The organism is Streptomyces curacoi, from assembly GCF_001513975.1.
Lineage (GTDB): Bacteria > Actinomycetota > Actinomycetes > Streptomycetales > Streptomycetaceae > Streptomyces > Streptomyces curacoi.
Genome location: NZ_KQ947984.1, coordinates 745,785 through 860,277 on the forward strand (window position 1 = coordinate 745,785; position 114,493 = coordinate 860,277).

The 114,493-nt window shown below is 70.5% G+C and carries 102 protein-coding genes, 1 tRNA gene and 1 pseudogene (2 of these 104 only partly in view); 58 read left to right on the plus strand and 46 right to left on the minus strand.

The window, feature by feature from the left end:
- Positions 1-411 carry the 5' portion of a hypothetical protein gene (locus AQI70_RS03330; RefSeq protein WP_062143804.1) on the minus strand. The gene continues 279 nt to the left of window position 1, outside the view, so the window shows 411 of its 690 coding nt (coding positions 1-411); its start codon is at positions 409-411; the stop codon falls past the left edge of the window.
- 96 nt (positions 412-507) lie between these two features.
- On the opposite strand from AQI70_RS03330, the gene AQI70_RS03335 reads away from it, so the two are divergent.
- On the plus strand, positions 508-996 hold the full coding sequence (locus AQI70_RS03335; RefSeq protein ID WP_062143807.1) for a GNAT family N-acetyltransferase: 489 nt from the start codon (positions 508-510) through the stop codon (positions 994-996).
- Between the two features lie 449 nt (positions 997-1,445).
- On the opposite strand, the gene AQI70_RS03340 is transcribed toward AQI70_RS03335, so the two are convergent.
- Positions 1,446-3,512: an MDR family MFS transporter gene (locus AQI70_RS03340; protein WP_062143810.1), complete on the minus strand. Its 2,067-nt coding sequence runs from the start codon at positions 3,510-3,512 to the stop codon at positions 1,446-1,448.
- A 161-nt stretch (positions 3,513-3,673) separates the two neighbouring features.
- On the opposite strand from AQI70_RS03340, the gene AQI70_RS03345 reads away from it, so the two are divergent.
- Positions 3,674-4,666 carry a peptidoglycan-binding domain-containing protein gene (locus AQI70_RS03345; protein WP_063801544.1) on the plus strand — a complete coding sequence of 331 codons (993 nt, stop codon included), beginning with the start codon at positions 3,674-3,676 and terminating at the stop codon, positions 4,664-4,666.
- A 547-nt stretch (positions 4,667-5,213) separates the two neighbouring features.
- On the opposite strand, the gene AQI70_RS03350 is transcribed toward AQI70_RS03345, so the two are convergent.
- The gene (locus AQI70_RS03350; protein WP_062143816.1) at positions 5,214-5,891 is read right to left on the minus strand and encodes an HAD-IA family hydrolase; all 678 of its coding nucleotides are present in this window, start codon (positions 5,889-5,891) and stop codon (positions 5,214-5,216) included.
- Between the two features lie 169 nt (positions 5,892-6,060).
- Positions 6,061-6,642 (minus strand): TMEM165/GDT1 family protein, encoded by a 582-nt coding sequence (locus tag AQI70_RS03355; protein WP_004001607.1) that lies wholly within the window; start codon positions 6,640-6,642, stop codon positions 6,061-6,063.
- Positions 6,643-7,016: 374 nt separating this feature from the next.
- Here AQI70_RS03355 and AQI70_RS03360 point away from each other — a divergent pair, with 374 nt between their 5' ends.
- From AQI70_RS03360 to AQI70_RS03380, 5 genes are all read left to right on the plus strand, one after another.
- Positions 7,017-7,661 carry an HNH endonuclease family protein gene (locus tag AQI70_RS03360; protein ID WP_062143819.1) on the plus strand — a complete coding sequence of 215 codons (645 nt, stop codon included), beginning with the start codon at positions 7,017-7,019 and terminating at the stop codon, positions 7,659-7,661.
- 99 nt (positions 7,662-7,760) lie between these two features.
- Positions 7,761-9,401, plus strand: a complete 1,641-nt coding sequence (locus tag AQI70_RS03365) for an alkaline phosphatase D family protein (protein WP_062143821.1) — start codon at positions 7,761-7,763, stop codon at positions 9,399-9,401.
- Between the two features lie 240 nt (positions 9,402-9,641).
- Entirely contained in the window at positions 9,642-11,546 is a 1,905-nt protein-coding gene (locus AQI70_RS03370) for an FAD/NAD(P)-binding protein (protein WP_107116895.1), read from the plus strand.
- A gap of 90 nt (positions 11,547-11,636) precedes the next feature.
- The gene (locus AQI70_RS03375) at positions 11,637-12,074 is read left to right on the plus strand and encodes a DoxX family protein (RefSeq protein ID WP_062143828.1); all 438 of its coding nucleotides are present in this window, start codon (positions 11,637-11,639) and stop codon (positions 12,072-12,074) included.
- A gap of 245 nt (positions 12,075-12,319) precedes the next feature.
- Complete coding sequence (locus tag AQI70_RS03380) at positions 12,320-12,940, plus strand: DedA family protein (protein ID WP_062143831.1); 621 nt, start codon at positions 12,320-12,322, stop codon at positions 12,938-12,940.
- Positions 12,941-13,587: 647 nt separating this feature from the next.
- Here the strand turns inward: AQI70_RS03380 and AQI70_RS03385 are convergent.
- Positions 13,588-13,821, minus strand: coding sequence for a DUF2277 domain-containing protein (locus tag AQI70_RS03385; protein ID WP_062143834.1), 234 nt, complete (start codon positions 13,819-13,821; stop codon positions 13,588-13,590).
- 90 nt (positions 13,822-13,911) lie between these two features.
- Here AQI70_RS03385 and AQI70_RS03390 point away from each other — a divergent pair, with 90 nt between their 5' ends.
- From AQI70_RS03390 to AQI70_RS39980, 4 genes are all read left to right on the plus strand, one after another.
- Positions 13,912-14,817, plus strand: coding sequence for a ketopantoate reductase family protein (locus AQI70_RS03390; protein ID WP_062145030.1), 906 nt, complete (start codon positions 13,912-13,914; stop codon positions 14,815-14,817).
- 119 nt (positions 14,818-14,936) lie between these two features.
- Complete coding sequence (locus AQI70_RS03395) at positions 14,937-16,169, plus strand: GNAT family N-acetyltransferase (protein ID WP_062143847.1); 1,233 nt, start codon at positions 14,937-14,939, stop codon at positions 16,167-16,169.
- A gap of 138 nt (positions 16,170-16,307) precedes the next feature.
- Positions 16,308-16,652 (plus strand): hypothetical protein, encoded by a 345-nt coding sequence (locus tag AQI70_RS03400; RefSeq protein ID WP_062143850.1) that lies wholly within the window; start codon positions 16,308-16,310, stop codon positions 16,650-16,652.
- A 390-nt stretch (positions 16,653-17,042) separates the two neighbouring features.
- Complete coding sequence (locus tag AQI70_RS39980; RefSeq protein WP_062143853.1) at positions 17,043-17,468, plus strand: PASTA domain-containing protein; 426 nt, start codon at positions 17,043-17,045, stop codon at positions 17,466-17,468.
- 210 nt (positions 17,469-17,678) lie between these two features.
- Here AQI70_RS39980 and AQI70_RS03410 read toward each other — a convergent pair.
- Positions 17,679-17,750: transfer RNA gene (locus AQI70_RS03410), tRNA-Val, on the minus strand.
- Between the two features lie 216 nt (positions 17,751-17,966).
- On the opposite strand from AQI70_RS03410, the gene AQI70_RS03415 reads away from it, so the two are divergent.
- The 3 genes from AQI70_RS03415 (at position 17,967) to AQI70_RS36990 (ending at position 20,527) form a co-directional block, all read left to right on the plus strand.
- Positions 17,967-18,740 carry a DUF4097 family beta strand repeat-containing protein gene (locus tag AQI70_RS03415; protein ID WP_062143856.1) on the plus strand — a complete coding sequence of 258 codons (774 nt, stop codon included), beginning with the start codon at positions 17,967-17,969 and terminating at the stop codon, positions 18,738-18,740.
- Between the two features lie 74 nt (positions 18,741-18,814).
- On the plus strand, positions 18,815-20,290 hold the full coding sequence (locus tag AQI70_RS03420; RefSeq protein ID WP_079051127.1) for a hypothetical protein: 1,476 nt from the start codon (positions 18,815-18,817) through the stop codon (positions 20,288-20,290).
- Between the two features lie 18 nt (positions 20,291-20,308).
- Positions 20,309-20,527 carry an FmdB family zinc ribbon protein gene (locus AQI70_RS36990; protein WP_079051156.1) on the plus strand — a complete coding sequence of 73 codons (219 nt, stop codon included), beginning with the start codon at positions 20,309-20,311 and terminating at the stop codon, positions 20,525-20,527.
- Positions 20,528-20,613: 86 nt separating this feature from the next.
- Here the strand turns inward: AQI70_RS36990 and AQI70_RS03425 are convergent, their stop codons facing one another.
- The 3 genes from AQI70_RS03425 to AQI70_RS03435 are packed head-to-tail and all read right to left on the minus strand — an operon-like array spanning position 20,614 to position 25,093.
- Positions 20,614-21,432: an HAD family hydrolase gene (locus tag AQI70_RS03425; RefSeq protein WP_062143860.1), complete on the minus strand. Its 819-nt coding sequence runs from the start codon at positions 21,430-21,432 to the stop codon at positions 20,614-20,616.
- A complete protein-coding gene (locus tag AQI70_RS03430) occupies positions 21,432-23,903 on the minus strand; it encodes a phosphoribosyltransferase (RefSeq protein WP_062143862.1) in 2,472 nt (823 codons plus the stop codon). The genes AQI70_RS03425 and AQI70_RS03430 overlap by 1 nt, the downstream gene beginning before the upstream one ends.
- A 23-nt stretch (positions 23,904-23,926) precedes the next feature.
- Positions 23,927-25,093, minus strand: a complete 1,167-nt coding sequence (locus AQI70_RS03435; protein WP_062143865.1) for an HpcH/HpaI aldolase/citrate lyase family protein — start codon at positions 25,091-25,093, stop codon at positions 23,927-23,929.
- Between the two features lie 187 nt (positions 25,094-25,280).
- Between AQI70_RS03435 and AQI70_RS03440 the strand changes: the two genes are divergently transcribed.
- On the plus strand, positions 25,281-26,093 hold the full coding sequence (locus AQI70_RS03440) for a TerD family protein (RefSeq protein ID WP_062143868.1): 813 nt from the start codon (positions 25,281-25,283) through the stop codon (positions 26,091-26,093).
- 111 nt (positions 26,094-26,204) lie between these two features.
- On the opposite strand, the gene AQI70_RS03445 is transcribed toward AQI70_RS03440, so the two are convergent.
- The 6 genes from AQI70_RS03445 to AQI70_RS03470 all read right to left on the minus strand — a co-directional run bounded on the left by AQI70_RS03445 (position 26,205) and on the right by AQI70_RS03470 (position 30,830).
- The gene (locus tag AQI70_RS03445) at positions 26,205-26,942 is read right to left on the minus strand and encodes a TerD family protein (RefSeq protein ID WP_062143870.1); all 738 of its coding nucleotides are present in this window, start codon (positions 26,940-26,942) and stop codon (positions 26,205-26,207) included.
- A 103-nt stretch (positions 26,943-27,045) separates the two neighbouring features.
- On the minus strand, positions 27,046-28,194 hold the full coding sequence (locus AQI70_RS03450) for a DUF475 domain-containing protein (protein WP_062143872.1): 1,149 nt from the start codon (positions 28,192-28,194) through the stop codon (positions 27,046-27,048).
- Between the two features lie 191 nt (positions 28,195-28,385).
- Complete coding sequence (locus tag AQI70_RS03455; protein WP_062143875.1) at positions 28,386-28,961, minus strand: TerD family protein; 576 nt, start codon at positions 28,959-28,961, stop codon at positions 28,386-28,388.
- A 138-nt stretch (positions 28,962-29,099) separates the two neighbouring features.
- Entirely contained in the window at positions 29,100-29,675 is a 576-nt protein-coding gene (locus AQI70_RS03460; RefSeq protein WP_004001584.1) for a calcium homeostasis/redox stress adaptation protein, read from the minus strand.
- A 139-nt stretch (positions 29,676-29,814) separates the two neighbouring features.
- Positions 29,815-30,273 (minus strand): peroxiredoxin, encoded by a 459-nt coding sequence (locus tag AQI70_RS03465; protein WP_062143878.1) that lies wholly within the window; start codon positions 30,271-30,273, stop codon positions 29,815-29,817.
- A gap of 119 nt (positions 30,274-30,392) precedes the next feature.
- Entirely contained in the window at positions 30,393-30,830 is a 438-nt protein-coding gene (locus AQI70_RS03470) for a DUF3052 domain-containing protein (RefSeq protein ID WP_004001582.1), read from the minus strand.
- A gap of 363 nt (positions 30,831-31,193) precedes the next feature.
- Between AQI70_RS03470 and aceE the strand changes: the two genes are divergently transcribed.
- Both aceE and AQI70_RS03480 read left to right on the plus strand, forming a co-directional pair.
- Positions 31,194-33,941: a pyruvate dehydrogenase (acetyl-transferring), homodimeric type gene (gene aceE / locus AQI70_RS03475; protein WP_062143881.1), complete on the plus strand. Its 2,748-nt coding sequence runs from the start codon at positions 31,194-31,196 to the stop codon at positions 33,939-33,941.
- An 88-nt stretch (positions 33,942-34,029) separates the two neighbouring features.
- The gene (locus tag AQI70_RS03480) at positions 34,030-34,779 is read left to right on the plus strand and encodes a potassium channel family protein (RefSeq protein WP_062143884.1); all 750 of its coding nucleotides are present in this window, start codon (positions 34,030-34,032) and stop codon (positions 34,777-34,779) included.
- Between the two features lie 37 nt (positions 34,780-34,816).
- Here AQI70_RS03480 and AQI70_RS03485 read toward each other — a convergent pair whose 3' ends face one another.
- Together AQI70_RS03485 and AQI70_RS03490 are read right to left on the minus strand one after the other, a co-directional pair.
- Complete coding sequence (locus tag AQI70_RS03485; RefSeq protein ID WP_062143887.1) at positions 34,817-35,122, minus strand: hypothetical protein; 306 nt, start codon at positions 35,120-35,122, stop codon at positions 34,817-34,819.
- A 272-nt stretch (positions 35,123-35,394) separates the two neighbouring features.
- Complete coding sequence (locus tag AQI70_RS03490) at positions 35,395-37,020, minus strand: MFS transporter (RefSeq protein WP_062143890.1); 1,626 nt, start codon at positions 37,018-37,020, stop codon at positions 35,395-35,397.
- A 66-nt stretch (positions 37,021-37,086) separates the two neighbouring features.
- On the opposite strand from AQI70_RS03490, the gene AQI70_RS03495 reads away from it, so the two are divergent.
- From AQI70_RS03495 to AQI70_RS03505, 3 genes are all read left to right on the plus strand, one after another.
- A complete protein-coding gene (locus AQI70_RS03495) occupies positions 37,087-37,713 on the plus strand; it encodes a TetR family transcriptional regulator (protein WP_062143894.1) in 627 nt (208 codons plus the stop codon).
- Positions 37,714-37,806: 93 nt separating this feature from the next.
- Entirely contained in the window at positions 37,807-39,024 is a 1,218-nt protein-coding gene (locus AQI70_RS03500; protein WP_062143897.1) for an alpha/beta hydrolase, read from the plus strand.
- A 57-nt stretch (positions 39,025-39,081) separates the two neighbouring features.
- Positions 39,082-39,942 (plus strand): DUF4429 domain-containing protein, encoded by an 861-nt coding sequence (locus tag AQI70_RS03505; RefSeq protein WP_062145036.1) that lies wholly within the window; start codon positions 39,082-39,084, stop codon positions 39,940-39,942.
- A gap of 65 nt (positions 39,943-40,007) precedes the next feature.
- Here AQI70_RS03505 and AQI70_RS03510 read toward each other — a convergent pair whose 3' ends face one another.
- Both AQI70_RS03510 and AQI70_RS03515 read right to left on the minus strand, forming a co-directional pair.
- Entirely contained in the window at positions 40,008-41,021 is a 1,014-nt protein-coding gene (locus AQI70_RS03510; protein ID WP_062143900.1) for an aldo/keto reductase, read from the minus strand.
- Entirely contained in the window at positions 41,018-41,545 is a 528-nt protein-coding gene (locus tag AQI70_RS03515) for a MerR family transcriptional regulator (RefSeq protein WP_062143903.1), read from the minus strand. Before AQI70_RS03515 ends, AQI70_RS03510 begins: the two co-directional genes overlap by 4 nt.
- 174 nt (positions 41,546-41,719) lie before the next feature.
- Here AQI70_RS03515 and AQI70_RS03520 point away from each other — a divergent pair, with 174 nt between their 5' ends.
- Entirely contained in the window at positions 41,720-42,541 is an 822-nt protein-coding gene (locus tag AQI70_RS03520) for a serine hydrolase domain-containing protein (RefSeq protein ID WP_062143905.1), read from the plus strand.
- A gap of 61 nt (positions 42,542-42,602) precedes the next feature.
- On the opposite strand, the gene AQI70_RS03525 is transcribed toward AQI70_RS03520, so the two are convergent.
- Entirely contained in the window at positions 42,603-43,274 is a 672-nt protein-coding gene (locus AQI70_RS03525; RefSeq protein WP_107116896.1) for a pirin family protein, read from the minus strand.
- A 387-nt stretch (positions 43,275-43,661) separates the two neighbouring features.
- On the opposite strand from AQI70_RS03525, the gene AQI70_RS03530 reads away from it, so the two are divergent.
- From AQI70_RS03530 to fabF, 5 genes are all read left to right on the plus strand, one after another.
- Positions 43,662-44,867, plus strand: coding sequence for a PucR family transcriptional regulator (locus AQI70_RS03530; RefSeq protein WP_062143907.1), 1,206 nt, complete (start codon positions 43,662-43,664; stop codon positions 44,865-44,867).
- A gap of 89 nt (positions 44,868-44,956) precedes the next feature.
- Positions 44,957-45,904 (plus strand): ACP S-malonyltransferase, encoded by a 948-nt coding sequence (locus AQI70_RS03535; RefSeq protein ID WP_062143910.1) that lies wholly within the window; start codon positions 44,957-44,959, stop codon positions 45,902-45,904.
- Positions 45,905-45,920: 16 nt separating this feature from the next.
- Positions 45,921-46,922, plus strand: a complete 1,002-nt coding sequence (locus tag AQI70_RS03540; RefSeq protein ID WP_062143913.1) for a ketoacyl-ACP synthase III — start codon at positions 45,921-45,923, stop codon at positions 46,920-46,922.
- A 100-nt stretch (positions 46,923-47,022) separates the two neighbouring features.
- Positions 47,023-47,271, plus strand: a complete 249-nt coding sequence (locus AQI70_RS03545) for an acyl carrier protein (RefSeq protein WP_004001566.1) — start codon at positions 47,023-47,025, stop codon at positions 47,269-47,271.
- An 87-nt stretch (positions 47,272-47,358) separates the two neighbouring features.
- The gene (gene fabF, locus AQI70_RS03550; RefSeq protein WP_062143916.1) at positions 47,359-48,630 is read left to right on the plus strand and encodes a beta-ketoacyl-ACP synthase II; all 1,272 of its coding nucleotides are present in this window, start codon (positions 47,359-47,361) and stop codon (positions 48,628-48,630) included.
- Between the two features lie 82 nt (positions 48,631-48,712).
- Here the strand turns inward: fabF and AQI70_RS03555 are convergent, their stop codons facing one another.
- Positions 48,713-49,207 carry a DUF3145 domain-containing protein gene (locus AQI70_RS03555; RefSeq protein WP_037889224.1) on the minus strand — a complete coding sequence of 165 codons (495 nt, stop codon included), beginning with the start codon at positions 49,205-49,207 and terminating at the stop codon, positions 48,713-48,715.
- Positions 49,208-49,462: 255 nt separating this feature from the next.
- Between AQI70_RS03555 and AQI70_RS03560 the strand changes: the two genes are divergently transcribed.
- The gene (locus AQI70_RS03560) at positions 49,463-50,353 is read left to right on the plus strand and encodes an SGNH/GDSL hydrolase family protein (RefSeq protein ID WP_062143919.1); all 891 of its coding nucleotides are present in this window, start codon (positions 49,463-49,465) and stop codon (positions 50,351-50,353) included.
- 10 nt (positions 50,354-50,363) lie between these two features.
- Positions 50,364-51,341: an aldose epimerase family protein gene (locus AQI70_RS03565; RefSeq protein WP_062143923.1), complete on the plus strand. Its 978-nt coding sequence runs from the start codon at positions 50,364-50,366 to the stop codon at positions 51,339-51,341.
- A gap of 75 nt (positions 51,342-51,416) precedes the next feature.
- Here AQI70_RS03565 and AQI70_RS03570 read toward each other — a convergent pair whose 3' ends face one another.
- Complete coding sequence (locus AQI70_RS03570) at positions 51,417-53,858, minus strand: glycoside hydrolase family 3 protein (protein WP_062143926.1); 2,442 nt, start codon at positions 53,856-53,858, stop codon at positions 51,417-51,419.
- A 102-nt stretch (positions 53,859-53,960) separates the two neighbouring features.
- On the opposite strand from AQI70_RS03570, the gene AQI70_RS03575 reads away from it, so the two are divergent.
- On the plus strand, positions 53,961-54,551 hold the full coding sequence (locus AQI70_RS03575) for a TetR/AcrR family transcriptional regulator (RefSeq protein WP_062143929.1): 591 nt from the start codon (positions 53,961-53,963) through the stop codon (positions 54,549-54,551).
- On the opposite strand, the gene AQI70_RS03580 is transcribed toward AQI70_RS03575, so the two are convergent.
- Positions 54,514-54,924 (minus strand): RidA family protein, encoded by a 411-nt coding sequence (locus AQI70_RS03580; RefSeq protein ID WP_062143932.1) that lies wholly within the window; start codon positions 54,922-54,924, stop codon positions 54,514-54,516. The genes AQI70_RS03575 and AQI70_RS03580 overlap by 38 nt on opposite strands.
- A gap of 48 nt (positions 54,925-54,972) precedes the next feature.
- Here AQI70_RS03580 and AQI70_RS03585 point away from each other — a divergent pair, with 48 nt between their 5' ends.
- Together AQI70_RS03585 and AQI70_RS03590 are read left to right on the plus strand one after the other, a co-directional pair.
- Positions 54,973-55,920 (plus strand): LysR family transcriptional regulator, encoded by a 948-nt coding sequence (locus tag AQI70_RS03585; protein WP_079051157.1) that lies wholly within the window; start codon positions 54,973-54,975, stop codon positions 55,918-55,920.
- Positions 55,921-55,994: 74 nt separating this feature from the next.
- Positions 55,995-57,251, plus strand: a complete 1,257-nt coding sequence (locus tag AQI70_RS03590) for a pyroglutamyl-peptidase I (RefSeq protein WP_062143935.1) — start codon at positions 55,995-55,997, stop codon at positions 57,249-57,251.
- Here AQI70_RS03590 and AQI70_RS03595 read toward each other — a convergent pair.
- Both AQI70_RS03595 and AQI70_RS03600 read right to left on the minus strand, forming a co-directional pair.
- On the minus strand, positions 57,241-58,035 hold the full coding sequence (locus AQI70_RS03595; protein WP_062143937.1) for an EI24 domain-containing protein: 795 nt from the start codon (positions 58,033-58,035) through the stop codon (positions 57,241-57,243). The two genes, AQI70_RS03590 and AQI70_RS03595, sit on opposite strands and share 11 nt — an antisense overlap.
- A 54-nt stretch (positions 58,036-58,089) precedes the next feature.
- A complete protein-coding gene (locus tag AQI70_RS03600; RefSeq protein WP_062143940.1) occupies positions 58,090-58,953 on the minus strand; it encodes a hypothetical protein in 864 nt (287 codons plus the stop codon).
- A gap of 175 nt (positions 58,954-59,128) precedes the next feature.
- On the opposite strand from AQI70_RS03600, the gene AQI70_RS03605 reads away from it, so the two are divergent.
- Both AQI70_RS03605 and AQI70_RS03610 read left to right on the plus strand, forming a co-directional pair.
- Positions 59,129-61,690, plus strand: a complete 2,562-nt coding sequence (locus tag AQI70_RS03605) for a M14 family zinc carboxypeptidase (protein WP_062143943.1) — start codon at positions 59,129-59,131, stop codon at positions 61,688-61,690.
- Entirely contained in the window at positions 61,687-62,838 is a 1,152-nt protein-coding gene (locus AQI70_RS03610; protein WP_062143945.1) for a serine hydrolase domain-containing protein, read from the plus strand. The genes AQI70_RS03605 and AQI70_RS03610 overlap by 4 nt, the downstream gene beginning before the upstream one ends.
- 57 nt (positions 62,839-62,895) lie before the next feature.
- On the opposite strand, the gene AQI70_RS03615 is transcribed toward AQI70_RS03610, so the two are convergent.
- Together AQI70_RS03615 and AQI70_RS03620 are read right to left on the minus strand one after the other, a co-directional pair.
- On the minus strand, positions 62,896-63,315 hold the full coding sequence (locus tag AQI70_RS03615; protein WP_062143948.1) for an organic hydroperoxide resistance protein: 420 nt from the start codon (positions 63,313-63,315) through the stop codon (positions 62,896-62,898).
- Between the two features lie 125 nt (positions 63,316-63,440).
- Complete coding sequence (locus AQI70_RS03620; RefSeq protein WP_062143950.1) at positions 63,441-64,439, minus strand: NADP-dependent oxidoreductase; 999 nt, start codon at positions 64,437-64,439, stop codon at positions 63,441-63,443.
- 90 nt (positions 64,440-64,529) lie between these two features.
- Here AQI70_RS03620 and AQI70_RS03625 point away from each other — a divergent pair, with 90 nt between their 5' ends.
- Positions 64,530-64,973 (plus strand): MarR family winged helix-turn-helix transcriptional regulator, encoded by a 444-nt coding sequence (locus AQI70_RS03625; RefSeq protein ID WP_062143953.1) that lies wholly within the window; start codon positions 64,530-64,532, stop codon positions 64,971-64,973.
- A 103-nt stretch (positions 64,974-65,076) separates the two neighbouring features.
- Here the strand turns inward: AQI70_RS03625 and AQI70_RS03630 are convergent, their stop codons facing one another.
- The gene (locus AQI70_RS03630; RefSeq protein ID WP_062143956.1) at positions 65,077-66,102 is read right to left on the minus strand and encodes an SCO2400 family protein; all 1,026 of its coding nucleotides are present in this window, start codon (positions 66,100-66,102) and stop codon (positions 65,077-65,079) included.
- A gap of 313 nt (positions 66,103-66,415) precedes the next feature.
- Here AQI70_RS03630 and AQI70_RS03635 point away from each other — a divergent pair, with 313 nt between their 5' ends.
- The 8 genes from AQI70_RS03635 (at position 66,416) to AQI70_RS03670 (ending at position 76,721) form a co-directional block, all read left to right on the plus strand.
- Positions 66,416-67,573, plus strand: coding sequence for a mandelate racemase/muconate lactonizing enzyme family protein (locus AQI70_RS03635; RefSeq protein ID WP_062143959.1), 1,158 nt, complete (start codon positions 66,416-66,418; stop codon positions 67,571-67,573).
- Positions 67,570-68,574, plus strand: coding sequence for a zinc-dependent alcohol dehydrogenase (locus AQI70_RS03640; protein ID WP_062143962.1), 1,005 nt, complete (start codon positions 67,570-67,572; stop codon positions 68,572-68,574). Before AQI70_RS03635 ends, AQI70_RS03640 begins: the two co-directional genes overlap by 4 nt.
- A gap of 111 nt (positions 68,575-68,685) precedes the next feature.
- The gene (locus AQI70_RS03645; RefSeq protein ID WP_062143964.1) at positions 68,686-69,654 is read left to right on the plus strand and encodes a hypothetical protein; all 969 of its coding nucleotides are present in this window, start codon (positions 68,686-68,688) and stop codon (positions 69,652-69,654) included.
- Between the two features lie 143 nt (positions 69,655-69,797).
- Positions 69,798-70,910 carry a multiple monosaccharide ABC transporter substrate-binding protein gene (gene chvE / locus AQI70_RS03650; protein WP_425264597.1) on the plus strand — a complete coding sequence of 371 codons (1,113 nt, stop codon included), beginning with the start codon at positions 69,798-69,800 and terminating at the stop codon, positions 70,908-70,910.
- 32 nt (positions 70,911-70,942) lie between these two features.
- On the plus strand, positions 70,943-72,493 hold the full coding sequence (gene mmsA, locus AQI70_RS03655; RefSeq protein ID WP_062145044.1) for a multiple monosaccharide ABC transporter ATP-binding protein: 1,551 nt from the start codon (positions 70,943-70,945) through the stop codon (positions 72,491-72,493).
- Positions 72,490-73,734: a multiple monosaccharide ABC transporter permease gene (mmsB, locus tag AQI70_RS03660; RefSeq protein WP_062143969.1), complete on the plus strand. Its 1,245-nt coding sequence runs from the start codon at positions 72,490-72,492 to the stop codon at positions 73,732-73,734. The genes mmsA and mmsB overlap by 4 nt, the downstream gene beginning before the upstream one ends.
- A 69-nt stretch (positions 73,735-73,803) precedes the next feature.
- Positions 73,804-74,949: an aldose epimerase family protein gene (locus AQI70_RS03665; protein ID WP_062143972.1), complete on the plus strand. Its 1,146-nt coding sequence runs from the start codon at positions 73,804-73,806 to the stop codon at positions 74,947-74,949.
- 185 nt (positions 74,950-75,134) lie between these two features.
- Positions 75,135-76,721, plus strand: coding sequence for a pyridoxal phosphate-dependent aminotransferase (locus AQI70_RS03670; protein WP_062143976.1), 1,587 nt, complete (start codon positions 75,135-75,137; stop codon positions 76,719-76,721).
- An 8-nt stretch (positions 76,722-76,729) separates the two neighbouring features.
- Here the strand turns inward: AQI70_RS03670 and AQI70_RS03675 are convergent, their stop codons facing one another.
- A complete protein-coding gene (locus AQI70_RS03675; protein WP_062143979.1) occupies positions 76,730-78,166 on the minus strand; it encodes a family 43 glycosylhydrolase in 1,437 nt (478 codons plus the stop codon).
- Entirely contained in the window at positions 78,148-79,134 is a 987-nt protein-coding gene (locus tag AQI70_RS03680) for an arabinan endo-1,5-alpha-L-arabinosidase (protein ID WP_062143983.1), read from the minus strand. The genes AQI70_RS03675 and AQI70_RS03680 overlap by 19 nt, the downstream gene beginning before the upstream one ends.
- Positions 79,135-79,402: 268 nt before the next feature.
- Between AQI70_RS03680 and AQI70_RS03685 the strand changes: the two genes are divergently transcribed.
- A complete protein-coding gene (locus tag AQI70_RS03685) occupies positions 79,403-80,122 on the plus strand; it encodes a hypothetical protein (RefSeq protein WP_062143986.1) in 720 nt (239 codons plus the stop codon).
- Here AQI70_RS03685 and AQI70_RS03690 read toward each other — a convergent pair.
- Positions 80,094-80,603, minus strand: coding sequence for an ATP-binding protein (locus tag AQI70_RS03690; protein WP_062143988.1), 510 nt, complete (start codon positions 80,601-80,603; stop codon positions 80,094-80,096). The two genes, AQI70_RS03685 and AQI70_RS03690, sit on opposite strands and share 29 nt — an antisense overlap.
- Before the next feature lie 130 nt (positions 80,604-80,733).
- Between AQI70_RS03690 and AQI70_RS03695 the strand changes: the two genes are divergently transcribed.
- Both AQI70_RS03695 and AQI70_RS03700 read left to right on the plus strand, forming a co-directional pair.
- Positions 80,734-81,570 carry a helix-turn-helix domain-containing protein gene (locus AQI70_RS03695; RefSeq protein WP_062143991.1) on the plus strand — a complete coding sequence of 279 codons (837 nt, stop codon included), beginning with the start codon at positions 80,734-80,736 and terminating at the stop codon, positions 81,568-81,570.
- Positions 81,567-81,752 (plus strand): DUF397 domain-containing protein, encoded by a 186-nt coding sequence (locus AQI70_RS03700; RefSeq protein WP_062143994.1) that lies wholly within the window; start codon positions 81,567-81,569, stop codon positions 81,750-81,752. Before AQI70_RS03695 ends, AQI70_RS03700 begins: the two co-directional genes overlap by 4 nt.
- A 50-nt stretch (positions 81,753-81,802) precedes the next feature.
- Here the strand turns inward: AQI70_RS03700 and AQI70_RS03705 are convergent, their stop codons facing one another.
- The 5 genes from AQI70_RS03705 to AQI70_RS03725 form a co-directional block, all read right to left on the minus strand.
- Positions 81,803-82,030, minus strand: coding sequence for a hypothetical protein (locus tag AQI70_RS03705; RefSeq protein WP_062143997.1), 228 nt, complete (start codon positions 82,028-82,030; stop codon positions 81,803-81,805).
- A 382-nt stretch (positions 82,031-82,412) separates the two neighbouring features.
- Positions 82,413-85,643, minus strand: a complete 3,231-nt coding sequence (locus AQI70_RS03710) for an NACHT domain-containing protein (RefSeq protein WP_063801545.1) — start codon at positions 85,641-85,643, stop codon at positions 82,413-82,415.
- On the minus strand, positions 85,640-85,978 hold the full coding sequence (locus AQI70_RS03715) for a trypco2 family protein (RefSeq protein WP_062144004.1): 339 nt from the start codon (positions 85,976-85,978) through the stop codon (positions 85,640-85,642). The genes AQI70_RS03710 and AQI70_RS03715 overlap by 4 nt, the downstream gene beginning before the upstream one ends.
- 326 nt (positions 85,979-86,304) lie before the next feature.
- Positions 86,305-86,976 carry a DUF4360 domain-containing protein gene (locus tag AQI70_RS03720; RefSeq protein WP_062144007.1) on the minus strand — a complete coding sequence of 224 codons (672 nt, stop codon included), beginning with the start codon at positions 86,974-86,976 and terminating at the stop codon, positions 86,305-86,307.
- 197 nt (positions 86,977-87,173) lie between these two features.
- Complete coding sequence (locus AQI70_RS03725; protein ID WP_062144010.1) at positions 87,174-88,790, minus strand: ADP-ribosyltransferase domain-containing protein; 1,617 nt, start codon at positions 88,788-88,790, stop codon at positions 87,174-87,176.
- A 109-nt stretch (positions 88,791-88,899) separates the two neighbouring features.
- Here AQI70_RS03725 and AQI70_RS03730 point away from each other — a divergent pair, with 109 nt between their 5' ends.
- A complete protein-coding gene (locus AQI70_RS03730; protein WP_062144013.1) occupies positions 88,900-89,577 on the plus strand; it encodes a macro domain-containing protein in 678 nt (225 codons plus the stop codon).
- A gap of 110 nt (positions 89,578-89,687) precedes the next feature.
- Here the strand turns inward: AQI70_RS03730 and arfA are convergent, their stop codons facing one another.
- From arfA to AQI70_RS03755, 5 genes are all read right to left on the minus strand, one after another.
- The gene (gene arfA / locus AQI70_RS03735; protein ID WP_062144016.1) at positions 89,688-91,202 is read right to left on the minus strand and encodes an arabinosylfuranosidase ArfA; all 1,515 of its coding nucleotides are present in this window, start codon (positions 91,200-91,202) and stop codon (positions 89,688-89,690) included.
- A 104-nt stretch (positions 91,203-91,306) separates the two neighbouring features.
- On the minus strand, positions 91,307-92,275 hold the full coding sequence (locus AQI70_RS03740) for an arabinan endo-1,5-alpha-L-arabinosidase (RefSeq protein WP_062144019.1): 969 nt from the start codon (positions 92,273-92,275) through the stop codon (positions 91,307-91,309).
- Positions 92,276-92,296: 21 nt separating this feature from the next.
- A complete protein-coding gene (locus tag AQI70_RS03745; RefSeq protein ID WP_062144022.1) occupies positions 92,297-93,145 on the minus strand; it encodes a carbohydrate ABC transporter permease in 849 nt (282 codons plus the stop codon).
- Positions 93,142-94,077, minus strand: coding sequence for a carbohydrate ABC transporter permease (locus AQI70_RS03750; protein ID WP_062144025.1), 936 nt, complete (start codon positions 94,075-94,077; stop codon positions 93,142-93,144). The genes AQI70_RS03745 and AQI70_RS03750 overlap by 4 nt, the downstream gene beginning before the upstream one ends.
- Entirely contained in the window at positions 94,074-95,432 is a 1,359-nt protein-coding gene (locus AQI70_RS03755; RefSeq protein ID WP_062144028.1) for an extracellular solute-binding protein, read from the minus strand. The genes AQI70_RS03750 and AQI70_RS03755 overlap by 4 nt, the downstream gene beginning before the upstream one ends.
- A gap of 234 nt (positions 95,433-95,666) precedes the next feature.
- Between AQI70_RS03755 and AQI70_RS03760 the strand changes: the two genes are divergently transcribed.
- The 7 genes from AQI70_RS03760 to AQI70_RS03790 all read left to right on the plus strand — a co-directional run bounded on the left by AQI70_RS03760 (position 95,667) and on the right by AQI70_RS03790 (position 103,787).
- Positions 95,667-96,284, plus strand: a complete 618-nt coding sequence (locus tag AQI70_RS03760; protein ID WP_208607270.1) for a toxin-antitoxin system, toxin component family protein — start codon at positions 95,667-95,669, stop codon at positions 96,282-96,284.
- Positions 96,281-97,507, plus strand: coding sequence for an MAB_1171c family putative transporter (locus tag AQI70_RS03765; RefSeq protein WP_062144031.1), 1,227 nt, complete (start codon positions 96,281-96,283; stop codon positions 97,505-97,507). The genes AQI70_RS03760 and AQI70_RS03765 overlap by 4 nt, the downstream gene beginning before the upstream one ends.
- A gap of 1,018 nt (positions 97,508-98,525) precedes the next feature.
- Positions 98,526-99,116: a hypothetical protein gene (locus tag AQI70_RS03770; protein WP_062144034.1), complete on the plus strand. Its 591-nt coding sequence runs from the start codon at positions 98,526-98,528 to the stop codon at positions 99,114-99,116.
- A gap of 124 nt (positions 99,117-99,240) precedes the next feature.
- Complete coding sequence (locus AQI70_RS03775; protein WP_062144037.1) at positions 99,241-99,741, plus strand: hypothetical protein; 501 nt, start codon at positions 99,241-99,243, stop codon at positions 99,739-99,741.
- On the plus strand, positions 99,738-100,943 hold the full coding sequence (locus tag AQI70_RS03780; protein ID WP_062144040.1) for an MAB_1171c family putative transporter: 1,206 nt from the start codon (positions 99,738-99,740) through the stop codon (positions 100,941-100,943). The genes AQI70_RS03775 and AQI70_RS03780 overlap by 4 nt, the downstream gene beginning before the upstream one ends.
- Positions 100,940-102,097 carry an MAB_1171c family putative transporter gene (locus AQI70_RS03785; protein ID WP_062144042.1) on the plus strand — a complete coding sequence of 386 codons (1,158 nt, stop codon included), beginning with the start codon at positions 100,940-100,942 and terminating at the stop codon, positions 102,095-102,097. The genes AQI70_RS03780 and AQI70_RS03785 overlap by 4 nt, the downstream gene beginning before the upstream one ends.
- Before the next feature lie 289 nt (positions 102,098-102,386).
- The gene (locus AQI70_RS03790) at positions 102,387-103,787 is read left to right on the plus strand and encodes an FAD-dependent oxidoreductase (protein WP_062144045.1); all 1,401 of its coding nucleotides are present in this window, start codon (positions 102,387-102,389) and stop codon (positions 103,785-103,787) included.
- A gap of 763 nt (positions 103,788-104,550) precedes the next feature.
- Here AQI70_RS03790 and AQI70_RS03795 read toward each other — a convergent pair.
- Together AQI70_RS03795 and AQI70_RS03800 are read right to left on the minus strand one after the other, a co-directional pair.
- Positions 104,551-105,402, minus strand: a complete 852-nt coding sequence (locus AQI70_RS03795; RefSeq protein WP_062144048.1) for an SMP-30/gluconolactonase/LRE family protein — start codon at positions 105,400-105,402, stop codon at positions 104,551-104,553.
- Positions 105,399-106,172, minus strand: a complete 774-nt coding sequence (locus tag AQI70_RS03800; protein WP_062144051.1) for an IclR family transcriptional regulator — start codon at positions 106,170-106,172, stop codon at positions 105,399-105,401. The genes AQI70_RS03795 and AQI70_RS03800 overlap by 4 nt, the downstream gene beginning before the upstream one ends.
- A gap of 229 nt (positions 106,173-106,401) precedes the next feature.
- Here AQI70_RS03800 and AQI70_RS03805 point away from each other — a divergent pair, with 229 nt between their 5' ends.
- Positions 106,402-108,447 (plus strand): TerD family protein, encoded by a 2,046-nt coding sequence (locus AQI70_RS03805; RefSeq protein WP_208607271.1) that lies wholly within the window; start codon positions 106,402-106,404, stop codon positions 108,445-108,447.
- 62 nt (positions 108,448-108,509) lie between these two features.
- Here the strand turns inward: AQI70_RS03805 and AQI70_RS03810 are convergent, their stop codons facing one another.
- Positions 108,510-108,986, minus strand: coding sequence for a hypothetical protein (locus tag AQI70_RS03810; RefSeq protein WP_062144057.1), 477 nt, complete (start codon positions 108,984-108,986; stop codon positions 108,510-108,512).
- A gap of 153 nt (positions 108,987-109,139) precedes the next feature.
- On the opposite strand from AQI70_RS03810, the gene AQI70_RS03815 reads away from it, so the two are divergent.
- Both AQI70_RS03815 and AQI70_RS03820 read left to right on the plus strand, forming a co-directional pair.
- Positions 109,140-109,709 (plus strand): hypothetical protein, encoded by a 570-nt coding sequence (locus AQI70_RS03815; protein ID WP_062144060.1) that lies wholly within the window; start codon positions 109,140-109,142, stop codon positions 109,707-109,709.
- Positions 109,710-110,038: 329 nt separating this feature from the next.
- Positions 110,039-110,578: pseudogene (locus AQI70_RS03820) on the plus strand (hypothetical protein); the annotation flags it as partial.
- A gap of 27 nt (positions 110,579-110,605) precedes the next feature.
- Here the strand turns inward: AQI70_RS03820 and AQI70_RS03825 are convergent.
- Both AQI70_RS03825 and AQI70_RS39485 read right to left on the minus strand, forming a co-directional pair.
- Positions 110,606-111,850, minus strand: coding sequence for a PucR family transcriptional regulator (locus tag AQI70_RS03825; protein WP_062144062.1), 1,245 nt, complete (start codon positions 111,848-111,850; stop codon positions 110,606-110,608).
- Between the two features lie 2 nt (positions 111,851-111,852).
- Positions 111,853-112,005 (minus strand): hypothetical protein, encoded by a 153-nt coding sequence (locus AQI70_RS39485; protein ID WP_004001513.1) that lies wholly within the window; start codon positions 112,003-112,005, stop codon positions 111,853-111,855.
- 236 nt (positions 112,006-112,241) lie between these two features.
- Between AQI70_RS39485 and pgfA the strand changes: the two genes are divergently transcribed.
- Complete coding sequence (gene pgfA / locus AQI70_RS03835) at positions 112,242-113,228, plus strand: cell envelope lipid trafficking protein PgfA (protein WP_062144068.1); 987 nt, start codon at positions 112,242-112,244, stop codon at positions 113,226-113,228.
- A 218-nt stretch (positions 113,229-113,446) separates the two neighbouring features.
- Positions 113,447-114,493 carry the 5' portion of a glycosyltransferase family 4 protein gene (locus tag AQI70_RS03840; RefSeq protein WP_062144071.1) on the plus strand. 105 nt of this gene lie beyond the right edge of the window, so the window shows 1,047 of its 1,152 coding nt (coding positions 1-1,047); it begins with the start codon at positions 113,447-113,449; the stop codon falls past the right edge of the window.

The following is a 114,493-nucleotide window of genomic DNA, read 5'->3' on the forward strand; positions in this document are numbered from 1 at the left end:
GTGGTGCACGGACAGGGCGGCGAGCTGCTCCTCGTACCGCGAACCGTCCGGGAAGCCCCGCGCCTGCGCCAGCTCGGCGAGCAGCCGGTCCGCCTCGTCGACGGCCTGCTTGGGCGACTCGACGAAGCGCTCCTGGGCCGCCGTCCAGCGGGCCTCGAACCGCTCCAGCTCGACCGGCTCCAGCGGCCGCTCCCGCAGCCCGCCATGCCGCTCCACCCGCTGGGCGAGTTCCCGCTCGGCCGCCTTGATGTCCCCGTCGTGCCGGGCCACCACCCGCTCGTATTCGGGCCCGAAGCGCCGCTTCAGACCCCGGCTGCCCCGCGCACCTCGAGCGCGCAGGGCCAGGACGGCCGCGCCGAGCACGACGACGACCGCCGCAATCACGATCAGAACGATCACACCTGTGGACATGTCTGCCGGGTTGCCCCCAGGCCGTTCCTCAAACGGGCCGGGCCCACGACGCATATTCGCTTGCGGACCCGCCGGCTCCCCCACCCAATGGCAATCATGACCTGGACCGTCACCCCGGAACCTCCCAACTCCCCCGTCGCCGCCGCGCTCTGGCGGGCGTACTACACGGAGGTCAGCGACCGCTACTACCTCCTGCACGAGGGCCGCCGCACCGACCCGGACGAGCTGGAGCGCGAGATCGCCGCCCACACCTGGGACGAACTCCGGCCCCCGAAAGGCGCGTTGCTGGTGGCCCGCTACTCCGGCGAACCGGCCGGCTCAGCCGGCGTACATCTCCTGGACGCGGAAACCGCAGAACTCAAGCGGGTCTTCATCCACGAGTCGATGCGCGGCAAGGGCGGCGGCCCGGTCCTGGTACGGGCCGCGGAAGACACGGCCCGGGCCTTCGGCGCCACACGCATGATCCTGGACACCCGCCACGACCTGACGGAGGCACGCGCCCTGTACGCACGCCTCGGTTACGAGGAGACGGCCCCGCACAACAACGACACCTACGCCGAACACTGGTTCACCAAGCCCCTGTAGGCGTCACCCTCACCTGCCCGCACCCGCCGACGGCGGGAAGGGGACGTGCCGGGGGGTGTCCACCCGCAGTGACCGGCGTCAACACGCGGCAACTCCTGGCCCAAGGGTGCCGCCGGTCCGAGGACGGACACCCCCCGGCGCGGCCCCGACCCACAAACCCACCGCAGGCGCTACGCGCACCCCCACCCCACGCGCACAGGCCGCCGCAGGCATCCCCAACCCAATCCGCACAGGCCCCCGCAGGCATCGCACCCGCCCAACCGCCGGAGGCTCACCACACGCCCACCGACCCGCTGTGCGGTGCTCCCGAAAGGCGCTACACGCACCCCCACCCAGCCCCCAAAGGCCGCCGCCGGCCCCCCACCGAACCCGCACAGACCGCCGCAGGCACCCCCACCCCAATCCGCACAGGCCGCCGCAGGCACCCCACCCGCCCAACCGCCGGAGGCTCACCACACGCCCACCGACCCGTTGTGCGGCTGCTCCCGATCCGACCCGCACAACTCCTCGTTCAGTTCCTTCACCAGCTGCACCAGATCGGTAGGCCGATCCGGCCCCCACCAGTCCCCGAGCAGTTCGGCCAGCGACTCCTCCCGAACCCGGGCCAGCCGCTCGGCAACCTCCCGCCCCCTGTCGGCCAGGATGAGATCAAGCCCCTCGCGGACAGCCAGCCTCCGCTCCTCGACCTGCCGAGCGGCCTCCAGGATGACCGGCAGCGGCACGGAACTGCGCTCGGCGAGCACGCCCGGCTCGACCCGCCCGTACTTCTTGATCCGCAGCAGCAGCCAGCTGGCCGCGGGCAGCAGGTCGTACCCGGCCCGCTCGGTGATCTTCCGATAGACCTCGCGCCGCCCCTCCCGCGTACCGAGCACCGACAACGCCCGGCACACCTCGTCGTACGACGACCGCTCGACCGGATTGCTGGCAAGCGTCTCGGTGACGTCGGGTGCGGTGACAGAGCCCCGCAGCTTGTCCTCGTGCAGGAACCAGGCCAGCACGAACCCGAGCAGCGCGACCGGAGCGGCGTACAGGAACACGTCCGTGATCGAGGACGCGTACGCCTGCAGCGCGCCCGGCCGCAGGTCGACCGGCAACGCGGCGATGCCCCGCGGGTCCGCCTCCAGCCCCTCCAGCGAGACACCGGGCGGCAGCCGAGCCCCCCGGAAGGCTTCCACGAGCTTGTCGTCGAGGCGGGTGGCGAAGATCGTGCCGAAGATCGCGACGCCGAACGAGGCCCCGATGGACCGGAAGAAGGTCGCACCGGAGGTGGCGACGCCGAGATCCTCGTACGAGACGGCGTTCTGCACGATCAGCACGAGCACCTGCATGACCAGCCCGAGCCCCAGTCCGAAGACGAAGAAGAAGACACTCATCTCCCAGGTCGAGCTGTCCACGTCCAGCTGGTGCAGCAACAGCAGACCGAGGGTCGTCACACCGGTCCCGGCGATGGGGAACACCTTCCAGCGCCCGGTACGACTGACGATCTGCCCGGACCCGGTGGACGACAGCAGCATGCCGGCCACCATCGGCAACATGTGCACACCGGACATCGTCGGGCTGACACCCTGAACGACCTGGAGAAACGTCGGCAGATAGGTCATCGCGCCGAACATGGCGAACCCGACGACGAAGCTGATGACCGCGGACAGCGCGAAGGTCCGCACGCGGAACAGCTTGAGCGGCAGCACGGGCTCCGCGGCCCGCCGCTCCACGGCGACGAACGCGACGGCGAGCACCGCGCCGAGCACGGCGAGCCCGAGAATCTGCGCCGACCCCCAGCTCCACGTCGTCCCCCCGAGGGATGCCACCAGCACCAGACAGGTGGCGACGGACGCGATGAGGAACGTACCGAGATAGTCGATGACATGCCGCGTCGCCTTGCGCGGAATGCGCAGCACGGCGGCGATGACGGCGAGGGCGACGACGCCGACGGGCAGATTGATGTAGAACACCCACCGCCAGCTCAGATGCTCCGTGAACACGCCACCGAGCAGCGGCCCGAGCACGCTGGTCGCTCCGAAGACGGCTCCGAACAGCCCCTGGTACCTCCCGCGTTCACGCGGGGAGACGATGTCACCGACGATCGCCATCGACAGCACCATGACCCCGCCGCCACCGAGCCCCTGAACGGCCCGGAAGGCGATGAGCTGCCCCATGTCCTGCGCCATGCCGCACAGCGCGGAGCCGACGAGGAAGATCACGATCGCGATCTGGAAGAGCCGCTTGCGGCCGTACTGGTCACCGAGCTTGCCCCACAGCGGAGTCGCCGCGGTGGACGCCAGCAAGTACGCGGTCACGACCCACGACAGATGCTCCAGGCCGCCGAGGTCGCTGACGATGGTGGGCAGGGCGGTCGACACGATGGTCTGGTCGAGGGCGGCGAGCAGCATCCCGAGAAGCAGCGCGCCGATGGAGACGAGGACGTTGCCGGGCACGTTCTCGTGTGCCTCGGCTCCCCGCTCCGGGGGGTGCGCGTCACGCACATCTCCCGTCCTGCCGTGCGCGTCCCCGGCCATGCGGACCTCCCGAGAGTGTCGTTACCGCTTCCATCGTGATCGGTGTGGCCCGTTATGGCCTGTCGAGTCCTTTTGGAAGCGGTTATTCCGGGGGCTTCCGGAGGGCGTTGTGAGGAAGGTCTGCATAATCTGGGGAGTTCGCGAGGGGGAGGGACGAACGCGTGACTGAGCCGAGGGGAACAGAGGGAGCGAAGGGCCCGGAAGGCCCGGACAGCCCGACCGGCCGCCTCTGCCCGGAGTGCGGGGCGCCGAGGGCGGCCGACAACACCCCGTCGTGCGACTGCGCCGAGCGCGTGGCCGAGGCCCTGCGAGACGCCCGTACGGCGGAGGCGGCCGCGGCGGAGGACTTCGACCCCCTGCGGATACGCCCATACGTGGAGTTGGCGGGCGACGGCGCGACGATGCCGTTGCGGGCGGTGCCCCCGGCCGGCCCGAGGCCGGCACCGCCGCCCGCCGGCGAACCGACCTCGACGCTCGCCACCCCGTCGGCATCCCCGTCGGCGACACCGGGCACACGGGACCTGAACGACCTCTCGGACCGGGCCCGACGCCGCCGCCGCACGGTCCTGCTGGGGGTGGGCGGGGCAATCGTGACCGTCCTGGCGGCGGCCGGCCTGGCGAGCGGCCTGCTCACCTACGAGACACCGTCCCGGGACACGGCACTGCCCGACGACATACGGGCGAGCATCCCGGTCCCGTCGACCGGCGAGGCCTCCGAGGAGCCCTCGCCGAGCGGGCCTTCGGCACGGCCGACACAGGCGCCCGCGGCCCCGTCCCCCACGCGGAGCGCGTCGCCCACACCCTCTCCGTCGAGGTCGAGCGCGTCCCCGGCTCCGTCGCCCTCGGCCGAACCGACCAAGGCCCCCGCATCCGCCGGAGCCGAAGCCTCCGGCGCCCTGGAGGAGTCCATCGCCGGCCGGGAGACCACGCCGCCGACCCTCCGCCGCGGCGACCGCGGGCCCGAGGTCACGGAGCTCGAACTGCGCCTGACCCAGCTCGGCCTGTACACCAGGGAGGCCCAGGGCAGTTACAACGAGGGCGTGGAGGACGCGGTCAGCAGGTATCAGTGGGCTCGGGGAATCCAGCCGGAGGAGTACGGGGTGTACGACCTGGCCACGCGGGAGAGGCTGGAGTCGGAAACGACCGAACCGTGACGCTGCGCCGGCTGGGCGGGGGGTTCGCCCAGAAGCTCGGGGCTTGAGGTCCGACGGCGACTGCGGGTCGTGTGTGGTTCCTCGCGCAGTTCCCCGCGCCCCTGGGTCAGCCCCAGCACCGTCGGCACCCCAGAGCTCGGGACTTAGGGTTCGACGGCGGCTGCGGGTCGGGGGTGGTTCCTCGCGCAGTTCCCCGCGCCCCTGGGTCGGCCCCAGCACCGTCGGCTCGCGTAGCCTGCGGGCAGTCGTGCCGCTGGGGCGGCACGGGTGGGCGCAGGCGGCGCCCCGCCAGCGCGGGTGAGCGTCCCCACCCATGCGCCGGCACTCGCCGACGTGTACCCGCTTCGCCGCAGAGCCCGGGGCTTGGGGTTCGACGGCGACTGCGGGTCGTGTGTGGTTCCTCGCGCAGTTCCCCGCGCCCCTGGGTCGGCCCCAGCACCGTCGGCACCCCAGAGCTCGGAGCTTTGAGTCAGACGGCGACTGCGGGTCGTGTGTGGCTGCTCGCGCAGTTTCCCGCGCCCCTGGGTCGGCCCCAGCACCGTCGGCGCTACGGCACGTACACCCGCATCGCCCCGCCCCCCACAGCCTCGACCCGCACCCCCCGCAGATCCCGGACCAGCGCATCCGGCCCGTGCGCCCCGGCTCGCTCCCCGACGCCCACCACCCGCATCCCGGCCGCCCGCCCGGCCGCGATGCCGGCCGCGGAGTCCTCGAACACCACGCACTCCGCCGGCGCGACCCCCAACTCGGCCGCCCCCTTCACGAACCCCTCGGGATCAGGCTTGCTGGCGCCCACGGACTCCGCCGTGATCCGTATCTCCGGCAGCTCCAGCCCGGCGGCAGCCATCCGCGCCGTCGACAGCGCGACATCGGCCGACGTCACCAGCGCATGCGGCAACCCCCGCAGGGACGCCAGAAACTCCGGCGCCCCCGGAACCGGCACCACACCGTCCATGTCCGCCGTCTCCTCGGCGAGCATGCGGGCGTTGTCCGCGTGGTTCTGCTCCATCGGCCGGTCGGGCAGCAGCAGCGCCATCGACGCGTGGCCCTGCCGTCCGTGCACGACCTTCATCACCTCGTCCGCGTCCAGCCCGTGCCGCTCGGCCCAGCGCCGCCAGATCCGCTCGACGACGGCGTCGGAGTTGACGAGCGTGCCATCCATGTCGAGCAGGAGGGCACGGGCGGTGAGGACGGTGGGCGCGGTGGGCACGGTGGTGGCCGGCATCGGCAGCTCCAGGCGAGAGGCACGGGGGTGAAGAGGTGGCCCCCGGGAGGACAAGGTGGTCCCGCCCGCCGGTCAGGGAAAACGGGCGGGAACCACTTTGTTCCTACACGGTACAAAACCGATCCGGATCCCGCCACCACCTCCGGCAACCGTTCACCGACAGTTCAGCTCACCCGACGATCGCCTCCCACAGGCTCCAGACCCCGAGACCCAGCATCACCAGCGCCGCCACCTTGGTGATCAGCTGCAACGGCACCCGCCGCATCAGCGCCTTCCCGCCGACGATCCCGATCCCCGCCACGGCCCACAGCGCCAGCACCGCCCCGAGACCGACCGACAGCGGGTCGTCGTAACGCGCCGCGAGATTCGCCGTCATGATCTGGGTCAGATCCCCGAACTCGGCGACCAGGATGAGCATGAACCCGGCCCCGGACACCTTCCAGAAGGACTGGTTCTCCGGCTTGCGGATCTCCTCCTCGTCCTCGTCCTTTTTCATGAGCAGCACCGCGGCCCCACCCAGGAAGAGCACACCCGTCAGCGCCTGCACGATCTGCTGGGGCAACAGCGTCAGCACGCTGCCGGCGGCCACGGCCAGCGCGACATGCAGCGCGAACGCGGCGGCGACGCCGGCGAAGACGTACGAGGCGCGATAGCGGGTGCCGAGGACGAGGCCGGCGAGCGCGGTCTTGTCGGGAAGTTCGGCCAGGAAGACGACGCCGAAGACGACCGCCGTCACGGTGAAGCTGATCAAGGTTCCTCAATCGGTCGGGGCTGCCCCGCCGAGAGTGCTGTACATCACATCAAGACACCTCGGCACGGCAGCACACGGTCAGTGCACTGCTTGCCGAAGGTCTCGCTGGCCGGTCCACGAGGAACCTGCCTCCGGGCGCCGGCTCAGACGAGCTGAGCAGTATGTCGACGGTCCGGCGAAGAGCTACTCCCCTTCTGCGCCGCCCATCGTACGCGACGCCGCCGACCGACCCACAGGCAGAAAGTCCCCCCTCGACCTTGTCGTGTCATGCACGCGTCATTAACTTCTTACCGAACGCACACCTCCCCGCAACACGGCATGGCGAGCATTCCAACGCCCGCACGCCAACGCCCCCACCTCCCAAGGGAGTTCGCATGTCGAAGTTCTACGCGCGTCGACGCGTCAGCATACTCGCGGCGCTGACCGGCGTCATAGCCTCCGTCGGACTTTTCAACGGCCCGACCGCCTCCGCCGCCCTCCCGACGCCCGTCAGCGCCGCCACCGCCCGGACCTACCTCGCCTCGCTCACCGTGGCCACCGAGGACCGCACCGGCTACAGCCGCGACCTCTTCCCGCACTGGATCACCCAGTCCGGCACCTGCAACACCCGCGAGGTCGTCCTCAAGCGCGACGGCACGAACGTCGTCCAGGACTCCTCCTGCGCCGCCACCAGCGGCAGCTGGTACTCCCCGTACGACGGCGCCACCTGGACCGCCGCCTCCGACGTCGACATCGACCACCTGGTCCCGCTGGCCGAGGCCTGGGACTCCGGCGCCGGCAGCTGGACCACCTCCCGGCGCCAGGCCTTCGCCAACGACCTGACCCGCCCGCAGCTGATCGCCGTCACGGACAACGTCAACCAGGCCAAGGGCGACCAGGACCCGGCCACCTGGATGCCGTCGCGGACCGCCTACCGGTGCACGTACGTCCGCGCCTGGGTGCAGGTGAAGTACTACTACGACCTCTCGGTCGACTCGGCGGAGAAGTCCGCCCTCACGAACCACCTCGCGAGCTGCTGAACCGACCGCTGACCGAGTTCGGCAAACCGTGACCTGCGGAACCTCCCCGCCGGCCTCCGTCGTTCCGTACCGTACGGGGCGACGGAGAGGGGCGATCACGTGGCCGAACTGCGCCTGGGACCACTGCTGAGGTACGCCGACGGCTCGACCGCGACCGTCTGGGTCGAGGCGAGCCGTCCGTGCACCGCCGAGGTGCGCGGCCCGGGCGGAGTCCTCGGGGAGACCCGCACCTTCCAGATCGCCGGCCATCACTACGCCCTGGTGCCGGTGAGCGGCCTCACTCCGGGTACGACGACGCCGTACGAGGTCTTCCTCGACGGCACGCGCGTGTGGCCGCTGCCGCACACCCGTTTCCCGCCCTCCGTCATCCGCACCCCCGCCGACGGCGACCCCGTCCGCCTCGCCTTCGGCTCCTGCCGCTGGGCCGCACCGCCGCCCGGCGAGCAGGACCCCGTGGGCCCGGACGCCCTGGACACGCTCGCCGCCCGGATCGCGGCCGACCCGGCGGGCGAACGGCCGGATGTGCTCGTGCTGCTGGGCGACCAGGTGTACGCCGACGAGACCTCCAAGGCGACCCGGCGGTGGCTGGCCGCCCGGCGTGATCTGAGCGAGCCGCCGGGCGACGAGGTCGCGGACTACGAGGAGTACACCCGCCTCTACTACGAGTCCTGGCTCGACCCCGAGGTGCGCTGGCTGCTGTCCACCGTGCCCAGCTGCATGATCTTCGACGACCACGACGTAATTGATGATTGGAACACCTCCGCCGCCTGGCTCGCCGACATGCGGGCCACCTCGTGGTGGCGGGAACGGCTGCTGAGCGGGCTGATGTCGTACTGGGTGCACCAGCACCTGGGGAACCTGTCCCCCGCCGAGCTGGCCGCCGACCCGCTCCACGCCGCCGTACGCGACACCCCCGACGGCACCGACCTGCTGCGTTCCTTCGCCTGCGCGGCGGACGCCGACCCGGCCTCCGTCCGCTGGAGCTACCGGCGCGACTTCGGCCGCGTACGGCTGCTGATGGTGGACACGCGGGCGGCCCGGGTGCTCGACGAGGACGCGCGCTCCATGCTCGACCCGGGCGAGGCGCGGTGGCTGCGCGAGCAGGCCCTTCAGGACAGGGGTTCGTACGACCACCTCCTCATCGGCACCTCCCTGCCCTGGCTGCTGCCGCACCTGGTGCACGACGCCGAGGGGTGGAACACGGCCCTGTGCCGGGGCGAGCGCGGGGAGCGCTGGGCGCGGTTCGGGGAGTACATGCGGCGCCGGGCCGATCTGGAGCACTGGGCGGCGTTTCCGGCGTCCTTCGACGCGCTGGCGGAGCTGATCGCCGAGGCCGGGTCGGGGGCGGGGGCGCCGGCGACGGTGTGTGTGCTGTCGGGGGACGTGCATCACGCGTACGTGGCCGAGCCGGCCTGGGCGGCGGGCGCCGGTCCGGACGCCCGGGTGTTCCAGCTGACCTGCTCCCCCGTCCACAACGCCGTCCAGCTGGCGATCCGGCTCGGCTTCCGGTTCGGCTGGAGCGCGCCGGCCCGGGTGCTCGGCCGGTGGTTCGCGGGGCACGGCGGCTGTCCACGGCCGCCGATCGACTGGCGCAGGACGGGCGGGCCGTGGTTCGGCAACCAGCTCATGACGCTCACGCTGCGGGGGCGGTCGGCGCGGCTGCGGCTGGAGCAGGCACGGGCGGTGCGGGGGGCGGGGGCGCGGCTGCGGACGGTCATGGAGTCCGAACTCGCCCCGTGAGGCGCCGGCCCGCCTGTCACCTCCACCCGGCCCGCTTCCACCCCCTTGTGTCACCTCATCACCTCAATCAGCGGTTCTGCCCGCTTGTTACCTCCGTGGCGGGTGATGCTCGTGATGCATCCCACACTCACTCACCCCGGGGCTCGGTTCGCCCCGCTCCCGACGGCATGATGATCCGGACCGCCCGCTTCCGCCGGGCGATCCGCTCCAATGCGCCCCATACGCCCGGGAGTTACCCTTTTGTCTGCACCGACCTCCGCCTCGACCCCGGAGTCCCCCACGGTCTCCGTCGCCCTGGTCGGCGCGGGCCCCCGCGGCACCAGCGTCCTGGAGCGCCTCTGCGCCTCCGTTCCCGAGCTCCTCCCGCCCGAGGTGCGTCTCACGGTCCATGTGATCGACCCGGCACCGCCCGGCCCCGGGCGCGTCTGGCGGACCGCTCAGTCGCCCGAGCTGCTGATGAACACGGTGGCGTCGCAGGTCACGCTGTTCACCGACGACAGCGTGGACTGCTCGGGGCCCGTCCGCCCCGGCCCCAGCCTCCATGACTGGGCGGGCGGCGCGCTGGGGCCGGACGAGTACCCGACCCGCGCCCTGTACGGCCAGTACCTGGAGTGGGTGTTCGCGAAGGTCGTGCGCGAGGCACCGCCGGCCGTGCGTGTCGAGACGTACGCGGCCCGTGCGGTTCGGCTCGACGACGCGCCCGACGGCCGCCAGGTCCTCACCCTCGACGACGGCCGCACACTGTCCGGCCTGTCCGCCGTGGTGCTGGCCCAAGGGCATCTGCCGACCGCCGCCGACGCGACCCAGCGCCGCCTCGCGGCGTACGCCGAGCGGCACGGGCTGCGCCATGTGGCGCCCGCGAACCCGGCCGACGTCGACCTGTCCGGCGTATCCCCCGGTGAACCGGTGCTGTTGCGCGGCCTGGGCCTCAACTTCTTCGACCACATGGCCCTGTTGACGACCGGCCGCGGCGGCCGCTTCGTGCGCACCGAGGGGGCGGGCCTGCGCTACGTCCCCTCCGGCGACGAGCCGCGCCTGTACGCCGGTTCGCGGCGCGGCATCCCGTACCAGGCGCGCGGCGACAACGCGAAGGGGCCGTACGGCCGTCATCTCCCGCTGGTGCTGACGCCGGAGGTGATCGCCGGCTTCCGCAAGCGCGCGGACGCGGGTGAGGCGCCGGACTTCCTCGCCGAGATATGGCCGCTGGTGGCGAAGGAGGTGGAGACGGTGTACTACGCGGCCCTGACAGGGCGGCCGGAGTTCGCGGAGCGCTTCCTCGCCGTCCCTCATCGCGACCCCGGGGAGACGCGCCTGCTCGACGAGTTCGGGGTCGCGGAGCGGGAGCGCTGGAGCTGGGACCGGGTGTCCCGCCCGTACGCGGGCCGCGCCTTCGCCGGTCCGGGGCAGTGGCGCGACTGGCTGCTGGCGTATCTGCGCGAGGACGCCGCGCAGGCCGCCCGGGGCAATGTGCACGGCCCGCTGAAGTCGGCCCTGGACGTGCTGCGCGACCTGCGCAACGAGCTGCGGCTGATCGTCGACCACGGCGGCATCGCCGGTGCCTCGCGCCGGGACCACCTGGACCGCTGGTACACCCCGCTCAACGCCTTTTTGTCCATCGGCCCGCCCCGGCGGCGCGTGGAGGAGCTGGTGGCCCTGGTGGAGGCGGGCGTGGTGGAGGTGCTCGGGCCCCGGCTGGAGGTGCGGGAGGAGGCGGGGGCCTGGGTGGCGCACTCCCCGGAGGTGCCGGGCTCGGCGGTCCGGGCGACCACTCTCGTCGAGGCGCGCCTGCCGGAGACCGACCTGCGCCGCACCGCCGACGACCTGCTGGCCCGGCTGCTGAAGACCGGGCAGTGCCGCCCGCACACGGTCGACGGTTACGAGACGGGAGGGCTGGACGTGACGCGGCGGCCGTACCGTCTGATCGATCGTCAGGGTCGGGCGCATCCGAGGCGGTTCGCGTTCGGAGTGCCCACGGAGGGTGTGCACTGGGTGACGGCGGCGGGGGCGCGGCCGGGTGTGGATTCGGTCACTCTTTCGGACGCGGATGCGGTGGCGAGGGCGGCGCTACGTGCGGTTGCCACCGGGACTGGAGGGCAACCCGAGCCTCAGGCGTGGCCGAATGTTGAACTTGCAAGCATCGATTAGGCGTGCCTAACGTGGGGCTACCGATCAGTATTCGTCCCCACCCCGTTTCTCTCAGGGAACGGCAAACCTCAGACCGAGGGAGTCCCCCACATGACCGGACGCCTCAACAGCGCCCAGCCGTATGCCATCGGCCTGTTCCGCATCGTCATCGGCCTGCTCTTCGCCTGCCATGGCGCCAACTCGCTCTTCGGCACCTTCGGCGGCCAGACCGCGGAAGCCGGCACCTGGCCCGGCTGGTACGCCGCCGTGATCGAACTCGTCGGCGGCAGCCTGGTCCTGCTCGGCCTCGGCACCCGTGCCGCGGCGTTCATATCGTCCGGCGCCATGGCCTACGCGTACTTCAAGGTGCACCAGCCCGAGGCGCTGTGGCCCATCGAGAACAACGGCGAAGGCGCCGCCATGTACTGCTGGGCGATGTTCCTGCTGATCTTCACCGGCTCCGGCGCGTTCGGCCTGGACCGGCTGTTCGCCAAGCGCTCCGGGGCGCAGGGCAGGACGGCCGGCGACAAGACGCCGGTGGCGGCCTGACGGCCCCCGCTTCGTACGGCGCCCGTACCCGCGAGGCTCGCGCGGGTACGGGCGCCGTTCTCTTCGCCCGGTTCTCTTCGCCCGGTTCCCTTCGCCCGGTGAACATGCTGTGCCGAACGCGCAAGCCCCCGATGAATCCGCTGTCACACCCCAGGCGTACGCTGTATGGCTGTCATAGGCCGCCCCTGCCGCTCCCCCGCGACGTCGCGGCACGGTCTGGCCACGGGGGTAAACGGGGAGTTGCGGTGCTCGAGGGGTTTTGGGATGTGGGCTCGCTGACCGCGGCCCCATGGATCTACGTGGTGGTAGGAGTATCGGTCCTGCTGGATGTGTTCGTGCCCGTCCTGCCCAGCGGGGTCCTGGTGATCACGGCGGCGACGGCGGCGGCCGCCGGCTCCGGTGCCGCGACCGGACAGGTCCCCGACGAGGTCCCGGACATCCTGGCCCTGACGCTCTGCGCGGCGACGGCCTCCGTCCTCGGCGATCTGGTCGCCTACCGCCTCGCCCGGCGCGGCGGCGCCCGACTGGACCGCGCCATCGCCCGCTCCCGCCGGCTGAGGTCGGCGCAGGAACGTCTCGGCGCCGCCCTGGCCCGGGGCGGCGGCGCCCTGGTCGTCCTGGCCCGCTTCGCCCCCGCGGGCCGCTCGGTGGTCTCCCTGAGCGCCGGCACCACCCACCGCAGCACCCGCGACTTCCTCCCCTGGTCCGCCCTGGCAGGCCTCACCTGGGCCGTCTACAGCGTGGCCCTCGGCTACCTCGGCGCCCACTGGCTGGGCACGACATGGCTGGCGGCGGGGGTGTCGGTGACCGCACTGTTCGGTGCGGGCGCCGCGGCGACGTATGTGATGCGCCGGAAGCCGGCGTAGGGGGTGGGGGTGGTTCGGCCTGGCGGGGGGCTTGCGGGCGGTGGGGGCGTGGGGCCTGAGGCCGGGTGCGGGGCGTCAGCCTCAGCCGAGCGAAGGACGTCAGCCAGAGCCCGGGCGGCGGGCGTCAGCCTAAGGCCAAGGGCAGGACGTCAGCCTCAGCCGAGCGAAGGACGTCAGCCAGAGCCCGGGCGGCGGGCGTCAGCCTGAGGCCGGGGCGGCGCGCGAAGGCTGAGCTCGGCACGGCGCGTCAGCCCCAGACCGGGTGCAGCACACCAGCCAGAACCCAGACGCGGCCCACCAGCCCGGTTCCCATCGCAACCCGCAACCCGACTCCCGTTGCAAAGTGCAGCCGGCGGCAGTCACGCGAGCCCGAGCGCGGCGGCCGGCGAGTCGAGGGCCCGGCACCCGCAGGCGCGGGCCCGCCTCCCGCACCACGCCAGCTTCCCGTACCTCCAGCGGCGGCACGGTCGCGTCCCGACCCGCAGGCCGAGCCCGGCTACAAGGTGCAGCCGGCGCCAGTCACGTGAGCCCGAGCACGGCGGCCGGCGAGTCGGCGGCGCCTCCCCCGGCAGGCGGAGGCGCGAGCCGCCCGCAGCGGTACGCGGCCGACGCAGCCGCCCCCGACTCCTTCAGCCCGCCCCTCCGCGCTACCCCGCCTCCCGCACCACCCCGGCTCCCCGTACCTCCAGCCCACCCAACAGCTCCGCCGTGGCCTCCGCGATCGCGTCGACGGCGCGGTCGAAGACCTCTCGGTTGTGTGCGGCCGGGGCCCGGAAACCGGAGACCTTGCGCACGTACTGCAGGGCGGCGGCCCTGATCTCTTCCTCCGTCGCCTCTTCGGGCAACGCAGGCGGACGAAGTGTCTTGATGCTGCGGCACATGTCTACAAGTCTCCCCCCGGCAGGGGCCCGTCTGCCATGATCGCTTCCGAGGCGGCCACCGCTGAGGGGCCGACCGACGAAGGGAACCGCATGACAGCGAACCACCGACTCACCGTGGCGGTACTGGGCCCGGGCGGCATAGGCGGCCTCCTCGCCGCGCTCCTGTCCAGGGCCGGCCACCGTGTCCTCTGCCTGGCCGGCGACGAGACGGCCAAAGCCCTGCGCACGACCGGAATCCAGGTCCGCAGCGGCCCGTTCGGGGACTTCACGGCCGACGTCGAGGCGGACACCGAGCTCCGCGAACCGGTCGACGCCTGCCTGATCGCGGTCAAGGCCACCGCCCTCGACACGGCCCTGACCCGCGTCCCGCCCGCCGCGCTGGGCGACGCCCTCGTCGTACCGTTCCTGAACGGCGTGGAACACCCCCAGGCCCTGCGCGCCCGCTACGGCCCCGACCGCGTCGCCCCCGCCGTCATCCGCGCCGAGTCGACTCGCGTCGCGCCGGGGGAGATCGTGCACGCCAGCCCCTTCGCCGAGATCGACCTCACCGGCGACACGGTCCCCCGCGACCGCCTGGACGCCCTCGCTGAGGCCCTCGGCACGGCCGGCCCCACCACCCGCGTCCTCCCCGACGAGACGGCGGCCCTGTGGGCGAAGATGTCCTTCCTGGCCCCGTTCGCCCTCCTCACCACCCGCCACGCCCTCCCCCTCGGCGACGTACGCACCCGCCACCGCGAGGAGTTGACGTCCCTGGTCGAGGAGACGGCAGCCGTCAGCCGCGCCTGCGGCGGCCCCGCCGACCCGGCCCAGGCCCTCGCCCGCTACGACGCCTTCCCGCCCGCCACCAAGTCGTCGATGCAGCGCGACGCCGAGGCGGGCCGCCCCCTCGAACTCGACGCGATCGGCGGTGCGTTGCTGCGCGCGGCGGAGCGGCACGGGGTGCCGACGCCCGTGACGGCCCGTGTGGTCGGCGAGTTGAGGGAGGCAGGTCACTAGTCGGCCGCCCAACGCCGCGGGCTGAGCCGTAATTCGTTTGACCGGGCCGCGGGTCGACGCTGCATGGTGGCCAGGCGCCACCAGTCGTGGTGCGGTATCCCGAGGAGGCAGCGGCAGCAATGGAGATACGTCCCACGACCGACAAGGATCTCGACGTCTTCGTCGACACACTCCATGCCGCGTTCGGGCGCTTCCCGGAAACCCCGGTCGAGGGTGGCGGGCTCTGGTGGTCGGCGCTCGAAATGGACCGCTGCCTACTCGCCCTGGCGGCGGACGGGCGGCCCGTCGGCACCGCCGCCACGCACTCCTTCGAGCTCACCCTGCCCGGTGAAACCCTCGTCCCGGTCCCCGGGGTGACCGCCGTCGGCGTCCTGCCCTCGCACCGGCGCCAGGGTGTGCTCAGCGCGATGATGCGGCATCAGCTCGCCGAGTTGCGGGCCCGCGGGGAGTTCCTCTCCGTGCTGCTGGCCTCTGAGGCCCCGATCTACGGCAGGTTCGGCTACGGTCCGGCAACCTACACGCAGCAGCTGACGGTGCAGCGCCACCAGGCCGCCCTCGCCCTCCCCCGGGCGCGCGGAACGGCCGACGCACCAGCGACCGGCCCGGACAACGGCTCGGTCGAGGTGCTGCGTCGCGCCGAGTGCGGCGAGATCCTGGAAGAGGTCTACGACCGGTATCGCCGCGCTCAGCCCGGCGCGCTGTCCCGGCCGCACCGCTGGTGGGCCTTGCGCGCGGGGCAGCCCCCGATCTCCCCGGCGCCGCGCTACGTCGCCGTCCACCGGGACGCCGACGGCGTCCCGGACGGGTACGCCAGCTACTCGCTCGACGAGTCCGGCACCTTGACGGTCGACGAGACCATCGCCGGCGACGACGCCGTCTTCACGGCCCTGGCCCGGTTCGTACTCGGCCATGACCTGGTCTCTCAGGTCGTGTTCAAGCACGTCCCGCCCCAGCACCCACTGCGCTGGCAGCTCGCGGACTTCCGCGCCGGCAAGGTGAGCGGCGACATGGACTGGCTCTGGGTGCGACTGCTGGACGTTCCGCGTGCGCTGACCGCACGCGGCTGGTTCGCGGACGGCGAGCTCGTCCTCGACGTAGAGGACCCGTTCCTCGGCGAACACGGCCGCTACCTGCTGACCGTCAGGGACGGCGAGGCCGACTGCGTCCCGACGGACCGGGAGCCCGACCTGTCCCTGAACGTGAGCGACCTGGGATCGGTCTACCTCGGCGGCACCGCCCCGAGCACGCTCGTGCGTGCCGGACACATCCGGGCCCACCGCCCGGCCGCGGCCACCCTCGCTGACGCCCTTTTCCGCACCGACCGCCCCCCGCACTGCCTGCACTGGTTCTGACCGCACCCTCGCCAACCGCAGACCGCCGACCTGGCACGCCGCCTCGCCGTGCCGGTGACTCCGAGCCCCTCACACTCGTTCGCATGAACCACCCAAAGAAACTCGCCTCCCAAAATCGAACAGGCGTAGCATTGGGCCGTGGCCAAGCCCTATGACTTTCCGAGTGACCTCCTTGCCGGTCAGGAGGAGCTGCATCAGGTCCGGGCCGAGCTGTCGGCCCTGCTGAAGCGGCTTCCCTGGTCGGTCGTACCCCTGGACGGATTCAGCGACGACAACGGCTGGCGCAAGGTCGAGCGCCCCGCCTCCCCCGGCTGGACGGAGGACGAGCAGGCCGAGGTGGAGAAGCTCCGGCAGCGCGAGCACGAGCTCGCGGTGTTCGTCAGCGGCCACCGCTTCTGGTCGGAACTCGCCGCGACGGAACGGGTGGACGCCCGCATGAAGCTGAAGCACGCCCATGAGGCACCGGCCCAGGACGAGGACTGAAAAGCGGAGGACCCCGGCCGCGTACGGCAGAACCCTCCGCCGGTGTGCGAGCCATGCCCGCGGCTCATCAACGTGGTGTTCCCGTGCGGGGGCCACATCGAGCTGTACTCAGGATCTCGCCGTCCACGCGCACGCGCCGGCCGCCGTCCTCGTCGGGCGGATAGATCACCACGGGCTTGTCGGAGGCCACTCCCCCCCAAGCGCGGGAGCAGGCACTGCTCCCGGCCTCACGTCCGGCGTGCCCGGACCCAGACCCCAAGGCCCGCCACCGCGCGAGCCCTTGTCATTTCCGGCGCCCGTTCATGTCACAGGAACATCACTTGGCCTCCACATCTCCCACACGCGACGCATGATGCTTCCCCAGCTAACGGAACATCCCTGGGGGACACCATGCGCACCCGCACCATCGCGGTCGGCCTCGCCGCCGCAGCCCTGCTGACGCTCACCGCCTGCGAGAGCACCGACGACACCAGCTCCAGCAAGCCGGACACCACAGCGGAGGACACCAGCGGCCAGACGAAGCAGGACCCCGAGACCACCGAGGCCGACACGGACGCGCCCGCCAGCGACGCGGACAAGGCCGAGTCGGACACCGCGACGCTGCCCGACCTCGTCGGCAAGAACCTCCAGGCCGCACAGGACGAGGCGCAGGCCGCCGGGTTCTACGTCCTCGATGACCAGGACGCCAGCGGCCAGAACCGCTTGCAGGTCTTCGACCGCAACTGGACGGTGTGCAGCCAGGAACCTGGGGCCGGCACGCATCCCACGGACACGCTCGTGACCCTGTACGCCGTCAAGGAAGACGAGAGCTGCTGACCCATCCTCGACTGGCCCGGCCTCGCCTTCCCGGTGGCCGGGCCTTCGCATACCCCGGAGGTGACCTCGTGGCCGTCAACAAGGACAAGCGCGAGGTCGCCGCAGAGGACTACCGCCTCGTCGCTGAGGGCCTCCTCCACCGGACTCCGAACGCGGGAAGGCCTCCCAGGGTGATCCCTGGAAGGCCTCTCACCTGCTACTCAGTGCCAGTGGGCGCGGACGGTTTCGAACCGCCGACATCCTGCTTGTAAGGCAGGCGCTCTACCCCTGAGCTACGCACCCGAGAACGAGTCGACAGCCTACCTTGCCAGGGGCCGTGTCCCGCAAACCCGTATCGCGGACGGTCGGGGGGTCCTGGGGTTATCCCCACCACGGATCCGGGAGCGGCCCGGATCCCGCGGTCCGGGCGGGGCCCGTACGGTCGAAGCACCGCAGCAGTCCTGGGCCGTCGAGGTCGGTCTCGGGGAAGTGTCAGGGAAGTCTCAGGGGGAGATCGTCATGGCCCGTACCGTTCCCGCTCGCGCCGCCGCCGTCGCCGGAGTCGTGGTGGCGCTCGTCGCGGGGCTCGCCGCGTGCGGGGCCTCCGCCGGGGAGGACAAGGATCCCGAGCACCGGTCCTTCGCGCTGGAGGGACGGACACTCACCGTCGACTCCGACGACTCGGCGCTGGAGATCGTCGCCGCCGATGCGCACAAGGCCGGCACGGCAGAGGTCACCCGGTGGTTCCAGGGGTCGGTCGCGATCGGCTCGGATCCCAAGGTGACCTGGTCGTTCCAGGACGACCGGCTCGTGCTGCGGCAGAAGTGCTCGGGCGTGATCGTCGACTGCTCCGCCAAGCACCGCATCGAGGTGCCGCGCGGGATCACCGTGAAGGTCGAGGACGGGGACGGGAGCGTGCGGGCGCGGGGGTTCCGGGACGCGTTGAGCGTTCGTACGAGGGACGGGTCCGTGCAGGTCACCGACTCCAGCGGGCCGCTGGAGCTGAAGACCGGCGACGGCTCCGTGCGCGTCTCCGACGTCTCCTCGCGCCGGGTGAAGGCACAGAGCGGCGACGGCTCGGTCCGGCTCGAACTGGGCACCGTGCCGGACCTGGTGGAGACCCGCAGCGGCGACGGCTCCGTGACGATCGAGCTGCCCCGGGCCACCTACCGGGTGACGACCGAGACCGGTGACGGCTCGGTGGATGTGTCCGTGCCGCGGGACGACACCAGCTCCCATGTGGTCTCCGCCCACACCGGCGACGGAAAAGTCACGGTGCGAACGGCGAACTGACCGGCCCGTGTGTTCGTCCTAAACCGGTGGGAGAATGACACCGGGCAGGGTGAATGACAGCACGGGAGAGGGATGTGACGGCGACACCTCCGCAGCCGAACTCGCCGTCAGTGCCGCGCGCACAGCTCCGTCCCGTGCGGTCGGCCGTCCTTCCCGTGCGTTCGGCCGTCCGGCCCGGGCGCCGCACCGTCCGGCCTCCGTTGACGCCGCGGGGTGCGCGGGACGCGGTGCGGTCCGTTCGCGACACCCTCACCCTGGTCGCCCTCCCCCTCGTCGCCGCCCTGGCCCTGCCCGCGGCGTTCGCCGGTGGTGGTACGCGGCGCTGGTTCGGTGGGCGGGCCGAGGGGCAGCGGGCCGAGGCGCAGGCGGCGAAGGACGCCGCGGCGGCCGCGTTCTACGAACTGGACACCGCCCAGCGGGATCTGCGGATCTCCATCGAGACCATCGCGGCCGTGGACGACTCCCCCGCCGCCCGGCGTGCGATCAGCGACTTCGATGCGCTCGGGCGGCGTATCGACGAGGTCAGCCACCGTTACATCCAGGCCGTCGACGCGCACGACCTCGACCGCGACGACCTGGAGGCCTCGGCCGCCGCCCGCGCCCGTACCGAACTGACCAAGGCCAAGGACGATCTCGACAACGTCAAACGGGAGCTGGAGCGGTTCACCGACGGGCTCGGACCGCTGCTCGGCAAGGCCGAGACCCAGCTGGCCCGCCTCGCCCCGGCCGTGGAGCGCGCCCGGCAGGGCCTGCTCGCCGCCTCGAACGCCCTGGACACCGTCCGCGGCTCGGGGCTGCAGGCGGACGACCTCGCCGCCCGGCTCGCCGCCCTCGCCCCGGAGCTGACCAAGCTGAACCAGGGCGCCGGGCAGCACGGCGTGCCGCAGACGCTGGAGCGGGCCGAGCGGGTCGCCCGGGAGGCCGGGGCGGTCCGCGCGGAGGCCGAGCGGCTGCCGGAGCGGGCCGCCGAGATCGACCACCGGCTCGTGTCGCTGCGTACGCGCGCACAGGCGCTCACCACCCGTGCCGGGCAGGTCGAGCCGGTGCTGAGCGAGCTGCGGCGGCGGTTCACGGTGGCCTGCTGGCAGGACCTGCAGAACGTCCCGGACCGGGCCGCGGAGAACGTACGGCAGGCCGAGCTGAAGCTGACGGAGGCCCGGGCCGCGCGCGACGAGCAGCGCTGGCCGGACGCCACCGCGCTGCTGTCGACGGTCCGGGCGCTGCTGAACAGCACCGACGAGTCGGTGTCCGCCGCCGGGGACCGGCTGCGCCGGCTGAACGCCGTGCAGAAGGACCCGCAGCAGGAGATCGACCGGACGCGCTTCGCGATCCGGGACGCCCAGCGGCTGGCCATGGCGGGGCGGAACACGCCCGATCCGCGGCACGCCCGGCCCCTGGACGACTCCGTCGCCCGGCTGGAGCGGGCGATCGGCACGTTGGAGGGGCGCCATCCGGACTACTGGCACTTCCTGACCGAGACGGAGGCGGTGCGACGGACGGTGGCTCGGGTGGTCGCGCAGATCCGCGAGGAGCGGGGCGGCGGTCACTGACGGGGCTAACCTGTGCGTATGCCTCGCTACGAGTACCGCTGCCGCAGCTGCGGCGACACGTTCGAACTGAACCGGCCGATGGCGGAGTCGTCCGCGCCCGCGAGCTGCCCGGTCGGCCATGACGACACGGTGAAGCTTTTGTCGACGGTCGCTGTGGGCGGCACGGCGTCGGCTCCCGCCGCGCCGAGGACGAGCGGCGGGGGCGGTGGGTGTTGTGGCGGCGGCTGTTGCGGCTAGGTAGGACGGCTCGTTTAGTCGTCTGCGGGTGCGTGGGGCTTGTCGCCCCACGCGGCGGGGCCGCATATCGATACGGCCCCGCGCCCCTATCGGGTCGCTTCCGTGCGGGTTGCCTTCAAGAACTCCCTCAGGATGCGCTCCCCCGCCAACACTCCCCTTTCCGGCAGCGCACTGATCGCCGGAGCCGTCCAGTCGGCGTCCGCCAGCTCGCCGTGGCCCGGCCGCCAGCCCTTGTCGGCGGCCAGCAGCAGGTCTGCGTCCAGCAAGGAGTCGCCGGCGGCCAGCGTCAGGTCAGCCCCCGCCCGCCGGGCCACCTCGTGCACGGCCGCGCTCTTGGTGAGGGGCTTCGGGACGGCGTAGACCTTGCGGCCCTGCAACGACACCGTCCAGCCGCGGTTCTCCGCCCACACCGCGAGCTCCTTCACCCACTCCTCGGGCAGCAGCTCGCGCTCGACGACCAGGTAGGCGAAGAGGTCCTCGGCGACCCGGTGCTTGCGCACCCACGCCGGGGACGCCGTCGCCATCAGGTGGTCCTGCACCTCGGCGAGCGGCGCGCACTGCTCGGCCAGCCGGGAGGTGACCTGCGTGTGCCAGTCGCGGTCGGAGACGCCGTCGACCAGCAGGTGGCCGCCGTTGGCGCAGATCGCGTACTTCGGCGGCGGGCCGGGCAGGTTGATGCGCTGGTACTGCTTGCGGGTCCGGGTCGTCGTCGGCACGAAGACGGCCGCGTCACCGAGGTCGGTCAGCAGCTGCGCCGCCGTCTCCGTCATGAACGACAGCGGCCTGCTCTCGTGCACCTCCACGCACAGCAGCCTCGGCGCCCGCGCGTCCGGCATGGTCAGCGCCAAGGCGGCCGACGAGTAGATGAGTGTGCGGTCGAGGTCGCTCGCCACCAGTACCGGCATCAGACGTTCACCGCCTTGCCGTCGGCGCCCGTCGCGCCCCGCGTGTACTTGGGGTGGATCAACCCCACGCAGGTGTACGGCAGTTCGGCGACCTCTTCCACCGGGACCCCTCTCTGTTCGGCCAGCAGTCGGACATGGTCCAGGTCGGCGCCGGCACCGGCCCGCGCGAGGATCTTCCAGGGCACGCGGCGCAGCAGCACGCGCGTGGTCTCGCCGACGCCCGGCTTGACGAGGTTCACGTCGTGGATGCCGTACTCCTCGCTGATGCGCTCGACGGCCTTCCAGCCCTCCCAGGTCGGCGCGCGGTCGCCGGAGAGCAGCTCCTTGGCCTGCGCGTCGACGGCGTCCACGACCTCCGGGAAGCGGGCGGACACGGCGTCCAGGAAGGCCACGGACACGTCGGTGCCGGCGAGTTCGCGGTAGAACTTCGCGCCGTGGTAGTCGTGCGGGCCGACCAGGTCGGCGCGCAGGACGGTGCGCGAAATCAGGCCGGATACCGTGGAGTTCAGGCACGCGGACGGGATGAGGTAGTCGTCGCGGGTGCCGTACGTGCGCACGCACGAGCCCGGGTCGGCCAGTACGGCGATCTCCGGGTCGAAGCCGGTGATGCCGTCGGACTTCTCGAACTCCTCCAGGGCCTGCGCGAGTTCGCGGGTGATGGCGCCCTTGCCGGTCCAGCCGTCGACGAAGACGACGTCCTTGGGGTCGTGGTGCGCGGCCAGCCAGCGCAGCGCGTTGGCGTCGATGCCCCGGCCGCGCACGATCGACACGGCGTAGTGCGGCAGTTCGAGCCCGTGCCGGAACTGGGCCCAGCGGCGCATGAGGATGCCCACGGGGGTGCCCGCGCGGGCGAGGGAGACCAGCACCGGACGCGGCGAGCGCTCCGCCAGCACGAGCTCGGTGACCGCGCCGACCGCCTGTGCCAGCCGGGCCGCCGACTCCTCCAGGGCCGTGTGGAACAGCTCCTGGTACTGCTCGCTCGGCTGGTACTCCACCGGCAGCGACTCCGCGTAGTGCGCGCCGCCGCTCTGGATGGCCTCCTCCCGCTCCTCGGTCGGCGCCTCCAGCGTGACGTCCGAGAGGTCCTGCAGCAGCCAGCCGACCTCCTCCGGGGCGTACGAGGAGAAGGCGGGGCCACGGAGGGGCTCGGGCAGCATGGAGTGCCTTTCGGGGACGTACGACGGGACGACCGCCAGGATGACGTGCGGGGTGTGGGCGGCCAGCTGGTCCAACAGGCCTCCCGGCGCGTGGAGTTCCGATGTGTCGGCGACGGAGTCGACGACGGCGATGACGGCGTCGAAGCCGGCGCCGGCGACGTTGTAGGCGTAGCGCTCGCCGGGGCCGTCCGCCGGGTTGTCGTGGGCCGGGAAGACCAGTCGGGTGCGTATCGCGTAGCCCGGGTCGTCGACCGCGAGGACGGGCGAACGGGTGGTGGTGGAGTAGCAAACCTCGGCCGCCACGACCTGCTCCAGCTCACGGGCGAGCCGCAGGGGGGCGTACATCAGCTCTTCGAAGCCGAGGACGTGGACGCGGCGGACGGTGGGGGGCAGCGCCTCAGCCAGGCGGGCTGCCATGGCGGGGAGGGCGCTCTCCAGTCGTATTCGGTGCTGAGGGGTGAAGCCGTGGCGGCCGCCGTCGGGGAGGCCGTGGGGCCAGTGCAGGTCGACGCGGGTGATGTGGGGGTGGGTGCGGTTGTCGGCCGGATGCGGGCCGGTGGGGGCTGGTCGCGCGGTTCCCCGCGCCCCTGGGGCGTCCTCGTACCGGGCGACAAGCTGCTGCCCCTTCTCCAGCACGCCCTCCGGCAGCCGCACCGTCCCCGAAGCCGCCGCCACCAGATCCACCCGGGCACCGATCTCCCCGGCGAAATCCGCGAGGCGGCTCGCATCCGCCGCCGACCGCATATCCACCAGCGCCACCACGACATACCGCCGCCGCGGATACCGCTCGTGGAGATCCCGGATCGTGTTCAGGACCGTGTTGCCGGTCGAGAACTCGTCGTCGACCAGGATCAGCGGCCCGTCGCCGGCCAGCAGGGCCGGGTCCTCCGGGAGCAGCAGATGGGACGTGGCGTGCGAGTGGGACTCCTCGAAGCCGCCCGCCGGGGCGACCCCGGCGACCGGGCGGCGGGTGGAGTGCAGGTACGGGGCGAGGCCGACGCCGTCCGCGACGGAGTGTCCGAGCCCGGTCGCCGTCTCCGCGTAGCCGAGGACGACCGCCGCACCGGCCTCTTCGGCGCCCAGGAGATCCCGCACCCGGCGCCCGAGGGCGAAACCGGCGCCGTACACCACGGACGGTGACTGCGGTACGTGCTTGCCGAGCACGTTGGAGACCAGCAGATGCGCCCGCTTGGGGTTGCGCCGCAGGGCGAGCCCCAGCAGCTCCGTGAGCTCGTCGTCGCCCACGAGCTGGACTCCGAGCCGCTCGGCGACCCAGCTGCCGGACCAGACCCCGTTGTTCACTGCGTTGTTCATGCGTCCCTTGGATAGAGGTGGGTTCAGCCGGGAATTCCGGCGGCCAGCAGATCCACGAAGCTGACGTCCTCGCGCGCGACGCCGAAGACCTCCGCGCGCAGCATGGTCCGCTCGGCCCAGGCCCGGTGCGGCTTCACCTCGTTCATCTTGTTCGTGTACGCCGACCTCAGCACGCCCCCGCCGCCGCGCTCGGGCCGCAGGATGTCGACGGCGTCGCTGTACTCCTCGTGACTGACGACGGACAGCGCGTGCACCGCCGGCACATGGGAGGGGTGGATGCAGGTCTTGCCCAGCAGGCCGTTGGCATGGTCGAGGGAGATCTCCCGCAGCAACCCGTCCATCGCGTGCTCAATCAGTTTCTCCCGCAACTCCACGGCCTGTCCCTCCAGGAAGGGGCTGGTGCGCAGCATCGGCTTGAACATGCGCTCGGGGACGCGGAAGTACTCCCACACCGGTCCGGTCACCGTGTAGCCGGTGCCGTCGGCCCGCCCCAGCATGTTCACCACGTCGGCGATCACGGAGGCGACGATCTGGACGTCGTAGGCGGTCATGTCGGGCGCGCGCCGCAGCCCGTACGAGGAGCAGAAGTCGGTCACGCCGAGCCGCAGCGCGAGCACCCGGTCCCGGTACTTGTCGACGGCCCGTGCGATGCCCTCCAGGGCGTCCACCCGGGACTCCCGGTACATCAGCTCGGGCGTCTCCAGCACGGGCATGCCGAACAGCCGCCGCCCGCCGGCGGCCTCGGCGGTGGCCAGGGCCTCCAGGAAGGGGATGCCGCGCTCCTCGGTGAACTTGGGGAACACGAAACCGGACAGCAGCCGCACGGCCGGGCCCAGACGCCGGACGAGGTCGGGGATCTGCTCGGGCGTGCGCACCCGGACGAAGAGCAACGGCAGCCCGGTGTCCGCCCGGGCCGCGAGATCCTCGAACTGCCGGACGAGGTTCTCCTCGCCCGCCGCGACGTCCTCGTCACCGATGGAGTCCTCCAGGCACAGCACCATCGAGACCACGCCGTTCGCCGCCTGCTTGACGATGTCGTCGGCGAGCCGCGGCCGGGTGGCCGGACTGTAGAGCGTGGCGCCCAGGGCCGCGGAGAGCAGCCGGGCCGGGGCGTCCGAGCTGAACTCGCACGGCTCCTGGTGGAAGAGGCGCTGCCGCACCTCCGGGGCGATGTGCCCGAAATGACGCATAGAACTCCCCCGTGGTGACCTGGTGGCCCCTGTGACCTGTTCACAGGTGGCCGGTAATAGTACGTAGATACCCATGTCAGGGGTTCCCGTCAGGCATGAATTTCTGGTAACGCGGACAAACACGACTGTGCATGGCCGTCATACCCCCGCGTTGTCGTGACCAGGACGGAGAGGGCAGGATGACCGCATGACGCACGCGATGTTGAAGGGGTCGAACGTCCCGCTCGAAGCCACGACGGTACGCGCCGTGCTGCGCTGGACGCCCGGGCAGGGGGTCCCGGATGTCGACGCCTCGGCACTGCTCCTCGGCCCCGACGGTCGTGTGCGCTCCGACGAGGACTTCGTCTTCTACAACCAGCCCCGGCACCCCTCCGGGAAGGTCTGGCGGCTCGGCAAGAAGCGGCTCACCGAGGGCCTCACCGACACGATCCAGACAGACCTGGCCGGTGTCGAGCCCGGCGTCGGACAGATTCTGCTGGTCGCTTCGGCGGACGGCGTCGCCTTCGACTGCGTACGGGACCTGCGCATCCTGCTGTACGACGCGACCGCCGCCGACGGCGACCCGCTGGCGTACTTCGACATCAAGCCGGAGACGGGCCAGGAGACCGCCCTGATCTGCGGAGAGCTGTACCGCCGCGGCGAGGGCTGGAAGTTCCGCGCCCTCGGCGAGGGCTACTCGGACGGCCTCAAGGGCCTGGCAACGGACTACGGCATCTCGGTGGACGAGTCGGAAGCGGCGCAGGAGCCCGCCCCGGCGCCTGAGGTCTCCCAGCCCCTGCCGCCCGAGCAGCCGACGGCAGTGGTCCCGCCCCAGCCGTCCTACGGCTATCCCCAGCAGCCCCCGCCCACTCAGCCGGCGTACGGCTACCCCCAGCCGACGAGCCGGCCGGCCACCGCCGCGGCCCAGTCGGGCTACGGCTACCCGCCCCCGGTGACGGCAGCGGCCCCGGCCCAGGAGTTCCGCCTGCCTCCACAGGGCCCCCAATTCATCGGCCGGTGACGGGAGCGCCCTTCAGGGGCGCGAGGAACTACGCGACCAGCCACGAACGACCCGCAGTCGCCACACGACACCAGGCCCCGAGCTCTTGGGCGAAACGGCCCGGACCCGGCGTCAGCGTTCCGCCTTGGTCTTGTAGCCGCGCCCCCACTGCAGCCCCCACCCGAACAACCGGTCCAGCTCGGCCTGGAACCCGTAGACGAACTTCACCTCACGGCGGACCCAGACCTCGCCCTTCACGTTCTCGATCATCACCACCGCACAGGACCGGGCCTGCGGGTGCCGCTCGTCGAGACCTATCTCGATCCGGGGCCCGTTGCTCGGATACAGCGTGACGATCGCATGCGTACGGTCGAAGGCCGGCGTCTGGTCGTAGATGTACACAAAGACCAGCAGCCGCTTGATGTTCTCCCGGTGATCGAGGTTGACGTAGATCGTCTCCCCGGACGCCGACCCGAACCGGTCGTCGCCGCTGAGCTTCACATACGGCGGCGCGTTGACGTCCCCCAGGAGCCCGCCCAGCGGCTGCACGACCCCCTTCGTCCCGTCGGTGAGCTCATACAGGCACCCGAGGTCCAGGTCGACGTTGACCATGCTCTGGCTGTGCCCGAGCACCTCCGGCGGCTTCAGCGCCTTGAACGGATGCCGCAGCAGGCTCTCCCGCTGCGACCCCCCGATGTCGGACGTGCGCATCCGCCACGTCAGGTTGATCCGCAGATGCCCGGTGGCGGCGCCCTGCTTCGTGAGCGAAACGCGATCGTGCCGCTTCGTCAGTTCGATCGAGTTCGACGACGCGCTGCCCGAGTCGTACTCGGCCGCCCGGCCCCGCCAGAATCCGTCCAAGAACCCCATTCCGCCCCCACGTCCCACGAAGACCTGCGTTCACTCGGAAAAACCGGCGGGGCGGCCGGAGGCCCGGCCGCCCCGCTCAGAGCGTTCCTCACCTGCAGGGTTGTCACACCCCGGACGACACCTCAGTCTTCTCGTCCGAGGTCACCGCTTTTCCCTCCGCTGCCGCCAGCGCGCGGTTGCGGCGCACCGAGGACCAGAAGGACGCGGCGATCAGCACCACACCGATCCCGCCGGTGATGAGCTCGCTGATCTCGTACTGGATGGTGACCATGAGGATCACGGCGAGTGCGCCGATCGCGTAGTGCGCGCCGTGCTCCAGGTAGACGTACTCGTCGAGGGTGCCCTGGCGGACCAGGTACACGGTCAGCGACCGGACGTACATCGCACCGATACCGAGACCCAGCGCCATCATGATGATGTCGTTGGTGATGGCGAAGGCGCCGATCACGCCGTCGAAGGAGAAGGACGCGTCCAGGACCTCCAGGTAGAGGAACATGAAGAACGCGGCCTTGCCCGCCATGGCGACCGCCGAACGCGGCTTGCCGGAGCGCTCGGCCTCCTCCTCGGCCTCGTGCTCGCGTTCCTCTTCCTCTTCGAGTTTGTCCTCGAAGTAGCCGGAGAGACCGCCCACGATCATGTACGTGATCAGGCCCGCGACACCGGAGAGGAGAACCGTCTCCGCCTTGTCGACGTGGGTGCCGCCATGCTGGTGGGCGTTGGCCGCGAAGGTCATCGACGAGATCAGCAGGACGATCAGCGCGATGCAGACCGACAGCATGTCGATCTTGCCGAGCTTGGCCAGCGGACGCTCCAGCCAGCCGAGCCACTTGATGTCACGGTCCTCGAAGATGAAGTCGAGGAAGATCATCAGCAGGAACATGCCACCGAACGCGGCGATCGACGGGTGGGCGTCCGTCACCAGTTCCTGGTAGCGGTCCTTGTCGGTCAGCGCGAGGTCGACGGCCTCGATCGGCCCCATCTGGGCGCTGACGGCCACGATGACGACGGGGAAGACGAGCCGCATACCGAAGACGGCGATCAGGATGCCGATGGTGAGGAAGATCTTCTGCCAGAAGGCATTCATCTTCTTCAGGATTCCGGCGTTGACCACAGCGTTGTCGAAGGACAGCGAGATTTCGAGGATGGAGAGGATCGCCACGATGCCGAAGGCGGTCCACCCCCCGTAGAAGACCGCTGCGACGAGGCCGAGCGCGGTGACCGCGAACGACCAGCCGAAGGTTTTCAGAACCACTGGCTACCCAATCCTGTGTGTACGGGGATGCCCTGCGCCGTACTCGGCTTTACTAAAAGTTTGACGTTGAACACAGAGTCTACGGGCACGCCTCCTCGGTCGGCAGGCCGACCTGGTTCCCGCCGAATAGCCGCAGGTACCCACGCCTCGACCGGGGCGCGGCGAGCTCGCGAAGAGCCATGCGCAGCCCCCTACGAGACATCCACTCCGAAGTCCAGGGCGATGCCCCGAAGACCGGACGCGTACCCCTGCCCCACCGCCCGGAACTTCCACTCCCCCTGGTAGCGGTAGACCTCGCCGAAGATCATCGCGGTCTCCGTGGAGGCGTCCTCGCTGAGGTCGTAGCGGGCGAGTTCCTCGCCGTCGGCCTGGTTGACCACGCGGATGAAGGCGTTGCTCACCTGGCCGAAGGTCTGGCCGCGCTCGTCGGCCATATGGATGGAGACCGGGAAGACGATCTTGTCGCAGTGGGCCGGCACCTTGGAGAGGTCGACCAGGATCGACTCGTCGTCGCCGTCGCCCTCGCCGGTGAGGTTGTCCCCAGTGTGCTCCACCGAGCCGTCCGGGCTCTTGAGCTGGTTGTAGAAGACGAACCACTCATCGCCCAGAACCCGTCCGCCGTTGCACATCAGGGCGCTGGCGTCGAGGTCGAAGGGGGCTCCGGTGGTGGAGCGCGCGTCCCAGCCGAGCCCGATCATCACCTGAGTGAGGTTCGGTGCGGCCTTGGACAGGGAGACGTTTCCTCCCTTGGCGAGCGTGACGCCCATGATGCTGGTCCTCCCCAGGGTGATGCTTCTTTGGTTGTCCTGCGCATCCGGCGCCGCACCCAAACGGTGCGGCGCCGGACTCAGCCAGTGGCGTGCTGGACTGTCACGCGTCGGTTGTCGGACTCAGGCGTCCACAACTCAGACGTTGACCCCGAAGTCCTGCGCGATGCCGCGCAGGCCCGACGCGTAGCCCTGGCCGATGGCACGGAACTTCCATTCCGCCCCGTGCCGGTACAGCTCACCGAAGACCATCGCGGTCTCGGTGGAGGCGTCCTCGCTGAGGTCGTAGCGCGCGATCTCGGCGCCGCCGGCCTGGTTCACGACGCGGATGAACGCGTTGCGCACCTGGCCGAAGGACTGCTGGCGGTTCTCGGCGTCGTAGATCGAGACCGGGAAGACGATCTTCTCGACGTCGGCCGGGACGCCGGCGAGGTTGACCTTGATCTGCTCGTCGTCGCCCTCGCCCTCACCGGTGAGGTTGTCACCGGTGTGCTCGACCGAGCCGTCGGCGCTCTTGAGGTTGTTGAAGAAGACGAAGTTGGCATCGCTGGCGACCTTGCCTGCGCTGTTCAGCAGCAGCGCGCTGGCGTCCAGGTCGAAGTCGGTGCCGGTCGTGGTGCGGACGTCCCACCCCAGACCGACGATGACCGCAGTGAGGCCCGGGGCCTCCTTGCTCAGTGATACGTTGCCGCCCTTGCTGAGGCTGACTCCCACGAGTCCTCCATATGGTGTCCAGGGGCGGGGAGCCCCGCCGTGCGTTTGATATCGGATCAACGAGTCGATCCTAGTGACGGGTTCCCGTCGCTCGCAGGCCTTGGTGCCGGAGATTCACAGGTGTCGGGGACGACCCGGATCAGAGGGTGTCGAGCGCCTTGACGTAGTCGTTCAGGTCGCGCGCGTCCGGCAGGGCGTTGACGACGGTCCAGCGCACGACGCCCTCCTTGTCGATCACGAAGGTGCCGCGCACCGCGCATCCCTTGTCCTCGGCGAAGACGCCGTAGGCCCGGCTGACCTCGCCGTGCGGCCAGAAGTCGCTGAGCAGCGGGTAGTCCAGGCCCTCCTGCTCGGCGAAGACGCGCAGGGTGTGGATGGAGTCGTTGGAGACGGCGAGCACCTGGGTGTCGCGGTCGGAGAATTTCGGCAGGTTGTCGCGCACCTCGCACAGCTCGCCGGTGCACACGCCGGTGAAGGCGAAGGGGTAGAAGAGCAGGACGACGTTCTTGGAGCCGCGGAAGTCGGAGAGCTTCACGCTCGCGCCGTGATTGTCCTTGAGCTCGAAGTCGGGGGCCTTGTCGCCGACCTGGATCGCCATCGTCGTGGATGTCCCTTCGGTGGGGCTGTTCGGGTGGCTCCCACCCTATGCAGCGGCCACCGGGGCCCGTGCAGGAGGCCGGGCCGGGCTCTGCAGCCCGGCCCGGCACCGTCACCGACTTACTTCTTGGACTTCGCGGCCTTGGGCGTCACCAGCCGGCTGCCGCTCCAGTCCTTGCCGACGCTGACGCTCTTGGACGCCGACAGCCCCGCCGTCGTCGCGGCTTCCGAGATGTCGCTGGGCTCGACGTAGCCGTCACGGCCGGTCTTCGGCGTCAGCAGCAGGATCGAGCCGCCCTCTTCGATGTACGTGGTGGCGTCCACCAGCGCATCCGTCAAGTCGCCGTCCTCGTCGCGGAACCACAGCACGACGGCATCGGCGACGTCGTCGTAGTCCTCGTCCACGAGCTCGTTGCCGACGACTTCCTCAATGGCCTCGCGGAGTTCCTGGTCTACGTCCTCGTCGTAGCCGATCTCCTGGACCACCTGCTCGGGCTGGAACCCCAGCCTGACGGCAGGGTTCGTCCGCTCCTCCGCGTGGTCCGCGGTCGCGCTCACGGGTTGCCTCCTGATCATGTCTTGGGAAATAACTCAGCCACGCGCGTGCGCGAAGCATTGGCCGTAGTCCACACGGGCGGGGCGGATCGCGCAAGTACCCGGCCGTTCAGACCGCCGAAACGGTGACGATCGTGAACGTGTCACCGCAACTCCAGGCACACCATCATCGTCTCAAGGTGACGCACACCACGCCAATGTGCCCCCTTTGCGCGTTTGGGAACCATCCGCGGGTACTCCGCCGTTACCAGGACCCGGTTACCTCGCAGTAGAGATGACGTTTGGCGCCCCGAGGTACACGATGGGGATCGGTGCAGACAGCCAGAAATCCCAGAAACACAGCCCCTCTGACAGGTAAGGAACAGCGTGGCTTCCGGATCCGATCGCAACCCGATCATCATTGGCGGCCTTCCGAGTCAGGTTCCTGACTTCGACCCCGAGGAAACCCAGGAGTGGCTCGACTCCCTCAACGCCGCCGTGGACGAGCGCGGCCGGGAGCGGGCCCGCTATCTGATGCTGCGGCTGATCGAGCGGGCCCGCGAGAAGCGCGTGGCCGTGCCGGAGATGCGCAGCACGGACTACGTCAACACGATCGCCACCAAGGACGAGCCGTTCTTCCCGGGCAACGAGGAGATCGAGCGCAAGATCCTCAACGCGACCCGGTGGAACGCCGCGGTCATGGTGTCCAGGGCCCAGCGCCCGGGCATCGGGGTCGGCGGCCACATCGCCACCTTCGCCTCCTCCGCCTCGCTCTACGACGTGGGCTTCAACCACTTCTTCCGTGGCAAGGACGAGGGCGACGGCGGCGACCAGGTCTTCTTCCAGGGGCACGCCTCTCCGGGCATCTACGCACGCGCCTTCCTGCTGGACCGGCTCGGCGAGCAGAACCTGGACGCGTTCCGCCAGGAGAAGTCGAAGGCGCCGTACGGGCTGTCCTCCTACCCGCACCCGCGGCTGATGCCGGACTTCTGGGAGTTCCCGACCGTGTCGATGGGCCTCGGCCCGATCGGCGCGATCTACCAGGCGCGGATGAACCGCTACATGGAGGCGCGCGGTATCGCGGACACCTCCAAGTCGCATGTGTGGGCGTTCCTGGGCGACGGCGAGATGGACGAGCCGGAGTCGCTCGGCCAGCTGTCCATCGCCGCCCGCGAGGGCCTGGACAACCTCACCTTCGTCGTGAACTGCAACCTCCAGCGCCTGGACGGCCCGGTGCGCGGCAACGGCAAGGTCATCCAGGAGCTGGAGTCGATCTTCCGGGGCGCCGGCTGGAACGTCATCAAGCTGATCTGGGACCGCAGCTGGGACCCCCTGCTCGCGCAGGACCGCGACGGCATCCTGGTCAACAAGATGAACACCACGCCGGACGGCCAGTTCCAGACGTACGCCACCGAGACCGGCGCCTACATCCGCGACCACTTCTTCGGCGACGACCACCGGCTGCGCGCGATGGTCGAGGGCATGACCGACGACCAGATCCTGCACCTGGGCCGCGGCGGTCACGACCACCGCAAGATCTTCGCGGCGTACTCGGCGGCCCGCGCCCACAAGGGCCAGCCGACGGTGATCCTCGCCAAGACGATCAAGGGCTGGACGCTGGGCCCGAACTTCGAGGGCCGCAACGCCACGCACCAGATGAAGAAGCTGACGGTCGACGACCTCAAGCGCTTCCGCGACCGGCTGCACCTGCCGATCGCCGACAAGGACCTGGAGAGCGGTCTCCCGCCCTACTACCACCCCGGGCGGGACTCCGAGGAGATCCAGTACATGCACGACCGCCGCAAGGGGCTCGGCGGGTACGTCCCGACCCGAGTCGTGCGGTCGAAGCCGCTGGCACTTCCGGACGACAAGACGTACGCGACCGTGAAGAAGGGCTCGGGCCAGCAGTCGATCGCCACCACCATGGCGTTCGTACGGCTGCTCAAGGACCTCATGCGGGACAAGGAGATCGGCAGGCGGTTCGTGCTGATCGCGCCGGACGAGTACCGCACGTTCGGCATGGACTCGTTCTTCCCGAGTGCGAAGATCTACAACCCGCTCGGCCAGCAGTACGAGGCGGTCGACCGCGATCTGCTGCTCGCCTACAAGGAGTCGCCGCAGGGGCAGATGCTGCACGACGGCATCTCCGAGGCGGGCTGCACGGCCTCGCTGATCGCGGCGGGCTCGGCGTACGCCACGCACGGCGAGCCGCTCATCCCGGTGTACGTCTTCTACTCGATGTTCGGTTTCCAGCGCACCGGCGACCAGTTCTGGCAGATGTCGGACCAGCTGGCGCGTGGTTTCGTGCTGGGTGCGACCGCCGGCCGTACGACGCTGACCGGTGAGGGCCTGCAGCACGCCGACGGCCACTCGCAGCTGCTCGCCTCGACCAACCCGGGCTGTGTGGCGTACGACCCGGCGTTCGGCTATGAGATCGCGCACATCGTCAAGGACGGTCTGCGGCGGATGTACGGCGGCGACGCCGAGCACCCGCACGGCGAGGACGTCTTCTACTACCTCACCGTCTACAACGAGCCGATCCAGCACCCGGCCGAGCCGGAGAACGTGGACGTCGAGGGCATCCTCAAGGGCGTCTACCGCTTCAGCGAGGGCACGGCGGGGTCGATCCCCGCCCAGATCATCGCGTCCGGTGTGGCCGTCCCCTGGGCGATCGAAGCGCAGAAGATCCTCGCCGAGGAGTGGAACGTCAAGGCGGACGTCTGGTCGGCGACCTCCTGGAACGAGCTGCGGCGCGAGGCCGTGGAGTGCGAGGAGCACAACCTGCTGCATCCGGAGGAGGAGCAGCGGGTGCCGTATGTCACACGGAAGCTCACCGGTGCCGAGGGGCCGTTCGTGGCGGTGTCCGACTGGATGCGGTCGGTGCCGGACCAGATCGCCCGCTGGGTGCCGGGGACGTACCAGTCGCTGGGCGCGGACGGGTTCGGGTTCGCGGACACGCGGGGTGCGGCGCGGCGGTTCTTCCACATCGACGCCCAGTCGGTGGTCGTCGCCGTGCTGACCGAGCTGGCGAAGGAGGGGAAGGTGGACCGGTCGGTGCTCAAGCAGGCGATCGACCGCTACCAGCTTCTTGACGTGTCGGCGGCGGACCCGGGGGCCGCGGGAGGCGACGCGTAGCGTCGTGCCGTCAACGGCTTGATGGGGTGGTGTGCCCGTGGGTGACCTGCGGGGTACACCACCCCTTCACCTTTCCTACGATGCGGCCATGAAGCAGCCGCCCGCACAAAACCGTTGGGAACGACTCAGCCAACGTCCCCTGTTCGCGCTGGCCCTGGTGTTCGCCGTGGCCTATGCCGTGCCGATCGTCGAGCCGGACGCGAGCCGTGCGGTGGTGCACGCGTGCCTCGTCGTGGAGTGGGTGGTGTGGGGCGCGTTCGCGCTGGACTACGTCGTCCGGCTGCTCCTCGCCGAGCGGCGGTGGGAGTTCGTGCGGTCGCACTGGCTTGACCTGTGCGCGGTGCTGCTGCCGCTGATACAGCCACTGCGGCTGCTGCGGCTCGTGTCCACGCTGCTGCTGGTGGGGCAACGGGCGCGGATGGCCTCGCAGATACGGCTCACCACCTATGTCGGCGGGGCGGTGGTCGGGCTGATGATGTTCGGGTCGCTGGCCGTGCTGTCGGTGGAGCGCAACTCGCCGGACGGGAACATCAAGACGCTGGGTGACGCGGTGTGGTGGTCGTTCACCACCATGACGACCGTGGGATACGGGGATCACGCGCCGACCACGGGGCTGGGGCGGATGCTCGCGGTGGGGCTGATGCTGTCGGGGATCGCCCTGCTGGGTGTGGTGACCGCGAACATCGCCGCGTGGTTCATAGCGCGGTTCGAGATGGACGACGTGGAGGAGCGGCGGCAGACGGAAGCCATACGGCTCCTGACCGAGGAGGTGCGGGCGCTGCGAGCGGAGGTCGCAGCGCTGTCGGGGAACGGGGTGGGTGACAAGCAGGTGCGTTAGCCGGTACTGCAGCCGGCCCACCCCGGGCTCCTGGGCGCTACATCAGGCCGTTGCCCGGCGCTGCCGCCCCCGCCAGCCAGATGATGGCCAGCAAGGTGTCTATCGCGCCCAGGATCACCGCGACCAACGCGGGTACAGGGCGGGCCCCGGTCCAGCTGCGGCCCATCGCCAGCCAGCCGCAAATGATCGCCACGGGGCCCAGGATGATGCCCAGGACGAAGAATCCAGCGACCGCGCAGATGGTTCCGGCGATTCCGAGCGTCGCGCGATCCGGCCCGGTCCGTGACCACGTCCGGCCACGTGAGCGGGGGTACCTGCGCGTTCCATGTCCGAAGCCCGCCATCGTCAACTCCCTGAGTCGGCGTTCGACTTGGCGAGTACCCATGGTGCGCCGGTCATGCGTGCGTGTTTCGGGCCGTCGGCGCGCTGTCCCCCTCCGGCAGCGCGCCGCGGCCCGGGTCGCCCTCCGCATCGTACGAACTTGCCCGAGGAACATGCCGTACGGAGGACTTGACCCACTGTGACCTGCGGCGCGTGCCGGGTGGGAGGGATCTTCGGGGTTGTCACCCTGATAGGGGAACTCCCGCCGCCGATCCTCCGTTCGTCCGCGGCGCGTCAGATGTGCGCGGCGCCCGCGCCCGCCTCCGCGTTCTCGCCCCGCTTGGTGAGGAAGGCGACGAAGACGGCGACGACGGCCACGCCGGCGGCGACGAGGGACGCCGCGCTCATGCCCGAGATGAACGTGTCGTGTGCCACGTCAGTGATCTTCGCGGCGACGGCGTCCGGGGTGCCCGGGGCCAGGGGTGCCACGCCGACCTGGACCGCCTCGGAGGCCTGGGCCTCCTGGGCCGCCGTGAGCGGCGGGAGCCCCGCGTCCGTCCAGTTGCCGGCCAGGTCGCTGTCGACCTTGGAGGCCATGACGGCGCCCAGGACGGCCGTACCGAGGCTGCCGCCGATCTGCATCGCGGCCTGCTGGAGACCGCCGGCCACGCCGGAGAGCTCCATGGGCGCATTGCCGACGATGACCTCCGTGGCGCCGACCATGACCGGCGCGAGGCCGAGGCCGAGGAGGGCGAACCAGAGCGACATGACGCCGCTGCCGGTGTCGGTCTGAAGCGTGGACATGCCGTACATGGCGATCGCGGTGAGCGCCATGCCGCCCGCCAGCGGGATGCGCGGGCCGAACTTGGTGATCATGGCGCCCGCGAGCGGGGAGCCGACGATCATCATGCCGGTCAGCGGCAGCAGGTGGAGGCCGGCGTCGATCGGGCTCATGCCGTGCACGTTCTGCAAGTAGAACGTCACGAAGAACAGGCCGCCCATGAACGCGATGGCCATGAGGATCATCAGCACGACACCCGCGGACAGCGCCACGGAGCGGAACAGCCCGAGCGGGATCAGCGGCTCCTTGACCTTCGTCTCCCAGAAGGCGAAGAGGACGAAGCCCAGCACGGAGGCGCCGAGGAAGCCGAGGGTCTTCGGGTCCCCCCAGCCCCACTCGGACGGCGGGGCCTTGATCAGCGCCCACACCAGGCAGAACACGGCCGTCGACAGCAGGGCGATGCCCAGGATGTCGAAGGAGCGCGGGGCGTTCTCGGCGCGGTGGTCGAGCAGGATCATGACGCCGAGGACGACAGCGAGGATGCCCACCGGCACGTTGATGAAGAACACCGACTGCCAGTTGACGTGCTCGACGAGGACACCGCCGAGGATCGGGCCGCCCGCGGTGGAGGCGCCGATGACCATGCCCCAGATGCCGATGGCCATGTTGAGCTTCTCGGCCGGGAAGGTCGCCCGCAACAGGCCGAGCGCAGCCGGCATCAGCAGCGCGCCGAAGAGGCCCTGGAGAACGCGGAAGACGACCACGAGCGCGATGCTGTCGGACATGCCGATGGCACCGGAGGCGGCGGCGAAGCCGACCACGCCTATGAGGAAGGTCTGGCGGTGGCCGAAGCGGTCGCCGAGCTTGCCCGCGGTGATCAGGGAGACAGCGAGAGCCAGGAAGTAACCGTTGGTGATCCACTGGACCTCGGCGAAGCTGGCTTCGAGGTCCTTCTGGATGGCCGGGTTGGCGATGGCCACGATGGTGCCGTCGAGGGCCACCATCATGACCCCCACTGCGACGGTGATCAGAGTGAACCAAGGGTGCCCGCGCAGTCCCTTGGCCGGCGTCGCGTCCGACGGAGCTCCTGGTGCCTTGTCCCCCGACCCCGTCGATTTGATGGTGGTCTGACTAGTCATGCGTTCGAGGCTAGTGACAGCCTCTGACAATTGACAAACCAATTCACAAGTCGGTAACTGACAGCTATGGAAACACTGCGCGAACGCAAGAAGCAGCGCACCCGGGACGCGCTGTTGCGCACCGCGCTGGAGCTGTTCACCACCCAGGGTTACGAGCAGACCACTGTCGACGACATCGCCGCGGCGGTCGACGTCTCGCAGCGCACCTTCTTCCGCTACTTCGCCGGCAAGGAGGAGGCCGCCCTCGCGCTGGAGGAGATGGCGGTGGCGCACTTCGTGGCGGCGGTGCGTGAGCGTCCGCCGCACGAGGCCCCCATGGAGGCGCTGCGCCAGGCCGTGCTGGAGGGCTGGGACACGCTCAACGACGTGATCGAGGCCGTCGTACCGATAGAGCTGTATCTGCGCATGTACCAGGTGATCGAGTCGACGCCCGTCCTGTTCGCCGCCCATCTGCGCAGGTCCGCCGAGATCGAGGAGTCCATCGCGCGGGTGCTCGCCGAACGCGAGGGGCTCGACGTGGACGCCGATCCGCGGCCGCGCGTGGCGGTGGCCGTGTTCGGCGGTGTGATGCGGCTGACGGAGCGTCAGTGGAGCGTCGGTGAGGACTTCAGCCTGGACGCCATGCGGACGTTGACCGTCTCATATCTCGAACAGGTGGGACCGGCACTCAGTGAGAGCTGGCGAACACGCTGAGGTCATCGGCGCGTTAAAGCCGATGTGAGCGAAACGTGATACCCGTCACTCGGTTAACGCGAGACCCTCTCGTTCTCCTAGTGTGTCCTTTCAGTGACTTCCTTCGACACGTCCCCGCAACTGAACGTCTGGCGCGCTCTGCTCGCGCTGGCCGTCGTGTTCGTGATGCTGGCGACCACCGGCTGGACCGCCATGCGCCACCACCGGACCCCCGCGCCACTGCAGGCCTCGCTCAGCGCCTGGGAGCGCGGCAGCATCGCCGGACACCGGCTGCCGGCCGTGGACTCCGCCCCCGCCCGGCTCGCCCGTTTCTTCGCCTCGCTCACCGATCGGCAGCGCGACAGCCTCGTACACCGCTATCCGCTCGCGGTCGGCAACATGAACGGCGCGCCCGTCGCACTGCGTTACCGCGCCAACCGCATCGCGCTCGACGAGGCGCGCGAGGTCGAGCGCAAGCGCATGCGCGACAGCAGACTCACGCCCGACGGCCAGCGCGAGGCGGGCCGCCGGATGCATCGCTTCGAGTCGATGATGCGGGCGGACCGGCACATCCTCGCCTTCGATCCGGAGGGCTCGGGGCGGGCGGCGGAGGTCTTCGGCGACCTGGACAAGGCCGAGCGGATCTCGGTCGTCGTCCCCGGCGTCGACACCGACCTGCTGACCTTCCAGCGCACCAGCCGCAAGTACTCGGCACCGGTCGGCATGGCGCAGTCCCTGTACGAGGCCGAGCGCGCCGTCAGCCCTTCGACGCGTACGGCCGTGATCGCCTGGGCCGACTACACCACGCCGAACGGGCTCGGCATCGACTCGGCGACGGCGATGCGGGCCGCGAACGGCGCCGTACGCCTGAACGCGCTGGTGCGGGCCCTGCCCGGCGGCTCGCCGGTCTCCCTCTTCTGCCACAGCTACGGCTCGGTGCTGTGCGGGCTGGCCGCGCCCGCGCTGCCGGGGCGGGTGGCCGACATAGCGGTGGCCGGAAGCCCCGGAATGCGGGTCGCCAAGGCCTCCCAGCTGCGTACGTCCGCGCATGTGTGGGCGATGCGGGACGCCGACGACTGGGTGCAGGACGTGCCGTATCTGGAGGTCGGCGGACTGGGGCACGGCGAGGATCCGGTGTCGGCGGTGTTCGGGGCGCGGGTGCTGTCGGCACGGGACGCGAAGGGGCACGGCGGCTATTTCGAGCCGGGTACGGACAGCGTGCTGAACTTCGCCGAGATCGGGGTCGGCGCGTACGAGTCGGTGCGGTGCGCCGACGATGCCGAGGCCTGTCGGGCGGGTTTGTCCGACACGGCGTCGGCCGGACGCGCGTAGAGACGCAGGAATTGCGGTCTGCGCGGGGTGGCGACGGAGGAGCACGTGCCGCATACGATGAGCCGCATGGGTGACGTACTGGCCGGATTTCATGCCGCCTGGGAGTTCGAGTCCGACTCCGTGCTCATCCGTTACGAACGGGGGATTCGAACACCTAAGCTCTTTCAGGCGCTGGGGGAACGCCGTGTTCCGCTGGACGCGATCGCCGGGGTGACGCTGACGCCCGGCAGACGCGGCACGGTGGTACTGCGCGTCGAGCCCCGGCCGGGCGCCGATCCTTTGATGGACGCGGCGGCCGGGCAGCTGAAGGAAGGGTGCGATCCGTACCGGCTGGTGCTGCCGGCGGACAAGGAGACGCTGGCCGAGTACTACGCCGACGAGCTGCGGGCACAGTTGACACGGTCCGGGGTGGCCGAGGAGTTCCTCGTCACCGCGCCCGAAGTGCCGTTGCAGTTCAAGGCGTACGACGGCAAGGCGTCCTTCGACGGCAAGACGGTGCACTTCCGGTGGTTCTGGACCGGGGCGTCGTCGGCGAAGTGGAAGGCCGGGGACCAGAGCTTTCCGGTGGCCGAGTTGAGCGGCGTGGAGTGGCGGTCGCCGGAGGTGTTCGAGGGGCATCTGCGGTTGCTGAGGCGGGATTTCGGCGACGAGCAGCCCGCGCAGGCCGATCAGGATCCGGCGGCGGTGGTGTTCGGGCTCGGATACGGGCCGGTGCACGAGTCGTTGCCGTTCGCCGCCGCCGTGCTGGAGGCGGTGCGCAAGTGCGGGCCGGTCGCCGCGGTACCGGCATCGGCACCGCGGCGTGACCCCGCCGACATCGCCGAGCGCATCCGCCACCTCGGGGAGCTGCACCAGGCGGGGCTGGTGACGGATGAGGAGTTCTCGCTGAAGAAGGCGGAGCTGCTGGCGGAGCTCTAGCGTCTGCCTGGTTCTGTGCGTCGGCTGCTGGGGTCGTGTGTGGCTGGTCGCGCCCCCAACGGCATCTACTCCCGGCCGGCAGAGGCGAACCGCATGTCCGCGTAACGGTCTCCCGCCACCTGCGCCGCGATCGGCTCCAGCAGGGCCAGCTCCTCCTCGCTCAGCACGATCCGCGTGGCCGCTGCGTTCTCCTCCACCCGGCTCGGCCTGCGTGTGCCCGGGATCGGGATCACCGGCAGGTCGTGCACCGCGGCCTGTTGCTGGACCCAGGCCAGGGCTATCTGGCCCAGGGAGGCCCCGTGGGCCTCGGCGACCGTGCGGACCGGGGCCAGCAGGGCGGCGTTCGCGGCCGCGTTCTCGCCGGTGAAGCGGGGCTGCCGGCGGCGGAAGTCGTCGGACGTGAGGTCCTCGGCCGTGGCGAAGGAGCCCGTGAGGAAGCCCCGGCCCAGCGGGGAGTAGGGGACCAGGGTCACGCCCAGCTCGCGGGCCGCGGGGACCACCTTCGGCTCGATGTCGCGGCTGAACAGCGACCACTCGGACTGGACGGCCGCGATGGGGTGGACGGTGTGCGCGGCGCGCAGTTCGTCCGCCGTCACCTCGCTCAGGCCCAGCTGCTTGACCTTGCCCTCGCGTACGAGGTCGGCCATCGTGCCGACGGTCTCCTCGATGGGGACGTTCACATCCCGGCGGTGCATGTAATAGAGGTCGATCACGTCGACGTCCAGACGGCGCAGGCTCGCCTCGACGGCCTGGCGGATGTACGGCGCGTCGTTGCGGATGACCCGGCGCGTCGGGTCGTCCGGCGGGATCGACAGGGCGAACTTGGTGGCGATGACGACCTCGTCGCGGTGCGCCTTGAAGAACGGGGAGAGGAACTTCTCGTTCTCGCCCGCGCCGTACGCGTCCGCCGTGTCGTACAGCGTGACGCCCAGTTCCAGCGCCCGCTCCAGGGTCGCCCTGGACTCGCCCGCGTCCGAGGGGCCGTACGCGAAGCTCATGCCCATGCAGCCGAGGCCCTGGACGCCCACCTCGGGGCCCGTCGCGCCGAGTCGTACCGTCGCGATCCTGTTGTTCGTCATCCGGCCTGCTCCGCCTTCTTCTGCTCGTATGTCGTGTGCTGCTCGTATGTCGTGTGCTGCTCGTGCGTCTTGTCCTGCTCGTACAGACGGCCCGCGTCCGCGTAGAAACTGATCTTCCGGTCGAGCACCGCCAGCGTGTCCTGCAGCTCGGTGATCCGGGCGAGGACGTCGCGGCGGGTGGACTCCAGCAGCTCGAAGCGCTCGCCGAACGTGTGGTCGCCCTCGCGCACCAGCTCGGCGTACCGCACCATGTCGGCGACCGGCATGCCGGTCAGCCGCAGCTTGCCGACGAGGTCGAGCCAGTCCAGGTCGCGGTTGCTGTAGCGGCGCTGGCCCGTGTGCGAGCGGCCGATGTGCGGCATGAGGCCGATCCGCTCGTACCAGCGCAGGGTGTGGGCCGTCAGACCGGTGAACGCGACGACCTCGCTGATCGTGTAGCTGTCCTGGCCTTCCGGCCGCCGGTGCGGGTGCGGCGGGGCGGCGCAGCTGTCGGTCCTGGTACTCGTGGTCTCCATCACCGTCATGCGCTCCACGCTATGACCTTGGAGTGCGCTCCAAGCAAGCGGAAACGGTAAGAAAACCACGGGACATGGCCGCAGCGCCGGGTGGCCTGCGCGGTCGCGCCGACGCCGCGGCCGGACCCCACGATGACGACCCCACGATGATGCTGAAGCGCCGAGCGGCTTAGGCTCACAGACATGTCCTTGCAGAGCCTCGCACTGATCGAGAACTGGCCGGTCCCCACCGCCGCGGCGGGTGTCGTACGAGCCGACGGCACGGTCCTGGGCACCCACGGCCCCGTCGGGCAGCGCTTCCCGCTGGCCTCGGTCACCAAGCCGCTGGCCGCGTACGCCGTCCTCGTCGCGTACGAGGAGGGTGCGGTCGAGCTGGACGAGCCGGCCGGACCTGCGGGCTCGACGGTCCGGCATCTGCTCGCGCACACCTCCGGGCTGGCGTTCGACGAGCACCGGGTGACGGCCCCGCCCGGGGAGCGGCGGCTGTACTCCAACGCCGGGTTCGAGCAGCTCGGGGACCACATCGCCAAGGCGACGGACATCCCGTTCGCGGAGTATCTGCGGCAGGCGGTGCTGGAGCCGCTGGGCATGACGGCCACGTCGCTGGAGGGCTCCCCGGCGAAGGACGGGGTGTCGACGGTCGAGGATCTGCTGCGGTTCGCGGCGGAGGTGCAGGCGCCGCGGCTGCTGGACCCGCGGACGGTCGCCGAGGCGATGACCGTGCAGTACCCGGGGACGAAGGGTGTGCTGCCGGGGTACGGGCACCAGAACCCCAACGACTGGGGGCTCGGCTTCGAGATCCGTGACGGCAAGTCCCCGCACTGGACGGGGTCCGCGTCCTCGCCGCGCACCTTCGGGCACTTCGGTCAGTCGGGTACGTTCCTGTGGATCGACCCGGACGCGGGGGTCGCCTGCGTCGCGCTGGCCGACCGGGCGTTCGGGCCGTGGGCGATCGAGGCGTGGCCGGCGTTCACGGACTCGGTGCTCGGGCAGTCGCGGGGGTGACGTCGGCGGGGGCGCCAACGGGCCTCGTCCTCAAACGCCGGACGGGCTGGTCAGTCAGCCCTCACGAAGGTCGAGAAGGCCCCGCCATCTCCCAGACCAGCAGCTCCGCCCCCTCCGGTCCTCCCACCGCCTCCACATCCGTCGCGTCCGTGATCCGCGCCGCGTCCCCCTGCCCCAACTCCTCCGCGCCCAGCCGTACTTCACCCCGCACGACATGGGCGTAGACATACGCCCCGCCCGGCACCGCCGTCCGCGCCCCCGCCTCCAGGCGGCGCACATGGAGCATCGCGCCCGCCTCCGGGACGGCGTACGGCGTCGAGTCCGCGATGCCGTGGACGATCTCGTACGACGGGTCGCCGCCCGGCGACAGCGGGGCCAGCCAGGTCTGGATGAAGGTCAGTGGGGTGTCGGCGTCGTTGCGCTCCACGTGCCGTACGCCACCCGCCGAGCTCAGCCGCTGCACGTCCCCGGCGCGGACCCGGGTCTCGTGCCCCGTGGAGTCGCGGTGGGTCAGTTCGCCCTCGACCACCCACGTCACGATCTCGGTGTGGCTGTGGGGGTGCTCGTCGAAGCCGGCGCCGGGGGCGAGCCGCTCCTCGTTGCAGGCGATCATCGCGCCGAAGCGGAGGTTGTCGGGGTCGTAGTGCGGGCCGAAGGAGAAGGCGTGGCGCGACTCGATGCCCGCTGCCGGATCCCCTCCGGGGTAGCGCTCCGCGGCGCGCCGTACATCCATCACGTCCACCACGGTAGCCCGGCCGACCAGCCCACACAGACGCCGGGCAAGTGCCCACCAACGGTCACCGGGCCAACGACACCGGCCGCGAGGGAGCCGTAGGGGCGCGCCGGTGTCGAGAGACCGAACGCGCGGAGGCCCGAAGGGCTGAGCACGATCGGGCTCTCGACACCGGCATGTGGCGCCCCGAAGGCGACCGAGCCGAACATTCGGCACCCCACCTACAGAAAGCACTGCACAGCCGACCGAACCGTCAAGACAGCCGCCCGAACCACCAAGACAGCCTCCCGAACCGCCAAGCCCTCCGAACCGCCAAGACACCCCCCCAAGCCCCAACCACACACCCTCTGGCACGCGCACCCGTCCCGATAAGGCAGTCTTGTCCCCGTGCCCGAACCCGAATCCCGTAAGTCCGAAGCCGCCACGCACAACGTCCACCCGCACTCCGCGACCCTGAAGCGGCTCGAGAAGTCCTCAGGCTCCCTGGCCGCCCAGGCCATCGCGCGGATGGACGAGACTCTGCCGTGGTACCGGGCCATGCCACCGGAGAACCGTTCCTGGATCGGTCTCGTCGCACAGGCCGGTATCGCCGCCTTCACCGAGTGGTTCCGGCATCCCGACGCCCCTCAGGCCATCTCCACCGATGTCTTCGGTACCGCCCCGCGTGAGCTGACCCGGGCCGTCACGCTGCGGCAGACCGTCGAGATGGTGCGCACGACCATCGAGGTCATGGAGTCGGCCATCGACGAGGTCGCGGCCCCCGGTGACGAGGCCGTGCTGCGGGAAGCGCTTCTCGTGTACGCCCGTGAGATCGCCTTCGCCACCGCCCAGGTCTACGCCCAGGCCGCCGAGGCACGCGGTGCCTGGGACGCCCGGCTGGAGTCGCTCGTCGTCAACGCCGTGCTGAGCGGTGAGGCCGACGAGGGGGCCGTGTCACGGGCCGCCGCGCTCGGGTGGAACTCTCCGGAGCATGTGTGCGTGGTGCTCGGGACCGCGCCCAACGGGGACAGCGAGCTGACCGTCGAGGCCATCCGGCGGGCCGCCCGGCACGCCAAGCTGCAGGTGCTCACCGGGGTTCTCGGGGATCGGCTCGTCGTCATCGCGGGCGGCAGTGACAATCCGCTCGCGGTCGCGAAGTCGCTGATCGGGCCCTTCGCCGCCGGGCCGGTCGTGGCGGGGCCCATCGTGTCGGACCTGCTGGCCGCCACGCGGTCCGCGCAGGCCGCCGCCGCCGGTCTGAAGGCGTGTTCCGCCTGGCAGGACGCCCCTCGGCCGGTGCTCGCGGACGATCTGCTTCCCGAGCGCGCCATCGCGGGGGACCCCAGCGCGCGCGAGCAGTTGGTGGAGGAGATCTACAGACCGCTGGAGGAGGCGGGGTCGGCTCTGCTGGAGACGCTCTCCGTCTATCTCGAACAGGCGAGCAGCCTGGAGGGCGCCGCGCGGATGCTGTTCGTGCATCCCAACACCGTGCGCTACCGGCTTCGACGTGTGACTGACGTCACCGGATGGTCGCCCTCCGATGTACGCTCCGCATTCACTCTGCGGATCGCGCTGATCCTGGGGCGTCTGGTCGACGGCGATCTCCAGCTCTAGGCTTTTGTCGGGGGCCCACAAAACCCCCTCGCGTTCTTCGTCCTTGTCCTCACGGGCGGCCGTGGCCGTCCCCAAGAGAGAGTGTGAGAGTGCTCGTACTCGTCGCTCCCGGCCAGGGCGCCCAGACGCCCGGCTTCCTGACCCCCTGGCTCGAACTGCCCGGTGCCACCGACCGTGTCGGTGCCTGGTCGGACGCCATCGGACTCGACCTCGCCCACTACGGCACACAGGCCGACGCGGACGCGATCCGGGACACGGCTGTGGCGCAGCCGCTCCTCGTCGCCGCCGGCATCCTGTCCGCCGCGGCACTCGGTACTGAGACATTTGCCGCTGACGCGGCGGGCTCCGAGATCGCGCCGGGCGCCGTCGCGGGACACAGCGTCGGTGAGATCACCGCCGCCGCCTTCGCGGGCGTCCTCGACGACACCGCCGCGCTGACCCTCGTACGCAAGCGGGGCCTGGCCATGGCCGAGGCCGCCGCGATCACCGAGACCGGCATGTCGGCGCTGCTCGGCGGCGACCCGGAGGTCTCTGTCGCGCACCTGGAGAAGCTGGGCCTGACTCCGGCGAACATCAACGGCGCCGGGCAGATCGTGGCCGCGGGCACGCTGGAGCAGCTCGCCGCGCTCAACGAGGACAAGCCCGAGGGTGTGCGCAAGGTCGTCCCGCTGAAGGTCGCGGGCGCCTTCCACACGCACCACATGGGCCCCGCGGTGGAGAAGCTGGCCGAGGCCGCCAAGGAGCTCGTGCCCGCCGACCCCGCGATCACCTACGTCTCCAACAAGGACGGCAAGGCGGTCGCCACCGGCGCCGAGGTGCTGGAGCGGCTGGTCGGGCAGGTCGCCAACCCGGTCCGCTGGGACCTGTGCATGGAGACGTTCAAGGAGCTCGGCGTCACCGCGCTGATCGAGGTGTGCCCCGGCGGCACGCTGACCGGTCTCGCCAAGCGCGCGCTGCCGGGCGTGCAGACCCTCGCGCTCAAGACCCCCGACGACCTCGACGCGGCTCGCGAGCTCATCGCAGAGCACAGTGCCTGACAAGGAGCGCCAGAGCATGCCGAAGCTGAAGCCCAGCAAGGGCGCCCCGTACGCGCGCATCCTCGGTGTCGGCGGCTACCGCCCGACCCGGGTGGTGCCCAACGAGGTGATCCTGGAGAAGATCGACTCGTCCGACGAGTGGATCCGTTCGCGCTCCGGCATCGAGACGCGGCACTGGGCGAACGACGAGGAGACCGTCGCCGCGATGTCGATCGAGGCGTCCGGCAAGGCGATCGCCGACGCCGGGATCTCCGCCGAGCAGATCGGCGGCGTGATCGTCTCGACCGTCTCGCACTTCAAGCAGACCCCGGCCGTCGCCACCGAGATCGCCGACAAGCTCGGCACGAACAAGGCCGCCGCCTTCGACATCTCGGCCGGCTGCGCGGGCTTCGGCTACGGCCTCACCCTCGCCAAGGGCATGATCGTCGAGGGTTCCGCCGAGTACGTCCTCGTCATCGGCGTCGAGCGGCTGAGCGACCTCACCGACCTGGAGGACCGGGCGACGGCCTTCCTGTTCGGCGACGGCGCCGGCGCGGTCGTCGTGGGCCCGTCCAAGGAGCCGGCCATCGGCCCCACGGTCTGGGGCTCCGAGGGCGACAAGTCCGAGACGATCAAGCAGACCGTGCCGTGGACGGACTACCGCGTCGGCGAGGTCGACAAGTTCCCTGCGATCACGCAGGAGGGCCAGGCGGTGTTCCGCTGGGCCGTGTTCGAGATGGCGAAGGTCGCCCAGCAGGCGCTGGACGCGGCCGGGATCACCCCGGACGACCTGGACGTCTTCATTCCGCACCAGGCCAACGAGCGGATCATCGACTCGATGGTGAAGACTCTGAAGCTGCCGGAGCATGTCACGGTCGCCCGCGACGTGCGCACCACCGGCAACACCTCGGCCGCCTCGATCCCGCTCGCGATGGAGCGGCTCCTGGCGACCGGCGAGGCGAAGAGCGGCGACACCGCGCTCGTCATCGGATTCGGGGCGGGTCTCGTGTACGCCGCGACGGTCGTTACTCTCCCCTAGGCACTCCGTGCCGGATCATGCGATCCGGGGCGGGAACTGCAACACCTGCCGCTGCCGCGGCGGGCGCCACACCCTCTGAATAACACGAAGGAGCGCCAACATGGCCGCCACTCAGGAAGAGATCGTCGCCGGTCTCGCCGACATCGTGAACGAGATCGCCGGCATCCCGGTTGAGGACGTCCAGCTGGACAAGTCCTTCACCGACGACCTGGACGTCGACTCGCTGTCCATGGTCGAGGTCGTCGTCGCCGCCGAGGAGCGCTTCGACGTCAAGATCCCCGACGAGGACGTCAAGAACCTCAAGACCGTCGGCGACGCGACCGACTACATCCTCAAGCACCAGGGCTGATCCGCCGATCAGGCCTGAGGGCTGACTGCCCCGCCACCCGGCGGTGGCGCCGTACGAATCCTCGTATCCGTTGGAGAAAGAATTCCCGTGAGCTCGACCAATCGCACCGTGGTCGTCACCGGTATCGGCGCAACCACACCGCTGGGTGGCGACGCAGCCTCTACCTGGGAGGGCCTGCTCGCCGGACGTTCCGGTGTCAGGCCCCTGGAGCAGGAGTGGGCCGCCGAGCAGGCGGTCCGTATCGCCGCCTCGATCGCCGTGGAGCCGACCGAGGTCATCCCGCGGCCGCAGGCCCGCCGCCTGGACCGCTCGGCGCAGTTCGCGCTGATCGCCGCGCAGGAGGCATGGAAGGACGCCGGCTTCGAGGCGAAGGCCGGTGAGGACACCACTGTCGACCCGGACCGGCTCGGTGCGGTCATCGCCTCCGGCATCGGTGGCGTGACGACCCTGCTCGACCAGTACGACGTGCTCAAGGACAAGGGCGTTCGCCGCGTCTCCCCGCACACCGTCCCGATGCTGATGCCGAACAGCCCCTCCGCCAACGTGGGCCTGGCCGTGGGCGCCCGCGCGGGCGTGCACACGCCGGTCTCCGCCTGCGCGTCGGGTGCCGAGGCCATCGGCTACGCCATCGAGATGATCCGTACCGGCCGCGCCGACATCGTGGTCGCCGGTGGCACGGAGGCGGCGATCCATCCGCTGCCGATCGCCGCGTTCGGCAACATGATGGCGATGTCCAAGAACAACGACGACCCGCAGGGCGCGTCGCGTCCCTACGACGTGGCCCGTGACGGCTTCGTCCTCGGCGAGGGTGCCGGTGTCATCGTCCTGGAGTCCGCCGAGCACGCCGCGAAGCGCGGTGCCCGGGTGTACGCCGAGGCGGTCGGCCAGGGCATCTCCGCCGACAGCCACGACATCGTGCAGCCGGAGCCCGAGGGCCGCGGTATCTCGCACGCGCTGCAGAACCTGCTGGAGCGCACCGACCTGGACCCGGCGGAGATCGTGCACGTCAACGCGCACGCGACGTCGACGCCGGCCGGTGACATCGCCGAGCTGAAGGCGCTGCGGAAGGTGTTCGGTGACGACGCCGACCACATGGCCGTGTCGGCCACCAAGTCGATGACGGGCCATCTGCTGGGTGGCGCCGGTGGCGTGGAGACGGTGGCGACCGTGCTCGCGCTGTACCACCGGGTGGCGCCGCCGACCATCAACGTCGAGAACCTCGACCCCGAGGCCGAGGCGAACGCGGACGTCGTTCGCGACGAGGCGCGGAAGCTGCCGGTCGAGGGCCGGATCGCCGCGCTCAACGACTCGTTCGGGTTCGGTGGGCACAACGTGGTGCTGGCGTTCCGGACCGTTTGAGACTGATTCGTACGACGCGAAGGGCCCCCACCAGCTGGTGGGGGCCCTTTGTGCTGCGTGCGCAGAAGCGGCTGGGCGGCGATCACACCACCTGGTGCAGCCAGCGGACCGGGGCGCCCTCGCCCGCGTACCTGAAGGGCTCCAACTCGTCGTCCCACGGCTTGCCCAGGAGCTTGGCGATCTCCGCCTCCAGGTCGGTCTCGCCACGCTGGGAGCGCTGGAGTGCCGCGCGTAGCCGGTCCTCGGGGATCAGGATGTCGCCGTGGATGCCGGTGACCGCGTGGAAGATGCCCAGGTCGGGGGTGCAGCTGTAGCGCTCGCCCTCGGCTGTGGGGCAGGGCTCGGCCGTGACCTCGAAGCGCAGGAGGTGCCAGCCGCGCAGGGCCGACGCCAGCTTGGAGGCCGTGCCCGGCTCGCCCTGCCAGGAGAACTCCGAGCGCCAGGTGCCGGGCGCGGCCGGCTGCCGGATCCAGTCGAGGTTGACGCGGGTGCCGAGCACGCCGGCGACGGCCCACTCGACGTGCGGGCACAGCGCGCGCGGCGCGGAGTGCACGTACAGAACTCCACGTGTCGTCACCGGGACCTCCGGGCAGAGCGGACATCTTGCGAACTGGCGGACGGCAGTGGCCGGGCAGCCACGTTGATGGCGAGGCTACCGTGCGGCGGCGCAAGGAGTGTGACGTACGGTCGGTCCCGGTGCCGCGAAACGTCCGCCATTCACCCGGCAGGACGCTTGTACGGGTGTGAGCCGTTGCATGAGCCGGGTGGGAACCCTTGTGCGTTGTTATTGGTTGACAACCATGACGGAGCCGAACGAGGGGATGGGCCAGGTATGCGGAAGCGACGGCACGTCGCACGCGCTGTCTTCGCCGCCGTGACCGCGGCCGTCCTGGGCGTCGCCGGCTGTGACGCCGTCGGCGGCGACTCCCCGGGCCCGTCCGGCACCGGGGCGCAGAGTGCGCGGCCGTCTCCGAAGCCGACCCCGGCCTGGGACCGCAGCCCCGCCTCGATCGCGGCCGTGGGTGACTCCATCACGACCGGCTTCGACGCCTGTACGGTCCTGCAGGACTGCCCCGAGGTCTCGTGGGCGACGGGCAGCAGTCCGCAGGTCGACAGTCTCGCCGTACGGCTGTTGGGGAAGGCGAAGGCGGCCCGGAGCAGCTGGAACTACGCCGTGACGGGGGCGCGGATGGCGGACGTGGCCGGGCAGCTGGACCGGGCGGTGGCGCGCAGGCCGGAGCTGGTGACGGTGATGGCGGGGGCGAACGACGCCTGCCGGGAGACGACCGACGCGATGACGCCGGTGGCCGACTTCCGGACGCAGTTCGAGGAGGCGATGGGCACGCTGCGGGACGCCCTGCCGAAGGCCCAGGTGTATGTGGCGAGTGTGCCCAATCTGATGCGGCTGTGGGAGCAGAGCCGTACCAACCCGATGAGCAAGCAGGTGTGGGGGCTCGGCATCTGCCCCTCGATGCTGAGCGATCCCGACTCCCTCACCACGGCGGCGAACCAGCGGCGCGCGACGGTGCAGGAGCGGGTCGAGGCGTACAACAGGGTGCTGGAGGAGGTCTGTGAGAAGGACCGCCGGTGCCGGTTCGACGACGGCGCGGTGTACGACTACCGCTTCGGCACCGCCCAGCTGAGCCAGTGGGACTGGTTCCACCCGAGTGTGGACGGTCAGGCGCGATTGGCGGAGATCGCCTACCGGACGGTCACGAACTAGTGTTCCGCTCATGAGCGAACACTTCGGCACACTTTCCGACGGCACCCACGTCCACCGCTGGACCCTGGAGCGGGCGGGCGTCCGGGTACGGGTCCTGTCGTACGGCGGGATCGTGCAGTCGCTGGAGGTGCCGGACCGGGACGGAAGCGCCGCGAACGTGGTGCTCGGGTTCGCCGGCCTGGACGGTTATCTGTCCCACCCGTGGCCCTACTTCGGCGCCCTCATAGGACGGTACGCCAACCGGATCGCGGGCGGCCGCTTCTCGCTGGACGGCCGGACGTACCCGCTCGCCCCCAACAACGCGCCCAGCTCCCTGCACGGCGGCGAGCACGGTTTCGACAAGCGCGTGTGGGAGGGGTCGCCGGTCGAGCACGGGGTGCGCCTGAACCGGGTCAGCCCGGACGGCGAGGAGGGCTTCCCGGGGCGGCTGGAGGTGTCGGCGACGTACACGCTGGAGGCCGACGGTGCGCTGCGGATCGCGTACGAGGCGGTGACGGACGCGCCGACCGTGGTGAACCTGACCAACCACAGCTACTTCAACCTCGCCGGAGCGGGGTCCGGCGACGCGGGTGGTCATGAACTGCGGCTCGCCGCTTCCCGGTTCACCCCGGTCGACGCGGAGCTGATTCCGACCGGCTCGCTGGACGAGGTCGCGGGGACGCGCTTCGACTTCCGTGCGGCCCGGAAGGTCGGCGCCGGGTACGACCACAACTTCGTGCTCGACAAGGGAGTGACGGCGAGCGCGGAGGAGGCCGCCGAGCTGTACGACCCGTCGACCGGGCGGACGCTGACGGTGGCGACCACCGAGCCCGGCCTCCAGCTCTACACCGCCGACCATCTGAGCGAGCCGTTCGCTCCGGGGCACGGCATCGCGCTGGAGACCCAGCACTTCCCGGACTCCCCGAACCAGCCGGAGTTCCCGAGCACGGTGCTGCGGCCGGGCGAGGTGTTCCGGTCGGAGACGGTGTACGGCTTCTCGGTGCGCTGAGGCACCGCGCACCCGAGCCCCGGTCCAGGTGTCAGGGTTCCTGGACCGGGGCTGTTCCTGGGTACTTCTCCCGGATCAGACGTTAACCGTCGCGGTCAGGCGGCGGTCGGCGATCGAGTGACTCACCTGGATCTCGTACGAACCCTTCACAAAGGTCCACGCATTGGTCTTCTCGTCCCATGTCTCGAAGGCCCGCCGCGGGAGTTCGACCACGGCCTCGGCCGTCTCCCCGGGCCCCGCCGCCACGCCCGCGAAACCGGCCAGCCACCGCGCCGGGCGCTCGGCGTCGGGCTCGGCCGGCGCCAGATAGACCTGCACGACCTCGCGCCCGGCGCGCTCGCCGGAGTTGCGGACGCGGACCGTGACCGTCGTTCCCTCGACCTCGGCGGACTCGTACGTCCAGTCGGTGTAGCCGAGGCCGTGGCCGAAGGGGTAGGACGGGACCCGGCCCTGCTTCTCCCAGGCGCGGTAGCCGATGAAGACGTCCTCGGTGTAGGGGAGTTCGCCGTCCGCGGGGACGACCCGGGTGACGGGGGCGTCGGCCAGGGAGCCCCAGGTGGTGGGCAGCCGGCCGCCCGGTTCGTGCACGCCGGTGAGGACGTCCGCGAGGGCCGCGCCGCCCTCCTGGCCGGGGAACCAGCTGAGCAACACGGCGGCGACGTCCTCGCGCCACGGCAGCTCCACCGGGGAGCCGGAGTTGACGACCACGACGGTGCGGGGGTTGGCGGCGGCGACGGCGCGGACCAGGTCGTCCTGGCGGCCGGGGAGCGTCAGGTCCGTGCGGTCGAAGCCCTCGGACTCGACGCGCTCGGTGGTGGCGACCACGACGACGGCCGTGTCGGCGCTGCGGGCGGCCTCGACGGCCTCGGCGATCAGCTCGTCGGGGTCGCGCTGCGGCCCCTGGTGGGCGAGGGCGAAGATGATCGACGGCATCGGGGAGTCCTCGGGGACCTCGACGACGTGGGTGAGGGAGACGTCGACCGGTTCGCCGGCGGTGAGTTCGACCCGGGCCCGGGGCACGGGCGCGCCGAAGAAGGTGATGAAGGGGTCGTCCTTAGAGGGGACCTGGACCTCGTCGAAGTACGTCGTGCCGCCGACGGTGAGCCTGAAGGTGCCGAAGCCCTGGATGCCGAAGGTGTGCGAGCCGCTCTCGCGCGGGGTGAACGTGCCGGTCAGCTCGACGGTGTGCAGCCGCGCGCAGGTGACGCCGTCGGGCAGGGCCGACGGCCCCATCCACTTGAGCTGGCCGCCCGGCGCGGAGTCGGAGCCGATGACGTCGCCGTCGGCGTCCCGGCACACGGCGCGCAGCTCGAACCGCGGGTCGAAAACGGAGAGTTCGGTGTTCGGGTCGGCGCCGACGGCGTAGGTGAGGGTGCCTTCGGGGAGGGCGGCGGTGAGGCCGTCGAGGGGGGAGACGATCCGGGCGGGGAAGACGGTGGCGGAGCCGCCGCCGAGGACCCGGGCGTCGCGGGCGGCGGCGCCGATGAGCGCGACCGTGCCGTTCGGCCGCAGCGGGAGGGCGCCGCCTTGGTTGCGGACCAGGACGAAGGAGCGGCGGGCGATCTCGCGGGCCAGCGCGCTGCCGTCGACGGCCTCGGGGAGCTCGGTGACGACGGGCTCGGCGCCCGCCAGGATCCCGACGCGGGCGGCGAGCCGCAGGACGTTGCGGACGGCGTCGTCGACCTTGGCCTCGGCCACCTCGCCGTCCCGTACGGCCTGGGCGAGGGCCGGGCCGTACACCGTCTGCGGGCCCGGCATGGCGACGTCGAGGCCGCCCTCGATCGCGCCGACGGTCGACCGGGCGGCCAGCCAGTCGGAGACGTTGCAGCCGTCGAAGCCCCATTCGCCGCGCAGGACCTCGTTCACGAGGTGGTGGTGCTCGGTCATCGTCGTGCCGTTGACCGTGTTGTAGGCCGTCATGATGCCCCAGGGGTGGGCGTTCTCGACGATGGTCTCGAAGGGCGCCAGGTACAGCTCGCGCAGGGCGCGCTCGCTCACGGTGTTGTTCACGGTGAAGCGGTCGGTCTCGGCGTCGTTGGCGACGAAGTGCTTGACGGTGGTGCCGACGCCGCCGGACTGGACGCCGGTGACATATCCGGCGCCGATCGTCCCCGTCAGGTACGGGTCCTCGCTGTACGCCTCGAAGTGGCGTCCGCCGAGGGGCGAGCGGTGGAGATTGACCGTGGGTGCGAGCAGCACGTGGACGCCCTTGCGGCGGGACTCCTGGGCGAGCAGCACCCCCGCGCGGCGGGCGAGTCCGGGGTCCCAGGTGGCGGCGAGGGCGGTGGGCGAGGGCAGCGCGACGGACGGGTCGTCGGCGGTCCAGCGCACGCCCCGGACGCCGATCGGGCCGTCGGACATGACGAGGGACTTCAGGCCGATGCCGGGGAGCGCGGGCAGGGTCCACATGTCCTGGCCGGAGAGCAGCCGCGCCTTCGCGTCGAGGTCCAGCCGGGCGAGCGCGGCCTCGACGACCGCCTCGCGTGCTTCGTCGGCCTGGGTGCGGGTTCCCGCCATCGCGGTGCCTCCTCGTTGAGTCCGGGCTGTGCCTCCATCCTGCCCGCGGTACCTGTAGGTCGGTAGGTTTCGTTATCCTGCTGTTATGTTGCTTCTACGGCCATGCCGTACGGTGACGCCATGAACGCGAGGGTCAGGAGCGAGGAACGCCGCGCGGAGATCGTGCAGGCCGCCCTGGAGGTGATCGCCGAGCGCGGCTACCGGGGCGCGAGCCTGGCCGCGGTCGCGGAACGCGTCGGGCTCACCCAGCAGGGGCTGCTGCACTACTTCCCGACCAAGGACGCGCTGCTCGTCGCGGTACTGGAGGACCGGGACCGGTGGGACGCGATGCCCAACACCCGGCTGCGCGTCGAGCTGATCGCTTCGATCGTCGAGTACAACGCGATGCGGCCCGCCATCATCCAGACCTTCTCGGCGCTGCTCGGCGAGAGCGTGACCGAGGGACATCCGGCGCGCGAGTACTTCACCGAGCGGTACACGCGGGTCCGCTCGAACCTGGCGGAGGTCCTGCGCACCGAGTACGGCGAGCGCCTGCCCAGCGGCCTCACCCCGGAGCGGGCGGCTCCCCTGCTCGTCGCGATCATGGACGGTCTGCAGTACCAGTGGCTCCTGGACCCGGAGTCGGTGGACATGCCCGGCGCGTTCCGGGACTTCCTCACACTGCTGGGCGAGAACCGCCAGCACCCGGCCTGACCGCGGCGACCACCTCGACCTCCACCAGCGCCTCCGGCCGGAAGAGCCTCGGCACCTCGAAGGTCATGCTGGTGGGCGGGGTGCCGGTGAGGAACTGCCGCCGTACGGCGCCGTATTCGTGCAGCGTGCCGATGTCGGTGAGGCAGGTGCGGATGTTGATGACGTCCGCCAGGGACGCGCCGTGGGCCTTCAGCAGGGCGGCGATCGTCTCGAAGATGCCGCGGGTCTGCTCGGCGACCGTGGCACCCTCGGCGATCTGCCCGGACAGGAACAACAGGGCGCTGCCGTCGGCGTGTTCGACGCGGGCGACCTGGGAGTAGTACGGGCTGAGCGGCTGGGGCGCGGAGGCGGGGTTGTCGAGGGTGATCTGCATGCCTCGACGCTAGGCGGGCACTTGAGATGCGACAAGCGAATGTCCAGCATGGCTGACATGCCGAACCAGCATGAGTTCCCCGAGGTGTCCACCGTGTGGCTGAGGGCGTTCCTGGAGGTCGCCCGGCACGGCTCCTTCACCGGCGCCGCCCGGACCCTCGGGTGGACGCAGTCGGCGGTCTCCCGCCAGATCGCCACGCTGGAAGGCGCGTTGGGTGGTGCCCCGCTGTTCGACCGGCTCCCGCGCGGCGTGCGGCTCACCGAGGCCGGACGGATCCTCGTGCCGCACGCCGAGGCCGTGGCCGAGTCGCTCCACGACGCCGTGCGCGAACTCACCGCCCTGCGCGAGGTCACGGGCGGACGGCTGCGGTTCGGCGCCTTCGCCACGGCCGACGCCGGACTGGTGCCCCACGCGCTGGCCGCCTTCCGGGCCCGCCACCCCCGCGTCCATGTGACACGCGAGGAAGGCTTCACCCCGGTGCTTCTGGACCGCCTCACGGCCGGCCACCTCGACCTGGCCGTCGTGTCGACCACGGGCCGCGCCCCGCTGGAGACGTACGAACTCCACCACCTCCTCGACGAGTCCCTGTACGTCGCCGTGCCTGCCGCGCACCCCCTCGCGGGCCTGGAGGGGCCCGTACGGCTGGGCCGACTCGCCGACGAGGACTGGATCTCCGGCAGCTCCCGCCCCGAGGGCACCCTCCTCGACGCGGCCCTGCGGCAGGGCTTCCGGCCGCGTGTCGCGCATGTCGTCGGCGAGTGGACGGCGAAGCAGGGGTACGTCGCGGCCGGCCTCGGCGTCGCCCTGGTCCCGGCGCTGGCCGCCGCGTCGGTACGCCCCGACGTCCGGCTGGTGCCGGTGCGCGACGAGGGCGGCCCGGCGAGGGCGGTGTACGCGGCGACGGTACGGGGGCGGTCGCTGACACCGGCGGTGGAGGCGTTCCTCGGGGCGCTGAGGGAGGCGGCGGCGAAGGTGCCGCCCCGCACCATGGCGTAGACCACTCACGTCACGCGATACTTCCGGCGTCCCGCACCACGCTCCCCCACCGTGACGGAAGGACCAAAACTCCCTTGAATTCCATACGCGTTCGGATCGGCGTCCTCGCAGCCACCCTGCTGGCCGGCCTCTCGGCCCCCACCACCGGGGCCACCGCGGCCGAGTCGGCAGCCGCGCCGACCGTCGAGGAACAGCGCCTCGACAAGACGGTCCCCCAGGAGATCCTGCGCCGCTCCGGATTCGAGGCCGCGACAACGGAGTTCGCCCGCGACCTCACCGCCGCGCACTCCTACGCGCAGGCCCGCCGGGTCGTCGTACGCGAGGGATCGGCGCTGTGGCGCAGGGCCGTGGACCGGGCGCAGGGGCGGGGGCCGGCCGGCGGTGACCTGAGCCGGGACGACGACCGGCCGCTGTACTGGGCGCGGCTTTCGATGACGCGGGACGTGCGCACCTGGGAGCCGGAGTTCGGGCTGAGCGGCGCCCAACGGGCCGCGCTGCTCGACACGCTGGAGCGGACCTCGCGCGGCCAGACCGACCTCCGCCATCCGCACGGCGAGGGAATGAGGCGGATCCTGGTCACCGGCTTCGACCCCTTCACCCTCGACCGCGACATCCGTATCTCCAACCCGTCCGGGGCCACCGCGCTCGCCCTCGACGGCACGGTGATCGAGACGGCGAAGGGGCCGGCGCGGGTGGAGACCGCGGTGTTCCCGGTGCGCTGGCAGGACTTCGCGGAGGGGACGGTGGAGCGGACGCTGCGGCCGTATCTGAAGAAGGCCGATCTCTTCACGACCGTGAGCCAGGGGCGCGTCGGGCGGTTCGACATCGAGCGCACCAACGGGGCCTGGCGGGGCGGCTTCCCGGACAACGAGAACGTCTCCCGCACCGAGACCGTCCCGGTCGCCGATCCGGCCTCGCAGCCGCAGTGGACGACGACGACGCTGCCGTACCGGGAGATCGTCGCCGCGAACACCGGCCGTTTCCCGGTCTACGACAACACGAGCGTGACCGAGATCCCGGCGGGAGGCACGGAGTCCGTCGTACGGGCGGACGGGCCGACGCCCGGCTCGACCGCGCGGGCCGGGGGCGGCGGGAACTACCTCTCCAACGAGATCGCCTACCGGGCGACGCTGCTGCGGGACCGGCTGGGGCTGCACGACGTGCTGCCGGGCGGGCATGTGCACACGCCGGTGCTGCAGTTCGGGGCGGGCAACACGGATCCGGCGACGGGGTCGGTGACGGACCCCGAGTTCGTCCGCAACCGGCTCGACATCATCGCCCAGGTCCGGACGATCCTGAAGGTGGCGGCCGACAGCCCGGTCACCAGCTGACGGACTCCGAGTCGGGGGCGCTCGCCGCTTCCTCCCGGGTCTCCTCACCGAGCAGTTCCCGCACCATGAGCGTGGCCCCGGCGACCGCCCCCGGCATCAGGAACACCGCGACGAACGGCACCAGGAAGGCCACGGCGAGCGGCGTGCCGAAGCCCCAGACGAGCCTCTTGCGGGAGCGGAGCATGGCGAGGCGGTCGCGGAGTTCGACGCGGCGGCGCTGGAGGGCGACGGCCGTGAGCTCCTCGGTGAGGAAGAAGCCGGTGACGAAGAAGCCGATCACCGGTACGGCCGTCTGGCCGACGACCGGGATGAAGCCCAGGGCGAAGAGCAGCACGCCCCAGAGCGCGGCGCGCACTACGATGCGCAGGCTGTCGCGGCCCGAGATCCACAGCTCGCGCCAGAGCGGCAGGCCGGACTCGGGGGCGGTGCCGTCCGGGGAGACGTCCCGGTCGACCTTCTCGGAGAGGTTCTCGTAGAAGGGCTGGCCGATCAGCAGGGTGACCGCGGTGAAGGTGATGACGGAGAGCAGCAGGCCGAGGGCGAACAGGACGGCGGTGAGGAAGCCGCGGAAGAGGCCCTGCCAGGGGCTCGACCAGTCGTCCGCGAACGGCGTCGACCACGCCACGAAGTCCTGGCCCCAGAGCGCGAGCGCGACCAGCGCGGCCGCGTAGAGCACCAGGGTGATCAGACCCGGGACCAACCCGAACCCGTACTGCTTGCCGTGCCGGGCCACCCATCGCTGGCCCTTGAGGAGATATCCGAAACCGACCCCGAGATCACGCATGGGCGAACTCTACCGAGCGGGCCGTGGCCGGCGGGCCGCCAGGGGTGGTGCTGATCAGGCCGGTGAAACCGCCACCACGACCCCCTGCTCCGCCGCCGGCGACACCGCCGCCGAGACCCGTACCGCCACCGCCCTGGCCACCCGCCCGGTCCGGGCCGCGCCGGCGAGGAGGAGGGGCTGGACCTGTTCCAGGGCGGAGACCAGCAACTCCTCCCCGGCGATCAGTACCGGCCGGGCCGCCTTGGTGGTCGCCGCCGCGGCCTCCGTGAGGTCGGCCAGGGGCGGGAGGGCGGCTCGGACGACGTTCGCGCCGGCGGCGGCGGTGCGTTCGGCGAGGGCCACCTGGAGCGGCATCAGGGGCGCGAGCGCGGCCGTCAAGGCGTCGGCGATGCGGCTGAGTTCGGGGGACGACTCGCGCAGGACGTCCGCCGCCGAGCGGAGCAGCGGCGTCACGGCGAGCAGGGCGCCCGCGGCCACCCCGGCCGTCGCCGGCAGCAGCGGTGACGTCGCCTCCACCAGCTCGCCGAGCGCCGCCGCGAACTCCTCGACCGCCGGCTCGACGGCGTCCAGCACCGGCAGCAGGCTCTCGCCCAGGGCGGTCAGCAGGGCCTGCGCCGGTTCGCTCACCGGGTGGACCGCGAGGGGCGCCCCGCTGGTGCCGAGGCGGGTGAGGGTCTCGACGATGCGGTAGAAGGCCTCCTGGGCCTGCGGCGAGGCGCTGGCCTCGGCCAGTTCGGCGGTGGTCCGCCGCAGCACGCGCAGCACCTCGGCCCCCGAACCGTCCCTGGGGTCGAAGGTGTTGATCGCGATGCGGGTCAGGTTTCCGGCCGTTTCCAGGAGTTGGCCGGTGATGTCCGTCGTGCTGCGTGCCATGCGCAGTACGTCGTCCCTGCTGGGGAGCGAAGGGATCGTCGCCATGAGCTCTCGCCCCTTTGTCGTCGTCGACACACACCCGGAGCCCTCAGCATGCCCCCTTTGCCCGCCCCGGCAGGGGCCGTCCGGGGTATCCGTGACACCAACTCCCTCTTGTTGCCGTTGAGTCGAACAGGTACACCTCGCCGTACCGATCTCAGGAAGTTCCGAGGAGGTACGCGTGCGCACCACGAGAACCGTTCCTGCAAGACCCGTACTGCTCACCGCCCTGACCCTCACCACGGCGGGGTCCCTGCTCCTCACCCCGCCCATCGCCGCCGCGGAACCGGGGCCCCCGGTCCACCGCGAGGCCGCGCTCGACCAGCACGCGGCGCGGACGCCGGCGAGCGCCGCCCAGCGGGCCCTCGAACCCACCGGGACGACCGCCTCCGGGGCGATCGCCGACGACAGCCGCGGCTACCCCCGGCGACAGGTCCTCACCCCCGACCCCGAGAACCCGGCCGACAAGTCCATCAAGCTCGGCCTCACCCCGTACCACGCCATCGCGCCGAAGCTGAACGCCCTCCAGGCCCTCGGCGACCGGGTGAGCGTCGAGGTCGCGGGCCGGTCGGCCGGCGGGCACCGGCTGTACCTCGTCACCGTCACCGCCCCGGAGACGGCCCGCCAGGCCCGGGCCCAGTCCCGCATGCGCGAGCTCATCGAGAACGCGCCCGCCCTCGCCGCCAAGTCCCCCGAGATCAAGAAGACCTACAAGACGCCCGTCTTCTTCAACAGCAACATCCACGGCAACGAGTGGGAGGGCACCGACGCCTCCCTGAAGCTCATCGAGCGGCTGGCGACCGCAGGGGACGCCCGGACCCGCGACCTCCTCGCGCACTCCCGCCTCTACTTCAACATCACCGCGAACCCGGACGGCCGTATCGCCGGAACCCGCGCCAACGCGGGCGGCTTCGACATGAACCGGGACTTCGTCACCGCCTCGCAGCCCGAGGTGCGGGCGATGCGGCAGATCATGACCGCCAAGCAGCCGGCCGTCATGCTCGACCTGCACGGCTACGTCAACGGCACGCTCATCGAGCCCACCACTCCCCCGCACGGCGAGAACTACGAGTACGACCTCTTCCTGAAGAACACCTACGCCAACGCCCTCGGCATGGAGGCCGCCGTCAACGGCCTCGGCTACACGCCCGGGAAGGACGGCGTCGAGCCCGTGCAGATCCCCTTCCGGGACCAGGAGGAGGGCTGGGACGACTGGCCGCCGGTCTTCACCCCGCAGTACGCGGCCTTCCACGGCACGGTCGCCGCGCACACCATCGAGATCCCGATGCAGGTGAACAACACCGCCTACGACACCCTGCCGGTCACCGAGCTGCGCCGCCGCTCCGCGATCAACGTCGACATCGCCGGGGCGACCCTGCGCGCCACCCTCGACTTCGTACGGTCCAGGCGCGCTTCGCTGCTCGCCGACCAGATCGAGGTCTTCCGGCGCGGAGCCGCCGGCGCCGCACAGGTGCCGGTGTCCTCGGCGACCGTCCCTGGCGTCCCCGGCATCGGCCCCGAGGACGTCTACACGACCGCCTTCCCCCGCGCCTACGTCATCCCCGCCGCAGGCACCGCCGCCGCCCGTCTGGTGGACCACCTCCTGGCCAACGACATCCGGGTCACGCGCGCGGCGCACGCCTTCCGGCTCGGCGGGAGGTCGTACGCCAAGGGCTCCTACGTCGTCGACATGCACCAGCCCAAGCGCGGCCTCGCGAACGCGCTCCTCGCGGACGGGCGGGACATCAGCGACAAGGTCTCGGTGATGTACGACATCTCCGGCTGGAGCCTCGGCCGGCTGTGGGGCGCCACGGTCGAGACCCTGCCGGGTGTGCCGTACGGCGTCCTGCGCCCCGTCCGGGCGGCGGCACCGGTCGCGTACGTCGCCCCACGCGGTGACCTCCGGCTGCGGCTCGACGACCCGAACGAGATCGCCGCCCTCAACTCGCTCCTGCGCAAGGGCGTCGAGGCACGCCTCGCCGCCGACGGCAGCGCGATCGTGCCGGGCTCCGCACGCCGCCGGGCCGCGGACGCCGCCCGCGCGTACGACGTGGCCTTCCGCTCCACGAAACTCACCGGCACCACCCCGGTGCACCGCACCCGGGTCGCCGCGGCCGTCACGCCGGGTGAGCTGTTCGCGCTGCGGGAGATGAACTTCGAGGTCACGCCGGTCTCGACGGCCGTACTGAACGCGGGGTTCGACTGGTCGTCGGTGGATGCGCTGTTCGTCTCGGCGGGGCTGGACCACGACGACCTGAACGCCGCCGCCCGCACCGCCCTCGACGCCTTCCTCGACAACCACGGCCTCGTCGGCCGCGGTGCCACCGGCGCCGCGCTCAACTCGGCGGCCGGGCTGCTGGCCGCCAAGCCGGTCGAGGGCAACGGCGACGCCAACGGCGTGGTGCGCGTGCGCAACTCGCGCAGCGCCCTGATGACCGGCGCTCCGGACCACGGCTTCGTGTACGCGCCCGTATGGTTCACCGACCTCGGCCCGGGGGTCCGGGTGGAGCAGTCGTACGCGACCGGGAACCCGCTCGTGTCCGGGCACTGGCGGCCGTCGGAGGACGGCTCCGGCGGACCGGCGGACGCGGCGGGGCAGGCGGCCGTGGTCAGCGGCCCGGGAGCCGTCCTGTTCGGCACCGAGCCCCTCTTCCGGGATCATCCCAAGGGGGAATTCGCCCAGGTCGGGCGGGCGTTGTTCGCCATGGCCCGGGCAAGCGGCTCAGATGAGGAGAGCGGATGACGCAGAAGATCCACGGCACCGTCGCGGACGGCTTCGAGACGGTGCGCGAGGAGTTCGCCGCTTTCGTGGCAGGCGAACCGGCCGGCTACGAGGGCCAGTTGTGCGCGTACGTGCACGGCCGGAAGGTCGTCGACCTGTGGGCCGGTGACGGCTGCGACGCCGACTCCCTCTACGGCGTGTTCTCCTCCACCAAGGGCGCCGCCCACCTCGTGGTCGCGCTCCTCGTGCAGGACGGCACGCTGGAGCTGGACCGCAAGGTGACGTACTACTGGCCGGAGTTCGGCGCCGAGGGCAAGGGCGGACTGACCCTGCGCGATCTGCTGGCGCACCGGGCCGGGCTGGTCGGCCTGGACGCCGGTTTCACCGAGGAGGAGCTGGCCGACGACCAGGCGATCGCCGAGCGGCTCGCGGACCAGCGGCCGTTCTGGCGCCCGGGCACGGCCTTCGGCTACCACGCGCTCGTCATCGGCGCGCTCACCGGCGAGGTCGTACGCCGGGCCACGGGCCGCACGCTCCAGGAGGTGTACGAGGAGCGGGTGCGGGCGCCGTACGGCCTGGACTTCTACCTGGGGCTGCCCGAGGTGCTGGAGCCCCGGTTCCGTTCCGTGCTGCCGATGGCTCCGACGCCGGAGCAGCAGGCGGTCCTGGACTCGGTGCCGAAGGGACCGCACACCCTGGCGTCGATCGCCTTCAACACCCATGTGCCAAGGCCGGGCGACCTGGTGGACCACGCCAACTCCCGGACGGTGCGCGCGAAGGGGCCCGCGTCGGCGGGCGGGGTCGCGGCCGCGCGCGGGCTCGCCGGGATGTACGCGGCGGCGATCAGCGAGGTGGACGGGCGGCCACCGCTGCTGAAGCCGGACACGATCGCCGAGGTCGGGCAGATCCATTCGATCGGTTACGACCTGGTGGCCCGAACCCACAAGTCGTTCGGCCTCGGCTTCCAGGCGGTCGCCGACTGCTGGTACCCGTTCCTGGGCGCGGGCGCCTTCGGCCACAGCGGGGCAGGCGGCTCCCAGGCGTTCGCGGATCCCCGCAGCGGCCTGGCGTACGGCTACACCCGCCGCCGCTGCGCCTTCCCGGGCGGGGCGGCGCCGGAGAACGAGCGGCTGGTGAAGGCGGTGCACTCGGCGGCACTGGCCGGCTGACAGGACGAGGCCGCACCCCACGTCCAAGGGTGCGGCCTCGTCGTAGCAACGAACGCGTCAGACCAGCGTCACGCTGATGTTGCCGCGAGTCGCCTTCGAGTACGGGCAGACCTGGTGGGCCTTCTCGACGAGGCCCTTGGCGGTCTCCGTGTCGACGTTGGGGATCTGGGCCGAAATCTCCACGATGATCCCGAATCCGTCGTCGTTCTTGCCGATGCCAACCTTCGCGGTGACGGTCGAACCGGAGATGTCGGCCTTCTCCTGGCGTGCGACGACGCCCAGGGCGCCCTGGAAGCAGGCGCTGTAGCCGGCGGCGAAGAGCTGCTCCGGGTTGGTGCCGGCGCCGCTGCCGCCCATCTCCTTGGGCGGGTTCACGACGACGTCGAGCTTGCCGTCGTCGGTGGCGACCCGGCCGTCACGGCCGTTCTCGGCGGTGGCGACGGCGGTGTACAGGACGTCGGAGTGCTGGATGGACATGCGGTTGTCTTCCTCCTCGGTCCGCCGCGACTCGCGCCCACGATCGCGACGGAATTCGGAAAGAAGTTACCGCATGCCGGAAATCCAGCACAGCCCTCGCGGACAGACAGCCCTCGCGGACAGACCTACAGCTTGACGATCATCTTCCCGGTGTTGTCACCGCGCAGGACCCCGAGGAACGCCTCCAGGTTGTTCTCTATGCCCTCGACCACGGTCTCGCGGTACTTGAGCTGCCCCGAGGCCACCCAGGGGCCGACCTCCTGGACGAACTGCGGCTGCAGGTCGTAGTGGTCGCCGACCAGGAAGCCCTCGATGCGGCCGCGGGTCTGGATGAGGCGGGCGAGGTTCCGCGGGCCGGGGGCGGGCTCGGTGTTGTTGTAGACGGAGATCATGCCGCAGACGGCGATCCGGCCGCCCTGGTTGAGCGAGCCGATGGCCGCCTCGAGGTGGTCCCCGCCGACGTTGTCGAAGTAGACGTCGACGCCGTCGGGGGCGGCCTCGCGCAGCTGGCCGCTCACCGGGCCGTTCTTGTAGTTGAAGGCGGCGTCGAACCCGTACTCCTCCACGAGGAGCTTGACCTTCTCGTCGGACCCGGCGGACCCGATGACCCGCGAGGCGCCCTTCAGCCTGGCGATCTGGCCCACCTGGCTGCCGACCGCGCCTGCGGCGCCCGACACGAACACGGCGTCGCCCTCCTTGAAGGCGGCGGTGCGCAGCAGACCGGCGTAGGCGGTGAGGCCGGTCATGCCGAGGACGCCGAGGTAGGTGGACAGGGGCGCCGCGTCCGCGTCGACCTTGACGGCGTGCTTGGCGTCCACGGCGGCGTACTCGCGCCAGCCGAAGAAGTGCAGGACGTGGTCGCCCACGGCGATGCCCTCGGCGTTGGACTCGACGACCTCGCCGACGGCGCCGCCCTGCATGACCTTGCCCAGCTCGAAGGGGGCGACGTACGACTTGGCGGCACTCATCCGGCCGCGCATGTACGGGTCGACGGAGAGGTACTTGTTCCGCACCAGGACCTGGCCCTCACCCGGCGTGGGGACCTCCGCCTCGACCAGGGCGAAGTCCTCCGGCTTGGGCCAGCCGACGGGGCGGGAGAGGAGGTGCCATTCGCGGTTGCTCATGGGAGGTGCCTTTCCGATTTACTTCAGAACCTGAAACAACCATGCTCCTGAATATTTCAGGATGTCAAGTAACCGGGGTACCCTGAGACCATGGCCACTCCACACGACACCCGCCGCCCCGATGAGCTGACCCTCGAAGTCGTCGACCTCATCGGCTCGGTCGTGGCCCGCTACCACCAGGAGTACGAGGAGGCAGCCGCCGAGCACGCGCTGACCGGCGCGCAGGCACGGCTGCTGAGCCTGCTGTCGCTGGAGCCGCTGCCGATGCGCAAGCTGGCGCAGCGGCTGCGGTGCGAGCCGTCGAACGTTACGGGCATCGTGGACCGGCTGGAGTCGCGCGGCCTGGTGGAGCGCCGCCCGGACCCGGCGGACCGGCGGGTCAAGCTCGCGGCGGCGACGAAGGAGGGCCGGCAGGTGGCCCGCAGTCTGCGGGACTCACTCCGGTTCGCCCGGGAGCCGCTGGCGGGACTGTCGGAGGACGAACGGCTGGCCCTGCGGGATCTGCTGCGGCGGATGCTGGCGACCGGCACATAGGGGCGCCTTCGCGAAGGCGAACGTCTCAGGTGCACCACGGGCGCACGTCAGGCGCACGTCAGGTAGCACCACCGACGCACGTCAGGTGCACCACCGACGCACGTCAGGTGCACCACCACAGGAACCGCTCGCACGTCTCCGTCGGCGTCGGGTCCGGGCTCGGCACCGAGGTGGTCGGTTCGACCGTCGGGGCGGGGGTCTCGGGCTCCGCCGTGGGCGTGGGGGCCGAGGTGGACGCGCCGGAGCCGTCGCCCGCCGTCGACGACGACTGGGCCTCCTTGTCCGCTTCCTTGTCCTTGTCCTCGTCCTTCTTCTTGTCCTCGTCCTTCGGCGACTCCGAGGCCGAGGGAGAGGCCGAGGGGTCCGACGACGGAGCGCTCGCGTCCGTCCCCGTAGTCCCGTCCGTCGCCTCCGGTGACGCGGTCACCTCTTCCGACGCCGCGCCCTCCGCCGACTCATCCCCGGCCGCGGCCGGCTTCGGACTGCTGCCCGGGGCGTCCATACCGAGTTCCGCGAGGCTCAGACCACCCGCGGCCAGGACGAAGCCCGCGGCGATGAGCAGGGTCCGGCGACGGCGCCGCCGATGCGCGGCGGCCTTGCGATCGCGACGGCTCGCGCCCCCGGACGCGGACTCCTCGTCCGGGTCGCCGTCGTCTTCCTCGTCGTACTCGTCGTACTCGGCGTACTCATCGCGCTCGACGTACTCGTCGCGACCGCGCCCCCGCCCTCGGCCTCGCCGCTGTGCGGCCCTGCGGGCGGCCCGTCCGCCGACCGGCGCCGCCTCCGACACCTCCGCCGCGGCATCAGCGGTCCGCACGTCGTCCGCGGCCCCTGCGGCCTCTTCGGAGCCCTCGGCCCCGTAACCCTCCGCGTGGTGACCTTCGGCCTCGTAGCCCCCGCCTTCGTAGCTCCCGCCCGCGTAGCCGCCGCCGTACTGCCCCTCGTAGCCCTCATAGGCGCCCTGGCCCCCCGCGGCCCCCGCGGGCCCCCCCACCGCCCGCTGGGCCATCTGCGGGTACGCCTCGGGCGGGGCGCCCGCGTACGCGCGGAGCGCTTCGCTGGTGGCGCCGCACCCCGGGCAGGCGAGGGCGCCATTCAGGTGCCGTCGGCACGGGTGGCAGTAGTCCATGACGCGGGAAGACTAGGTTCCGCACGGGCACGGTTGATAGTCACAGCTGTGAAAGTTCTGTAGGGAACCATCCGTTCCGGCATACCGAGTTGAGGGATATGCCAGGACACGCCAGACACGCCCCCCTCACTCCGTGACCGGCCGACCGAAATCCGTATCGAAAGCAGTGTCGAAACCGTTATGCGTGCGACCCATTGACACTCCCGGCGCCGCCTCCCTACTGTCACGTCAGCATTTCGAACGTGTGCCGAAATATCGAACATGCTCGGATGCAACGTCAAATGAGCCGACGACGCAGCAAGGGGCAATTGCCGTGCGCATCACCGGAATCAGCACACATGTGGTCGGGACGCCGTGGCGCAACCTGACATACGTCCAGGTGCACACCGACGAGGGCATCACCGGAGTCGGCGAGACCCGGATGCTGGGCCACACCGACGCGCTGATCGGTTATCTGCGGGAGGCCGAGGCCAACCACATTCTCGGTTCGGACCCGTTCGCCGTGGAAGACCTCGTCAAGCGGATGAAGTACGGCGACTACGGGCGCGCCGGCGAGATCGTGATGTCCGGGATCGCCGTGATCGAGATGGCCTGCTGGGACATCAAGGGCAAGGCCCTGGGCGTGCCGGTCTGGCAGCTCCTCGGCGGCAAGGTCACCGACAAGGTCAAGGCGTACGCCAACGGCTGGTACACCACCGAGCGGACCCCGGAGGCGTACCACAAGGCCGCCCAGGGCGTCATGGAGCGCGGCTACAAGGCGCTCAAGATCGACCCGTTCGGCACCGGCCACTTCGAGCTCGACCACGAGCAGACCCTCTACGCCGTCTCCCTCATCGAGGCCGTCCGCGACGCCATCGGCCCGGAGGCCGAGCTGATGCTGGAGATGCACGGCCGCTTCTCCCCCGCGACCGCCGTCCGCCTCGCCAAGGAGCTGGCCCCGTTCAAGCCGGCCTGGCTGGAGGAGCCGTGCCCGCCGGAGAACCTGAAGGCGCTGGAGAAGGTCGCCGCCAAGGTCGACATTCCGGTCGCCACCGGTGAGCGCATCCACGATCGCATCGAGTTCCGTGAGCTCTTCGAGAGCCAGGCCGTCGACATCATCCAGCCCGATGTCGGCCACATCGGCGGCATCTGGGAGACGCGCAAGCTGGCCGCGACCGCCGAGACCCACTACATGCTGGTAGCGCCGCACAACGTGGGCGGCTCCGTGCTCACCGCGGCCTCCCTCCAGGTCGGCTTCACCTCGCCGAACTTCAAGATCCTGGAGCACTTCAACGACTTCGCCGACGCGGAGATCAAGAAGGTCGTCAAGGGCGCCCCGCAGGTGGTCGACGGGTACTTCCACCTCTCCGACGCGCCGGGCCTCGGTGTCGAGCTCGACGTCGACGCCGCCGCCGAGTTCCCGCAGCAGCAGGCCCGCTTCGACCTGTGGGCCGAGGGCTGGGAGCAGCGCAAGCCCAAGGCCACCAAGTGAACACCGCCGTAGTCATCGAGGCGCCCGGCGAGCACCGGCTCACCGAGCACACGCCTCGTGACCCCGGCCCCGGCGAGGCGCTGGTCCGCGTCCACGCGGTCGGTATCTGCGGCAGTGACCGCGAGGTGTACCAGGGCAACCGGCCCGAGGGGTACGTCCGTTACCCGCTCACGCCCGGCCATGAGTGGTCCGGCACCGTCCAGGCGGTCGGCGCCGGGGTGCCCGGGAGCCTCGTCGGCCGCAAGGTCGTCGGTGAGGGCTTCCGCAACTGCCAGGTGTGCGACCGCTGCCACGCCGGTGAGACCACGCTGTGCACCGCGGGGTACGAGGAGACCGGGTTCACCCAGCCCGGCGCCATGGCCGCCACGCTCACGCTGCCGGCCCGGCTGCTGCACGTCCTGCCGGACGACGCCGACCTGACCGCCGCCGCCCTGCTGGAGCCGGCCGCCTGTATCGCCGCCGCGGCGATCAAGGCGAACGCGCTGCCGGGCGAGCGGGTGGCGGTCGTCGGCACCGGGACGCTCGGGATGTTCGCCGTCCAGTTCCTGAAGGCGGGCTCGCCGGCCGAGCTGCTGGTGGTGGGCACCCGCAACGACCGGGAGCAGCTGTCGCGGCAGTACGGGGCGACCGACTTCCGCACCAAGGACCAGGAGCTCCCCGACGACTTCGACGTCGTCATCGAGACCGCCGGGTCCGCCGACGCCGCGCGCACCTCCGCCGCACTGCTGAGGCGGGGCGGGCGGCTGGTCCTCACCGGGATCCCGGCGCCGGGCGCCGACGGCCTGGACCCGACGGATCTGGTCGTACGGCAACTGGAGGTGCACACCGTCTTCGGGGCGCCGCCGGACGCCTGGGCACACACGGTGCGCGTGTTCGCGGCCGGGCTGCTCGATCCGCTGCCGCTGATCACGCACGAGCTGCCGCTGGAGGAGTTCCCACAGGCGATCGAGCTCGTCGGGTCCGGTGATCCGAAGGTGGGCAAGGTCCTCCTTCACCCCTAGACGTACGCCGGTACGGGGGCAACCTGACGGCTTCCGTACCGGCGTACTCCCAAGCCCCCCGCGCCCTGAGCCGCGAACCTCGTCCGAAATATCGAACACAAAGGACAGCTTGTGACCGACGCTTCCGCCACGGCAGCCCGTCGACCCGGTGAGCAGGCGCTCGCCGCCCTCGGCCTGGGCGCGCCCGACCTCTCCCCCGCCGACGCCTCGCCCCACACCTTCCCGGGCGGCGGCCGCTGGCGCACCGAGATCCCCTCGTGCGAGGGTCCCGAAGCGCTGGCCGTCGTCCTCAAGGAAGCCTCGCGACTGGACGTGCCGATCCACCGGATCAGCCAGGGCAGCGGCGTGTGGATGCTGACCGACGCCGAGATCACCGAGATGGTCGAGGCAACCGCCGAGCGCGACATCGAGCTCTGCCTGTTCACCGGCCCGCGCGGCACCTGGGACATCGGCGGGTCCACGCGCACCGACTCGCGGGGGGCCGGACTGCGCGCCCGCGGCCACGACGCCGTCGCCGGCTGCGTCGAAGACGCCGTACGCGCCACGGAGTTGGGCGTCAAGTGCCTGCTCGTCGCCGACGAGGGCGTGCTGTGGACGCTGCACCGGGCGCGGGCCGCCGGGATCCTCCCCGCCGACACGACGTTCAAGGCGAGCGCGCTGATCGGTCCCGTCAACCCGGCCGCGTACGCCGTGTACGAGCAGCTGGGCGCCGACTCGATCAACGTGCCGAGCGATCTGACGCTCGACCACCTCACCGAGATCCGGCGGGTGTCCGGCGCCCCCATGGACATGTACATCGAGGCCCCCGACGACCTCGGCGGCTATGTGCGGATGTACGAGGTCGCCGAGCTGATCAGACGCGGCGCGCCGCTCTACCTGAAGTTCGGGCTGTCCAAGGCCCCCGGCATCTACCCCTACGGCCACCACATGCGGGACCTGACGCTGGCCACCGCCAAGGAACGCGTCCGGCGGGGCCGGCTCGCCCTGGACCTGCTGGCGCGGCACGGAGCGGACGGCGACATGGCACCTCTCGGCTCACGGCTGCCCGGGACGCTGAAGCGATTCGAAACTCCCGCATAACGTTCCGGGCAAACCCCCTTCACAAAAGAAGACGCAGTCGAACACAATCCCACACACCCTCGGTCGACCCGCACACCGCCCCTCGGAGGCGTCCTCGCACCGCCAGACCGAGCCCTGCCCCACCCACATCAAGGATGATGATCATGCGTACTCGCAGAGCCGCACTCGCCGCCATAGCCTCCGCCGCCTCCCTCGCCCTGACCCTGACGGCCTGTGGCCAGAGCGGTGAGGGCGGCAGCAAGGAGGAGGGCGGGGACACCAAGGGCGCCACCATCGGCATCGCGATGCCGACCAAGTCCTCCGAGCGCTGGATCGCCGACGGCAACAACGTCGTCAAGGACCTGGAGTCCAAGGGCTACAAGACCAAGCTGGTCTACGGCGAGGACGACCCCGACCAGCAGGTGTCGCAGATCGAGAACCTGATCACCCAGGGCGTCAAGGCGCTGATCGTCGCGGCCATCGACAACAAGTCGATGAACAACGTGCTCCAGCAGGCCGCGGACGCCAACATCCCGGTGATCTCCTACGACCGCCTCATCCTCGGCACCAAGAACGTCGACTACTACGCGTCGTTCGACAACGAGAAGGTCGGCGAGCTCCAGGGCAACTACATCGTCGAGAAGCTCGGCCTGAAGGACGGCTCCAAGAAGGGCCCCTTCAACATCGAGCTGTTCGCCGGCTCCAACGACGACAACAACACCCGCTACTTCTTCCAGGGCGCGATGAACGTCCTGCAGCCCTACATCGACAAGAAGCAGCTGGTCGTCCGCTCCAAGCAGACCGCGCTGAACCAGGTCACCACCCTGCGCTGGGACGGCGGCACCGCCCAGAAGCGCATGGACGACATCCTGACCTCGGCCTACAAGAGCGAGCGCGTCGACGCGGTCCTCTCGCCGTACGACGGCATCTCCATCGGCATCCTCTCGGCGCTGAAGTCCGACGACTACGGCTCCAAGAGCAAGCCGCTGCCCATCGTCACCGGTCAGGACGCCGAGGTGGCCTCGGTGAAGTCGATCATCGCCGACGAGCAGTCGATGACCGTCTACAAGGACACCCGTGAGCTCGCCAAGGTGGCCTCGAACATGGTCGACGCGGTGCTCAACAAGAAGAAGCCCGAGGTCAACGACACCAAGACCTACGACAACGGCGCCAAGGTCGTCCCGGCCTACCTGCTCACGCCGGTCAGCGTCGACAAGAACAACTACAAGGAGACGGTCGTCGACTCCGGCTACATCAAGGAAAGCGACCTCAAGTAACCGCCGGCACACTCTGATTGGAAGGCACGACCATGGCGGGACCCGTCCTGGAAATGCGCTCGATCGTCAAGACCTTTCCCGGCGTCAAGGCGCTGTCGGACGTCACGCTGACCGTCCAGCAGGGCGAGGTCCACGCCATCTGCGGGGAGAACGGCGCCGGTAAGTCGACCCTGATGAAGGTCCTCTCCGGCGTCCACCCGCACGGCACCTACGAAGGGGACATCCTCTTCGAAGGTGAGGTCTGTGAGTTCAAGGACATCCGGGCGAGCGAGCAGCGCGGCATCGTCATCATCCACCAGGAACTGGCGCTGTCGCCGTTCCTCTCCCTCGCGGAGAACATCTTCCTCGGCAACGAGCACGCCAAGGGCGGGTTCATCGACTGGCGGGAGACCCTGCGGCACGCCACCGAGCTGCTGCGCCGGGTCGGCCTGTCCGACCACCCGGACACCCGCGTCGCCGACATCGGCGTGGGCAAGCAGCAGCTGGTGGAGATCGCCAAGGCGCTGTCGAAGAAGGTGAAGCTGCTCATCCTGGATGAGCCGACCGCGGCCCTGAACGACGAGGACAGCGGCAAACTCCTGGATCTCATCCTGGAGTTGAAGAAGCAGGGCATCACCTCGATCATCATCTCCCACAAGCTCAACGAGATCCGCAAGGTCGCCGACTCGGTGACGATCATCCGGGACGGCCAGACCATCGAGACGCTCGATGTGAAGGCCCCGGAGACCACCGAGGACCGGATCATCAGCGGCATGGTGGGCCGCGACCTGGAGCACCGCTTCCCGGAGCGCACCCCGCACGAGCCGGAGGAGGGCGCGGCTCCCGCGCTGGAGATCCGGGGCTGGACCGTGCACCACCCGATCGACCAGCAGCGCAAGGTCGTCGACGATGTGTCACTGACCGTGCGGCGCGGGGAGATCGTCGGGATCGCGGGCCTGATGGGCGCCGGCCGCACCGAGCTCGCGATGAGCGTCTTCGGCCGCACCTACGGCCGGTACGCGGGCGGCACGGTCCTCAAGGACGGCAAGGAGATCCGTACGAAGTCCGTCCCCGAGGCCGTGAAGAACGGCATCGCGTACGTCACCGAGGACCGCAAGCACTACGGCCTGAACCTCATCGACACCATCAACCGCAACATCTCGCTCAGCGCGCTGGGCAAGGTCGCCAAGCGGGGCGTGGTCGACGAGCACGAGGAGCGGCAGGTCGCCGAGGGCTTCCGCAAGTCCATGAACATCAAGGCGCCGACCGTCTTCGAGCCGGTGGGCAAGCTGTCCGGCGGCAACCAGCAGAAGGTCGTCCTCAGCAAGTGGATCTTCGCGGGTCCGGACGTGCTGATCCTGGACGAGCCGACGCGCGGCATCGACGTCGGTGCCAAGTACGAGATCTACACGGTCATCGACCAGCTGGCCGCCCAGGGCAAGGCGGTCGTCTTCATCTCCTCCGAGCTGCCGGAGCTGCTCGGCATGTGTGACCGCATCTACACGATGGCCGCGGGGCGGCTGACCGGCGAGTTCTCGCGGGCCGAGGCCTCGCAGGAGTCGCTGATGCGTCAGATGACTAAGGACAAAGAGGTAACCCGATGAGCACGGATGTGACCGCCAAGACCCCGGCCCCCGCGCCGCCGGGCAAGAGCGGAGGGGCCGCGGGCGACGGCCTGCTCCAGCTGGTGATGGACGGCATGCGCCGCAACATGCGTCAGTACGGCATGCTGATCGCCCTCGGCCTGATCGTGGTGCTGTTCGCCGTGTGGACCGACGGCGACCTGCTGCTGCCGCGCAACGTCTCCAACCTGGTGCTGCAGAACAGCTACATCCTGATTCTGGCGATCGGCATGATGCTGGTCATCATCGCGGGCCACATCGATCTGTCGGTCGGTTCACTGACGGCGTTCGTCGGCGCGATGGCCGCCGTGTTCATGGTCAGGAACGACATGCCATGGCCGGTCGCCGTCCTCCTGTGCCTGGCCGTCGGCGCCCTCGCGGGTGCCGTACAAGGGTTCTTCATCGCGTACGGCGGCATACCGTCGTTCATCGTGACCCTCGCGGGCATGCTGATCTTCCGCGGTCTGACCGAGATCTTCCTGGAGGGCCAGACCCTCGGCCCGTTCCCGGAGGGGCTGCAGAAGGTCGCCAACGGCTTCCTGCCCGAGGTCGGTCCGAACACGAACTACCACAACCTCACTCTGCTGCTGGGCTTCGCGATGATCGCGTTCGTGGTCTTCCAGGAGTTCCGCGACCGCCGCCGGCAGCAGGAGTTCGCCCTCGATGTCCCGCCCTTCAACCTGTTCCTGCTGAAGCTCGTCGCGATCGGCGCCGCCATCCTCACGCTGACGATGCTGCTGGCCAGCTACAAGGGCGCCCCGATCGTGCTGCTCGTCCTCGGCGTGCTGCTCGTCGGCTTCGGCTACGTGATGCGCAACGCGATCATCGGCCGCCACATCTACGCGATCGGCGGCAACCTCCCGGCGGCCAAGCTGTCGGGTGTGAAGGACAAGAAGGTCACCTTCCTGGTCTTCCTGAACATGGGCATGCTCGCGGCCCTGGCGGGTCTGGTCTTCGCCGCCCGCTTCAACGCGGCCTCGCCCAAGGCGGGCCTCAACTTCGAGCTGGAGGCGATCGCGGCCTCGTTCATCGGCGGTGCGTCGATGAGCGGCGGCGTCGGCACCGTCCTCGGCGCGATCATCGGTGGCCTGGTCCTGGGCGTGCTGAACAACGGCATGAACCTCGTCGGCATCGGCACCGACTGGCAGCAGGTCATCAAGGGCCTGGTGCTCCTGGCGGCGGTCGGCTTCGACGTGTGGAACAAGCGGAAGGTCGGTTCGTAAATCCCCTCGGGCCCCGCCGGAAGGCGGGGCCCTTCCACTTCAGTTCAACTTCCTGAGCAGGAGCCGCACATGGACATGAGCAGACGTACGGTCATAGCCGGAGCCGCAGCGGCGGGGATCACCGCCGCGACCATCGGCACCGCACAGGCCACGGGAGGCAGGACGCCGGTGAAGTCGCTCTTCGGCAAGCTCGCCGACGGCACGAAGATCTACAGCTGGTCGCTGGCCAACGGCGGCACCCGCATGAAGGTCCTCTCCTACGGCGGCATCGTGCAGTCCCTGGAGGTCCCGGACCGCCGCGGCCGGTACGCCAACATCTCCCTGGGCTTCGACAACATCGAGGACTACGTCGCCAAGAGCCCGTACTTCGGCGCCCTGATCGGCCGCTACGGCAACCGCATCGGCAAGGGCCAGTTCACGCTCGACGGCAAGACCTACCAGGTCAACGTCAACGACGGCGTGAACAGCCTGCACGGCGGCGCCAAGGGCTTCGACAAGCACGTGTGGGACATCGAGCCGTTCACCAAGGGCTCGGACGTCGGCCTGTACCTGCACTACACGTCCGTCGACGGCGAGATGGGCTACCCGGGCACGCTCAAGGTGAAGGTGACGTACACCCTCACCAAGCACGGCGACTGGCGCATCGACTACGAGGCCACCACCGACAAGGCCACGGTCGTCAACCTCACCAGCCATGTGTACTGGAACCTCGCCGGCGAGGGCAGCGGCACGATCGAGAACCACCAGCTGAAGATCGCCGCGTCCCGCTACACCCCCGTCGACTCGGGCCTCATCCCCACCGGTGAGCTGGCCCCCGTCGCGGGCACCCCCTTCGACTTCCGCCGCACCAAGGCGATCGGCGAGGACATCCGCGAAGCCCACCAGCAGCTGCTGTACGGCAAGGGCATCGACCACAACTGGGTGCTCGACAAGGGCATCTCGCCGCGTCCCGAGTGGTGCGCGACCCTGAAGGACCCCTCCTCCGGCCGCACGCTGCGGATGGCGACCACGGAGCCGGGCCTGCAGTTCTACTCCGGCAACTTCCTCGACGGCACCCTGGTCGGCCCCTCCGGCCGCACCTACCGCCAGGGTGACGCGCTGTGCCTGGAGACGCAGCACTTCCCGGACTCGCCGAACAAGCCGTCGTTCCCGTCGACGGTGCTGCGTCCGGGGCAGACGTACCGTTCGACGACGGTCCACTCGTTCACCTGCTGAAGTCTGCCCGGACGTCGCTTCTGACGGTTCTTCACAGGTGGCACACAAGTTCTCACCGGTTCCCCGGTGGTTGAACAGCGCCACCCCAGCCTCCGTATGTATGGGCGGCCCGTGCTCCCCCGCGCGGGCCACCCAAGACGACGGGCCCGGTCGTCCCCGCCGGGCCCGCCCCATACGGAGGTTCCATGGCCGACAACGTCACCTCGCTGTTCCGCAGCACCGCGGCGCACAGCCCGTCGATGGCGGCGCTGACGCGGGAGGGCGGCGACGGGGCCGGTCCGGTCGACTTCTGTATCCCCTGCAACCCCTACTTCCCCACTCCCGCGATGTTCGAGGAGATGGCGGCCAGGCTGCGGGACATCATCACGTACTACCCGAGCAGCGCCGACACGATCACGGCCGAGCTGTGCAGTCTGCTCCAGCTCCCGCCGCAGTGCGTGGCGATGGGAAACGGCTCCACCGAGCTGATCACCTGGATCGACCATCTGCTGGTCCGTGAGTCCCTCGCCGTCCCCGTCCCCACCTTCGGCCGCTGGACCGACCAGCCGATGGAGACCGGCAAGCGGGTCGACATGTTCCCGCTCCAGGAGTCCAGCGGGTTCGCCCTGGACCTCGCCCAGTACGCCGAGTTCATCCGTGCCAGGGGGACGCGGGTGGCGGTGATCTGCAACCCGAACAACCCCGACGGCGGCTTTCTGCACAAGCACGCCATCGTGCAGTTCATGGACGCGATGGCCGACCTGGACCTGGTCGTCATCGACGAGTCCTTCCTGGAGTTCGCGGACGCCGAGCAGGAGCCGTCGGTCGTCCAGGAGGCGATGCTGCGCCCGAACGTCATCGTGCTGCGCAGCCTCGGCAAGAACTTCGGCCTGCACGGCATCCGCTTCGGCTACCTGGTCGCCAACCCGGCCCTCGCCGGCATGGTCCGCTCGATGCTGCCCAAGTGGAACCTCAACTCCTTCGCGGAGCACGTGGTGTTCATGCTCAAGGAGCACGGCCCCGAGTACGCGCAGAGCCTCCAGCAGGTGCGCCGGGACCGCCTGGACATGGCCAGCCAGCTCTCCGCGCTGCCCGGCCTGACGGTCTACCCGTCCCAGGGCAACTTCCTCTTCGTACGCCTCCCCGTGGGCGCCGAAGGCACCGTGGTCCGGGACCGGCTGCTCACCGAGCACCGGATCCTGGTCCGCGAGTGCGGCAACAAGATCGGTTCGTCCAGCCGCTTCCTGCGTCTCGTGGTGCGCCCCCAGGTGGACGTGCGTCGCCTGGTGTCCGGCCTGGAACAGGTGCTCTACGGGACCAGGAGGGGAGCCGCCGTACCCGAGCTCGGTACAGGGACCAACTACAGCTCGGGTACGGCGGCCGTGGACCGGCTGGTCAGCTCCACCAACGGCGCCGGTATGCAGGGCCTTGCCGCTCAGGCCATGAGTGCCGGGATGCCTGCGGCGGCTCAGCCGCAGGCGATGCCGGGGGCGGGCATGCCCATGCCGGCACCGGCTCCTGTGGCCCCGGCGGCAGCTCCGGCCCCGACCCCTGCGCCCGCCCCGCCCGCGCCCGCCCCGCCCGCGCCGATGCCCTTCCCGTCGCCCGTGGCGCCGGCCGCGGCGGCGATGCCCGGGCTCACGCCGCCGGGGGTGCCGGCCCGGGGCGGGCTTACGGCCGCCCAGGTTCGGGGTACGACCGGGCCGGCTCCCGGGCTCACGCCCGCCCCGGCGACCGGGTGGCCGAACAGCCAGAGCTGGCCGAACGCAGCGGGGATGGGCGCGGCCGGGTAGCGCCGCGGCTAAGCCGGGTTCAGGCGCCACTGTTGGCAGTTGTTGCCCAGCCAGGACCACTGGCGGACATCCGTCCCGTTCGCCGTCCCGCAGTCCGCCACGTCGGCGACCTTGCCCGTGGCCTGGTTGGCGATCCGCACGTAACCACCGTCGGTGGCGATGAAGCGGAAGCGCTGGCAGGTGTTGTTCAGCCAGGACCACTGCCGCAGGTCGGCACCGTCGGCGGAGGAGCAGTTCTCGGTGTCGAGCACCTTGCCGGTGGCGACGTTGACCAGCCGGTGGGTGTCGTCACCGAGGTCCTCCAGCCGCCACTTCTGGTTGTTGCCGCCGCTGCACGCCCACTGCTGGACATTGGCGCCGTCCGCGGCCGAACCGCCCGCCACGTCAAGGCACTTGCCGCTGCCGCGGTTGACGACCGTGTACGTCGTGGAGGCGCTGGACGGCTCTCCGGAGGGCCCGGTGAGGGACGCGCCCAGCCGCACCGGGGTGCCGAAGTCCGGGGTGCCGTCGGAGTTCCAGGTGAACTTCTGCGCCCGGGTCGTACGCCCGTTGTCGCAGCCCTCGGAGGCGGAGTCGTTGGCGTGGTAGACGATCCAGTTCTCGCGGCCGTCCGGTGAGGTGAAGAAGCCGTTGTGGCCGGGGCCGTACACCCCGGCTGCGTCATCGCGCTGGAAGACGGGCGTGGACTTCTTCGTCCAGGACGACGCGGACAGCGGGTTCGAGCCGGTGAGTTCCAGCTGGCCCAGCTTGTAGTCGGGCGTCCAGCAGCCGCTGGCGGAGTAGATGAGGAACGTGCGTCCGTTGCGTTGCAGCACCTCGGCGCCCTCGTTCACCGTGCCGCCCTGCCGCTCCCAGGCGTGCGTCGGCCGCGAGATCGTCGAGTAGGCGCCGCTGACGGTGTACGGGTTGGACATCGGCGCGATGACGAGGTTCTGCGTCCCCTCGGTGATCGCGCTGCCCAGCATGTACAGCCGGCCGCCCACGTTCAGCACGCTCGGGTCGAGCATCCACACGTTGCTGAGCTGTCCCTTGTAGGTGTACGGCCCCATGGGATCGGAGCCGGCGCTCTCCAGCACATGGCTGCGCTGCGTCGGGTTGTAGTCGGTGACGTTCTGCCCGGCGACGTAGTACAGGTACCAGCGCCCGTTGAGGAAGTGCAGCTCGGGCGCCCAGATGTTGCAGCACCGCGAGGCGGCGTCGCCCTTCCACACCTGCACGCTGGGCGCGGTGGAGAGCCCCGCGAGGGTGGTGGACTTGCGGATGGTGATGACGTCGGTCCAACTCGTCGTCACCAGGTAGTAGTTGCCGTTGTGGTACGAGATCCAGGGGTCGGCGCCCTTGACCGACTTGACCGGGTTGGCGAACGAGGCGGCGCTCGCGGACGGCTGGCCGAGGCCGATCGCGAGCAGCAGAGCCGCCAGCAGGGTCAGTAGGCGACGGGCCATCCGCTGCTCCAGTTCAGAAGGTTGATGCCCAGCTTGGGCGTGCCGTTGTCGTTGCCGTCGTAGTAGTGGTAGACGATCAGGTCCCCGTCGACGTCGTTCATGATCGACTGTCCGCCGGGGCCGATGACGCTGCCGTGCGACTCCAGGACGGGCGTCCCGCCGTTGTTCATCATCGAGACGCCGTTCCGGTCGTAGTACGGCCCGGTGACGCTGGTGGCGCGGCCGACCTTCACCTTGTAGGTGGAGCTGGTGCCGGCGCAGCAGGTGTCGTAGGACGCGAAGAGGTAGTAGTACCCGCCCCGTTTGACGATGAAGGGCGCCTCCACGGCCTTGGTGCCGGTCGGGCGGGAGGCGAGCGAGTACCGGGTGGTGTTGGAGGAGAGCTGCTTCCCGGTGGACGGATTGATCTGGATCATCTTGATCCCGGTCCACCAGCTGCCGAAGGACAGCCACCACTTGCCGTCGCCGTCGACGAAGAGGTTCGGGTCGATGGCGTTGTAGTCGCTGGCGGAGCTGGAAGTGTAGACGGCGCCCTGGTCGGTCCAGCTGCCGGGCCGGCCGGTGCTGGAGGTGGCGAGTCCGATGGCCGAGGTGTTCGAGCCGAACTTCGAGACGGAGTAGTACATCAGGTACTTGCCGCCGTGGTACGAGATGTCCGGCGCCCAGGCCTCGGGGACGGAGGAGTAGTTGCGCCACCAACTCGGCCGGGAGGAGAAGGCGTCGGCGCCGGCACTGAAGGCCGTCCGGTCGGACGACGTCTTGCTGGCGATGCCGCCGCCGGTGGCGTACAGCAGGTACTGACCGGAGGAGGTGCGGATCATCGACGGGTCATGGGTGACGACCGAGCCGGTGACCCGGCCGGGGTTGGGGTAGGCCGACGCGGTGGAGGGGATGAGGGCGAGCAGGGCGGCGGCGGGGAGGGCGAACAGAGTGGTCCTCTTGCGGAGAGTGCGAGAGGTGCGGCTCACGCGGGTCCTCCTTGCGGGGTGGGGGTGCGCTACGTCCGACATTTCGAACGACGCTCGCAAGTTCGAACGGACCGTAGAATCGAACCCCTTGCGCGTCAATGGTTTGCGCAGCAACAGCAGTCCACGCCACGAAGCAGCCGGTGACGTTCACCCGATCGAGCGAAGGCTTGATTGACGCCTACCCGCCAACATCATGATCGCGTAGCGTCAACTCGCCGTTGCCCCCCGTTACCACAGGGGAGCGGAACTCAAAGAGATAGGGCTGGACATGGCAGAGGTCAAGGTGCAATTCAGGGACAGCTATGCGCAGGCGTCCTTCGAGGGGATGGTGGCTCCGGACGGCCCCACCGGGTACACGTTCTCCGGCACGCTCAAGGTCACCTGCAAGCTCGACCGATCACGTACGAACTTCAAGAGCATGGTCGCGCTCGGGCACGGCGGCACATCGGCCGAGTACACCTACAAGGAACTCGCGATCGCCGACTACAGCGAGAATGTCTTAAAGGTCGAGGGCAAGGGAACTCGCGCCAAGAACGAGACGGTGGATTTCCGGGTTGGGGTGAACACCGGGCTCAGCGGCCAGTTCACTTACGGGGACAAGGCGATCGTCACGGCCGGCGGGCAGCCGCAGGATCTCAACCCCACGTACACGAGCGAGGATTCGAAGGGGAACACCAAGTATGACGTCCGGTTCAACGGTACCGCCAGGTCGGACGGGCCCACCGGCTATGTCATCCAGGGCGCCTTGACGGGCTACAGCGGCCCCGGTGCGCTGACCACCCAGTACGCGACTTTCGGGTACAAGACCTCCGGGGGCAGCTGGCAGTACGAGACGGTCAGCTGCGACGCCGCCCCCAAGGAGATCACGATCAGGGGCCGACGCAAGAGCGGCGAGAACATCCAGGTGGTCGTCGGCGCCACCAGTCAGGTCCTCAACCTCTACGAGTACGGCAGCGAGGTCAACTGCACCCTGCCTGACGACTTCTGAGCAAGGTCCGACCACCCCGGCCCGTCAAGGACAGCCATCCCGGCACGTCGACCTCCGCACGGACGGTTTTGCCGGGTGGCTCCCGGTCCAGCACCTCCCACCGATCGGCCAGCGCCTCGACGAGAACGAGACCGCGGCCGTGTTCGTCGAGCGGATGTGGAGGATGTACCTCGCCGGGTTTCGGAGGGCGGGGTTCGGTACGGGTGTCACTGATCTCGATGCGGACGCTGCCCGTGGGGAGCGACAGACGCAGCTCGAAGTCACGGCCGGGAACCCGGCCGTGGGTGACCGCATTGGCGGCAAGCTCGGCGACGATCACTGCGACGGCCTCGGAGGCGCGGCTGCCGTGCGGGATGCCCCAGGTGTGGAGTTGGGCCAGGGCGAGGTGCCGAGCCAGGCGGGCGCCGCGAGGGGTGGCGCTGAGGCGCTGGGTGAACGTACGTACGGTGACCGAGGGCTGGGGTGTGAGCGGTGCGGGCATGGGCACAATCTGGCGCCTGCGGAGGGCAGTTCACCAGGTGAGTGGCGCGTACGGTGCGAGAGCGTACGCGGTTACGGGGTGGACGGTACTCGTCACCGGCCGTAACCATGGGCGCGGGAGGTGACCGACCGTGGTCGATGGTGTGGTGGGTACGGGTGGGGAACCGGAGTCGTCGGACAGTCTGCGGACCTTCGGGGCGGTGGTTCAGGCGTTGCGGGAGCATGTGGGGCTGAGCCGGGAAGAGTTCGGGGATCGGGTGGGATTGTCCAAACACACCGTGGCTTCAGTGGAGTTGGGGCGGCGGATGCCGGATCCGACGTTCGCGGAGCGGGCAGAGGGGGTGTTGGGGAACACGGGGGCCTTGCAGAAGGCGGCGCTGCATCTGGCTCGGCAGCCGGGGTTGGCGGCTTGGTTTCGGCGGTGGGCTCGGTTGGAGGCGACCGCGATCACGCTGTACACGTACGAGTGCCGCTTGATTCCGGGGTTGTTGCAGACAGAGGCTTACGCGCGGACGTTGTTCACGAACCAGCTTCCGCCGCTGAACGACGAGCAGATCGAGGCGCAGTGGATGGCGCGGGCGGAACGACAACAGCTGCTGCGGGAACGGCCGAACACGGCGTTCGCATTCATCTTGGAGGAGCACCTGTTCCGGCGGCGAACGGGTGGTGTGGAGGTCACGCGGGAGCTCATCGACCACGCGCTGGAGATCGCCGAACTGCGGAACGTCGAGATTCAGATCATGCCGACAGTACGGGAGACGCACTCGGGGCTTGACGGCCCGATGCAACTCCTGGAGACACCGGAGAACAAGTGGTTCGCCTACTGCGAGGGGCAGCGAGGCGGCCTGCTCATCTCCGACCCAAAAGAGGTCAGCGTCCTCCAGAGGCGGTATGCCAGTATGCGTTCGCAGGCTCTCACCCCTGAAGACTCCGTGGGCCTGTTGCAGCGGATGCGAGGAGAGCTATGAGCACCAGCGAACTGGCCTGGTTCAAGAGCAGCTACAGCAGCGGCGGCGATGGCGACTGCGTCGAGGTCGCCCTCACCCCCGCCATCATCCACGTACGCGACTCCAAGGCTCCGCAGGAACGCCAGCTGGCGCTTTCGACGGAAGCCTGGGGGGCGTTTGTCTCTCACTGCAGGAAAGGCTAGGAATTCGGGCCCCGGAATCAAATGATCCAGGGCCCGTCGCACATGTTTCGTCAGTGAGCGGCAGCGTGCGTGTGCACGCCCAGCGCGACACCCTCGGGCGAGACCGCCGCGAAGACATCGGCGCAAGCGACGGCGGTCACGGACTCGGAGAGACCGGCGACACCACCGGAGAGGGTGCCCGCGAGACCGGCGGAGGCGCCACCCGCCTGACCACCGGAGATGTTGTCCAGGACGGCGTCGGCGATCTCAGCCGTTTCAACCTGAGAGGTGAAGCTCATAACCTGCGGTTCCCTTCGCGTGAACATACTGCAATAACGGTGGTGACTGCCCGATTCCCGGGCCGGAATCCATTCCCGACGCCTCCAGCCGTGCGCAGGATCAAAGCACGCTGAAGAAGGAGACGGCCAGCCGCACCGGGGCGGTGCACGACGCATTCCGGCGACCGGCTTCACCGCTATGACCGCCGGGTCACCGAATACGCCAACTTCTTCACGGGACCTGCCGCCTTACTGCGTACGTGACTGTTGCGCCCCGGTTTCCAAGACGGACACTTCGGCGACAAGACGGCGCGCGGCGACCGGGAGGTGGTGGACGGCAGGGCCCAGCATGAACTCCTGGTGCTCTGGTGTGGACGTTTGCCGGAGGTTCGGCTCCCCGCCTCTAGTACACCGCGCCTGGATGGCATCGCAGCCGGTCGCCGAAGGCTTCCGCTCCCTCGATGTCGGCCCGCTCCGGGACATCGCCCCAGATGTCGAGTTGGAGGTCGGGCATGCCCTGCAGGTCCCGCAGCTTGAGCGCGGAACCGCCTGCCGCCATCCCCAGCGCCAGCTTCCTCAGGTTGGGAAAGACGCGGCGCAGCTGTCCAATGTCGGTGTGGTCCTGCAAGCCGGTGATCATCAGTCGATCGATGCACGGGAGCGGACGCACGGGTTTCAGTTCGTGGAGGGAGCCGATTCCCAGCGCGATCCGGGTGAGCCGGGGCGCGCGGCGCACGGTCGCGAGGAGCCAGGACGGGTTGGGGACGTACCCCCCGACCGACAGCGCCCGCAGATTCGGCCACTCCTCCAGGCGGAGCGCGAACCGTCCGATGCTTTCCATTCCCACCTCCAGTCGGCATAGGCCTGGAAGCGGCTCGACGAGGCCTCCCGCGACGGCTCCGGTCAGTCGGAGCGAAGTCAGGTCGAGGTCCTGCAGTACGGAGAGATCCCGGATGTTCGTGCATTCCTGTAGATCGAGGCTTCTCAGATCCACTCGACGACGCAGGAAATCGAGACTGTGTATCACCTTGTTGGTCAGGATCGTGAGGGACTCCAGTTGCCGCACCGGAAGGTGGGCGTCCAATTCCTTCGACGGGTAGGAGCCCCTCACCGTGAGGCCGGCGACAGGCCCCAGACGAGGCAGTCGAACGAGTTGCGCGTGCTTCTGGACCAGCAGATCGGGCACATGAGCCCCCTCCAACACCTCACTGACGAACTCCTCCAGAGGGTGGAAGTCCCAGGCCTTCGCGGCCTCGCTGCGGATGAGCGGTTCAGGATGTGACACGCACTGCCTCAGCTTCTGTCGCGCCTTCGCGCTGCGCACCCGGGCGAGGAGCTGAACCGTGTATGGGGCTACGCGCTCACGCAGTTGTTCCGCGTCCGGTAGCAGCGCCACGACCCAGTCGCCCAAACCGGCGAGATCCTCCACCTCTTCAAGATCCCGTGGCGGCATGAGCGCGTCCACCCGGTCCTTCACCGCCTCCATCAGCTCCGGGTTCAGCGACTGGACGTTGGTCGCGCACCGCGCCGCCAGTACGTGGAGGGCGTACCGATCCTTCCGCTGCTCGGCGGCATCCCCGAGGTCGACCAGAGTGCCGATGAGATGACGGGCGTCCGGACGTGCCGCGTGTCCAGCGGCCAGTACGATCACGTCCTGCCAGGCCTCACTGCGGGCATGCTTGAAGAGTTCCGGGAGATAGCCGCTCTCGTGGAACTCCTTGGCCGCCAGGAAGTCCTGGAACGTACGGTGGATGAATTGGATCGCGTCGTCTGCCCGTTCCTGGAGCAGTCCGCTGCGGTCGAGCAGGAAGCGCAGGATCTTCTCGGGCGATCCCTGTTCCTGGATGCCGGGCATGTCCCTTATGGCATGGCCCAGTTGCTGAAGGGCCTGCGCCTGCGTCATCTGCTGCTGCCCGGTTCGTACCAGCCAGATGGCCAGGCGCTGGAGCAGTGCGTGCTGTTCGTCGGAGTCCAGCCTGACGCGAGCGGCGTTGAGGACGCCTCGCCCTGCGTCCCGCCCGCCGAGGAGCATCGCGAGGGCGGCCCGGTAGAGCTGCCAGCGAGTGGTGGGCAGCAGACCGCGCCGACGCCGGTGCAGGGCACAGATCACGGCGCACAGCAGCGGGGTGCGGGCGAGGTCGCGCAGCGCGGTGTTCCGCTCCAGCTGGTGCACCAGATCCTGTTCCAGGGAGGTGAGGAGCTCGTGTTCCTCACTGCAACGCCCGGCGCCGTAGAGGTGGTCGCTTTCGAGGCGGGCGGCGTTGTGCCAGGCGTGCACGAAGGCGCGGATGTCGTCGTCACTCATGGGCAGGAGGGTCAGCTCGGCGAAATGTTCCCCGCCCAGCCACTGCTTGTCGACCGCGTTGGGGCGCACGGTTGCCAGGCACCGCGTGCCTGGATAGCGGTCGAGGAGGGTGCAAAGCCAGCGCCGGGCCTCCTCACGTTCCTCTGCCGGGACCTCGTCCAGGCCGTCCACCAGGAGGAGTCCACGACGTGCTTCCAGCACCCGATGGACCCAGCCGTCGGGCTGGCCGTCGATGATGACCCGCCCGGCGGAGAGCAGCTCCGACACCGTGGGGAAGTGTCCACCGCGTGCGTGCACCTCGCGCAGCGGGATGACGAAGGGGACGAGACCATTCAGTTCGGCGAGCTCGTCGCTCAGGGTGCCGTTCGCGGCATGGGCGGCGAGCCACCAGACGAGGGTTGTCTTGCCGGCACCGGCCTCGCCGCGCAGCAGGGCGCGGGGCCGGTCGGTCAGCAGCATGTCGATACGTTGGGCGCCGTCCGACGCCGGACTGCGGAGCTGCGAGACCGGGAACGAGGACAGGGGCTGGACGGCCTCGGCCCGCAGGCTCAGATAGGCGGTGTCGAGGTCCCAACGCGATTCGCTCCGGCCGAGCTCCTCGATGCCGAAGATCTCGGTCTTGCGGTACTGGGAGCTCAGATCCCTCGCGTACCGGACCTCGAAGTGTTCGTCTTGGGGGTGGACCTCGGTGATCTCCTCCAGGCAGATGCCAGTGGGTCCGAAAACCTCCAGGGCGGCGACGTCCGCCATCGCGAACGCTTCGATCCTGAGGTGTCGGCGGCCCTGAGGCACCTGGGTCACCACGCCGAGCAACACAGGGCCGGCGAAGACCGGAGCGCCGGACAGTCCGCGCAGAGGTGAGGTCCTCGAACCCCGCTCGTCGACTGTCGATCGGTCGAGTTCGCAGGTGAGAGCACCCTTCATCCGGCCGGCCATCGGCAGCACGCGCACGCTGTACTGGTCGTACTCCAGGTCCTCGCCGCGCTCCCCGTAGCGCTGGATCTGGGGGAAACCGACGATCTGGCAGTACGGCAGCGGGGACCCGGTGCCGACCTTGCCGATTCTGATACGGCCCAGGGGCGCAGCACGCTCGGCGCTGATCACGTCCGTCGCCGCGATCAGCACTGCCATGTCGTGCGCCTTGTCCGCCCAACCGAGGTGACAGGACACCGGTTTGCCCGACGAAGGATGGATCACCTCGACGACATTGCTGTCCGCCACGACGTGCCACGCTGTGAGCACCATCCGCCGGTCGAGCAGCACCCCACTCCCCTGGCTGCTGTCGCCCCACACCACGACAACGCGGCCCAGGGCCCTCCCCCCGATCACCGCCCGTCATCACCTCCGCCGAACCGTCCGAGGCTTCCCCGGCTCTCGTTCCGCACCTTCCACGGCCGGCCGGTCTGCGAGTCCACCGCCCTGAGCGTCACCGCGACCCGATGAGTCCGGGTGGTACCACCACCCCCATCGGCCCCGGCCTCCACCACCCACGCCTTCACCTTGACGCCGCCCGCGACCTCCTTGCGCAGCTCGACGCTGAACTCCAGCTCGATATCGCCCACTTCGAACGTCACGTCCTGCCCGGCCGAACGAGCCGCCGCGGTGATCAGTTGGTCCCTTACCGCCTGCACGGCGTCGGCCAGTTCGATCCGGTTGTCGGTCATGCCCCAACGTTAGAGAGCCGTTGGCACCAGCCGCCATCGCTGCACCCCGAACGTCGTGATCACGCAGCCGTACAGGAGGTGACGTACCGTCACTTTGCCTGACTGGCAGCCCATCAACAGCATGCCCGCCTACGGTGCCGTGCCATTCCGACCCTCACGGCACTGGGTGGTTTCCCCTCCGCCGGCTACGCGGTAACGCTGACCCTGGGTGTCGAACAGGGCTGACATCTCGTTTCCGCTCCCACCGTGGGCCCCGATCACGACAGCGGACCGGAGCCCACGGCGTCGGCGGAACTACGTACGGACGCGCCTGCGTACCGGCGCCACTACTTGCCCGGGCACTCCTTCCACGCCAGGTGGTACACCGTGCTGATGTCACCGTCGGTCGAGTCCATGGTCATGAAACTGACCTTGTCCGGCGCGGACGTGCCGAGGTTGACCCTCAGTTCGGTGTTTATGTTGAAGTTGCGCTGAACTCCACAGGGCGCCCAGACCAGTTGGGCCCACTCGGTGCTGTCGGTGGCCTGCCAGCTGTCGCTGAGGGGACCGCTGAAGGGGTGGTTGCGGTACGCCGTGTTCGGTGAGCCCTGGAAGTAGTACGAGGCTCTCTGCACGGCGCTCGCCCCGGGCTGCAGGGAGGCGAAGCCGCGGTAGTCGGCGCTGGCGATGGCGTAGGTGAAGCCCTGCGGGACGTGCACGACCAGGTTGAGCTGGCAGTTCTTGCGGAAGGCCGTGGGGTCGGAGTTCCCGCCGGCCTGGGCGAGGTAGTCGCTGTAGGTCACCGTGAAGGCGGTGTTGTCCTCGGAGACGGCGACGGCGGTGGTGCCCTGGGGGCAGCCGGAGCCGTTCACCGTGGCGACCTTGATGATGATCTTGTCCGGGGGCGGGTTGTCGAAACCGCCGGACGGGGACGGGGCCGCTTGCGCGGGCAGCGCGGCGGTGAGCAGAGCGGCCAGCGCGCCGCCGCTCAGCAGAAATCGCAGGAGTCCACGTGCCATGGATCTCTCCTCGGGGAATGGGGGGTGGCTGCGCCTCCGGACCGTTCGACCCCGGTGGATCTTTGAAGGAGCGGTGAGGTTTGTGTGAAGGCCGGAAGCGTTCGCATCGTAGGGAGCCCCGTGTGGGGCGGCCAGGTCGAACTCCAGCCATTCACCACGGCCCGTTCACACCCCGTCGGTGGTGCCCGCGCGCTCGCTCAGGAGACGAGGGGCTGCTCCTCCGATTCCGTCAGCCGCACGGTGCACAGGCCGCCGCGCTCCGCCTTCACCTCGACCACCTCCAGCTGCGTGCCCGGCAGCAGGATGAACTCCTCCTCGCCCGTGAACGCCGAGAAGTCGCGGATGCCGACGGCCCGTGCGGGTCGCACCTCGAAGAGCGTCCGCTTGCCCCGGCCGCCCAGGAACGCCCGTGCCACGCCCAGCTCGGACGTGCACGAGGACACGCCCCACCAGGTCACGGTCCGTCCCACCGGGTACTGCGCCCGCAGGTCCAGCGGCACCCCCCGCCACAACGGCTCCGTGCGGACGGGCAGCCCCGACACCGCCGAGAACAGCAGCCGCAGATACGGCAGGTACGGGACGACCTTCGACCGGTCCGGGTCGCGCAGGACGGCGTTGATCTCCCGGTAGAACGCGGACTCGCAGGTGTAGAGGTAGAGCGCGGCGACCGCGTCGGCGGAGAGGTTCCCGGACCCTTCGTCCGCCCGCCGCTTGCCGAACTCGTGGGACCGCTGTACGTCCCGGTCAAGGCCGGACAGCAGCTCGGCGACGGGACTGACGGCGTCCCGGAAGTCCATGAGCGGGGTGTCGAACACGCCGGTGACCGCGTCGAGGACGAGGCCCTCGTCCTTGACGCTGGAGAGCCGCTCCAGATACAGCTGGTGCAGTTCCATGGTGGACGTGATGAACGCGCCCATGCGCTCGGAGACGCCGCCGTCCGTCCCGCCGGCCTGCGCCGCGCCCTTGTCCCACCCGCTGCTCGGCAGCCAGTCGACCGCCTCCGCGCCGACCGACGCGAGGGCGTCGTTCACCATGTCGAAGTGGTCGCCGTCGCAGAAGATGTCGCCCTGCGCCGCGGGATTGCAGTGGTCGATGTGCCGGACCTCGACGTCGGGATACTTCTTCTGGAGCTGGAGGACGACCTTCTTCAGGCTGCGGGCGTGCGCGCCCCACCACGCGAAGACGACACCGCGGTCCTCCTCGTCGGCGTTCTGCTTGGCCTTGAGGATCTCCTCGACGATCCGCTCGGCGACCGGACGCCAGAACGCGGTGTGCGGGTCGGCTCCCCGCGGGCCGTCGCTGCTGGCGGTGAGGGCGGCGTTCAGCAGCAGGACGCCCTGCGTGAGCATCGCCTGGAACCATTCCGGCGGCTGGACGGTGTCCTGTTTCCTCAGCAGCGCGCGGATGTCGGCTATCGGGGTCTTCTTGGGGATGCCGTACTTCCACATCGCCGCCGCCTTGATGATGCAGCGGATGCTGACGACCCTGCCGAACTGGCTGTCCTTCCAGTCGTGGAAGGTGTTGTCGAACATGGCGATGCCGGTGGCGCTCTCCGGCCGCGGATACGGGTTCTGGCCGAAGACGACGACCTTCCACTTGTGCGGCGGGTTGGGCTTGAGCGCCTGGAAGGTCAGTTCGCGGACGGGGACGACATCCGGGCCGCGGCCCGGGCCGATGAACGAGGCGGCGTTCGGCTGCGCCTCGATGACGGGCTTCAGCAACGGAAGCCACGGTTCACCGCCGCCCTTGAACAGCTCGGTGAGAGCCAGCGGGTCGTTCGGGGCGGGCTGGGCGGAGGCGTTGGCGTCGATCATGGCCGGGAGGCTAGCAACGGGGTCCGACAACGCCGCTCCCAACTGCGTTGTCAGTGGGGCGCGGTAGCGTCGTGATCACTGGAAGGCCCGTTGCCGATGGGAGTGCAGTATGACCGTGAACCGCGAGCAGTCGCCGCTCAAAGTGGTGCTGACCGACATCAACACGCAGGTGGTTCAGGCATGGCGGGCGGCGTTCGCGGACACGCCCGGGATCGAGATCCGCAAGGGCTCCCTCCTCGATGAGACCGTCGACGCCTGGGTCAGCCCGACCAACTCGCGGGGCCTGATGAACGGCGGGGTGGACGCCGCCATCAAGCGGCACCTGGGAGCGGGGATCCAACTGCGGGTGCAGCGGGCGATACGCGACCGGTTCGCGGGGCGGCTCCCGGTGGGCAGCGCGGTGTGCGTGCCGTCCGGGGCGGTCAACCCGAAGTTCCTGATCTCCACGCCGACGATGGAGCAGTCCTCGCAGAACGTGAGCGAGACACTGAACGTGGCCCTGGCGTGCGCCGCCGCGTTCCAGGCGATCCACCAGCAGAACAGGCAGGAGCCCGGCAGCATCGGGTCCGTGGCGCTGGTCGGCATGGGCGCCCGGACCGGCCGGGTGCCGGCCCGGGTGTGCGCCAACCTGATGTGGACGGGCTACACGCTGTTCAACGACTTCTCGTTCGACGACTACGACGACCTGCGCGGCACGATCATCGCGCAACTCGACGACATAGATAGCGCGCCCCAGGAGACCCGGGTGCGCATAGCCCCGCCCAAGCGCCCCACCGCTCGCCGCTGACCACGGGAAACGCAGGATGAGCCAGGACCTCCCCGACCAGGTCCCACCGAGGCTCCTGCGGCCGAGTGCGCCGAAGCCCGTCACCCGGTTCGAGCGGTGAGGTCTGCCGGTCAGCTCAGGCGGATCACGTTCCAGGACAGCGGTTCCAGTACGGCGGTGAGGCGGCCGTCCTTCACCCGCGTGCCCTCGACCGGGTGCGGGGTGACCCGCTCGGGGTCGTCGAGGGTGTTGCGGGCGTCCGGGTCGGCGTCGGCGAGGGCGCTGTGCTCGACGACCCGGTTCAGGTCGAGGCCGTTCAGGGCGACTTCGAGGGGCAGGGCGTCGGTGCGGCTGCGGTTGACCGCGAAGACGGTGACCGTGCCGTCGTCGGCGCGCACGGCGGTGGCGTGCAGCAGGTCGGCCTCGCCGTACTTCTGCGTCTCGTACGTCGGGGAGTCCACGCGGACGTCCAGGACCTGGCCGCGGCCGTACCTGGAGGCCTGGGCGAAGGGGAAGAACGTCGTCTGGCGCCACGCCGGGCCGCCCGGCTCGGTCATGATCGGGGCGATGACGTTCACGAGCTGCGCGAGGCAGGCGACGGTGACGCGGTCGGCGTGCCGCAGCAGCGCGATGAGCAGCGAGCCGAAGACGACCGCGTCCAGGACGCTGTAGTTGTCCTCCAGCAGGCGCGGGGCCTGCGGCCAGTCCCCCGGCTCGATGGCCTGGGCGTGCTGCTCCCAGCGCGAGAGGTACCAGACGTTCCACTCGTCGAAGGAGAGGTTGATCTTCTTCTTGGACTTCAGGCGGGCACCGACATGGTCACAGGTCGCGACCACGTTCTCGATGAAGGACTCCATGTCGACGGCGGAGGCGAGGAAGGAGTCGACGTCGCCGTCGTGGGGCTCGTAGTAGGCGTGGAGGGAGACGTAGTCGACGAGGTCGTACGTCTCCTTGAGGACCGTCGCTTCCCACTCGGCGAAGGTGGGCATGCCCTGGCCGGAGGAGCCGCAGGCCACGAGTTCGACCCGCGAGTCGATCTGGCGCATGGCGCGGGCCGTCTCGGCGGCGATACGGCCGTACTCCTCCGCCGTCTTGTGGCCCGTCTGCCAGGGGCCGTCCATCTCGTTGCCGAGGCACCACAGGCGGATGTCGAAGGGGTCCTTGTCGCCGTGGGACACGCGGAGGTCCGAAAGGGCGGTGCCTGCCGGGTGGTTGGCGTATTCCTGGAGTTCGAGGGCCTCTGCGACGCCCCGGGTGCCGAGGTTGACGGCCATCATGGGTTCGGCCTGGGGGCCGATCTTGCGGAGGAAGTCGATGTACTCGGAGAGGCCGAAGCGGTTGGTTTCGGTGGAGTGCCAGGCGAGGTCGAGGCGGCGGGGGCGTTCTTCCGCGGGGCCGACCGAGTCCTCCCACTTGTAACCGGAGACGAAGTTGCCGCCCGGGTAGCGGATGGCGGTGACACCGAGTTCGCGGACCAGGTCCAGGACGTCCTGGCGCAGACCCGCCTCGTCGGCCGTGGGGTGGTCCGGCTCGAAGATGCCCGTGTAGACGCAGCGGCCGAGGTGTTCGACGAAGGATCCGAAGAGACGGGGGTTGACCTCGCCGACGGTGAAGGCGGGGTCGAGGGTGAAGCGGGCGGTGTGCATGGTCGCCTTTCGAAGGGGGTGGTTCCAGTGCGTTGGCGGCTGCGGGTGCGTGGGTGCTTGTCGCGCCCACGCGGCGGAGCCGCATGGTGATACGGCCCGCGCCCCTAGCGGGCGATCGGCCAGCCGTCGGCTGTCCAGTGCAGTTTGTTCAGGCCCAGTTTCGGGGTGCCTTCGTCCTCTGCGTCGTAGTAGTGGTAGGCCAGCCAGTCGTGGCCCTTGGCGCGGAACACGGACTGGCCGCCCGTGCCGACATACCGGCCGTGTCCGGCCAGGAGCAGGTCGCCGCCGCCCTCCAGCAGCGGCTTGCCCGTGCTGTCCACGTACGGGCCGGTGACCGACGTCGAGCGGCCCACCCGGATCTTGTACGTCGAGTTCACGCCCGAGCAGCACTGGTCGTAGGACGCGAAGAGGTAGTAGTGGCGGCCGTGCTTCACGATGTCCGGGCCTTCGACCGCGTAGGGGGCGTCGGGGCGGGTCGCGAGGTGGTGAACCGGTGCTCCCTCCCGCGCCTTGCCGGTCGAGCGGTCCAGCTCCACCATGCGGATGCCGGTCCAGTACGAGCCGAACGCCATCCACAGCTTGCCGTCCGTCTTGATCAGCGCCGGGTCGATGGCGTTCCAGGAGTCCGTGCGCTCGGACGCGAAGACCTTGCCGTGGTCGGTCCACGTGCCGGGCCGGCCGCTCGGTGACGTGGCGACACCGATCGCCGAGTGGTTGCTGCCCCAGGACGAAACGGCGTAGTACAGCCAGTACTTGCCGGACCGGTAGGAGATGTCGGGGGCCCAGGGGTCACCGGTGTCGTTGTACTCGTACCACCAACTCGGCGGCTCGGCGAAGGCATTGCCCGCGTCCTGCCAGTGCTTCAGGTCCTTGGAGAGACGGGCGCCGATCACACCGCCCGTCGAGTAGGCCACGTAGCCACCGGACTTGAGGCGGATGACGGTGGGGTCGTGGATGATCTGCCGGCCGGTGACCGGGAGCGGATCGGGGTAGGTCACGTCCGCCTCGGCCGTGGTCGGCAGCAGGGCCACCACCGCCGCGGCCAGCAGTGCGGCGAGTCCGGGTCTCTTCACGTCAGGCTCTCCTCAGGACGGTCACTGTCCGGCCAGACCCGTGTGGGCGACGCCCGCCACGATCTGCCGCTGGAAGAAGACGAAGACGATGATCAGGGGCAGGCCCGCCATCAGGCCGCCGGCCATGAGCTGGGCCCACTGGATGCCGTAGGAGTTCATGACCGTCGCGATGCCGTTCGGCATGGTCATCAGGTCGGGGTTGTTGGTCACCATGTAGGGCCAGAGGAAGTTGTTCCACGAGGCGATGAAGGTGAAGATGCCGACCGCGGCAAGGGAGGGGCGGGCGAGCGGGACGACGATCGTGAAGAAAACCCGCCAGCGGCCCGCGCCGTCGATGAACGCGGCTTCCTCCAGCTCGCGCGGGATGCCCTGGAAGAACTTGTAGAGGATGTAGACCATCGCGGCGGGCGCGCACTGCGGCAGGATCATGCCCCAGTAGGTGTCGACCATCCCCATCTGCTGGACCGTGGTGAACAGGGGGACGCCGAGGACGGCCGGGGAGATCATCAGGCCCGCCATGACCACGGCCATCAGGACGCTCTTGCCGCGGAACTCGGTGCGGGCGAAGCCGTATCCGGCGAGGGCGCTCACCAGCAGGACGACGGACGTCACGCAGACGGAGACGACCAGGGAGTTCACGAACCAGTTGGTGATGTTGCCGGTCTCGAAGAGGGCCGTCCACGCCTGGCCCGTCCAGTCCTGCGGCAGCCAGTGCGGGGGCACCGCCACCGCCTCGGTCTCCGACTTGAGCGAGGTGAACAGGGCCCAGGCGAAGGGCGCGAGGAAGACCACGGAGACGGCCGTGCCGAGGAGGGTGAGGATGATCTGGCTGGGGGTCCATGCCTTGCGGGGCGGTGCGGCCATGCTCATCGGGCGGCCTCCTCACGGTTGCGCAGCAGCCACATCCTCGCCAGGGCGACGGCCGCGATGATCACGAAGAAGATGATGGAGATCGCGGAGGCGTAGCCCACGCGGTAGCTGGTGAAGCCCTCTTCGAGGGTGTACTGGACGAAGGTGCGGGTGGAGTTCTCCGGGCCGGGGCCGAAGTCCAGCATCACCACGGCCTGGTCGAAGACCTGGAGCGAGGCGAGGATCTGCAGGGCGATGACGAGGCCGGTGATGTTGCGCAGCATGGGAAGCGTGATGTGGACCATGCGGTGCCAGGCATTGGCGCCGTCCAGCTTGGCGGCCTCGTAGAGGTGGTCGGGGATGGACTGGAGCGCGGCGAGGTAGAGCAGGAAGCTGAAGCCGACCGTCCACCACAGGGTGGTGATGACGATGGCGAGCATCGCGTACGACTTGTCGGTCAGCCACGGGGTGTCGATGCCGAAGACGTAGTTGATCATTCCCGTGCCCGGGTTGAACAGCCACTGCCACAGGTTGCCCGCGACGGTGGAGGGCAGCAGGAACGGGGCGAAGAAGCACAGCCGCCACAGCCATTTGCCGCGCTCGATGTGGTGGGCGAGCATCGCGAGGAGGAAGGCGAGGACCGTGATGCAGGGGACGACCAGGAGCGTGAAGTACGCGCTGTGGCCGAGGGCGTCCCACATCAGCGGGTCCTTGAGGGCCTCGCGGTAGTTGTCGAGGCCGACGAAGCTCTCGCCGTCGCCGGTGATGTTGGCGTCCGTGAAGCTGAGGTAGACGCCGCGCAGCAGCGGCCAGATCACGAACAGGGCGAAGAGCACCAGGAACGGGGCGACGAACCAGCCGCCGTGCTGGAAGCCCCGCCTCCGGCGCAGGGTGGCGCTGTCGGCGGCGGTCTTGGCGCGTGGCGGGGCGAGGACGGTCTCAGCGGTGGTCATGCGGCCGTACCTCCTTGTGCGGCGGTTCTGCCGTCCATGGGGTTCTTCATGGCGAGCAGCGTGGTGAGCTCGCTCCTCATCCGGCGGGCGACGGCCTCGGGCCGGGCGGAGCCCATCGTCGAGGAGACGACGACCGGGCCGACGCGCTGGGCGAGGATGCCGGTGGAGCCCGCGAACCAGACCTTCGGCTCGGTGGCCTGGTGGTCCATGGCGGAGACGTACTCGCTCTGCGGGTTCAGCTTCTGGTACGCGGGGGTGGACAGGGTGGGCGTGTAGGCGGGGATGTGCCCGCCTGCCGCCCACTGCTGGGCGTGCCGGACGATGTGGGCGGCGAGCCGGTGGGCGCCCTCGTTGGCGGCGCCGCCCCGGTCGGCCTGGTGGGGCAGCACGAAGGCGTGGGACTCGGCGTGAGTGGCCTGCCTGCCGAACACGGGCGGCAGCGGGACGGCTCCGTAGTCGATTTTCGCGCTGTCGAAGACCGGCACCGACCAGTTGCCCTCCCAGACGAAGGGGGCGCCGTTGACGAACTGTTCGGCGCCCGCCTGGCCGCCGAAGCCGGGGTTGGCGTACCCGTCGGTGAGGTGCCGGCGCAGGAACTCCAGGACCTGGACGGCCTTGTCGGTGTCGAAGGTGACCTCGGCGCCCGCGGCGTCGAACCAGGTGCCGCCGAGCTGGGTGTAGAAGGCGACGAAGAACCACCACTGGAAGTTCTGGTCGTTGTGCCAGAAGCCGATGGTCTGCAGGCCCTTCTTGGTGGCCTTCCTGGCCTCCTTGAGGACGTCGAACCACTCGTCGGCCGACGTCACGGGGACGATCCGGCCGTCGTCGCCGAGCAGCCCCGCCTTCTTCAGCACGTCCTTGCGGTAGAAGCAGAGCTGGACGTGGACGTCGAGCGGCAGGGCGTAGAGCTTGCCGTCGATGACGCCGCGGTTCCAGAGCTGGGGGTTGAAGTCCCGTTTGTGCACGCCGTACTTGGCGAGCAGGTCGACGTCCCAGGCGTCCAGGAGGCGGCCGGGTGAGAAGCCGGTGACCCGGCCCATGTGCATCACGCCGAGGTCCGGTGCGCGGTTGCCGGCCGCCGCCATGGCGAGCTTGGTGTAGAAGGGGTTGCCCCACTGGAGGGTGGAGTCCTTCACCTCGATGGCGGGGTTGGCCTTACGGAAGGCGTCCAGCATCGCGATCATGTTGGCGCCGTCGCCGCCGCTGAAGAGGTTCCAGTACCGCACCCGGGTACGCGCGTTCGAGGCGAGTGCGTCGGCACCCGTGCCGAGCGCCGCGAAGCCGAAGCTGCCGGCCACCCCCAGTCCGCCGAGCGTGGCCAGAAGTTGCCTGCGGTTCAGGCCAGGTCGTCCCATTCCCTGCCCTAACTGTTCGAGATATCGAATTGTGCACGTAACTTCGAACGGGACCGTAGGGCGCAAGCGCTTTCCAGTCAATGCCTTGGGCATGAATTCCGAGCGAGAGCGGGCCGGAGCACAAGCGGCAGCGGTCGTTCCCGTTTGAACCACGGTCGCCGGATCGCATGACGGGGACACTTCGGGCCGCGTAGGCTCGAACGGCCGCCGAGCGGCGGCAGGACAGGGGGTGCGATGGACATCGCGGGCGCGCGCAAGAGGGCGGCCCGGGTCGCTTCGGTGCTACGGCTGCGGCGCTCACATGCCGCCGCCGGGATGCGCGACCTGGCCTCCGATCTGAGCGCGGCTCTGCGTGCCAGACCCCATCCCCCGGCCGATGTCGGCGAGTTGTGCCACGCGCTGTGCGCGGAGATGAGCGCGCGACGCGGCGGACGGCCCGTCGAGCTGCGCTTCGAGCGGTTTCCCGACGAGATCGAGGTGACCGGGCTGTGGGTGGAGTTCCAGGACTTCGACCTGGTCATCGTCGAGGAGCGGGCCGAGGCGATGCAGCAACTGGTCATCCTCGGCCATGAGCTGTGGCACCTGCACGCCGGGCACGGCCACCACCACACGGCCGGTACGGCCGCCGCGCACGCGCTCGCCGGCAGGCCGGCCTGGAACGACATCGCCCTCGCGGTGGCCGCCCGCGACGGCTCCCGGGAGCGGGACGAGGCCGAGGCCGACGACTTCGGGCACCGGCTGGCCGCCGCCTTCCGGCCGCTGCTGTCGGGCGGGGGCGGCAGGGACGTACCCCTCGATCCCGTGCAGCGGTCCCTCGGCTACCGCGGCCGGCGTGGGGGTGCGGCACCGTGACGCTGGCGCTGACCCCCGTCGGGTTCGTCAACGAGTTCTACCCGAACTTCTGGTGGATCCCCGCCGGGATCCTGGCCGCCGCCCTGGCCATCAAGCTGCCCAGCATCATCCGGCTCTGGAAGGATCCGCTGCTGCGTGCGGTCGGCGGGCTGCTGCTGCTCGCCTGCGCGGTGTTCGTGTTCGTGGCGCCGTCGACGATCGCCCGGGTCAACCGGCTCACCGGGGTGCCGAACTTCTCCGGGCCGTGGGTGTACTCCCTGCTCACCGCGTTCTGCGCGTCCTGCCTGCTGCTGATCATCACCTGGCGCAACGGCCTGTCCGACCGCTCGGCCGGCACCCGGCGCGCCATGCGCGGGGTCGTCGCCGTGTACTTGAGTGTGATCGTCGCGATGTGGGTGCTGTTCGCGCTCGCGGACGTGCCCGTGGAGCGGCTGCGGGACCTGGACACGTACTACGCCAACACGCCGTACATGCGCGAGATGATCGTGCTGTATCTGCTCGCGCACACCACTGCCGCCCTGGTCACCAACTGGCTGATCTGGAACTGGATCCGCACCGACGGACTCGATGCCTGGCTGCGCTGGGGCCTGAAGTTCCTAGGCGTCGGCTACGCGCTGCAGTTGGTCTTCGACGCCGCCAAGCTCACCGCCGTGGCGACCCGTTGGACCGGCCGGAACCTGGACTGGCTGAGCACGGCCGTGGCGCCGCCCATCGCCTGTCTGTCCGCCGTCCTGGTCGCGGTGGGCTTCATCCTTCCGCACGCGGGCCAGTACCTGCACGACCGCTGGCGCGTGCGGCTCGCCCACCACGAACTGCGGCCGCTGTACCTGCTGATGAAGACGGTCAACGGCAGGGGCGTCCCCTTCGTCCTGCGCGCCACCCCGGAACTGCGGCTGATCCGCCGGGAGACGTTCATCCGCGATGTGCTGCTGCCGCTCGCGCGCTTCATCGACGAGGAGCGGCGCGGCCGTTCCTACGACGCCGCGCTCGCCCTCGGCCGCCCACCGGAGAGGGCGAAGGCCCTGGCCGCCGCGGTGGCCATCCTGGACGCCGTCGACGCCAGGAACGAGGCACGGGAGGGCGACAGCGGCGGCGATCCCGACACCACGGACCTCCTCCGCGAGATCGGCGCCGTGTCACGGGCCCTGCGCCACAGCGAGGACATCCGGGCGGTACGGGCCCGGGCGGGGGCCGCGACGGACGGCGTACGGGTCACCAACTGACGCCGCCCACCAGATGTTCTGCGCGCCCGCCCCTGCCACGGCACCCCCGGAGTCCACGGTGCGCCGAGACCCAAGCCGCTCGGGCCGCCGCGCGAGGACATCCGGGCCGCCCAACGGAAGTTGCGCACGCCCGCCCCACCCACGGCACCGCCGCAGTCCGCGGCGCGCCGAAACCGAAGCCGCCCCGGCCGCCGAGCGAAGACATCCGGACCGCGCGGGCCCGGGCGAGACCCCGCTGCACGGCGTACCGGCCGCCGGCTGACACCGCCCAACGGAAGTTGCGCACGCCCGCCCCACCCACGGCACCCTCGCAGTCCACGGTGCGCCGAAACCGGAGCCGCCCCGGCCGCCAAGCGAAGACATCCGGACCGCGCGGGCCCGGGCGGAGACCCCGCTGCACGGCGTACCGGTCGCCGGCTGGCACCGCCCAACGGAAGTTGCGCACCCCCCTGCCACGGCACCCTCGCAGTCCACGGTGCGCCGAGACCGAAGGCGCCCGGCCGCCGAGCGAGGACACGCGGTGGCCGGTGCGTGGACGAGGTGCGTGCGGTGTCGCCGGTCTCCGGGGAACGGGCCGGACCGGCGTTCGGGGCGACGCCCCGCAGATCTTCGGCGGGAGGCCTGAAGCGGCTTCAACCGGCCGGCCGTTCCGGGAGTCCATACGGGGCCCCGGGCGCCGCTCCCCCATAGGCAGCGCCCGGAACACCCGTAGCGGGCCGAGGCCGCCTCGGTCAACGGCGAGCCGGCAGTGCTCGCGTCCCCCGTCGAGGCTGGCCTCGGCCTCATCCGGCCGCGTCAAGAGGCGGGTGCGCGGCCGGTGTCACCAGACGCAGGCGCAGAAGCGGAATGCGTCTGTCTGTGACGCGATCATTGCCCGTGGTGACGTCGACTGTCAACTATTACTGCCAAAGACGGCAGCTATTCCTGCCTCCCCGCTGGCCGCGACCGGTGCGACCCGATACTCTCCCGTCAGCCCCAGCCACGGACCCGGCGGACGCGCCCAGGGAGGGAGAACTCGGTGAGAGACGCCCACGCTTCCCTTGCCGAACTGCGCGAGCGCCTGGAGGAGCTGACCGGACAGCCGGGCCGGCTGGCCGAGGTGCTGGACGTGGCCGAACTGTCGTACCGCACCGGCATCCCCACCGACACGGTCGCCGCCCTGCTGGCGGGGCGGAGCGTGCCGGAAACAAGTCTGAGCGACCGTGTGCGGCAACGGCTCGACTTCGTACGCGAGACCCGGCGCCGCCCCGACGGCAAGCGGTACTCCCTGGACGAACTGGCCAGGATCGCCGGTACGAGCCGGCAGTGGCTGAGCGAGTGGCGCAGGAGCGGCCTGCCCAGCCTGGAACACGCCGACCGGATCCGCCGCCACTTCGACCTCCCGGCGGGCTTCTTCACCGCGGACGAGGCGGAGGCCCTGCACGCCGCGCTGCAGCCCGTGCTCAAGGAACTGGAGGCGAAGGCGGACCCGCTGGCCCCGCTGCGCACCCCCGGCTTCTACCGGCTGGCCAGGCGCGCCCCGCACATGTCGCCGCGCAAGCTGCAGGCGCTGGCCGAGTGGGCCGAGATGATCACGGAGAAGAACGCGGCGAACGAGGACGACCTCTGAGAACCCCCCGCATCCTGCGGTTTTCGGCCATCCATGGCCGACCGTCGCCGCAGGAGGTGGCTGAAGCGACGCGGGACTTGGCATATTGCACAGGGTCGAACGTCCAGCAGCCACGGGGAGAACCGTGCGTACGAACAGGGAGATGCGTCGCCTCGCCGACGCCCTCATCGGCCCCATACGCGTGCCGGTCCCTGCGGAACCCGAGGCCCTGTTCCAGGCGGTCGTGGAGTCGGCCGTGCGATGGCGGGGGCGCCCGATCGTCGTCCACCGCGAGGTCTTCCCTCCGCACACCGCCAGCGGGCTGTGGCTGGAGCGCGAAACGCATGACGACGTCATCGTCGACAAGCGGGCCGCCGTATGGCACCAGATCGTGATCTTCTGTCATGAGGTGTGGCACATGCACCAGCTGCGCGACGGCGCGGCCGGTCAGCAGGCCGCCGCCCGCTCCGACTTCACCCTCGCCGACGAGCAGGAGGCCGACCGGTTCGGCATGCTGATGGGCCGTCGGCTGCGCACCTGGCTGGAGGCCTCCGCGGACTCCGTCTTCGCCGCCGACGGAGGCGACGGGCAGGACATCGCCGGACGCATCGGGGCCGCGCTCAACTACCGCGGGACCCGGAGATGAACGGCCTGCTCGCCTACGTCAGCTGTACGGTGCTGTGGCTCGGCCTGGTGGTGAAGGCCCCGGACCTGATACGCCACCGGCACGACCCCTATCTGCGCACCATCTGCGCGGTGCTGGGCCTGGCCGGGCTCTGCTTCTTCCTCGGCTCCCCGCCCACGGTCGGCGCCGTCAACCGCCTCACCGGCATCCCCAACCTGGCGGCACCGCTGACGTACGCGGCGATCACCGCGTACAGCGCCGCCTCCCAGATCCTGGTAGCCCTCTGGCGCGGCGGACCGGGCGTGCACCGGACCGCCCGCCGCTGGGCTCTCGCCTACGCCGGTGTGGTCCTCGGTATCGCGACGCTGTTCGTGCTGGGCGAGGCCCCGGTGGAGCGCCGTACGGATCTGGACACCTACTACGCGACCACGCCGTATCTGCGCGAGATGATCGTGCTCTATCTGGCCGGCCATCTCACCGCCGTCACCATCACCGTGGTGTCGGCGCTGCGCTGGGCCCGTGAGGTGCGCGGCCGGCTGCGCGCGGGGCTGATCACGCTGGGCGCGGGCGCCCTGTGCGGCGCCGGGTACAGCCTGTCCAAGCTCGTCGCCGTGGCCGCCCGCTGGTCCGGGCGCGACTGGTCGGCGCTCGGTACGCACGTCGCCCAGTCGGCGGCCGGTCTGGGCGCGCTGCTGACGGTCGTCGGGGTCCTGATACCGCTGGCCGGACCCCGGCTGACGGAGTGGCGGCGGGCCTGGCGGACGTACGTGCGCCTGGCGCCCCTGGAGTGCGAACTGGACGACATCCTCGCCCGCCGTTCCCTGCGCGTACCGCGCCCTCGCTGGTCCTCCCCCGTCACCAGGCTGATCTGGCGCCAGACGAGCATCCACAACGCGCTCAGCCACCTGGACGCCTACGTCGACCGGGAGTTGTACGACGAGACACTCCGCGCCGCCCTGCGCGCGACGGGCGATCCGGAACGGGCGGCGGCCACGGCCTGGGCGGCGGTGATCGCGGCCGCGGCCCGGGGCGAGGGCTCGGTACGGGTGCGGATCCCGATGCCGCCTGGCGAGCCGGCCGGTGAGTCGCAGTGGTTCCAGGAGCGGGCACCCCGCCCGGACGCGCTCGTGCGCATCGCGGACGCGCTGGCCACCTCGCCGCTCGTCCGCACGGCCATGGCCAGAGCGAGGACGATGGCCACGGAACGGAGTTCCCCCGTATGAGCCTCGTCGTCTATCTGGCGGCCGGTGCCCTCGCGCTGTCCGCCGCCGTGCTGTTCCGGCGGCCGCGTACGACCGCCGGGAAGCCGTCGGCCCTGCGCAACCCGCTGACCGTGTCCACCTGTGTGGCGATCGCGCTCGGCGCCGTGGTGTTCCTCTGCTCGGCACCGATGACCCTGGCCGCCGTCAACGACCTCACCGGCATCCCCAACTTCGGCGCCCCGCTGACCTACGGCCTGCTCTCCGCGTACAGCTGCTCGCTGCTCATCCTGCTGATCAACTGGCGGGGCGGGCCGCGCGAGCGGGTGCGGCGGCTGGTGCTGCGCAGCATCGCCGCGTACGGACCACTGATCGTCGCCATCGTCGTGCTGTTCGCGCTGGCGGACGCGCGGGTGGAGCGGCTGACCGACCTCGACACCTACTACGCCAACACGCCCTACATGCGCGAGATGATCGTGCTCTATCTGCTCGGGCACAGCGCGGTGATGGTGGCGATGGCCGTGGTGTGCGTGCGCTGGGGCCGGGAGGTCACCGGGCTGCTCAGGACCGGCCTGCGGCTGATCTTCGTCGGGGCGCTGGTGGACGTGGTGGGATTCCAGCTGGCCAAGTACACGGCCGTGGTCGCCCGTTGGACGGGCCACGACCTGGACTTCCTCTCCACGAAGGTCGCTCCGCCGATGGCCTCGCTGGCCGCGCTGATCTGTTCCGCCGGCTTCGTGCTGCCGAGGCTGCTGCCGGCTGCCGTGGGGCACTGGCGCGGCCTGCGCGACTACCGGAAGCTGGACCCGCTGTGGCTGCGGGTGGGGTTCGTCTCCACGGCCCCCAAGCCGCCCGCGTCCTGGTGGCAGCTGCCGGAGGAGCGGCTGCACTGGCGCGAGGTCGCCATCCACGACGCCCTGCTGGCGCTGGCGCCGTACTTCGACGACCGGGTGCGCGAGCGGGCGCTGTCGGCGGCCCTGGGCGACGGCCGCTCCGCGCACGAGGCGCGGGTTGCCGCGGAGGCGGCCATGCTCGCCGCCGCGGCCCGCCGGGCGGCGGCGCGGGAGGAGCCGCTGCGCACTCCGAGCACCTACCGCCTGCACGCCACGGAGGTGTCCGGCGCGGGCGGGCTGGTGGAGTTGGCGCAGGCGCTGCGCGCTCCGCTGGAAGTGCCCTGATTTCCCAGGCCGGTTGACCGGGGGCCGCGGGCACCGGGCGTGAAGGTACGGTGAGAGCCTTCCATGGCTGAGGGCCTGTGTGGCTTGATGCCTTTGGCGGGGACGCCGGGGCGGGTTGACGGCTGTGAGGGATGGTGGCTGTGTTACTGGAGGCCGCCCGGCTGGGAGCGCTCACGGCCGGGGGGCCAGGTGGCCGGCGTCCTTCACCGCTGAACGCCGCCGCGCTGGCCGAAAGTCGATGAAAGCCTTCATGGCCGGGGAGCCTTCATGCCTGAGTGCGAGGAGTCGCATGTCGCGTAGAGCTGTCGTCATCGGTGCCGGCCTGGCCGGCATGCTGGCCGCGGCGGCCTTGTCCGCCGTCGCGGACGAAGTGGTCGTACTCGACCGCGACGAGCTGCCCGACGGGCCGGAGCACCGCAAGGGCCTCCCGCAGGGGCGCCACGCGCATCTCCTCATGGCAGGCGGCCTGGCCGCGATGGAGGACCTGGTGCCAGGGGTGAGCATGCGCAAGCATCTGCTCGCCGCGGGCGCGCAGGAGATAGCGCTCGCCTCGGGCATGGTCGCCCTCACCTCCGAGGGCTGGTTCCGGCGCTGGCGCCATCCCGGGCCGCAGATGCTGACGTGCACCCGGGCGCTGCTGGACTGGGCGATCCGGGGGGCCGTGCTGGCCCACACCGGGGTGGAGATCCGCAGGGCGCAGGCGCTGGAGCTGACGGGGTCCTGGCAACGGGTCACGGGGGTGCGCGTCTCGACCGCCGCCGGGGAGGAGGAGCTCGCGGCCGACTTCGTGGTGGACGCGAGCGGGCGTGGCTCACGGGCCGTCAAATGGCTCGCGGCGCTCGGTGTTTCGGACGTGCAGGAGAAGACGGTGGACGCCGGCCTGGTGAACGCCACCCGCCTCTACCGCACCCCCGAGGGCGCCGAACGCTTCCCCCTGACCATCGTGCAGGCCAATCCGTATCTGGGCCGGCCCGGCCGCAGCGGGATGGTGCTGCCCATCGAGGGCGGCCGCTGGATGGTGAGCCTCGCCGGCACGCGGGGCGGCGGCGAGCCGCCGTCGGACCCGGACGCCTTCCTGCGGTACACGCTGGACCTGCCCGACCCCATCGTGGGCCGGCTGATCTCCGGGGCCGAACCCCTCACCGACGTCCACGTCAGCCGCAGCACCAGCAATCACCGGCGGTACCTGGAGAAGACCCGCCACTGGCCCGAACGCCTCGTCGTCATCGGCGACGCCCTGGCCACCTTCAACCCGGCCTACGGCCAGGGCATGTCGGTGGCGGCGCTGGGCGCCCAGGTCCTGAGCCGCGAGCTGCGGCGGGCGGGCCTCGCCGGGCCCGGGCTGGCCCGGCGCGTGCAGCGCGGGGCGGCAAGGTCGGTGGAGGCGGCGTGGACGATGGCCGTGAGCCAGGACGTCTGGTTCCCCGGGACCCGGGGCGGCTCACCCGGGGTCGCGGACCGCCTGGTCACCGCCTACACCCGCCGCATGATCCGCACGGCGACGGGCTCGTACAGCGCGGCGTCGGCGGTCTGGGACGTGACGAGCCTGACGACGGGTCCGACACGACTGCTCCGGCCCTCGACGGTACTGGCGACACTGAGCGGACCGCCGTTGCCGGCGGCGGTGGGAGCGCCGTTGACGGAGGAGGAACGGGGGATCCTGCGCGAGCTGGACCGGACAGACCACTGAGCCCGGGCAGGGATGCCGGCCCCGCCCTCACCTCCTGGTCCGGAGCTTGGCCAGCGGGTCTGCGGGGCACGCCTTGGCCAGCCGGTCGGCTTGGAGCGCGCCCCGGTCGCCGGTCCAGGTGAGCGCACCTGGCCAACCGTGCCACCTTGGGCCCGCCCCGGCCAGCCGGTCGCCGTGGAGCGCGCGCCGGTCAGGCGGGCTGCCTTTGGCTCGCCCCAGCCAGCCGGGCCGCCTAGAGCACGCCCAGCCAACCGGCCGCCCGGAAGCCCGCCCCGGTCAACCGGTCTCCGTGGAGCCCGCCCCGGCCAGGCGGGCTGCCTTTGCCTCGCCCCGGCCAACCGGGCCGCCCGGAAACCCACCCGAGTCCGCCAGCCTCCCAGAACACGCCCCAGCCAGCCGGGCCACCTAGAGCAGCCCCAGCCAACCGGCCGCCCGGAAGCCCGCCCCGGTCAACCGGTCTCCGTGGAGCCCGCCCCGGTCAGCCGGGCTGCCTTTGGCTCGCCCCGGCCAGCCGGACCGCCCGGAAACCCACCCGAGTCCGCCAGCCTCCCAGAACACGCCCCAGCCAGCCGGGCCGCCTTGAGCTCGCCCCGCCAACCGGCCGCCCGGAAGCCCGCCCCGGTCAGCCGGTCTCCGGGGAGCGCGCCCGGTCAGGCGGCCTCCCCAAGCCGAACCGGCTCGCCAATCTCCCCAGCGCACGCGCCAGCCAGCCGGGCCTCTCTGCGGCACGCCCGGTCAGCCGGCCTCCCCGGCCCCATCCCCCTCAGCCCGCGAACGCGGGCTGGGCCAGGCCCTTCCCCGCGCCCGGGACGACCAGGAGGGACCCCGCCAGGGGAGGGGGCGACGTCAGGCCGACACGGGCCGTCGTGATGTACAGGTCGGTCAGGCCGGGGCCGGCGAACGCGCAGGCCGTCACTCGGGGTACCGGGAGCGGGATCACCCGGTCCAGTTCGCCGGCCGGTGTGTAGCGGCGTACCGCCGCGCCCTCCCACAGGGCCACCCAGACGCAGCCGTCGGCATCGACGGTGAGGCCGTCGGGGAAACCCGCGCCCTCTTCGATCTCCACCAGCGGGCGCCTGTTCACGGCCCGTCCGTCCGCGTAGTCGAAGACATCGATTCGGCGGGTCGGCGAGTCGATGTAGTACATCAGCCGGCCGTCCGGGCTCCAGCCGGTGCCGTTGCTCACCGCCACGTCGTCGAGGATCACCTCGACCGAGCCGTCACCGGTGATCCGGGACAGGGTGCCGCCGCCCGGCGCCTCGTCGTAGCGCATGGTGCCCGCCCACAGGGAGCCGTCGGGGGCGACGGCGGCGTCGTTGGCGCGGCGGCCGGGGACGGGCTCGTGGTGCAGCCAGCGGAAGGTGTCGTCCGCGTCCAGCAGCCCCACGCCGTCCCGGAGATTGAGGACGAGGCCGCCGCCGGTGCGCGGCTTGACGGCGCCGATGTGCTGGGGCGTCGTACGGACCGTGCGGGCGCCGGAGACGGGGTCGTACGTGTGGATCCGGGACCCCAGGATGTCGATCCAGATGAGCCGGCCGCGCTCCGGGTCCCAGGTCGGGCCCTCGCCGAGCTCCGCCTCGGCCCGTACCGCCACCTCGTACGCCGTCGCCGTCATGCCACGCTCCGGTGTCCGAGACGCTCCGACAATTCGGCGGCCCCCTTGGCGGCGAGCTGCTCCAGCTCGCCGCGGCGGTCCTCGCTCCAGCGGATCATGGGGACGGAGATGGAGAGGGCGGCGACGACCTGCCCGGTACGGTCGCGCACCGGAGCGGCCACGCACGACACGTCCGGGTTGGACTCCCGGTTCTCGACGGCGATCCCCCGCTCCCGGATCTCGGCAAGGGCCTCGCGCAGGGCGCCGGGGTCGGTGATGCTGTTCGGAGTCATGGCGACGAGCTCGGCCTCGTCGGGAACGCGTACGGCGAGCTCGTGCTCGGGAAGGGAGGCCAGCAGCATCTTCCCGACGGACGTGCAGTGGGCGGGCAGACGGCGCCCGGCAGCCGACACCATGCGCACCGCGTGGGTCGAGTCGACCTTGGCGATGTAGATGACGTCGGTGCCCTCCAGGATGGCCACGTGCACGGTCTCGTCGCAGGTCTCGGCGACGGACCGGGCGACCTGCTGCCCCTCGGCCGCGAGGTCGAGCTGCTCGGCGTAGCGGCTGCCGAGCTGGTAGGGCCGTACGCCGAGGCGGTACCGTCCCGGCTGACCCGGCACCGGGACGATGTACGACCGGGCGGCGAGCGTGGTGACCAGCTCGTGCACGGTGGTGCGCGGCAGCTGGAGCTTGCGCACGATGTCGGGGGCGGAGAGCGTGCCGTCCCCGTCGAGGAAGAGCTCGAGGATGTCGAGAGCCCGGGTCACGGCTGGTACGAGGCGTCCCACGTCCGGCCCCCTCCCTTGGATATCAGTGAGGCTGTGTTCGAAATTTCAACAGCCGATCGGAATAACGAACACAGGCTACTCAAAGTGTGTTTGCCCCGGCAATGGTCAAGCGCGGACCAGCTCGAAAGCTCCGCAGACGGGGCGCACGGCCAGTACCGTTCCCCGTGTGCGGTAGGTCACAACCTGCCGTGCGGGGAGACACCTGGGGGTGGGGGGTTCTGTGCAGGAAATGATCAAGGGCTCGAACGTGGCGCTGACAGCCCTGAGCGAAGACGTCGGAACGGTGATCGTCAGCCTGGGCTGGGCCAGCCCGACCGGTGAGGGCGACGCGGACGTGTCCGTCTTACTGCTGGACACGAACGGAAAGGTCCGCAGCGACGCCGACTTCTACTTCTACAACAATCCGGTGGCCGCCGACGGCAGCGTGCAGCTCCTGGGGAAGACACCGACGCAGGACGGCAACGAGGACCGGATCAGCTTCGATCTGACAGCGGTCCCGCCCGATGTCGAGCGGATCGTCGTGGCCGCGAGCCGGTACGGCGAAGCCCGCTTCGGAGAACTGGAGAACCTGCAGGTGAGGCTGGCCGACGCGGCCGGTGAGAGCCTCCTCCGGTTCGCCATCGACGACGCCGCCGAGGTGAGCGCGATCATCTTCGGCGAGTTGTACCGGCGCGGGGAGGACTGGAAGTTCCGTGCCGTCGGCCAGGGCTACGACACCGGTCTGGCCGGCCTGGCGACGGACTTCGGGGTCGACATCGACGACGACGCGGCCGAGGAGGAGGCGCAGGCCGGGGTGGTGGCGGAGCCCGGGGTGGAGGCGGAGCTTCGGGTGGAAGTGGCTGCGGCCACCGCGCCGGCGACGCTGGAGGCGGTCCCGGCTCCCCGCCGCCCGGACACCGCCGAGGCCGGGCCGGTGAGGCGGACGGCCGCTCCTGCCCCGCGGCCCCGTACGGCGAAGAAGAAGGTCACCCTGCCCCCGACGACCAGGAAGTCACTGGCGGAGAACGAGTCCTGGAAGGAGGCCAGGCTCTTCCCTGTCTCCGTCCTCAAGAGCGACCGCGACCGGGAGATGCGTGCCACCTCGGTGCTGTTGTCCGTGATGGCGCAGGTACCGGAGTTCGGCAGGCGGCTCACGGCCCCCTTCGGTGCGCCGGCGGGCCGGATGGAAACGTTCACCGAAGTCTCGCTGCCGCACGGTGACACGCCACGCCGCCCCGACGGAGTGATCCGCGTCGAGCGAGCCGGCAAGCTGTGGACGGCGCTGGTGGAGACCAAGACCAACGGCAACTCCCTCAAGGCCGACCAGGTCCAGGCGTACATGGACATCGCGGCACGGCGTGGCTACGAGGCCGTGATCACGCTGTCGAACGACGTCGCGCTGGAGGGCAGTCCGCTCGTCGACGTCAAGATCGACGGGCGGCGGAAGCACAAGGTGGCTCTGTGGCATCTGTCCTTGGCCGAGGTCGCCCACCAGGCACAGATGTTGATCCGCCACGAGGGAGTCGGCAACGCGGCACACGCCTGGCTGCTTCAGGAGCTTCTGCACTACCTCCAGCACGAGAACTCCGGCTGCCACGGCTTCCAGAACATGGGCGCGGCGTGGGTCCCCGTTCGCAACGGCATCGACGACGAGACCCTGTGCCAGGGCGACCCGCGCGCCCTTGAGGTGGTGGAGAACTGGGAGCGCCTCATCCGTCAGGTGTGTCTCAGGCTCGGCGGCGAACTCGGGCAGAAGGTGCTGCCTGCTCAGCGTGCCAGGCGTGGGAGCGACCCCGGAGCCCGCCGGGTTCAGCTGGCCGACCAGCTGTGCCGGGAAGGCAGGCTCCAGGCAGAGCTTCGTGTCGAGCAGGCCCCGGGCCTGCTCACGATCGGCGCCGATCTGCGCACCGGCAGGCTGCGCACGTCCGTCGAGATCCCCGCCCCCGAGCAGGGCTATCCCCTGACCTGGGCCAAGCGTCTGATCCGCCACCTCGCCGAGGCACCGGCGGACCTGCACGTCGAAACCCTGGTCGAAGGCGAGACCGGCGGCCCCCGAGGCACCCTGGAGCGCCTCCGCCCAGAACCGGCGGACCTGCTCCCGAAGAACACCGCGACCCGGATCACCGGCTTCCGCCTGTCCCTCTTCAAGAGCATGGGAAGCACCCGGGGCAACGCCGAGTCCGGCTTCATCCGCAGCGTGGACGACGCCGTGCACCGCTTCTATACGACAGTGGTGGTCCACCTGGACCGGCCCGCACCGCGACGAGCCACTCCGAAGGAGCCCGTCGGCACGTAGCAGCGGACGGGACGGGCGCCGTCGTCGCACGGCCCCCGCCGCTGTCACCTCGGAACGCCGCCTCAGCTCAGAGGCTTCCCCGTGCGGACGTATGTCACGTCGAAGTCGGTCGCCCAGTCCACACCGTCGGACGACCGCTCCCAGCTGCCCTCCATCCGGTCGCCGTCGGCGCTGACCGTGGCGGTGAGGCGTTGGTGGAAGCCGGGGGCGGCGCGCCACTGGCGCCAGGTGCGGTCGGTCATGCTGCCGCGGTAGACGCGGGCCACGCCTCGGCCGTCGGCGTAGAGGACGGTGAATTCCTCGGCTGTGTCGTCGTAGCCGGTCAGGGCGACCGTGGGGAAGGGGGCGTGGGCGGCCCACTCGCCGGGGAGGGAGGTCCCGGCGTCGACGTCCGTGCGCTGGACGAGGAAGGCGCCGCCCTCCAGCCAGGCGAACTCCGTCCGGAAGGGTCCGGCGCTGCGGCCGGCGGCCCACATGTCCCACTCGCCCACCAGGATGTCCAGCTGCCGCAGGGCTGGGTGGGGTGTCGGTCGGCGCATCTTGTCTCCTCGGTTCGGAAACTGGGTGCTCTTGCGGTCGGGCGAACAGTCGGGCGAAGCAGCAGGGGTGCCGCCAGGTACTCCCGCGCCAGTACACGGGGTTACTCCCCCGGTCAGACGTCCTCGTCCTGCCCGCCCGGCACGGTGTGGTGCATGTCTTCCACCTCGTCCTCCACCACCAGGAAGCTGAGCCGTCCCGCACGCCGGGCCTTCCTCGTCGTCCATGTCACCGCCTCCGCGAGCTGGCTCGGGCTCACGCTCGGGCTGCTGGCGCTCGGGATCACCGCGGCCACCACCGGGTCCGCGGTGACCGTGGGGGCGTCCGTGCGGGCCATGAAGCTGTTCGCCGACTGGCTGCTGCCGCCCGTCGCCTTCCTCACGCTGGTCGGCGGGCTCGTGCTGGCCCTGGGCACGCAGTGGGGGCTGGCGCGGCACCGGTGGGTCTGCGTCAAGTTCTGGATGACCCTCGCCACGACCACCGCCACGGTCTTCGCCCTGCGCCCCGGCGTGAATTCCGCGGTCGCGGCCGTCGCCGCGGGCGGGCCGCTGCCCGACGCCGGTGACGTGCTGTTCGGGCCGGTCGTGTCGCTGTCCGCGTACGTCTTCATGACGGTGATCTCGGTCCTGAAGCCCTGGGGCCCGACGCGGCGCGGCCGGCGCCTGCGCACCGCGTCCGCCCGCCCGCGAGTCGGCGACTCCGCACCCACCCGCCAGCCGGCATGACCCGCTCCACGGCAGCGCTGGCAGGATGCGCGCATGAGGGGAACGGGAGCCGCCATGAGCGCGAGAGCCGGCTACGGCACCCAGCCGGAAGCGATCGCCGCCCTCGTGCACGCCGTCGGCGAGGCGGCGGTCGTCGTCCTCTCGTACGACGAGGATCGGACGGTCGCCGCGCTGGGCCTCGATCGGTTCGCCACCATGGGGTCGACTCGTCTGGACTGGCGGGGAGTCGAGGTGGTCGAGCGTTACTCCGCCTTCGACGGCGCCCAGTTTCCCGGCGTGCGCCGCCAGCAGCTCGGCCGTGTGCCCCCGCACCCAACCGGGGCAGCGTCAAGCAGTTCGGAAAGTGGACGGCCGCCATGGTCGAGAGCGACGGCACCGGACACAACGCCTGGCCGTACACCACCGTCCCGGTCAACATCGTCGGCTGGGCCGTCAAGAACCGCGCCACCCTCCAGTGGACCGACAACTCCGTCGACATCTACACCGGCATCCTCGACGGCGGCGGTGCGCCGCAGTGCGCGCCCGACTGCGGCCGGTTCTTCCACCAGGACGGCGACTACTCCAGGTGCCCGGGCGGTGCCGCCCGCCACTACGACCAGTCCCTCTGGCTGACGAAGGGGTTCCAGGGCGGTGACTGGGGGCAGCGGGTCGGGCAGGAGTACTTCACCTCCGCGCTCGGCCAGGAGAACATCCATATCTACCTGCACGAAGTCGGCCACACCTTCGGCCTCGACGACTTCTACGACTGGACCCCGACCGGCCAGTGCTGCTTCCTCATGAAGGCCGGATCGGCCGACCGGATCACCGAGTTCGACCAGTGGATGTTCCGGGACTTCTGGCGCCATCTGAAGAGCCGTTACGGCCTCTGATACGGCCTCTGAGCCGCCTGCTGGCATTTATCGGGGCGTCTCGCCCAGCACCCCCCGCAACCGCTGGGCCCGCAGCACCAGCTCCAGTTCGAACCGCCGGTCCGGGTCGTCCATCTCGTCGCCCCACAGCTCCCGGATCTGCCGCAGCCGGTAGCGGACCGTCTGGGGATGCACCCCCAGGCGGGCCGCCACCTCCGGCGCCCCGCCCCTGGTCTCCAGCCACGCCAGTAACGTCTCCGCGAGCCGCCGGCCGTGCGTGGGACCGCAGTGCTCCAGCGGTGCCAGGCATCTCACCGCCAGGTCGTCGATCAGCTCCTCGGGCTGCAGCAGCACCAGCGCCTCGGTGTGCTCGGTGCAGTACAGGACGTCGCCGGCCGGCAGCAGCCCCCGTTCCATCAGGTGTACGGCGGCCTCGGCCCAGCGCAGCGACTTCGCCGCGTCGGCCAGCGGGACCGGGGGGCCGATCGCGCCCGCCCAGCCGGTCAGTGCCCGGTGCAGCAGTTCGGGGCGGCCGGCGGCGTCCGGCTCGGGGACGACCATGCGCGGCTGCTCGTACTCCATGTCGAGCAGCACCCCCTGCCCGACCGCCGGTGCCACCGCCTCCCGCGCCGGGCGCAGCAGCACGCCGACGGCGACCTTCTCGGGCAGCGGCCAGCCGATCCGGGCCGCCCGCTCCGACAGGGCGTCGGCCGGATCACCCCGGTGGTGTTGGGCCAGCAGCAGCTCCATCAGACGGCGTTGGAGGCGTAACCGCTCGCCGGCCTGCCGCGCCGCCGCCTCGGCGTAGCCGCGCACGGACTGGTCGACCAGGCCGTCCAGGTACTCGTAACCGGCGTCCACCAGCTCGTACATCGCGGGCGGCGGAATGTCGACGCGCTGGCCGATCTCGGCGAAGCGGCGCCAGGCCAGCCGTACGCCCATGCGGTAGATCGCCTGGAGGGAGTCGAGGGAGCGACCGTGCAGGCCCTCGCCGCGGCCGAACTCCTGGAAGACGCCCGGTGGGACCGTCGGGCGGCCCTCCGACGTCTCCAGGTGCTGGACGAAGACCTCGATGGCGCGCCGTATGCCGACCAGGGCCATCGGCTCGCCCGACTCGTCGAGGACGACGGGCAGATGCGGGTACTCGCGGCGGATCTCGCGCAGGATCTCCTCGGCGAGGTCGGGGGCCTCCGCCATGGCCAGCGCGGCGAAGCGGCGGACCTGGAAGCGGGGCACGTCGCGCCAGGCCGAGCGGGTGGCGGCGGGAGAGGCAGTGGAGCGGGTGACGGCCACGGTCAACTCCCCTGGCCTGCTTGCTCGTATGTGATCAAGGGTGTGTTGGGCTGGTCGGGCGTCGCTTCCAGCAGCGCGACGACGCCGAGCGCGGCGCCCACCGCGAGTACGGCGGCGAGCACGACGGTCAGCGCGGCGGCGAGCAGTCTGGACATCGCAGGGTCAGCCTCTCTCATCCGGAGGTCCCGGAAGTCCCGGAGGTCGTCCCCACCCCGTGACACAAGCGCGATCCCAACCCCTGCCTGTCGGCCCAGTCTCGACAAGCTGTGACAGTCCGTCAAGACATTGACACTCCGTCAATGGACGCCTACGGTTCCCGGCCCAAGAACGGCCAGGCAACGACCGTGCACCGAACGTGCCTCGACCATGCGTCAACCCCCAGGAGTGCCGGATGCGCCGTACAGCCTCACCTCTCTCGTTGATCCTGCTGGGCCTCGGCACATTTCTGCTGGTACTGGCGCCCATGCTCGCCTGGTACGTGACCCCGCGTGCCGCCGTGAACCCCATCGACATCGACACCACCGCCGTCTACAAGGGCACCGGGAGTGTCTTCGACACCGACAAGATCGAGACCGTGCCGGACCAGGAGATCACCGTCACCCAGCGGGTGCGGGGCAATGTGGCGGAAAGTGAGCGCAGCGGTGACGCCGTCTGGGACGTGATCACCACCGTCGACACCGACAAGTCACTGCCGGCCGCCGACCCGCACGACGCCCTCGACTTCACCCCGCACCGCTGGGTCATGGACCGGAAGACCACCAGGCCGGTGCACTGCTGCGGGGAGAGCCCGTACATCGAGGGCGAGGCCTATCTGAAGTTCCCCTTCGACGTGCAGAAACGCTCCTACCAGTGGTGGGACAACACCGGCGGCACGACGGTCACCATGCGCTACGACGGCACCGAGAAGATCCAGGGATACACGGGCTACCGGTTCACCGCCACGGTCGCGCCCCGCAAGGTCGGCACCCGGCTCGTCCCCGGCAGCATCGTCGACCAGCCGAACCGGCCGCAGGTACTGGCCGAGGAGTGGTACTCCAACCATGGCTTCAAGCTGGTCGTGGACCAGCGCACCGGCCGGGTGATCTACGCGCAGACCGGTCCGCGCCGCACCCTGCGGGCGCCCGGCGCCGACAAGGACGCGGCGGTGCTGCTGGACAGCGAGAAGATCGCGTTCACCACGGCCACCCAGCAGGAGGCCGTGCGGCAGGCGAAGCGGGACAGCGGTCTGCTGCGCATGGTGGGCGAGACGCTGCCGGCCGGGGCGGCTGTGGCGGGATTCGTGCTTGCGGTGGTGGGTGGCGTTTTGGTGATACGAGGGCGTAAGCACCCGGAATCGCCCGGTACGGTCGCTACGCCCCAGCCGTCGCTCACAATGTGACGTGACGTCAGCTCTAATAAAGCCGGAAATTGTCACGCCGGTGAGTAGCCGTGGCGAACGGCGGGGCGAAAACTGTCCAACCCCACCCGGACACAGCCTGTCCACACCCCCCGCATGACGACCGTAAGAGGACCAGGAACCACCGAATCCCCCCACAGGAACCCAAACCCTCCCTCCCCCACACTGAGTTCCGCACCCTGAGACGAGTTGGAGCACCCATGCCCCAGCACGTGCCTTCCCGGCTGCCCGCCACCCTCCCCTGGGCGTCGCAGCAGCACCCTCCGGCGCTCCCCCCACATCCTCGCCGAATCGTTTTTCTCGCCCATCGTGACCTGGGCAATCAGTCCGCCGGCGGCTCCGAGCTGCTGGTCGACCGGCTCGCCGACGGGCTCACCCGCCTCGGCCACCAGGTCACCCTGCTGTGCGGCGGCCCGGCGTCCTACCGTGACTACCGGGTCGTGTCGGCCGGTGGTCCCTACGGCCACTATCTGCGCGCCCGGTCCGCCTTCGCCCGTCAGGTCGGCGACTGCGATCTGCTGGTCGAGGTCTGCAACGGGATGCCGTACTTCGCCCCGCTGTGGCATCGCGGACCGACCCTGTGCCTGGTCAACCATGTGCACACCGATCTGTGGTCGATGCGGTACGGCGGCGCCCTGGCCCCGGCTGCGCGTCTCGGGCGAAGACTGGAGCACTGGGCGCTGACCGGTGCGCAGCACCGGAGTCTGCTGGTCGCCGTGTCTCCGTCCACGGCGCACGCGCTGCGGGCGATCGGGGTCGAGCGGGACCGTATTCGCGTTGTGCACAACGGTGTCGAGGAGCCCGGACCCCTGGGCGACCGCTCGCCCGAGCCGCTGTTCGTCGCCGTCGGACGGCTTGTCGAGTACAAGCGGATCGATCTGCTGCTGCGGCTGTGGGAGCGGGTGCGGCCGGTCACCGGTGGGCGGCTGGTCATCGTCGGGGACGGGCCCGAGCGGGCGTCCCTGGAGCGACTCGCCGGTCCTGGCGTCGAGTTCGTCGGCCATGTGTCGGAGGCGGAGAAGCACCGGCTGCTGTGTGCGGCGTGGCTGCTGCTTCATCCCTCGGCCGTGGAGGGGTGGGGGCTCGTCGTCACCGAGGCCGCCACGCGGGAGACGCCGACCATTGCCTTTGATGTGCCTGGGCTGCGGGATTCCGTCGTGGACGGGGAGACCGGGGTGCTTGCGCAAGGGGAGTCGTCGTTTGCCGCTGCCTGGTGCACGCTCGCGTTGTCCGGGCATCGGCGGGAG

Coding starts and splice junctions, on each gene's coding strand:
- AQI70_RS03335 (WP_062143807.1), top strand. CDS start 508: ATGACCTGGACCGTCACCCCGGAACCTCCCAACTCCCCCGTCGCCGCC.
- AQI70_RS03340 (WP_062143810.1), bottom strand. CDS start 3,512: ATGGCCGGGGACGCGCACGGCAGGACGGGAGATGTGCGTGACGCGCAC.
- AQI70_RS03350 (WP_062143816.1), bottom strand. CDS start 5,891: ATGCCGGCCACCACCGTGCCCACCGCGCCCACCGTCCTCACCGCCCGT.
- AQI70_RS03360 (WP_062143819.1), top strand. CDS start 7,017: ATGTCGAAGTTCTACGCGCGTCGACGCGTCAGCATACTCGCGGCGCTG.
- AQI70_RS03375 (WP_062143828.1), top strand. CDS start 11,637: ATGACCGGACGCCTCAACAGCGCCCAGCCGTATGCCATCGGCCTGTTC.
- AQI70_RS03385 (WP_062143834.1), bottom strand. CDS start 13,821: ATGTGCCGCAGCATCAAGACACTTCGTCCGCCTGCGTTGCCCGAAGAG.
- AQI70_RS03390 (WP_062145030.1), top strand. CDS start 13,912: ATGACAGCGAACCACCGACTCACCGTGGCGGTACTGGGCCCGGGCGGC.
- AQI70_RS03395 (WP_062143847.1), top strand. CDS start 14,937: ATGGAGATACGTCCCACGACCGACAAGGATCTCGACGTCTTCGTCGAC.
- AQI70_RS39980 (WP_062143853.1), top strand. CDS start 17,043: ATGCGCACCCGCACCATCGCGGTCGGCCTCGCCGCCGCAGCCCTGCTG.
- AQI70_RS03415 (WP_062143856.1), top strand. CDS start 17,967: ATGGCCCGTACCGTTCCCGCTCGCGCCGCCGCCGTCGCCGGAGTCGTG.
- AQI70_RS36990 (WP_079051156.1), top strand. CDS start 20,309: ATGCCTCGCTACGAGTACCGCTGCCGCAGCTGCGGCGACACGTTCGAA.
- AQI70_RS03425 (WP_062143860.1), bottom strand. CDS start 21,432: ATGCCGGTACTGGTGGCGAGCGACCTCGACCGCACACTCATCTACTCG.
- AQI70_RS03430 (WP_062143862.1), bottom strand. CDS start 23,903: ATGAACAACGCAGTGAACAACGGGGTCTGGTCCGGCAGCTGGGTCGCC.
- AQI70_RS03435 (WP_062143865.1), bottom strand. CDS start 25,093: ATGCGTCATTTCGGGCACATCGCCCCGGAGGTGCGGCAGCGCCTCTTC.
- AQI70_RS03440 (WP_062143868.1), top strand. CDS start 25,281: ATGACGCACGCGATGTTGAAGGGGTCGAACGTCCCGCTCGAAGCCACG.
- AQI70_RS03445 (WP_062143870.1), bottom strand. CDS start 26,942: ATGGGGTTCTTGGACGGATTCTGGCGGGGCCGGGCGGCCGAGTACGAC.
- AQI70_RS03455 (WP_062143875.1), bottom strand. CDS start 28,961: ATGGGCGTCACGCTCGCCAAGGGAGGAAACGTCTCCCTGTCCAAGGCC.
- AQI70_RS03465 (WP_062143878.1), bottom strand. CDS start 30,273: ATGGCGATCCAGGTCGGCGACAAGGCCCCCGACTTCGAGCTCAAGGAC.
- AQI70_RS03480 (WP_062143884.1), top strand. CDS start 34,030: ATGAAGCAGCCGCCCGCACAAAACCGTTGGGAACGACTCAGCCAACGT.
- AQI70_RS03485 (WP_062143887.1), bottom strand. CDS start 35,122: ATGGCGGGCTTCGGACATGGAACGCGCAGGTACCCCCGCTCACGTGGC.
- AQI70_RS03490 (WP_062143890.1), bottom strand. CDS start 37,020: ATGACTAGTCAGACCACCATCAAATCGACGGGGTCGGGGGACAAGGCA.
- AQI70_RS03495 (WP_062143894.1), top strand. CDS start 37,087: ATGGAAACACTGCGCGAACGCAAGAAGCAGCGCACCCGGGACGCGCTG.
- AQI70_RS03505 (WP_062145036.1), top strand. CDS start 39,082: ATGAGCCGCATGGGTGACGTACTGGCCGGATTTCATGCCGCCTGGGAG.
- AQI70_RS03510 (WP_062143900.1), bottom strand. CDS start 41,021: ATGACGAACAACAGGATCGCGACGGTACGACTCGGCGCGACGGGCCCC.
- AQI70_RS03515 (WP_062143903.1), bottom strand. CDS start 41,545: ATGACGGTGATGGAGACCACGAGTACCAGGACCGACAGCTGCGCCGCC.
- AQI70_RS03520 (WP_062143905.1), top strand. CDS start 41,720: ATGTCCTTGCAGAGCCTCGCACTGATCGAGAACTGGCCGGTCCCCACC.
- AQI70_RS03525 (WP_107116896.1), bottom strand. CDS start 43,274: ATGGATGTACGGCGCGCCGCGGAGCGCTACCCCGGAGGGGATCCGGCA.
- AQI70_RS03540 (WP_062143913.1), top strand. CDS start 45,921: ATGCCGAAGCTGAAGCCCAGCAAGGGCGCCCCGTACGCGCGCATCCTC.
- AQI70_RS03545 (WP_004001566.1), top strand. CDS start 47,023: ATGGCCGCCACTCAGGAAGAGATCGTCGCCGGTCTCGCCGACATCGTG.
- AQI70_RS03560 (WP_062143919.1), top strand. CDS start 49,463: ATGCGGAAGCGACGGCACGTCGCACGCGCTGTCTTCGCCGCCGTGACC.
- AQI70_RS03565 (WP_062143923.1), top strand. CDS start 50,364: ATGAGCGAACACTTCGGCACACTTTCCGACGGCACCCACGTCCACCGC.
- AQI70_RS03570 (WP_062143926.1), bottom strand. CDS start 53,858: ATGGCGGGAACCCGCACCCAGGCCGACGAAGCACGCGAGGCGGTCGTC.
- AQI70_RS03575 (WP_062143929.1), top strand. CDS start 53,961: ATGCCGTACGGTGACGCCATGAACGCGAGGGTCAGGAGCGAGGAACGC.
- AQI70_RS03580 (WP_062143932.1), bottom strand. CDS start 54,924: ATGCAGATCACCCTCGACAACCCCGCCTCCGCGCCCCAGCCGCTCAGC.
- AQI70_RS03585 (WP_079051157.1), top strand. CDS start 54,973: ATGGCTGACATGCCGAACCAGCATGAGTTCCCCGAGGTGTCCACCGTG.
- AQI70_RS03595 (WP_062143937.1), bottom strand. CDS start 58,035: ATGCGTGATCTCGGGGTCGGTTTCGGATATCTCCTCAAGGGCCAGCGA.
- AQI70_RS03600 (WP_062143940.1), bottom strand. CDS start 58,953: ATGGCGACGATCCCTTCGCTCCCCAGCAGGGACGACGTACTGCGCATG.
- AQI70_RS03610 (WP_062143945.1), top strand. CDS start 61,687: ATGACGCAGAAGATCCACGGCACCGTCGCGGACGGCTTCGAGACGGTG.
- AQI70_RS03615 (WP_062143948.1), bottom strand. CDS start 63,315: ATGTCCATCCAGCACTCCGACGTCCTGTACACCGCCGTCGCCACCGCC.
- AQI70_RS03620 (WP_062143950.1), bottom strand. CDS start 64,439: ATGAGCAACCGCGAATGGCACCTCCTCTCCCGCCCCGTCGGCTGGCCC.
- AQI70_RS03625 (WP_062143953.1), top strand. CDS start 64,530: ATGGCCACTCCACACGACACCCGCCGCCCCGATGAGCTGACCCTCGAA.
- AQI70_RS03630 (WP_062143956.1), bottom strand. CDS start 66,102: ATGGACTACTGCCACCCGTGCCGACGGCACCTGAATGGCGCCCTCGCC.
- chvE (WP_425264597.1), top strand. CDS start 69,798: ATGCGTACTCGCAGAGCCGCACTCGCCGCCATAGCCTCCGCCGCCTCC.
- mmsA (WP_062145044.1), top strand. CDS start 70,943: ATGGCGGGACCCGTCCTGGAAATGCGCTCGATCGTCAAGACCTTTCCC.
- mmsB (WP_062143969.1), top strand. CDS start 72,490: ATGAGCACGGATGTGACCGCCAAGACCCCGGCCCCCGCGCCGCCGGGC.
- AQI70_RS03665 (WP_062143972.1), top strand. CDS start 73,804: ATGGACATGAGCAGACGTACGGTCATAGCCGGAGCCGCAGCGGCGGGG.
- AQI70_RS03670 (WP_062143976.1), top strand. CDS start 75,135: ATGGCCGACAACGTCACCTCGCTGTTCCGCAGCACCGCGGCGCACAGC.
- AQI70_RS03675 (WP_062143979.1), bottom strand. CDS start 78,166: ATGGCCCGTCGCCTACTGACCCTGCTGGCGGCTCTGCTGCTCGCGATC.
- AQI70_RS03685 (WP_062143986.1), top strand. CDS start 79,403: ATGGCAGAGGTCAAGGTGCAATTCAGGGACAGCTATGCGCAGGCGTCC.
- AQI70_RS03690 (WP_062143988.1), bottom strand. CDS start 80,603: ATGCCCGCACCGCTCACACCCCAGCCCTCGGTCACCGTACGTACGTTC.
- AQI70_RS03700 (WP_062143994.1), top strand. CDS start 81,567: ATGAGCACCAGCGAACTGGCCTGGTTCAAGAGCAGCTACAGCAGCGGC.
- AQI70_RS03705 (WP_062143997.1), bottom strand. CDS start 82,030: ATGAGCTTCACCTCTCAGGTTGAAACGGCTGAGATCGCCGACGCCGTC.
- AQI70_RS03715 (WP_062144004.1), bottom strand. CDS start 85,978: ATGACCGACAACCGGATCGAACTGGCCGACGCCGTGCAGGCGGTAAGG.
- AQI70_RS03720 (WP_062144007.1), bottom strand. CDS start 86,976: ATGGCACGTGGACTCCTGCGATTTCTGCTGAGCGGCGGCGCGCTGGCC.
- AQI70_RS03725 (WP_062144010.1), bottom strand. CDS start 88,790: ATGATCGACGCCAACGCCTCCGCCCAGCCCGCCCCGAACGACCCGCTG.
- AQI70_RS03730 (WP_062144013.1), top strand. CDS start 88,900: ATGACCGTGAACCGCGAGCAGTCGCCGCTCAAAGTGGTGCTGACCGAC.
- arfA (WP_062144016.1), bottom strand. CDS start 91,202: ATGCACACCGCCCGCTTCACCCTCGACCCCGCCTTCACCGTCGGCGAG.
- AQI70_RS03745 (WP_062144022.1), bottom strand. CDS start 93,145: ATGAGCATGGCCGCACCGCCCCGCAAGGCATGGACCCCCAGCCAGATC.
- AQI70_RS03750 (WP_062144025.1), bottom strand. CDS start 94,077: ATGACCACCGCTGAGACCGTCCTCGCCCCGCCACGCGCCAAGACCGCC.
- AQI70_RS03755 (WP_062144028.1), bottom strand. CDS start 95,432: ATGGGACGACCTGGCCTGAACCGCAGGCAACTTCTGGCCACGCTCGGC.
- AQI70_RS03760 (WP_208607270.1), top strand. CDS start 95,667: ATGGACATCGCGGGCGCGCGCAAGAGGGCGGCCCGGGTCGCTTCGGTG.
- AQI70_RS03780 (WP_062144040.1), top strand. CDS start 99,738: ATGAACGGCCTGCTCGCCTACGTCAGCTGTACGGTGCTGTGGCTCGGC.
- AQI70_RS03785 (WP_062144042.1), top strand. CDS start 100,940: ATGAGCCTCGTCGTCTATCTGGCGGCCGGTGCCCTCGCGCTGTCCGCC.
- AQI70_RS03790 (WP_062144045.1), top strand. CDS start 102,387: ATGTCGCGTAGAGCTGTCGTCATCGGTGCCGGCCTGGCCGGCATGCTG.
- AQI70_RS03795 (WP_062144048.1), bottom strand. CDS start 105,402: ATGACGGCGACGGCGTACGAGGTGGCGGTACGGGCCGAGGCGGAGCTC.
- AQI70_RS03805 (WP_208607271.1), top strand. CDS start 106,402: ATGATCAAGGGCTCGAACGTGGCGCTGACAGCCCTGAGCGAAGACGTC.
- AQI70_RS03810 (WP_062144057.1), bottom strand. CDS start 108,986: ATGCGCCGACCGACACCCCACCCAGCCCTGCGGCAGCTGGACATCCTG.
- AQI70_RS03815 (WP_062144060.1), top strand. CDS start 109,140: ATGTCTTCCACCTCGTCCTCCACCACCAGGAAGCTGAGCCGTCCCGCA.
- AQI70_RS39485 (WP_004001513.1), bottom strand. CDS start 112,005: ATGTCCAGACTGCTCGCCGCCGCGCTGACCGTCGTGCTCGCCGCCGTA.
- pgfA (WP_062144068.1), top strand. CDS start 112,242: ATGCGCCGTACAGCCTCACCTCTCTCGTTGATCCTGCTGGGCCTCGGC.